We start from the raw sequence: 115,343 nt of genomic DNA, 5'->3' as shown, positions 1-115,343 counted from the left end.
ACAAACTATACCCCTCCGAATTATCGGGCGGGATGAAAAAACGTGTAGGTATTGCCCGGGCCATATCCATGCAACCCAAATACCTTTTTGTGGATGAGCCCAACTCCGGCCTCGACCCATTAACATCTATCCTTATTGATGAACTGATTTCTGAACTTACGCAGGAATACAGCATTACCACTGTAGTGGTAACCCACGATATGAACTCGGTAATGGGCATTGGCGACCACATCATTTTCCTGTACCAGGGCAAAAAATGGTGGGAAGGATCAAACAAAGAGATAGCCAAAACCGATAATAAAGAACTGAACGATTTTGTATTTGCCAGCCCTTTTATGAGAGCGGCGAAGGAGAAATTGTAGTTGGCAGTTGCAGTTTTTAGTGGCAGTTGCAGTATATCTATAAAAAATCGCTTGTATAACACGAGGCTCCTATGGAGCCTTAATACTTTTTAGGCTGCTGCTATAAACACGTTACCCCTCCGGGGTGTTTACTGGTATTTTTTCAACTCCGTTAGGAGTATCATGTTTATAGTAATTTACAAGCTCATTTCCCGGCTCCGGCAAGAGCCCTTTGTCGGCAACCCGCTAAGTATTTCTTCTCACTGAATAAGCGCCTTATCGGTTGTATTTTTATAATAACTATATTTGCAAACTATTTATTTGCCTGGGGCATGCTAACTGCCAACAGCACATTGCAAACTGAACAAGAATGATCCAACTACTTACCCCAACGCATTGGAAAGATTACGAGCTGATTGATTGCGGCGATTTTGAAAAGCTGGAACGCTTTGGGAACACCATATTAATCCGCCCTGAGCCACAGGCCGTTTGGAACAAAACCCTGCCCGCTTCCGAGTGGCAGCGTTTACACCATATTAAATTTAAAGGCCGCTCTGCAACTACCGGCGAGTGGTTAAAAAAAGATCAAAAAACACCTGATCGCTGGCACGTCGAATATAAAAACAATGAAGCTGCCATCAAATTTCGCCTGGGATTAACCTCGTTTAAACACGTTGGTATTTTCCCCGAGCAGGCTGTAAACTGGGATTACATCAGCCAAAATGTAAAACGCTTTAAAACACCCGAGCCTAAAGTGCTTAACCTGTTTGCCTATACCGGTGGGGCATCACTCATTGCCCGCGCGGCCGGTGCAGATACTACCCACGTAGATTCGATAAAGCAGGTAGTTACCTGGGCCAACGAAAACCAGGAAATTTCGGGCTTGAAAGATATCCGCTGGGTGGTTGAAGACGCTTTGAAATTTGTGAAACGCGAGTTGAAACGCGGAAAAAAATATAACGGTATCATCCTCGATCCACCGGCTTACGGCAATGGACCCAACGGCGAAAAATGGAAGCTGGAAGATAATATTACCGAGATGATGCGCGATGTTACCCAACTGCTGGATCCGGAAGAGCACTTTCTTATTTTGAATACTTACTCGCTTGGTTTTTCATCAGTAATAGTTGAAAACCTGATTAAAAGTTCGTTCCCGCAGGTGCAAAACCTCGAGATTGGCGAGCTTTACCTACAGGCCACAGCAGGTCCCAAATTACCCCTCGGAGTTTTCGGAAAGTTTCATAAAATTAAAAGTAATTAATTTCCAATATCTATCTTTGGCGCAAACTAAACCCACATTTGCCGGTTTTTAACCTGCTGAAATAATTGTATTAACGCACCTTATATACACCTGCTTTTACTGAATACACAATAACAATGAAATTAAAAACGCTCGTACTCTCTGCTGCATTCGCCGCATCGCTGGGTTTATTATTAAACAGCTGCACGCAAAATGGCGGCGACAAAAAAACTGATGGTAAAAAAACAGCCGCCGCTGCCAAAAAAGATTCGGCCGGGGTTGAAGCTGAAGATACCCTGAGCGTTAAAAAATCTCAATACCCTCCTATCGACAAAAAACTATACGACTCGTTGATGAAATTCAACGCGCATGGCGATACTACCGGAAGGTGGCCTGTAAAAAACACCCCCTACCCAATTGGCGGTGCCATTTTACCATTTAAGCGTGTGGTTGCTTACTACGGTAACCTGTACTCGAAAAAGATGGGTATTTTGGGCGAGCTGCCTCCAAACGAAATGCTGGCCAAACTTAAAGGCGAAGTAAAACACTGGGAAAAGGCGGATCCTAAAACTCCGGTACAACCGGCATTGCATTACATTGCCGTGGTTGCCCAGGGCGATGGCGGCAAAGACGGTAAATACCGTTACCGGATGCCATTTAAACAGATTGACAGCGTATTATCATTAGCCAAAAAAGCACATGCTATTGTGTTTTTAGATGTGCAGGTGGCCCTAAGCAATATCCGCGCTGAATTGCCATTGCTTGAAAAATACCTCGAACTGCCGCAGGTGCATTTCGGCATGGACCCTGAGTTTTCGATGAAAGACGGAACCAAACCTGGCAAAAAAATCGGCACTTATGATGCGGAGGACATTAACTATGTTTCAGACTATCTTACCAAAGTTGTTAAGAAAAACGGACTTCCGCCAAAAATTCTTGTAGTTCACCGTTTCACCAAAAAAATGGTCACCAACTACAAAAACATCAAACTACATCCCGAAATTCAGTTGGTGATGGATATGGACGGCTGGGGCGAACCTGATTTGAAAACCGGTACCTACCGCTACTTTATTAACCAGGAACCGGTACAGTTTACAGGCTTTAAACTGTTTTATAAAAATGACATTAAAAAAGCCCCTCACCACATGTTAACACCCGAGGAGGTTTTATCGAGATACAAACCATACCCGATTTATATTCAATATCAATAAGTTGGAAGTTTAAAGTTCTTAGTTGAAAGTCCCTGGCAAGTAATAATTATTATTTACCGGGGACTTTTTATTTTTAAAACGATATACTTGAAACCTAAATTCGACTTACAACTTCGAACTAAAGACTTAAGACTTAGAACTATGATAAAATGGGGTATAATAGGCTGCGGGCGCATAGCGCAAAGGTTTATGCAGGGCTTTGCTGCCGTTTCGGGTGTTGAGCTTGTAGCTTCATACTCGCGCCGTCCCGAAACTGTTGACACCTTTGTTGCTCAATATGGCGGCAAGGCCTGCCGCAGCGTTGACGAGCTATTGGCAAGCGATATCGATGCAGTTTATATTGCCACCCTGCCCGATAGCCATGCCGCTTACAGCATTGCCGCCCTTAAAGCAGGTAAACAAGTGCTTTGCGAAAAACCGGTTACCGTAAACCTTACCGAGTTGGACGAAGTGCTTGCTGTTGCCAAACAAACCGGTTTGTTGTTTATGGAAGGCATGAAACCACCGTTTTATCCCCTTTACACAAAACTTAAAGAATATTTAATAACCGACCCCATAGGACCGGTTGGCTACGTGCGTGCCGGATCGGCAGTGGCTGATTGCCCTCCCGATCATCCTAATTATAATTTCGACCTGATTGGCGGCAGCCTGATGGGCATTGCCATTTACGAAGCCTTTTTAGCATTGGATTGGCTCGGCCCCATGCAGGACATCCAAACCATGGGCCGCTTTGGCGAGACAGGGATTGATATGTTCGCCATTTTTCAAACCCTGCATCAAAATGGTTATGCCCAACTATATTGCGGTTTTGATATGCACGGTAAAGGCGATGCACTTATTATTGGCACACTTGGCAACGTAACCATCCATAAAAACTGGTGGAACCCGGCTAAAGCCACCATCAGCTATCTTGACGGACGGACAGTTACAATTGATGAACCTTTTACGGCCGGAGGCCTTAATTATGAGATCATCCATTTTTGTGAACTCATTAAACAGGGAAAAACAGAAAGCCCTGTCCTGCCGCATGAGCTATCGAGGCAGATGATAGGGATGATTGATAAGGCGAGGGCGCAAATTGGGTTGAAGTATCCGTCTGAATCAGAATTTACAGAATTTTAGAATTAGCGGAATATTTGTCTGAACCATGATTTATTAGATTAAAAGATTACCAGGATTTCGGGTAAACTAATCATAATCCTGGCTATCCCATAAATCCACCCAAATCATGGTTCAGACAAAACAATCCGAAATCAACCTACAGCTTATTTGAGTTAAGCACCGGGTTTTGGCTGGCGTTTACCTGGTAGGTATAGATAGCATTCTGCTCATCAACCTCTACAATACGATAACCTTTATAATTGGTACCCCAGTTGCCGCCTATGTGCGAATCGAAAAAATGTGGTAATTTTTCAGTGTAACGTACGCCATCCAGCAGATGATCGTGCCCGTGAAATACTGCTTTAACGTTTGGATAGGCGTGCAGCAGACTAATCGTCTCCGGGCAATCAACAAACACATCGTTTTTTGACCAATTGATTGGCGGGATGTGAAGTATCACAAAAATTATCTTTTTATCGATAAACTTATCAAGCGATGCTTTTATAAAAGCGTTGTTTGGGCAAACGTAGGTGCCTTTGGTATCGGCGGTGTTAGCCAGTATAAAAGCGATGTCGCCAAATTCAACCGTATATTTATCCTCGTATCCAAAAGCTTTTTGCCAGATTTGCGCATCCGCAAAATCATGATTGCCGGGGATGGTATGATAAGGCACGTTTAGTTTATCAAGATATTTTGTTTTGATTTCGGGCAGCAGATCGGGGCGGTTATGCACCAGATCGCCGTTTACGATCACAAAATCGAGGTGATTTTTGGCGTGATCTTCATTAAGCCATTTAACCATATTGCCGGTAAACTGTGCAAAATCAGTATCGGGCTGCCCATAGTGAATATCAGAGGCCAGGGCAAATCTCAGCTTCAGTTTTTTATCAGTGAAACGGCTATAGTGATTATTTTCATTGGCAAAAGTATTTACAGCCGGCAAAAGGCCTAAAGCTGCAACGCCGGTTAAGGCTTTTTCGATAAAATCGCGGCGTGTATTCATCTTATTTTTATCAAAACTACGTCATCAATATTAAGTTGAAGTTAACATCTGCTCAACAAATATCAGCTATTTTAATGTTATGAAAATAAGGTGACTTATTAATGATATTTAACCATTGGTATAAAATGCAATTTATTATATTCTTAATACGATATTAATATCACATGGGTAGTATTGAATCAAATCAATACTATATGAAAAACATTTATTTTAAAAGCGGCATACTTGCCGCAGTGCTTTCTATTGCCCTTACTTCGGGCTGTAAAAAAGATGTCGAACTGCAAAATGCAGGTACTCCGGTAAAAACCGGGCAAACCAAAGATGGCATCACGCCCTACAGCTTTAACTGGGAAACGGTTGACTTCATGCCAACTCCTGCGGGGCAATCACAGATTCCGCCACCATGGATAGGCCAGGGTAGCATTGCCTCTATTTACGATACCGACGTGCTAAACGATCATCGGGCAGCAGATGGCTGGCAACTGGTTTACAATACCTTTACTCCTAATGCTTCCGGACCATTAACAAACCCTTATTTTATGCTTTATAATAAGTATAGGGGATTGTTGCGCATTTACATGTACATCACTACAAACTTCGCTACCACTTCCGATTACCTGACCGACGGTATAAATGTTGTGTCGAATGTAAATTCATCGATGCTTAATTTCAATGGAGCTGATATTGTTGATGTATCTACCAATAAAAAATCATATATCCAGGTAGAACCCGCCCCCTCTGATGGTTCAAAACCGCTGGCCAGCAATAAATGGTACATGATGCAATATGAGTTCGCTTATGATCCGCAAATTGCCGGTTTAAATTACAATGATATGCGTTTAAGCTGGTTTACCAATTACAACAGCATCACTAATATTTCGCTGGGGGGTACACAAACCGGTACTTTAAATGGAACTATCGGTTCAGATGGATCGTCATCTTCGGGTATTTCGAGTGCGCTGGTAAACGGAGGGAAAGTACTTGGCACAGCCGCGCTATCAGCAATAGGAAGCAATTTTCTTGAAAAACAATCAAAACCAGACACCACCGACAATAATAAGCTGGGCTTACCAAGCAAGGTATTCACTTCTATAAAAAAGGGAGTTACCGCGGGTTTACAAGCTGCATCCGGCAATATACCTGGCGCTGTTGTGGGTATTTTAAGCGGCTTATTTGGCGGCAGCGGAGGCAGCACTCAGCAAACTGTTAGTTTAAACTTAAACAGCACCATTACATTGGGTGGTCCGGCTACATCATCCGGCTCATTCCCTTCAAGCCCTACCGCTGTATGGTTGCCGGGAACTCAAATTACCAGCGCCGCTCAAAATTACCTACCGCTTTACAATAATACATTAGGCGTATTTAACCTTAAAGGCGTTCCAACTATTAAATGCAACACCACAAACTTTCAGTCGTCGGTTGTTGTAAATGGCATAACCTACAACAGGTATTCAAACGAGTATACTGTTGATAATACAGTTTTCAATAATTTATTCATCACTAACCCTGCCATTATTAATAATAACAGCGATGGCGCAACCATTAAAAATTTACGTACCGAGGTGGTACTATTAAACCCTCAAACAGGCGACCCTAACCTCTATGGTTTTTATGGCACCAGCGAAACCATAGGCAACTACACCGCCCTTACCGGCCAGGTAGCCACCACACAATATACCGTTGAGCATGGCCAGCCATTTAATAACCTGGCAGCGGTACGTGTAATTTTTGATGTTGTGCCAAACAATGGTACTACGCCGCAAACGCTGGTGGTAAAATCATTCTTTGCTAACATTGTAACCACAACCACCATTGTGCCTCCTGCGGGCGGCGGGCATGGCGGTCATTAATACGCCATAACGCATTTAAATGTATGTTAAGCCATTTGCCTTGTGCAGATGGCTTAATTTGTTAAACAACAATGATCAGGAACTTTATTCTTGCTTTTATATTCATGGGGCTATCGGTTTTAATACCAAAAGTGGTAAAGGCCCAACAATTTAGCATTGGCTTCAGATCGGGCGTTGCTATAAATCATTTTAAGGCAGATCAGCACTTGCCCTTATCTGCCATAAAACCGGCAACCGGGTATTTTTTTTCATTACCTGCCGAATTGAAATTAAACAGATTTTTATTCTTTTCTACCGGTATCAGCCTTTTGCAAAAAAATTACTCAACCATACGCACGGGTTACTTATCCGGACTTTATCAGGATAATCATAATACCTACATGCAGGTGCCACTGATGCTTGGTGTGGAAAATAGGTTTAGTAAATTTAAGATAGCCTTAAGTGCAGGTGTATACAGCGGCTATTGGCTCCGGGCCAATATTAAAGGTCAAACATTAAACGTATTTGATATCGATATCCAACCCGACGAACAGGGGCAGTTGCAATCTTATTTCAGGAAAACTGCTTACAATGAGCATTACAAATTCAATAACACTAAAGATGAGCGTTATGAGTTGGGTTTACAATCGGAAGTTGGCCTCAATTACACTTTAAACAAAATTGATATCACGCTAACAGGAGCATATCAAAATGCCATAACCAATCAGCAAAAAAAATATATGATCAGCCAACCTGCAACACGTAATAACACCTTTATTGTAGCAATTGGCATTAAAACATCTTTTTAACATGAATTTGTTCCGCACATTAATTTTGCTGTTATCGGTGCTGTGTTTATCAACATGTAAAAAAACAAACGAAGTAGAAGTTAACAGTACACCAACCTCATTCAGGCAGGTTTTTGATAGCTACTGGCAGAACATGAACAGCCATTATGTTTATTGGGACAGAGATACAATTAACTGGGATAACGTTTATAAAAAATACGCACCGCTTTTTGATAATCTTTCCATAAACAACGTTGATGATAACCTGAAAGCGGCAGGTTATTTTAAACAAATTGCTGCCAATATTATTGATTGCCACTATTCCATCACGTTTCAAACCAGCCGGCTGCAAGGTACAGTGATCAATCCGGCGTTGGACCGAAAAATGAGATCGCCCGGTTTTCACTACCCATATTCTTTTTTAAAAGCTGATACCGGTTATCTTGATAAAGGTTACCAGGTAGGCTATTACACGGATCCGGAAAACTCCGACGACAATTTTTATATCACCTGGGGAAGTATCAAAAAAGATATTCTTTATTTCAATTGCGATAAGTTTCATTTGTTGAAATGTTATAACGCCACCAGCAATAAAGGCAGCGCCCCTGCTGTTTTAAAAAGCTTTTTAAACGTTTTAAATAATATGCCTGCCAATATAAAAGGAATTATTATTGATATAAGGGAAAATGGAGGAGGAGACATAGCCGATTTAAATTTTTTAGCCGGCCGGCTCACGGATAAACCTGTAATCTTCGGAAAAACACGTTATAAAAGCAACGCTGGCAGGCTCGATTATACGCCCTGGGTAAATGCTGTAGTTAGCCCTCAACCGGTTGGCAATTTTAAACAAAAACCTGTTGTTGTTTTAGCAGATAGTTTTTCGGCCTCATTATCCGAAGCGTTTGCAATGGCTGTACATGCCATGCCCAAAGGCCTTACCGTAGGCGAAACTACTTTTGGCGCAACCGGACCCATAAGCGATGAAGCGGGTTTTAACGGAGGGCCTTTTACTGTTAACGGATTTTTATCGGTAGCTGAAGCATCTGCGCAATTTTTGTATATCGACGGAAAAAATTATGAAAACACCGGTTTCCCTCCCGATGTACAGGTTGATTTTAATGCCGGGCAATTAAATAGCAATATCGATAAACAACTTGAAAAAGCTATCGAAATTTTAAGCCAATAAAAAGGCCGGGAAACAGCATTCCCCGGCCAGTTGTAACATTAAATTATTATTTATTTACCAGTAACTCCTGGTATTGCTTCGCCAACCTCATGCCCTGCAGCGGTTTTAAAATCAAAGCCAAGTAACTGAGCTATAGTTTGTGCCAGTTGCTTGTGATAAGTAGTTACTGTTGATTTCATTTCGCCCGAAGCCGGGGTATCGGGACCGATAACCGCAAACCAGGTTTGTTCTGAATTTGGGGTTCCGCTGCCGTGATCGTGCCAGTTTTTAAGCGGGGTGTCGCCGCGACCATGATCGCAGGTAATGATCAGCGTGGTCTTGTCTTTGTAAGTTGGTTCAGATTGGATATAATCCCAAAGCTGTTTGATAAAGCCGTCTTCCTGCTTAATACGATCAAGATAAAACTTATAGTTACCGGCATGTGCCATATCATCAGGCTCATCAAATGATACATACAATGCGCGGGGTTTGTACTGCACCATGTAGTTTTTGGCAAACTCGAAAGTCAAAAAATCGATTCGGGTTGAATCGCTTACATAACGAGGGGCTTCCAATTGCAGCTCGTTCAAGTGTTTCAAACGATCGTTCATACCGGCAACATCAAGCGGCATAAAACCAGCGTTAACTAAGATACCTGCACGTTTCGGGCTTAATATCTGGGTAAAGCGCTCCCACGATGCAAATGCTGCCACTTTTCCCTCAAAACCCTTTTGCTTGTTTAAAAACTCAAGCACATTCATGTTTGGGTTGTAGATGGCATCGTTTGTATTCATCCTTTTATCCGGGAAACCGGTGAAGATCTCGTTATAGCCGGGATATGAGAAATGGTAAGGATTAGCCACTTCATCTTTACTACCTATATCGCGGTTGCCATACAATTGCCCTTTTTCAACCAAGGTACTCCAAAAAAAAGGCATTAACAGTTTACGTCGATCAGCAGAAGCATCAGTCCAGAAATTCTTACGTACCTCATTTTTATCCTGGGTATCTTTTGAGTTGATGATAGCCGAATCTGCTCCGCGGAAAACTTCCTGCCAGCGCAAGCCATCAATAGTAACGATGACTACATTTTGTGTTTTGTGCTGGGCGTATAAAGCCGGCATGCACAATGCGAACAATGCAAATAAGATTACTTTTTTCATGGTGTTTATTTTTAATAATAAAGGCCCCTAAGCAATGGGGCCTTTATCAGATTAATTAAAACGTATAAGTTGATGTTATTTAAGGATCCACATTAACTGGAAAATATCATCGCTGCCAGCGTACTGGCTTTGCACCGCGGCGTTATAGTTAGCAGTGTTTGCGCTACGCTCGTTGGTTGGGTATTGAAACCTTAGTGGTATACCACCACTATCGGTGTTACCGGCACCTACACTAAAGGTTGGCACCCCGGTACGACGCCATTGATAATATGCCTCCAAACCTGAGTTACGGGCAAATGCAAGATATTTTTGAATTAATATCTGTTTCCAGCCATCAACATTATTGCCGGCATACTTAACTTTTTCCTGCCCATAATAATCGCTATAGCTAAAGTTAACATTGTAAGTTACGTCCTCGCCCAATAAACCACCATCTTTTTGGAAATAAACGGCATTGGCACCATCTTTAACACCATAGAAATCGAAATCAGCAAAAATGCCATTTTTGTACCATGTTTCGGCATCACCGGCAACCCAACCCTGGTTAATAGCTTCTGCAATATTGAAACACATTTCCGGATAGCTGATGATAAAAGTATTCTCGCCGGTAAGGGTTTCATAATAACGGTGGCGGCCGATAAGCGAAATCAGGTGCTTCCCAACCAATCCGGCCATAGCACTTTGATCCTGACTTGAAGCCCCGCCAACAAACGATTCAAAATCGGTATCTTCATGGTTAAGGCCTCTTGCAGGTTCAGCAACTTTCATTACCCTTAAATCCTTTAATGAAGCTAACAAGTTAACGTAAGTAGCTCCCATATTGTAACGGGTAGCGTCATTACCAAAATTGCGTGAACTGTTAGGATAAAAGGTAAACACGCCATCATAAATGTACTGAAGGTTGTCATTCATCGATGTCATGATAGGGTATTTAGCCGGATCGTTTAATATAGATGCAAATTGTCCTTTTACATTTAAATCAGCATCGCCGGTTTTTTTACTCAACGAAATCAGCACCCTTAAACGGTAAGTGTTAATTACTTTTTGCCATTTAGCAAGATCACCTTTGTAAAAGAAATCATATTTGCTATCAACAACATAAGTACCCTGTGTTATTTTATTCACCGCGATCATATCGGCCAGATCTTTATTGGCACTCTCCAGCAAAGCTAATGAGTTTACAAAAATCTGTTTCTGTGTATCATAAACGGGGGTGGTATTTTTTAAACCCTGCAATGCCTGGCTCATTGGCAAATCGCCAACCTTGAGGCTCATGTTCACAAAGTAAAATGCCCTGAAAAACTTACCCAGTGCGAGGTATGGCTTAGCTAATGTAGGCGTTAACACACCCGCCTCGTTTTCCATAGCCACCACGTTATTAAGCGGGGTATAATCTAACGATGCGCTGCCTGTCCAATACTTGTTATTACCGTAGTAAAAATAGTTACAGGCGGTGTATTGGTTTTCACGTTCATCCTGGCCAAATGCAGGCGCAAGCATGCTTGTTTCAATGTTTGGTAACAACAATGCCGGTGATAAACCCGAAATAGGAAGGTTTTTGTTTTGAACGGCACTGTCAAATTGCTTTTGACAACCCGATACCGAAGCGGCCAGGATTGCTAAAGAAGCTATTTTATATTTTAATGATTTCATTGTGCAATGTTTTATAGTTATTACTATTATGATAGCTTAGTAAACCACGTTAATGTTAAAGCCATAGCTTCTTACCGTAGGCGTTTGTAAACCAGATACACCAATAGTGTTGTTAAATTGGTCGCGGCCAGGATACTGGTCAACATCAATGTCTTTGTAGCCTTTCTTAAAGAAATAAAGCAGGTTACGGCCAACAAGCGAGAAATCAACTCTTGATAATGACAACTTCTTGGCTACGGACTGAGGAAGTGAATAACCGATAACAACTTCTCTTAACTTGGCGTAAGTTCTGCTGATAACAGTATGCTCGGCATCTGCATAGTATGTACTTACATAATCCTGAACAAACTCTACAGGAGTTCTGTTAGGGGTGAATTTTAATTGGTTATAATTGGCTATTTTACCAGTAATAGGATCATATTGAAGCTGAGGGCTACCGGCTGCAAACGTAACACCATCATGTCCTAACATTGGTGTACCATCAGGATTAACCGCACCTTTGAAAGTAGGGTCGCCCCAGTGTTGTGATTCGTACAAACGGGCAGCACCTATAATACCTTCGTCGGTAGCAGCGCCACGACCGCCCTGCATTAACTTGGTGTAAACCTGGTCTTGTATTTTACCGCCAACCATACCATCAAACTGGAATGAAAGCGAGAAGTTTTGATACCTGAATTTGTTATTGATACCCCAGCTAAAATCAGGATCTGAATTACCTAAAGGCTGAGTTTTTGGCAGGTATTTAACGTACCCTTTATCATCGTGAATAACTTTACCATCTGTTGTTTTAGCTTCGACATGACCAAAGATCTGGTCAACACGATCACCAACATGAAGGATCTGATCACCCTGAACAAGGCCTGTTTGTCCTGGAGCAAATGATGTATAAACCTCTTTGTAAGTACCAACGTTCAGCAAAACATCCCATTTAAATTTACCCGATACAACAGGTGCACCATTTACTGAAACCTCAAAACCGTTACGACGGGTTGTGATACCATTGGTAAGGAAGCTCTGGGCGCTACCGTTAGTTTCAGATAATGTTTGTGAAAATATACGCGGACCGTCTTTGTAAACAAAGTAAGTACCGCTTAAACCTAAACGATCTTTAAGAAAACGCATCTCCAAACCCCCTTCGTAGTTGGTACGTGTGCTTGGTTTTAATTTAGGATCGATAGCGTAAGTTGGAGCACTGGCGGCTGTTATATTACCATACGATGGAGCCAGAATATACGCTGGCGTGGTAGTAGTATATCCCGGACCTCCATAAGGTGTTTGATATTGTGCACCGTAGCCAAGCGGGTAACCTGCCGGACCAATATAGGCATTAGTACCACCATCTTTTACGTTGGCATAACTTCCTCTAAGTTTCAGGAAAGATATTACTTCAGGAAGTTTTACATAATCAGATACCGCTGAACTTAAGGCTACTGAAGGGTAGAAATAAGATTGGTTCTGTAGCGCCGACGATTTTTCGGTACGTCCTGTTGCTGACAGGGTAAAATAATTTTTGTAACCAATATCTACCGAAGCATAAGCACTTGTAGTGATCAGGTTTGAACCAAAGTTATACGCCTTTATCGGGTTTATCGAGTTTTGGAAAGTATAAACATCATGGATCAACAACTGATCCGTAGTGGTGAAGTTTGAGGTATACTTCAAATTACGTAAGGTACCACCGGCAAGGGCGTTGATCGAGATGCCTGAATGATCAATGTCGTTCAGGTTATATTTGATCAAGAGATCGGTATTGTTATCAAACAGGTCACGGCGATCTTCACGATAGTTACCATGGTTGTGCTCATCCCCATAAGGGTGCGCAGAGAAAGGTTCCTTTTCAGTACGCAACAGATTATAGGTGCTGATGTTTGAACGCAACATGATGTCGAGGTTTTTAGCCGGGGTATAGGTAAACGAGCCCCAGGCATAAACATCATTTTTGTACTGGCCTCTTAACCATTCGTACGATTGGAACCATGGGTTCTGGTAACGTTTGTATTCCACGAATTTTGACTGGATACCTTCTTTACCAGGCTGCCAATAATCACGCATATCGTCGATATTCCAATCAGCACCTGTCCATAGGTCGATACCATAAATAATACTGTTAGGGCCATAGCTTACATCAGGCACGTTGTTTGAGAACTGCCGGTTAAAGTTGATATTACCTTCAACTTTAAACTTTTTGCTAAGGTTGTAGCTGCCTAAGAGGTTAAAGTTGATGGTATTTAAACCAGTATTGGGCGTAATACCACGCTGATAACCATGCGAAACCGACATACGTACGTTTGATTTTTCGGACGATGACGAGATGGCGATATTGTTGCTGGTTAGCAAACCTGTTTGCAAAAAGCCTTCCAGGTTGTTAACACCACGTGCAACCCATGGAGTTGGCTTGATGTGGCCGGTAAAGGTCGAACCATCCTTAAAAGTGGTGGTATATGTTTTGGTAGGATCAAACTCGCCGTCATACTGAGGTAACATTAAACCGGCATTCAAGCGTGGGCCCCAAACGTCATAGTCGCCATCGTTAATACCACCGCCTGCACCATCGCCAAAAGCATACTTATCAAAATCACCGCCACCATAGTTATTTTGCACTTTAGGTATGGCAATAAAACCGCGGTTAAACTGGGTGCTTGAGTTAATTTCGATAGTAAAGCCTTTGGTATCGCTCTTAGCTCTTTTAGTAGTGATCAGAATAGCACCGTTAATACCACGGCTACCGTAAAGGGCGGCAGCTGTGGGGCCTTTTAATATAGTGTAGCTATCAATGTCATCGGCAGTGATATTTTGGGTATCTGTGGTAATTGGGATACCATCCACAACGTAAAAGTTAATAGGGGAACCACGTAATAACACTGTTGGGGCAGCAAGCAGCTCCTGGCTAATACCAACGTTTAAACCTGCTACTTTACCGGCCAGGCCGTTAATAGCATTAGGTTCGCGGGCTTTAACCATATCGGCACCTTTCACTTCCTGTACGGAGTAACCAATGCGTTTGGTTTCTTTCTTAATACCTAATGCGGTTACTACAACCTCATTAAGTACTTTATTTTCGGCTTTAAAATTAACGTTGTAAACGGTGCCGTTACCAACCGTTACGCTTTGCGGGGTATAACCAATGTATTTAAACACCAGTGTTTGCCCGCTTGAGGCATTAATACTATAATTACCGTTAACATCAGTTACTGTACCTAATTTGGTACCGCTAATGGTAACGCTTACACCAGGTAAAGGCAACTGAGCTTCGTCAGTAACCTTACCGGTAATTTTTGTTTGGGCCATTACTAAAGCTGGCACCAAACAAATAAACAATGCTGTAATTAGAATTGTTAATCGTTGGTAAAACTTAGTCATCTGCTAAAATTTAAGGGTGAGAAAAATGAGTTTTTCATACAGCAATACTAAACTTTGTTTATTATTAGTAAACCAATTTAGCGTTAAGGTATACTTAATTCGATGTTCACCCTATGTTAAGCAGGCGCTTTTTGTAACAAACTAATGATAGTTTGATTACAAAATCTTAACAGACAACTTTAGCTGTTTACCGTTTGCAGGTGGCTAAGCGCCATTTGTTTCAATTGAGCTATATTGTTTACCGGCACTTCCATCTCCTTGGCCATATCATCCCAGTAGCGCAGCCTTACAATCAGCTCAGCATCCGGATTCAGCTCAAAATCAGCAGCTTCTGCCTCGGTCATCACACCACCCTGAAACTCGAGTGTGGCCTTGCTGGCATCCGAAAGGCGGTTATAATATTCGGGGTATTTATAGGTGAGATATCTTTTGGCAATAACATGCCCCTGCACCAGGTTGGCAACCCTTTCCGAAAATCCGCGTTCCAACAGATAATCGGCACCAAGGCGTTCATGATCAACGTTGCCCATGCCGTCCATGCTACCCGCTTCCTCGGCATCGGCACACAGGTGACCGATATCATGAAAAAAAGCAGCTAATACAACTTCGTCATCATAACCTTCGGCTTCGGCCAGCGCTGCCGCCTGCGACATGTGCTCCAGCTGCGACACCGGTTCGCCAATATAATCGGCGTCACCAAATCGCTCATATAATGAAAAAACTTCCTCTACTACTGCCTTCGGGTTATATTGTGCTGGTGCCATGATTGTAAAAATTTAGATGCAAATAAAAAGGATACCTGTTATGGAAATATTAAATGTTTATGAAATGTACTGATAAGCAATAGTTTTAACTGTTTTACAAAAGCATCCCGCCAAAAACACCACTGATACAATAAATAATTAAGCGTTACGTCATTATATCATAAAATACCCCTCTTAAAAAATAGCGTAGCTGTGTTTGCGGGCAAAGCCTACAGACCGCCTAACAAAAAAATCATTTTGGATAAATACCCTTATTAACTACTTTGCGCATCAATAACCTGCTATTTTATATATAATGGAAGAAGATATACTGATACAGATCAGTAACCGGATAAAAGAACGCCGCCGCGAAAAAAACATCACCGTACAGGAACTGGCCATACGGGCCAATGTAAGCAAAGGGCTTATCTCGCAAATTGAAAACAGCCGCACCATCCCCTCGCTTATCGTATTGATCGATATTATTAAAGCATTAGAAATAGATCTGAACGAGTTTTTTAAAGATATCCGCTCAAAAACCGACGAGCCGCCAATCCTCATTAAACGGAAACACGAGTATGAGCATTTTGAAAAAGAACATGCCCAGGGTTTTCACTATCAGCGTATTTTTACCCAATCAATAACTCAAAGTACGGTTGATATCGTGATCCTCGAACTGGAGCCCGATGCCACCCGTCCGCTGGTAGAAACTGAAGCTTTCGAGTATAAATACATCCTCAGCGGCCAGATCGCTTACCAGTTTAACGATGATATCATCACCCTGAACCAGGGCGATAGCATGCTGTTTGACGGCCGCATCCCCCACACCCCAAAAAACACCGGCGATACCAAAGCCAGTATGCTGGTGATTTATTTTTTTGAGGAGAAGAAGTAGGGAAGTTAAAAGCTCTAAGTCAAAAGTTGGAAGTCCCTCGAAACTACACTTAGAACTTTTGACTTGCTACTTTGAACTTAAAACTTCTTCTTCACACAACCTTAACACTAATTTAGTTCGATTTTAATAAAAAAAGTTTAGTATTGCTAAACAATTACATTCTTTGTTATGAGCATTAAATTAGTGGTATTTGATATAGCCGGCACTACGGTGAAAGACGATCACGAAGTGAGTAAAGCCTTCCAGGCAGCCATGCAATTATCTGGCTACGAAGTTGAACTGGCTAAAATTGACCCGCTGATGGGTTACGAAAAAACCCTGGCTATCCGCAAAATGCTGGCCGAGCATGAGGCCGATCAATCTATAATTACCGATGAACTGGTAAATACCATTCATAAAGAGTTTGTACAGCAAATGATTAAATTTTACCAGTTTGCGCCGGGCATTGAAGCTCTGCCAAATGTGGAAGAAACATTTGCCAAACTGCATGAGCAAGGTGTGAAAGTTGGTATCAACACCGGCTTTTCGCGCGATATTGCCGATACCATTGTTGCCCGCTTACAATGGCGTGAAAAAGGACTGATCGATTATGTTGTAGGTTCGGACGAGGTTGAGTTAGGTCGCCCACATCCTTTCATGATTCAGAAAATGATGGCAGAAGCCGGCATTACCGATGCATTGGAAGTTGCCAAAGTTGGCGATACCGAAGTTGACGTACGCGAAGGGCAAAACGCAGGCTGCCAATACTCGATAGGCGTAACTACCGGCATTTTTACACGCGATGAGCTGGCCAGCTATGATCCTACCCATATTATTGACGATATTGCACAAGTGATCGACATCATAAACCAATAAAAAATATGAGGCTGATTGACGGTTTACGTGCTAAAGTTGCCACATGGCCCTATGCACTGGTTTCAGTTTTAGCAGCCGTTTCGGCATTTGGCACCTATACCTGCATGTATGCCTTCAGAAAAGCTTTTGCGGCGGGTACATTTACCGGTCACCAGTTTTTTCATGTTGATTATAAGGTTTGGCTGGTGATAGCGCAGGTTGTTGGCTATATGGCCAGCAAGTTTTACGGCATTAAATTTATTGCCGAAGTAAACAGCAAAACCCGCGCCCGTTATATTTTAACCCTGATAGGCATAGCATGGCTGGCACTGCTGGCCTTTGCGTTTGTGCCCGCTCCCTGGGGCATTATTTTTCTTTTCATTAACGGCTTTCCGTTAGGATTAATCTGGGGACTGGTTTTCGGTTACCTCGAAGGCCGCCGCTCAACCGAGTTTATGGCTTCGGTGCTATCTATCAGTCTAATTTTCGCTTCGGGCTTTGTAAAAACCAAGGGCAAAAACCTGATAGATGTATTTCATGTAAATGAATACTTTATGCCTTTTTTAACGGGGGCATTATTTGCCTTGCCTTTAGTATTTTTTGTGGGATGCATGGAACTGATCCCCCCTGCTACCGAAGAAGATAAACGTCTCAGGGCCGAACGTACACCAATGAACGCCACCGAGCGTAAACAATTTGTGCTCCGCTTTTTGCCGGGCATTATCCTTACACTTGTGGTTTATGTACTGCTAACCATTATGCGCGATGTGCGCGACAATTTTGAAGTGGAGATCTGGGCTAGCCTCGGCGTTAAAGACAACAGCGTTTTTACCACTACAGATATTAAAATTTCGCTGATAGTTTTGGTAGCCATGAGCCTGCTGATCCTCGTACGCAAAAACCTTCGCGCTTTCAGCATTATCCATTTAATGATTATCAGCGGCTGTGTGCTGGTAGGCGTATCAACTATCATGTTCGGTATGAAAATGATGGAACCTATCACATGGATGACCTGTGTTGGGCTTGGCCTGTACATGGGTTATGTACCCTACAACGCCATATTTTTTGAGCGTATGATAGCCTCGTTCCATTACAAAAGCAATGTAGGATTCATAATGTATATAGCCGATTCGATGGGTTACCTTGGCAGCGTGAGCGTGCTGTTGGTGAAAGAACTTGGCCGCCCCAATATTAGCTGGGGCGCGTTTTTTCAGGAGGGCGTAATGATAGTAGCATTGGTAGGCAGTATTGGCGGCATCCTTTCGCTCATCTACTTTTTACAAAGCGCGGCCCGTGATAAAAAAAAGTTGAGTGAGGAGGAAGAGAGCGAACCGATAAACTTTCAGGGGTTAAGTCCTCAGTCGTGAGTTCAAAGTCAATAAAAAAGATTTCACTGTTTAAAGAATCATATTATAATGAGTGATAATAATAAAAGCACCCCCTTCAGGGGGCAGGGCGGGCATGCAATCATCATAGGCGCAGGCATAGTAGGTTTAGCTACGGCCCGCGCTTTGGCTGTTCGCGGCTATAAGGTAACCGTGTTTGAGCGTAACGAACGTGCGGTGGGTGCCTCTATCCGCAACTTTGGGATGGTATGGCCCATAGGCCAGGCTACCGGGCCAATGTTTGAACGCGCCATGCTCTCCAAAAGCATCTGGAAAATGGTTTGTACAGAAGCCGGGATCTGGCACGATGAAGTAGGATCATTGCACCTTGCTTATCATGATGATGAGTTGCAGGCAATACAGGAATATGTTGATGTAAACCATCAATACCGCGATTGCGCAGTACTTGATCCGGCGGCAGCCCTGAGTAAATCTCCGGCTGTCAATCCCAATGGCTTAAAAGGCGCGTTGTGGAGCGGCGAGGAGATGATTGTCGAATCGCGGGTAGCTATCGGGCAGGTGGCGGCTTACCTTGCCAAAAAATTTGGCGTTGAGTTTCATTGGAATACTGCAATCAGCCGCATCGAGCATCCTAAGGTAAGTTCGGGCACACAAAGCTGGGAAGCTGATGAAATTTACGTTTGCAGCGGTGCCGATTTTGAAACCCTTTACCCCGAGCTTTTCGCCCAAACACAGATCACCAAATGTAAACTACAAATGATGCGTTTGGTTAGCCAACCGGATGAATGGCGTATCGGTCCGTCGTTATGCGGAGGTTTATCGATGATTCACTATCCCGGCTTCCAGGCAGCAGCTTCATTGCCCGCTTTGCGCAAACGTTATGAAGAGCAATATGCTACGCACCTGAAATGGGGCATCCACGTAATGGTATCACAAAACGGCAGCGGCGAGCTCACCATAGGCGATTCGCACGAGTACGGCCTCGTGCATGATCCTTTCGATAAAGAATTTATTAATAATTTGATAATTGAATACTTACATACCTTCGCCAATTTTAAGGATTGGAAAATGCTGCAATCATGGCACGGCATCTACCCCAAAATGACCAACGGCGCTTACGAATTGGTTACCGATGTGGAACCTGGTGTAACGCTGATTAATGGGATGGGCGGTAACGGTATGACGCTATCATTTGGCCTATGCGAGCAGGTGATTGCCGCGCGGAAGGATAATCAGTAAGTAGTTCATGGTTCATAGATCATGGTTCATGGCAAATAGCCGGTACCTTATATACTATGAACTATGAACTATGAACCATGATCTATGAACCATGAACTAAAAAACAACAAATACCCATGTCTGATTCAAGAAGAGATTTTTTAAAAAAAGCGGCATTACTAACCGGCGCGGCCGGCCTTGCCAGCGTTTTACCCGAATCAATTCAAAAAGCAATGGCCATTAACCCGGCCCCCGGCAGCAGTTACCTGGATGCCGAGCATATTGTGATCCTGATGCAGGAAAACCGCTCGTTCGATCATACTTACGGCATGCTGAAAGGTGTGCGTGGTTATAATGACCCGCGCGTTATCGATCTGCCAAACAAAAACAAAGTATGGCTGCAATCAAACAAAAAGGGTGAAACTTATGCCCCCTTCCATCTCGACATAAAAAACACCAAAGCTACCTGGATGAGTTCGTTACCGCACTCGTGGGGTAACCAGGTAAATGCCCGTAACGATGGTAAATTTGATCAATGGCTTAATGTTAAGAAGAATAGCATTAAGGAATACTCAAACATGCCTTTAACCATGGGTTTTCATAACCGGGAGGATATTCCGTTTTACTATGCTTTAGCTGATGCCTTTACCGTTTGCGATCAAAACTTTTGCTCATCATTAACCGGCACCAACCCAAACAGGCTCTATTTCTGGAGCGGCACCATCCGTGCCGAGCAGCACGAAAATTCATTAGCTCACGTTTGGAATGATGATATGGATTATGGTACGCTGAACTGGGCAACCTTCCCCGAGCGTTTGGAAGATCATAATATTTCATGGAAACACTACCAAAACGAAATTGCTATCGATACCGGTTTGGAAGGTGAGGAAGACCCATGGTTGTCAAACTTCCAGGATAACCCGCTGGAATTTTTCGGCCAGTATAACATCAAACTGTATGATAAGCATATCGCCAACCTGCAGAAAAAATCGACGAAACTTCCTGAAGAGATAACTGCACTTGAAATACAAATAGCCGCCCTTCCGGCAGGAGATGCCCACATCGATCACCTGCAAAAACAGCTGAAACAAAAGCAGCGTGACCTGGAGCAAGCTAAAAAAGATTTGGGTGGCATTGATGTTAACAAATTTGCCGGCCTGTCGCAACGCGAAAAAAACCTGCACCAAAAAGGTTTTGTTACCAATACCAACGATCCGGATTACCGCACCTTAACCCCGTTAAAATATAACGACGATGGCACAGAACGTGAAGTGTTAGTGCCTAAAGGCGACGTGCTGCACCAGTTTCGTGCCGATGTTAAAAGCGGCGAGCTGCCAACGGTAAGCTGGTTATCGGCCCCTGAGCATTTTTCCGATCACCCAAGCTCGGCCTGGTATGGCGCCTGGTATGTATCCGAAGTAATGGATATCCTTACCCAAAACCCCGAGGTTTGGAAAAAAACTATTTTCATTTTAGCTTATGATGAAAACGATGGCTATTTTGATCACGTGCCGCCATTCTCTGCCCCAAACCCGCATAAACCGGGCACAGGCAAAGTATCTGAAGGTATCGACGCAAGCGTTGAGTTTGTTACGTTAGAACAGGAAAAGGCCCGCAACAACTTCCCCGAAGTATTTGACCGCGAAAGCCCGATAGGCTTAGGCTTCCGCGTACCGTTGGTAATTGCTTCACCATGGAGCCGCGGCGGCTGGGTAAACTCCGAAGTGTTTGACCATACATCAACCCTGCAATTCCTCGAGAAATTTTTGAGCCACAAAACCGGCAAAAAAGTAACCGAACCAAACATCAGCGAATGGCGCCGTACCGTTTGCGGCGACTTATCGAGCGTTTTCCGCCCATACAATGGCGAGAAAATTGAAAACCCTGAATTTGTACCGCGCGAGGCATTTTTAGAAAGCATCCACAAGGCACAGTTTAAAAAACTCCCTTCAGATTATAAATTGCTTACCGCCGATGAAATAGCTCAGATCAATAAAGATCCGCATTCATCGCCATACATGCCTCAGCAGGAAAAAGGTATCAAGCAATCGTCGGCCCTGCCTTACGAGCTTTATGCTGATGGTAAACTGAGTGCCGATAAAAAATCATTCGGAGTTAAGTTTACTGCCGGCAACAAAGTATTTGGTAATAAAGCCTTAGGCTCGCCGTTCAACGTTTATGCACCGGGTAAATATGCCACCATGGCCGATCCGCAAAAAATGGAAAACCTACGCACATGGGCTTACACCGCAAAAGCAGGCGATACTTTGGCAGATGTGTGGCCATTAGCCGAGTTTGAAAACGGCGAATACCACCTCCGCACTTATGGCCCTAACGGTTTCTACCGCGAATACAAAGGCAACGTTGCCGACCCGATGTTGGATATTACATGCGAATATGAGCAGGCTGCAGGTAAATTAACCGGTAATGCTTTAGTAAGAATCACCAACCATACCAATAAACCGCATACTGTTACTTTTAAGGATCATGGCTACAAAACCAACGATCGTAAAATAACTGTAAAAGCCAATGGCGCTGCTATACATTCGGTAGATTTAAGCAAAAACCATAACTGGTATGATTTCGGCGTTCAGGTTGAAGGTTTTGATAAATATGAGCGTCGCTTTGCCGGCAGGGTTGAAACGGGAAAGCATGGTTATACTGATCCGTTGATGGGGAAAGCCGTCTGAACCGGGATTGCCTGAACTGGAATTGTCTGAATCAGAATTTACAGAATTTTAGAATTAACAGAATATATGGAGCCGGGTTGGATAGCCCGGCTTTTGTCTGAACCGGGATTTGGGTGGATTTATGGGATGGGCGGGATTTGTCTGAACCTGAATTTGTCGAATTAATGAATTGGCAGAATGCTAAGCAAATTCTGTAAATTTTCTTAATTCCATAAATTCCAGTTCAGACAATTCTGATTCAGACATTAAAAAGTATACTTCAAGCCTAATCCCGGTGCTATATCAAAAAACGGTCCGCGGGCCAGTTCAAGGCGGGGATTTAGATCGAGGCTTATGGCTATGGGAGCGTTAGGGATAACATATTCCAGGCCAACAACGGCGTCGGCACCAATTAAAATGTGTTTGCCATTGTAATACTCATCGTCGCCGCCAAAACGTTTATAGTAGCCGCTGCCTACCGAACCTAAGTGACCACCGAAACCATAATAAAAGCTCAGCTTATCAACATTAAAAGCCTGCTGGCTTTTTTCGTAAAGGCCGGTAAATACCACACCATGATCGCGGATGCCGATAACACCTTCGAGGGCGGTATTTTTATCCATAAAATATTTAATAGATGGGCCAACTTCGTAAGCGCCAAACTTTAAACCAATGGCGGTTTGATAATCCTGTGCGTGCGACTTTTTGCCGATAAATACGAAAGCTACGGAAAGTAATAAGATGTACTTTAATTTGTTCATGCAGATGATTTTAAATAAATAACACTGTAGCGGTAACACCAAAATTGTTTGCTTGTTTACACTAATTTTAAACTTAGGTATACCGCTAACTAAACGGCGAAATTACTTTTTTATGCTGCTTTGTAACAAAAACATAGTAATTGCGCCTGTATTACTTTGATTTTCAGTTGTAAAGAATAGCTTAGGCTTTGTTGGTTTATGAACCTCAAAAACTTATTTTAGAAAAAATTAAGATTAAATAATGACCCGTATTCCGCAAAAAGTATCAGCTTCAAAATACCTTTTATCGTTGCTCATTATATTATTTATTGTACCAACCGGCTGTGTGCAGGGGCAATTGGGGCAAAATAACAGCGGGCAATACCGCAACGGAATGGTGGTATGCGCCTACCCCGATGCCGCACAGGTTGGGCTTGATATTTTAAAAAAGGGAGGCAACGCAGTTGATGCCGCGGTAGCCGTGCAATTTGCCCTGGCCGTTACCCTGCCCGAAGCGGGTAACATTGGCGGAGGAGGCTTTATGGTGTACCGCTCAAAAAACGGTAAAACCAATACGCTTGATTTTAGAGAAAAAGGACCCGGAGCTTCCAACGTAAACATGTACCTCGATTCGGCAGGAAATGTGATACCGGATCTGAGTTTGTATACGCACAAGGCATCGGGCGTACCCGGATCAGTAGCAGGCATGGTTGAGGCTCACAAAAAATATGGCAAGCTGAAATGGGCCGACCTCGTGCAACCCGCCATCAACCTTGCCCGCAACGGTTTTAAAGCAACCAAACACCTGGCCTCGGATTTGAACTGGGCTGCCGAAAAATTCAAAAAATTCAATCCCGGTAAAAACTACCTGGTAAAAGATGCGGGTTGGCATGAGGGCGATATTTTGGTACAGGAAGACCTGGCTAAAACCCTCGAACAGATCAGGGATAAAGGCCGTGATGGCTTTTACGATGGCCCTGTAGCCGATATGATAGTAGCCGAAATGAAGCAGAGCGAAGGGCTGATTACCAAAGATGATTTGAAAGCTTACCGGGCGGTTTGGCGCAAAGCCATCATCGGCCAGTATAAAAACTATAAAGTTATTACCATGCCGCCACCGTCAAGCGGTGGGATAGCGCTGTTGCAACTGTTAAAATCAATCGAACCTTTTCCATTAAAAAGATATGGCCATAACCAGGATTCAACTATCAGGTTAATGGTAGAGGCTGAACGCCGGGTTTATGCCGACCGCTCCAAATACCTTGGCGATCCGGATTTTTATAAAGTACCGGTTGATAGCCTGCTGAGGCCGGAATACATCACAAGCCGAATGAAAAACTTTAGCTGGGATGCTGCAACGCCAAGCACCAGCATTAAACCCGGCAGTTTTGTTGGTTACGAAAGCGATCAAACTACACATTATTCAATTGTTGACACGGAGGGCAACGCTGTCTCTATCACCACCACCCTAAATGATACCTTCGGCTCCAAAATATTTGTACAGGGTGCCGGCTTCCTGCTCAATAACGAGATGGACGATTTTAGCTCGAAACCCGGCGTGCCCAACATGTACGGCCTGATAGGCGGCAAGGCCAATAGTATTCAGCCCGGTAAACGCATGCTCTCGTCAATGACGCCCACCATTGTTGAAAAAGACGGGCAATTATTTATGGTAGTGGGCACGCCCGGCGGTTCAACCATCATCACTTCGGTGTTTCAAACTATTTTAAATGTGATTGAATTTGATCAGAACATGCAACAGGCCGTATCATTAAAACGTTTCCACAGCCAGTGGCTGCCCGATGTGGTAACCGCCGAGAAAGAAGCCATTGACAGCACAACCATTAGCAAACTGGAAAGCAAAGGCTATAAAGTAGTTACAAAAGCCGGCATAGGCCGGGTAGACGCCATCCTGAAAACCCAATGGGGCTATTATGAAGGCGGTGCCGATCCGAGGGGAGATGACACGAAGTTAGGTTTTTGAGTGGCAGTAGCAGTAGCAAAGAATTAGCTTACCTGCCACTGCAACTATCTCCTGCCACTACAAAGAGATGCTACTACAACTAACATTTGCGTATTCCACATCCATTGCTTACGTTTGGTATGCATGCATAATAATGTAAAACACCAGGAAACCATCGACTATTTTTTAAAAATAGTGTGGCAAACTATGGCTAACCGGTACAACCAACTGGTTACCGAGTTTGGCATAACCCAATCTATAGGTTACCTGCTCATTAATATCGACGAAAAAGAGGGTACCACCGTATCGCAGGCAGCTGCCTTGCTGGGGTTAAAATCAACCAGCTTATCGCGCATGCTCAACCAACTCGAAACTACCGGGCTTATTTATCGCGAAAGCAACGAGGGGGATAAGCGCTCGGTTAAAATTTATCTTACACCACTCGGCAAGGAAAAACGCCACCAGGCCCGCGTAATAGTGAGGCAGTTTAACAACTACCTGGATGCCAACATCAGCGAAGCTGATAAAAACCACCTCATCGAGACCCTCAAAAAACTGAATAAACTTACGGTTAACTATAAACCATAGTTGGTCATTGGGTCATTGGCTGCGCGTCATTGAGTCATTAGGTCATTTGCTTTGCGTCATTAGATCATTTTGCCGGGTGTTATCCCATCAACTGTTGTTTTATCCGCAAGCTTTATTGTTTAAAATCAAAAAAATGACTCAATGACCTAATGACTCAATGACGCGCAGAAAATGATGCGCAGCAAAATAACCACTCATAGTACTTTTAGCAAAATTATTGCGTTTTACGATCAGGACGGACGGAAACGAACGTAAGAAAACGGCCCTTGCTTTTTATTAATTGTTAAAAAGTGTTAAGCTGCCGTTTTTCTGTTTTAAAAGAATAAATTTGCCCTTTAAATTGATGAACAGGATACTGTTAGTTTTATTGCTGTTAAGCGCCATTGTTTATGGCTGTGGAAAATCGGGTGTTGATCCTGTTGTGCAGTACCGTGCGCAGGCAGCTATCGACGATAAAATAGTTAGCGATTATATTGCAGCCAACGCCGGTTTAAATGCCAAACGGATTGATACAACCGGTGTGTATTATATTGTTAAGGATGGCGAACAAGGTACCGGAAATGTGCTGTACACCAGTTCGACACAGATAACGGTTGGGTATACGGCCAAAATTTTAACATCGGGTACGGTTGTAGCCCAAACCGACAGATTTCACCCCACATACACATTGGGTGGTGTGATAAAAGGCTGGCAACTGGGCATTCCGCAGATAAAACCGGGAGGCAAAGTGCGCTTGCTGGTACCGTCGCGATATGCTTACGGGCCGTATGCGCAGGATTCGATACATTTGCCTGCTAATTCGGTACTTGACTTTCAGATCCAGCTATATAACGTTACTAACTAAAAAACCTGAAGAGGTTAAAAATAAAATAAAGATCTAAAGAGGGTAAATGTTTATCCGGAGGGTCGTGATTAATAAATTATAAATGAAACAACTTACTTTTACGCTCTTAGTACTTATCTCCATAGGCCTGGTATCATGCCGCAAAGACAGGAACGATCCTGATATCAAGCAATACGACGAATCGCAAATTAAAAATTACATAGCAGCCAACAGCATAACCGGCATGCAACGCGATACTACCGACGGTGATACCAGCGGTATTTATTACAAAATATTATCGCCCGGCACAAGTACTACGCCAATTGAGTATTCGGATGCCATTTCATTTGTATACACAGTGCGTACGCTCGATGGCAAATATGTTTCGACTGATTCGCTTAATTTAAACCATTTTTATGGTTTTGCGGGTCATATATTAGGCGCGCAATCTTCAAGTACCAATCCGTACCTGCCAAAAGGAGTGCAGATAGCCGTACATAACCTTATTAAGTATAAAGGTACATCGGCAAGAGTGCTTGTTCCATCGCGCCTGGGTTTTGGTGTAAACGGTTTTGGATTGGGTAGTTCAAGTAACACCAATTCGCACGTAGGCGGTAACCAGAGTTTGGATTATTATATCAATGTAATATCCAACCAGGAGGTTTATGATGATGCCATTATTCAAAAATATATTAAAGCCAAGGGCCTTACTGGTTTTACTCCAAACGCTAACGGTGTGTATATTAAAATAGCTACGCCCGGCACAGGAAGCGATGTAATGGGTCTTGATTCATATATAACTTTTACCTACACGGGTAAGTTTTTAAATGACAATACATTCGACAGCAGCAGTACTTCTACATCTAATAACCTTGATGGCCTGGTAAAAGGAGTGCAGGATGCCTTAATTGGTCAAACAGCGGGAGTAGCTGTTTCAATGATCATCCCATCCAGATGGGCTTATGGCACTGCGGGTACTCAGGGAACTATCGGTCCCAACACGCCGTTGTATTTCGACTTCTCGGTATCAGCCGTGTCAAACTAAAATATTAACGCAGCGCTTTTTTAAAAGCTGCTAAACACCTGTCGCGCGCGAAGGCGTGATCAATAATGGGTTTGGGATACTTGCCGAAGTCGGCATATTCCGGAACCCATTTTTTTATGTATTTCAGTTCCGGGTCGAACTTTTTGGTTTGGGCATCGGGGTTAAAAATTCGGAAGTATGGTGCAGCATCGGTACCTGATCCGGCAGCCCACTGCCAGCCGCCAACGTTGCTGGCCATTTCATAATCAAGCAATTTACGGGCAAAGTAGCGTTCGCCCCAGCGCCAGTCAATCAGCAGATCTTTAGCTAAAAAGCTGGCCACTATCATGCGTACGCGGTTGTGCATAAAGCCGGTGGTGTTCAGCTCGCGCATACCGGCATCAATAATCGGAAAACCGGTTTCACCTTTACACCAGGCTTCAAACTGCTTTTCGCTGTTGATCCATTCAATCCGGTCGTACTCCGGCCTGAAGGCATGATCCATGGTATGCGGAAAATGGTGCAATATCATCATATAAAATTCGCGCCATATCAATTCATTAAGCCAGGTTTTATCATGGTAACCATGGGCTGTATGTGCCAGCCTGCGGATGCTTACCGTACCGAAGCGCAGGTGCATGCCAATATGCGAGGTACCTTTAATAGCCGGGAAATCGCGATGCTGCTTATAATCATGTATCACATCCTGATATTGCTTATCGGGCAGGGGCATATCGCTTTTTTCAAAACCCAACTGTTTAAGTGTGGGGATGGGCAGCTGTTTGGTTTTAAGCAGGTTTTTTAAGTATTTTTTTGTAGGATAGCTCTTCAAATAAAAAGCACTCAGCTTGCTGTACCATTTACGCTGATAAGGTGTGTAAACGGTGTAAGGCTTGCCGTCGTCTTTTACCACTTCGTCCTTTTCAAATATTACCTGGTCTTTATAGGTTTTAAAGGAGATGTTGTGCTTAGCCAGCTTTTTACGTACTTCATCATCACGCTTTGTGGCATAAGGCTCGTAATCGTGGTTGGTATAAACTTCGGCAATGTTATATTCTTCGATAAGCTGATCCCAGGCATGTGCTGCCTTATCATGCAATACCAGCAAGCCGCCACCATGTTGGTGTAGTTCGGCGCTTAATTCTTCGATGGTTTGGTGGATGAAGGTAACGCGGGCATCATCTTTATCCTCCAGCTTATCTAAAATTTCCTTATCAAAAATAAATACCGGCAAAACGGGATGTTCGCCTTTAAGGGCGTGGTAAAGCCCGGCGTTATCATCCAACCGCAAATCGCGGCGGAACCAGAAGATACTAACAGGGGTTTTATGATCCATAAATTTCAGTCAATGCCGCGTCGATATCAGCATATTTAAATGTAAAACCGGTCTCCTCAATTTTTTGTGCCGATACTTTGGTGCTGCCCAGTACAATGCTGCTCATTTGGCCCAATAAAAGTTTTAAAACAAAACCGGGTACGTTTGGAGCCCATAAAGGTTTATGCAGATGCCTGGCAACGGCCTGTGTTAGCTGCTTATTGGTTACTGGATGTGGTGCCACCATATTATAAACGCCACTCATACCGCCGGTTTCAATACCCATCAGGTACATATCAACCACATCCTGCCAATGAATCCACGGAATCCATTGCCTGCCGCTGCCAATGGGCGAGCCTATATATAATTTTATTGGCTTGGCTAATGTGGGCAAGGCACCACCATCTTTATCCAGCACCACCCCGGTACGGAATTTTAAAACCCGCAAGCCAAGCTTTTCGCCCTCATCAACAGCAGCCTCCCAAAGCACACAACATTGCGAAATAAAATCGGCGGTAGGCGCGCTGGTTTCAAACATCAGTTCATCGCCCCTGTCGCTGTAATAGCCAATGCCCGATGCCGAAACCACCGAAGTAACCTGGTGCTGCTTATGCTTGAGCAGATCATATATCAGCCTGATAGATTTTACCCGGCTATCCACCAGGTTTTGTTTCCGGGTATCTGTCCACCGTTTTTCGGCAATGCCCGAGCCGGCCAGGTGAACGATGGTATCAACACCGTCAATACATTGCTCATCAACCACACCTTTATCAACATCCCAAACAAAGGTTTTTACACCAGGAATATTACCGGCCTTACGGCTTAAATGGCTTACGGTATAACCCTTAGCCAACAATGCTTTGGTAAGGTGCCTGCCTAATGATCCGGATCCGCCGGTTAGTAGTATACTTCGTGTCATTTTACTTTGTGTCATTTGCTGCGCGGTCATTCCGCTGCGCTGTCATTGAGTCATTTGCTTTGCGTCATTATGCTGCGCGTCATTAGGTCATTTGCTTTGCGTCATTAGGTCATTTGCTTTTCTTTTCGCAAATTAAAATGACCTAATGACACGAAGTAAATGACAGCACAGCGAAATGACCTAATGGTAATTAACAATCTCCCTCGCCATCCCGTTAAAAATAAACAGGTGGAAAGGCCACATGGCGTACCAGTACAATCTTCCCCACAATCCGTTGGGCCTAAAGGTAGCTACCTGGCTTAAACTTTTGTTGTTGTTGCGCTCAATTATTTTAAACTCCAGCCAGGCTTCGCCGGGTAGTTTCATCTCGGCGTATAGCAGCAGGCGTTTGTTTTCGCGGTCAACCAGCAGCACGCGCCAAAAATCAATCACATCGCCGGGCGAAATATTTACGTTGCTGGTACGCCCCCGGCGCGAGCCTACCCCACCAAATACTTTATCCAGAAAGCCGCGGATGTTCCAGATCCAGTCCCAGTAATACCAGCCCCGGTTACCGCCTATGGCTAATACGTTGGTAAAAACCTCGTCGGCCTGTCGTTCAAAGGGCATTTTTACCTTGTATTCCTGCGTACCGTTTTGGGGCACTTTAATCTGATCCATAAAACCGGGATTGAGGTATCCCTGGTTAAAGGCGTCCTTCCAGCTGGATACTATCGAGTTTTGCTCAATCTTAACAAAGGCAAGCTCCAGGCATTCTTTATAAGTTAAGCATTGGCGGGGCACCACCTCATCGATACTGTGATCGTGCATGATGGTTTCGTTCTTCATGCTATCAACGAGGCTTTGGGCAAGGCTGTAGCTTGTTGAAGTGACGAAATACAACCAGTAAGATGATATTTTGGGCGATAGAAAAGGTATAGTGATCATATAACGCTTCAGCTTGCGCACTTCAGCATAAATAAGCATCATCTGTTTAAAAGAAAGTATATCCGGGCCGCCGATATCGAATGTGCGGTTAAACGATTGTTCATTAAGCAGTACGCCCTGCAGGTAAGCCAACACATCACGGATGCCGATGGGCTGGCAGCGGGTATTAACCCAGCGAGGTACCGTCATGATGGGCAGTTTTTCGGTAAGGTCGCGAATAATCTCGAACGAGGCACTGCCCGAGCCGATGATAATAGCCGCCCGTAACACGGTGAGGGCGGCCTTGCCTTCCCGCAAAACATCTTCTACATGCCGCCTTGATTCGAGGTGTTTTGAGAGTTTTTCGTCGTTAGTTATGCCGCTTAAAAATATAATCTGCCTGCAATTGGTTTTATCAAGTGCGGTAACAAAGTTGTGTGCCGACAGGGCTTCAAGCGCGGTAAAATCCGGCGATTGCGACATGGAATGAACCAGGTAATAAGCAGCGTCGATGTCTGCAGGGAAAGCTTCTATATTTGATTCTTTAAGCAAATCACCGGTAATGAGGCTTACCCTGTCGCCAAAATCACTTTGCTCATGAAAGCGCCGTTTATCGCGTACCAGGCAAACTACATCATGGCCCGCTTCCAGCAAAACTGGGATCAAACGTGTACCTATATATCCGTTGGCACCGGCAAGTAAAACCTTCATGCATACTCAAACAACAAAAAAGGCGAGGTGTTTTAAACAACTACGCCTCCTTACTAATACGTTTATAAAAATGATATAGCTTATATGTTTACACTGTCAACCACCACCACTTTATTGCAAAGCGGTTTGGCATATTCTTCGGCAAAAATTACATGGGTAGGATCAACCTGATAGGCTTCCTGCGCCTCCGGCGAATCAAATAATATCAGCAGCGATACATCGTATGATCTGTCGATTACATCGCGGTCGGTATCGGCCGGTACACCGATATGAATATCGCGGATGTGCGGGATGGGGATCAGTATATTTAAACCCTCAATCAGTTTATCTTTATCGGCTTTGTTTTTAAGCCAGAAGTGTACGTGGTGTACAAAGGTGTTTTGAAGTATTGGCATGGGGAAATCTTGTTTAGTTTAAAAATTAATGAAGGCAACCTACGTAAATTTTTGATTTGATGGCAAAGGCTGTTTTACTTGGCTGTAAAACGACAAGGGCGCTATCGGCACTGGCCTTGTTTTGATAAATGCCGGATACCAATGCGATCATTTTTTTGCCGGAATTATCTTTATATGAGTCGAGGTATTCAAGGCTCAGCGTTTCTGATGGATTTCGGCGCATAAAATAATCTCCCGCAAATATGTCATCTTCGGGATAGTTATCGGGCAGCTTAATCAGGTCTTTCTTTTTATCATAATACCTGTCCATCGTATCTATCTCAATACCTGTGTTTTTGCTCAGCTCAAGCATTTTATCCTTCAGTTGATAATAGTTGCTGCCGGTATCGGCAATTACGACGTAATAATTAGCAAAGGCATCAAGTTGTTCAGCAATATTGGTGGTATCTGCGGCGGCAGAAACAACTTTACTGCTTGCTTTATAGGATGCAGATAAAACCTTACCTGTTTTAACTTTTGAAGTATCCTGCGCAATTTTAGCAGGTTTCGCTTTGCAGGCAGCCAGCAAAACGGTTAATAAAATCAGGTGATATATCTTCATTTGTGGGTATAGATCTAATCAAATATAACCCATTTGCTCAATTCAAAAAAGCAAGTCATTATTCCACTTATACTGCATACTGCAAACCCAAAACTGCAAACTGATCAATACTCCAACACTACATGCGGCTTGTAAGTATCCGTTTTAACTTCGGCCTTCAACTCATGCAGAATATTGTACAGCCCAAAATTGGTGCGGTTAACATAAATAAAATGCTTTACCCCACGGGCTTGTTTAAACTCAGGCATTTTTGAAATGCGTTCGCCAAAGCCATACAGCTGATCGAAAAAAGCCGTCTGGCTAAAATCGAAAGTATCGGTAATATATGGCAGGGCGAACAGGCTTATCATCTCCTTGTATTGTGTATAATAAAACTCAACCTGTGCCGGGGTATCACCCTGGTGAATCATCTCCAACTGGCGGAAGGCTTTAATGGTTTCTTCCTTGTTATCCAACAGGTTGGTTGAAGTAAGGGAGAAAAAGGGGTAATAAAAATCATCAGGCATTACTTTGATACAGCCAAAATCAATAGCTCCAAGCTTACCATCGGGCGTAATCATAAAATTGCCCGGATGAGGGTCAGCGTGTACGGCACGGAGCTCATGCTGTTGAAAATTATAAAAATCCCAAAGGGCCTGGCCTATCTGGTTGCGCAGCTCCTGTGATGGATTTGTGGCTAAAAACTCTTTGAGGTGTTTACCTTCCAGCCAATCCATGGTAATGATGCGCTTGCTGCTTAACTCCGGATAGTATTGCGGGAATACCACATTATCAAGATTAGCGCAGGCCTCCGAAAATTCAACCGAGCGGCGCACTTCCAGTTCATAATCGGTTTCTTCCAGCAGGCGTTCTTCTACTTCTTTCATGTATACGTCCAGCTCGCGCTCACTCATACCCAGCATCCGGAAAGCGAATGGCTTAACCAGTTTCAAATCTGATGAAATAGAATCGCCCACGCCGGGATATTGAATTTTTACAGCCAACTTTTTGCCATTCAACTCGGCCTGGTGTACCTGCCCTATTGATGCCGCATTCGTTGAGCGGATATTGAACTTATCGTAAATCTGCTCGGGATTTTTGCCGAAGTATTTTTTAAAGGTTTGTACAATAAGCGGTCCGGAAAGTGGCGGCGCATTATATTGCGACTGGGTGAATTTATTTACATAAGCCTGCGGCAACAGGTTTTTATCCATGCTTAGCATCTGGGCAACTTTAAGAGCGCTGCCTTTCAGTTCGCTGAGCGATTGGTAAATATCAGCCGCATTATCCTCGTTCAACTCCGATTTGTCCAAACCGGGATTGAACAGCTTTTTTGAATAATGCTTAATGTAGTTGCCGCCTATTTTGATGCCCGTTTTTACAAATTTGGCCGAGCGTTCAACTTTAGTGGTTGGTATACTGTTTTGTTCGGGAGCCCGGGCTCCTTCATTTTCATTTGTCATAATAATATTAAAATCCCATCCTGTCTTTTATCCCGCCATTCTGCACCAGGAATTTACCGTACTCAAAAAGATTATCAATAGGCGAACGCTGAAACAGATCGAAAGTTACGTTAATACCTTTCTCAATCGCTTCGTCGGTTTTTTCAAAGTTGGCCGAGCTGTCATTGATCCAGAAATTCAATACAAACACAAACTGGATCCAAAGTGCATCTTTATATTTTTTGGAGAAGTATTTACGATCGCTCAATTCAGTGCTTTCGATGCCCTCTTTCATAATATCATCAGCAAAAGCTTCAAAAATATCTTTAAGCGGAGCAAATGCTTTGGGTGTGGTAAAACCCTTAGGTTGTTTTTTAACGCTGTAAACCGCAAAACTGCGATTGCCTTTCAGCAACTCGAAAAAGCCGTAAAAAAACGACAGCGCTTTTTCGCGGGCAGAATAGCCGCCCCAAACTTCCTGCGCACGGATCTCGGCAAGGGTTTTATTGGCCAGTTCGGCCCAAATACCTTGTTCTACCGCCTCAAACGAACCGTAAAACTGGTAAAACTCAGCTTCGGTCATTTCATTTTGCTTTGCAAATATATATACTGATTTGGGTTGCTCGCCTTCGGTCAATACATAATCAATATATGCGTTCTGGATGCTCTGGATAGTTGCCATATCAATTTGGGTTTAGTTTTAATACGTTAAAGTTACGAATGTATTGTTGATTACCGATACTAAATCATCTCATTACGAGGTCATTTTACAGGCTGCCGTACGGCAGGGCACAAAACAAACGGGCTGCCTGTACAATAACAAGCAGCCCGTTTAATGTTTGTGGCTAATGAAAATTATTTCACCGCCAGTAAATCAACTTTTTCAATTACGGGTGCGGTCGCTAACAAATCGGGGGCTTTGGCCATCAGGGCTTTGGCTATTTCGCCACCTAAATGCGCATCACGGCCTGCCTCGGTTTCAAACGTATCAAAAATGCCAAATGTTGAGGGGCCAATCTGCAGCGCATACCAGTTTAAGGTATCGGGCTCTTGCAGGGCAAGCGGCAAGGCGCTTTTTATAAAATCGGCTGTTTCCTGTTCTTTACCTGGTTTGGCTTCAAGCCTTACCAGCAATGCAAATTTTGCCATGGGCGATGTTATTTAATAGTTATATATGCTTTTAGTTTTACTTAAAGTAAGCCGGCAGTTATGCCGCCATCAACCGCAAGGTTTTGGCCGGTTATGTATGATGCTTTGTCCATAGCTAAAAATGCTACAGCGGCAGCCACTTCGCTATCGTTAGCTATGCGTTTTAAAGGGGTGCGGGCTATGATACTATCCAGCTTTTCGGTGTTGGACAACAAGCCCTTGGTTAAGGGCGTATAGGTAAACCAGGGCGATACGGTATTAACCCTGATATCAAATTTAGCCCATTCAGATGCGAGGTTACGCCCCATCTGGATCATGCCTGCTTTAGCCAGGCCATAAGGTGCTCCGGTTTGCACATCGTATGAGCCCGCTACCGATGCGATGCTTACAACCGAGGGTTTATTGCCTTTTTGTAACATCGGCAACAGCAAACGGCAAAGCTCGAAAGGGGCAAGCATATTAATGCCAATTACCTTGTTATATTCCTCTACGATATATTCATGCGATGGCCTGCGGATATTTACGCCTGCGTTATTAACCAAAATATCCAGGCTGCCCCAGTTTTGACTGATCCACTCTGCTATCCTTGCCTGTGCGGCAGCATCAGCCACATCGCCCGATAGAGCAGTAACCCGGGCTCCCTCCTGTTTAAACTCCTGTTCGGTGTTAAACAAATCGGTTTCGTTGCGGCCTGTAAACAGTACTTCGGCACCAAGCGCTATAAATTCGGCTACAATTGCTTTGCCTATTCCTTTTGAGCCGCCGGTAACAAGTGCCCTTTTATTTTTTAAATCCCAGTTTTTCATAATTTTTTGAATGCCGTTGGGTATACAACATACGTTTAAATATTTGGTGCCGGTTGCCTCAAAATAAACAATGAGTGCAACCGGTTAACCAAACACAACAATCACACTTTAACTCGGATCTTTATGCTGAAACTCTGGTTTCAGCTGGTTATACATCGCTTTACGCAACTTTAATACTTTGGGTACCGATACCTGTTGGATATACAGACTACCCGGGTGCGAGCGGTAATAGCCCTGGTGATAGCTTTCGGCAGGATATAAAACCTTGTAAGGCACAACCTGGGTAACTATGGGGTTGCTGTAATGATGAGTGGCGTTAACTTTTGCTATTACGCTTTCCAAAGTTTTCTTTTCTTCGGGTGTGCGGTAAAATGCTGCCGAACGGTAATCATCACCAACATCAGGCCCTTGCCTGTCTACAGTAGTTGGGTCGTGCGCATAAAAGAAAGCTTCGGCCAGGGTAGCATAGCTAATTACCGACGGATCATAGTATACCTGTACCGATTCGGCATGGCCGGTTTCTTTGCCGCAAACGTCTTCGTAAGTAGGATTTTTTGTAGTACCGCCTGCATAACCCGATACTACCCTGGTTACGCCTTTCAACTCAGACAGGCCCTCGGACAAAGCCCAGAAACATCCGCCGGCAAAAGTGGCTACCTTTTCATTTGCAGCAGGTTTAGGCAACGGTGCAAAACCCGCACCGCCGCCGCCCTGTGTTTGCGCATCGGCGCAGCCGAACAATACCAGCAACCCCAGCAGGCATACGTTCAATTTTTTTGTTAACAACATAATTATAAAAATTTAAGGTTACTTATCAGCAGGTACAAATTTAAACGCGTACGAATCCATACAGTACCGCTTGCCGGTTGGCGCGGGTCCGTCGTCAAACACATGCCCCAGGTGTAAACCGGTGCTGGCTTCAACCACCTCGTCGCGCACCATACCGTACGATGTATCGCGCACTATTTTGATTGCTTTCGGGTCAATCGGTTTAAAAAAACTTGGCCAGCCTGTACCCGAATCAAATTTGGTATCCGAACTGAACAGCGGTTTACCGGTAGCTGCACTTACGTAAATCCCTTTGGCATGGTTGTTCCAGTATGGATTATGGTAAGGTTGCTCAGTGCCCTTATTTACCAAAATTTCGTAAGCCTCGGGCGTAAGCACCTGTTTCCAGTAACTCGCCGGTTTAGCCTGCGGATAGGTTTTGGTATCCACACGCTCGTTTTTATCAGTATGGGCAGCATTCTGGCTGCAGGCGTTAAACGCCAATAATATAAATGGTATTAATAACAAATTTAGCTTTTTCATACCCGGTTTGTCGTAGTAAGAATTAAAACCTTACAAGAAAAATTAGAATTTGTCTGAATCAGAATTTACAGAACTTTAGAATTTGCAGAATGAAAGTTAAAAAGACTCTGTTAACCAATAGTTGAGCTTTACTGATGATACTTATCATTCTGTTAATCCTAAAATTCTGCAAATTCTAAAATTCTGTAAATTCTGATTCAGATATTTTTTTGTAAGGTTTCTCCTCTCCGCCCGACTAAAGCGAAAATTATTTAAAAGTATATGACAGTTAATCAACTTAACGCCTTAACAGCACTTTGATTTATGCAGAGCCCGGAAAATTACAATACTGCTACCAATTCCCTTACCGATCCGCGTAAATGGGTGGATTTGCATTCCGATTACCTTTACAAGTATGCCCTCACGCGCATAAATGATACCGAAACCGCCCGCGAACTTGTGCAGGATACCCTGTTGGCCGGGCTTGAACGCCTTGATAAGTTTGAAGGTAAAAGCACCGAGCGTACCTGGCTCACGGCTATACTTAAAAATAAGGTGGTTGATGTTTACCGTAAGCGATCATCAGCATTTATAAAACAACCCGGCCTTGAAACAGCCGAACACGAAATGGATGATTTTTTTGAGCCCGATGCCTGCAACTGGAAACCAGATCACCGCCCGCAGGAATTTGGAATTGAGCAACCCGATTGCCTGGAGCGCAAAGAGTTTAAGCAAATTTTGCAAAAGTGCATGCAGAAACTGCCCGGCCTTTGGTTATCTGTTTTTACGATGAAACACATGGACGAAGAAGCTACAGATACCATTTGCGCCGATTTGAATATAACGCCCTCAAACTTTTGGGTAATTATTCACCGGGCTAAACTAAACCTGAGGGAATGCCTTCAGAAACATTGGATTTAATTTTATAGGATATGGATGAGTTAACTAAAATAGCCTACAACTGCAAAAAGGCAACTTTTTTAATTGAGAAGCAGGAAATAGGCGCAATTACCATGCGCGAAAAACTGGAACTGAAAATTCATTTGGCGGGTTGCAGGGTTTGCCGCATTTTTCAGCAGCAGAGCGTGGCCATTAATAAAATGGTTAAAAGCCTGCTTTATCATCATGATGTTACTAACGTAAAGCTTGATGACGACTTTAAAAACAAACTACAGCACCGGATAGAAAATCAGCTTAATAAATAGTTATAGATAAAAACTATACTTAATACCCCATAGTATAAATTTTACAAAAGGTAATATTATTGTTACCCTAACTGTAAGGTTTACCCGCAGGTACCGACTAAGGCAGCAAAACCTTTAATCAGTACATTTTATGAAAATGAGAAAATTAACCGGGCTTTGCCTGGCAATTTTATTGATAGCCGGCGCTGCTACCGGCTGTAAAAAAGAAAGTACGCCCACGGCGGCTTTAAACGAAAAAATTGATCCCGTGGTATCGGCCCCTCAAAGCAACAGCGGTGGTTTTAGCAACGGGCCTTATGGCGTGGTTACCGGCAGTGCCCGCGTATACCTTACCGATGGTAAGTATCAGCTGGCGCTTCAGGATTTTACTACCAGCAACGGGCCCGATTTAAAAGTATATATCAGCATGGAGCAAAACCCGGTGCATTTTGTAAACCTCGGCTCGTTAAAATCAACCGGCGGCAACCAGGTTTATGATATTCCTGCGGGCGTTAATGCAAAGGATTATGGCTATGCGCTTATTTTTTGCCAGCAATACAGCCATTTATTCGGGTATACAAAATTAACCTTTTAAGCAACAGGTATGAAGTATGTATATGTATGCCTGCTGGCTTTAACTATCAGTCTGAATGGTTTAGCACAGGGTTGCAGCGATGCCGGTTTCTGCAGTCTTGGGTCGTTAAAAAATCACCTCGAAGATGATTCGCTCACTGCCAAAGTGAAACGCCAGAGTATTGCCCTTGGTGTTAATTATGGCCTGGGCGAACAAAAAACAAGTACCGTTAATGCTTATGCCGAGTACCAGGTAAAGTTTAACAACCGGCTGGGGTTTCAATCAAAAATAACCGGCACCTATGCAACCGGCTTTTTAGGCAGCACATTTAATATTGGCGATGTTTATGCCACGCTCAACTATGCACCCAAAATAAGCGGACCAAACAACCTTAATTTTGTTGGAGGGATAAAAGTGCCGGTAACCTATGGCAATGCCAAAAACAGCGATGGCAAACCCCTGCCGCTTGATTACCAGGCCAGCATTGGCACCTATGATGCCATTGGCGGTATAAATTATATCGTAAACCGTAAATGGGAGTTTGATGCGGCCCTGCAGGTGCCCGTGATCCAGGTAAATAAAAGCACCTGGTTTCCGGATGAATACACCGACAGCAGGGCGCTTGAATTTCCGCCAACCAATAATTTCAGGCGTAAAAGTGATGTGCTTGGCCGGGTTGGGTATTATATCTACCTGCCCAAATCTTCCATCACATTAAAGCCAAGTTTATCGGGCATTTATCATGTTGGTAATGATACTTTTGAAAACAGGTTTGGTCAAAAAACATTTATTGATGGTTCGCGCGGGCTTACCTTAAATGGCAGTATTGTGGCTACCAAACAGTTTAAAAACGGAAACCGGTTTGAAGTGGTTGCAGGCACGCCTTTTATAGTGCGTAAGGAGCGGCCGGACGGTCTAACCCGAAGTGCCGTGGTTAATTTTCAATATACCATCGCTTTTTAATACCCGCTAATTCGTCGCCTGTATAAAAGCAGGCGGCGTTTAGGTCTCTGGCAATACCAGCCGCTTTTTAATTACCCGTTGTAAATGCCCGCTGTTATCATCACCCCATTGGCCAAGTTGGTTTACAATGGGCATTATTGATTGGCCGATATCGGTAAGGTAGTACTCTACTTTAGGTGGTTGCTGATTATATACGGTTTTTGCCACCAGCTCATCATCTTCCAGTTGTTTTAGCTGGATATTGAGCACCCGCCGTGTAGCTTCGGGGATATTTTTTTGAAGCTGCCCCGGCCTGCTGATGCCCTGCGAGATATAATACAACAGGTGGATTTTCCATTTGCCGAATATTACTTCGCGGATCAGGTCGAGGCCGCATTCCTGTTGTATGGGTAGTTTTCTTTCGTACATAAAATCAATTTATTACCAGGTGTTTATTAATCGATACGGATAAATTTCTCCCTATTGAATCATTTTTCCGTACTTGACCTGCCTGCCACACTTGCCGAACTTTGTATCATTCAACAAACAAAAATCGACATAAAATGATTTCAAAGGCAAATTTTAATATAGACCCGAACGAATTTAAAGGAAAAAGAATTTTGGTTACCGCCGGTACTAAAGGCGCGGGCAAGGCAATTTTTGAGCGCTTACTAAAAGGCGGTGCCAGCATTATAACTACCGCCCGCACACAACCCGATGGCATTGATCAGCAACATTTTATCCAGGCCGATCTCAGCAAAAAAGAAGGTACCGGTAAGGTGATTGAAGAAACGCTTAAACGTTTAGGCGGTATCGATATCCTCATTAACAATCTCGGAGGCTCAACCGCCCCGGCCGGTGGCGTAATGGTATTGAGCGACGAGGATTGGGAGAACGCTCTGCAAACCAACCTGCTTGCAGCCGTAAGATTGGACAGGGGATTGCTGCCCGCCATGCTTGCGCAAAAAAGCGGCGCTATATTACATATCTCATCCATACAACGCAAAATGCCGCTTTTTGAAGCTACGTTGCCCTACGCCGCGGCAAAGGCAGCGCTGAGTAATTACAGCAAAGGCCTCTCGAAAGAGCTTGCGCCAAAAGGCATACGCGTAAACTCGCTTGCTCCCGGTTTTATTAATACCGATGGTGCCAAGGGGATGATTAACAACATTGCATCGCAAAACAACGGCGATAAAGAACTGGCGCTTAAAATAATTATGGATTCGCTGGGAGGAATACCGATGGGCCGCCCGGCGGAGCCGGAAGAAGTGGCCGAGTTAGCCGCTTTCCTGGTATCAGACAGGGCGGCATACTTAAATGGTGGTGAATTTACTATTGATGGCGGGTCGGTGCCGGTTGTGTGATAAGCAGCCAGTAATTAAGCCCCGTATTTACTCACCCCGACATTGCTTCGCTTGTCGCCCCTCTCTACACTGTGTTGTAAAGAGGGGCTTTTTTTATTTATCGTTGAGACAAAGTGAACACCTGGAAAGTGAAGATCAGATGAACAAATCATACAACTTGCCCAAACTTAGATACTAAAACAAAAGCCAGAACGTAATTATCGTATTAAACAAGGGCTTAATTTTTTTTAACCCTGAGTAGCGTAATGCCTGCTGGTTACGTAAAGTTAAAATATCAGTTTACAACCCATATTTTATATTTTATGAAAACAGTTCAGCAAAAATTAACACGGCGGGCAGGCATTATCGGGATGATGTGTTTGCTGGCCGCAACACTAAGTTCATGCTTAAAAAATGATCATCACGATTATGTTGAGCAGCCCGTAGCGCTTGTTTCGGTTATCAACGCCTCGCCCGATGCCGGCGGTATTGATTTTGTTTTACAGCCCAACAGGGCCAATAATTTCCCTATCCGCTACGGCGATGTGCTGGATTATATCCGCGCCAACCCCGGCAAACGCACCGCATCTTTTTATGATGCAGCTTCGGGCCAGAAAATTGCCGAAGATACAGTTACACTTACCACTAAAAAATTTTACTCGTTATATATTGCCAATGTTGCCAACGCAGCAGGTAAACGCGATGTGATTTTTGTAGCCGACTCGTTAAAGCAACCGGCCGCGGGTATGGCCAGCATTCGCCTGGCTAACCTGAGCCCCGACGCAGGCTCCATCGATCTGGTAACTTCAAAAGATTCGGTACTGGCTACCAACAAAGCATACAAAGGCGTTTCGGATTTCGTTACCATTAAAGCCGCCTCAAATTATACCCTTAATATCCGTGAAAAAGGCACCACAACCATCCTTGCTACGCTTACCAATGTTAACCTGCATGCAAACGCGGTTTACACCGTTTGGTTACAGGGTTTGGCTGCTGCAACAGATTACAAAAAACTAACTGCCGATATTCAAAACAACGTTTATTATTATTAAACTACCTCTACCTATGTTGTAAAGCCCGGCCATTTTGTGCCGGGTTTTATTTTTTAAGGGCGATGGGGCTTAACAATTTCATAATGCAAACTTCGCCATATTTAAATGTTGCCGTAATAGATTTAGCACAATTATAATTTAAAATAAACCTCAAATTTTCCGGAGATATGGTTGAGAGCGTAGTGATTGTTGTACCTGCCCGCATGGCTTCGAGCCGCTTATATGGTAAGGTAATGTTGCCGGTATTGGGCAAAAGTTTATTAGCCAGGATGATTGAAAGACTGGGCATGATTCAGCACCAGGCCGAAATTGTAATTGCCACCACCGAAAGCCCTGATGATGATGTTATAGTAAAAGAGGCCGAAAGCCTCAATATACCATATTACCGTGGCAGCATTGTTAACCTGATGGACAGGCAATACCAGGCCGCCAAACTTTTTAATGCCGAAGTGGTGGTAAAAATTCCGGCCGATTGCCCATTAATTGATCCGCGTATCATCGATAAAGCATTGGAGCATTTTTTTAGCGATAAGTTTGATTATGTTAGCAATCTGCAGCCGGCTACCTATCCCGATGGAAACGATGTAGAGGTAATGACTATGGCTTGTTTGAAAAAAGCCTGGCAAAATGCTGGTCGCCCGTACGATCTTGAGCATACATCGCCTTTTATTTACGAAAACCCGCTCATCTTCAATATAGGCAACGTAACATGGGAAACCGGGTTAGATTACAGCATGTCGCACCGTTTCGGGATAGATCATCCTGAAGATTATTACTTTATCGAACGCGTATTTAAAGAGCTTTACCCGGTTTGCCACCGTTTTTCATGCCAGGATATTATCAACCTGCTTAAACTGAAACCACACATTTACGATATTAACGCACAGTATAACCATGTAAACTGGTATAACAAGCATTTAAGCGAGTTGAAACCGGTGCTGGCTGTCTGAATCAGAATTTACAGAATTATAGAATTTGCAGAATGCTTTGTCATCGAGGCGCCCAATTCTGTTAATCCTATAATTCTGTAAATTCTGATTCAGACAATATTTCTCCCCCTCTGTCCTATTCTCCCAATCTCATTTGATATGGAGGTATAAATCATATATTTATTAACCTTTAAAATCAAAAAAGATGGACGAATTCGTTTTAATTTTCAGGCATGAGGACGGTACAAAGATTGCATCGCCCGAACAGATCCAGGTGTGGATGAAACAAACCATGGACTGGATTGGCGGCATTGCAGCCCAAAACAAATTTGTAAGCGGCACCGGACTGCCCTTTGCCGATGCTAAAATTGTAGGCCACGGTGGTGTGGTTACCAACGGCCCGTTTGGCGAGATTAAGGAAACCATAGGCGGCTTTGTAATTGTAAAAGCCGAAAGCGTTGACGAAGCGGTTGAGTTTGCCAAAGGTTGCCCGGTTTTGCAGGGTGATGGCAATACTGTAGAAGTAAGGAAGGTTGCAAAAAATGACGGAACGCATTAATTTCTTAAAATAAGGTATTCATTAATACTATCCGCACGTCATTGCGAGGAACGAAGAAATTCCCGATTAGCAGAGCCGCCCTGCGTAGTTCGCGATTGCTTCGTTCCTCGCAATGACGTGGTGGGAACTCATCTTCCAAATGCATCAACCTCAACTCATCCCTCATTTATTTCGTACCGAGTACCGTAAAATAGTATCGGTGCTTTGCCGCCGCTTTGGGTTTGAACAAATGGAAGTTGCAGAAGATATTGCCAGCGATACTTTTTTAACGGCCGCCCAAACATGGGCTTACAAAGGTATCCCGCCAAACCCAACGGCATGGCTTTATAATGTGGCCAAAAACAAGGCAAAGAATCACCTGCAGCGTAATACTGTTTTTGAAAACAAGGTATCACCCGAAATAAAAAAAGACGAGGCCGAAGATGATACATGGGATCTCGACTTGTCGCCCCAAAACATCAACGACAGCCAGCTGCAAATGATGTTCGCTATTTGTCATCCTGCCATCTCTCCTGAATCGCAGATAGGTTTATCCTTACGCATCCTGTGCGGTTTTGGTATTGATGAGGTGGCCGAAGCTTTTTTAACCAGTAAAGACACCATTAACAAACGCCTGTACAGGGCCAAGGAAAAAATCCGCAACGAAAAAATAAAGATAGAAATGCCGGAGCCGGCCGAAATAAATGCCCGGCTGGATAATGTACTTACCACTATTTACCTGTTGTTTAGCGAGGGCTACTATTCGGTTAGTCAAAACCAGGTTTTGCGTAAAAAACTTTGTTTTGAAGCTATGCGCCTTTGCCATATCCTTATTGAAAACCAAAATACCAACAAGCCGCCGGTAAATGCGCTGCTGGCGCTGATGTATTTTCACGCATCACGCTTTGAAGCCCGCACCGGTAAAAACGGCGAGTTGATATTATATGATGATCAGGATATTAATTTATGGGATCTGGAGATGGTGGCCAAAGGAGCCTGGTATTTAAACGAGGCAGCCGGTGGCAGCCAGCTATCCCGGTATCATTTAGAAGCAGGCATTGCCTACTGGAATACTCAAAAAGAAGATACCCGCGAAAAATGGGAAAATATATTGCAATTGTATAACAGGTTGCTGCAAATTGCATATTCGCCTGTGGCAGCGTTAAACCGCACCTTTGCACTGGCCAAAGCAAACGGACCGGAAGCGGCCATTATTGAGGCAGAAAAGCTTAACCTTACAGGTAACCAGTTTTACTTTACCTTATTGGGCGAATTGTATACCGGGATTGACAATGAAAAAGCGCTGCTCAATTTTAAAAAAGCTTTAGCGCTAATAAAAACAGAAGCAGATGCGCAATTGGTGCAGCGAAAGATTAGCAAATTGATGAAATAAAAAAGGCGAAAGTAAAAAAATGAACCTTCGCCTTTTTGTGTAATATAACTCGTACTAAACCTTTTTAAACCCTTTAATCACAAAATTACTCACCATAGCCTTAGCTCCATTTTGGTACTGCATAGGGCCGCTGATATAGAGGTTTTTTGCTGTGGTTGGTAAAAAAGCCATGGTATCGGCCAGTTTGGTTTGATCGAGATAAACCACCAGCCTGTCGCCGTCAACCACCATGGATACGTGCATTTTACGGTTGGTGAACGTTGTAAGATCGAAATTGCTGTTAAGGTATTTGCTTACAAATTCGCTGTTGATTGATACATCGTCGTTATTATAATACTTAAGCTGTACATAAGCACCGCCGCTGCTGATGTAATCGCGAACGCTGTTATCGGTTACAAAGCCGAAGTTAACCGGGTAAATATCACTGATCTTATCGGCCGCAGTAAGGATATCAAATTCTACGGTAAAATGTTTTGGATAAAAAATCTGCTTGCTGAACTTATAAGTAGCATGATCGGCCAGGGAGAGCCATTTACCGCTTTCGGTATTTACCGATACAATAGTGGCCGAACCATTTGTTTTAAGCGCTTTGGTTGAAGCGCCCACCGGTAGGCTCGCAAAATCTTCGGAAAATAATACGGTATCGCCGGGCACAAAATCAAAGCCCGAGTTAATAATGATTTTTGAGCTTTTTGGTGCACCCGACGATGTAGAAGAAGATGATGAGCTTGTTGATGCAGTTTTTTTATCAATAGCTTCGCTGGCTTTTTGAGCCGCTTTATCTTTTGCTTTTTGAAATAAACTCCCAAACTGTGCCTCGGCTTCAAATCCAACCGTTAAACCCAATAGTGTTAATAAGCTGAATAGTAATGTTTTGCTTTTCATAAAAATGTTATAGTGTTTAAGTTTCAACTTCTATAAACAGAAAAAAGCATAAACTGTTTGTTAATTTTATTAACAAATATTACATCGCAATTAAATTATCAATACTAATGAGCAATATTCATAAAATATAGCTTGTTATCAGTCACTTATCCCAAATCTAATTCCATCTGGATATTGCTTCGTTCATAAGGCGATGGCCGACCGGCAACCTTGGTAAAACCCAGTTTATGATACAGGCTGATAGCCGGTTTTAAAATGGTGTTGCTTTCGAGGTAAAGTTTATTTGCACCCAGCTCTTTAGCTTTTTCAACTATAGCCTTGCCCAATAAATAGCCTATATTTTTACCCTGTGCCTTTGGCGATACAGCCATTTTTGCCAGTTCGAAATCATAATCAGGGTCGTTCATTTTAAGCAGGGCGCATACGCCAACGGCTTCACCATGGTATAAGGCAACTAAAATAGCGCCGCCTTTATTAATAATATAACCATCCGGGTTATCAAGCGCGCGGTAATCGGCTTCTTCCATTTTAAAATAGTTAGAGATCCATTCCTCGTTCAAATTCCTGAAATCCCTGGCATAACGAGGCTCATAAGATACTATCTGCACCTCGCCGCTTTCCCTGATCTTTTGTTGCTCCTGCACCCGGCGAAGTAATGATTTCTGCTCCAGCAGGTATTCCCATTCATCAATAGCCTGCCATAAATCGTGCGAGGCCTGGGCCGAAAGTTCTTCCACCGCGTTGCTTACATCAGCATATTGCGCCTGTATTTTTACCGATGCTTCCCTGCCTTTGGCTGATAAGCTTACCATGTTTCGCCGGCCATCGGCTTTGTCCTTTTTTTCGGTTACAAAACCACGCTTTACCATCTCGGCTATTATTTTACTTACCGATGGGTGCGAATGGCCTATTTGTTTAGCTATTGCAGTGATGGTTAGTTCATCGCCACTTTGCAAAGTGTAAAAAACAGGAAACCATTTGGGCTGGAAATCAATATTATCATATAATTTATAAATGCGGGCCGCATCTTCGGTAATGGTTTCTGTAAGCATCCGTAAACGGCTGCCGATGGCCATTTTTCCTACCTTATTAAAGAATTCCATATATTATGTAGTTAATTATGTAATCAGTTACACAATTTTATGAAAACAATTTTAATACTGCAAGCTGTGTGCTATTAATCAATGCGATACACTGTCATAATATTGTATATTTATACTTTAAACCTGTATCTCAATGCAACCCGAAACCGTTTTGAAACAGCGCATCCAATCGATAGATGTTTTGCGTGGATTGGTAATGCTGATTATGGCGCTTGACCATACCCGCGAGTTTTTTCACATACAGGGCATGACCGGCGACCCTACCGACCTTGCCACCACCACTCCTTTTTTATTTTTTACCCGTTGGATAACCCACTACTGTGCCCCTACTTTTGTTTTCCTGAGCGGTGTATCAGTTTATCTTGCAGGCCTGAAACGTACGCCTAAAGAGATGGCCGCTTTCCTGATTAAACGCGGTTTATGGCTGATATTGGTCGAACTGGTTTTACTATCACTCGCCTTTACCCTCAACCCACTTTTTAATGTATTAGTAATGCAGGTAATATGGGCCACCGGCGTAAGCATGATCATCCTGGGGTTAATGATCCGCTTACCCATGATGGTGATCACCGTGACGGGTTGTATTTTGTTTCTGGGTCATAACCTGCTCGATTATGTTGCCCTGCCCGAAAAAGGTGCCTGGGCACTATTGCTAAAAATGTTGTTCACGGCCCGTGGCACAGTGATCCAGTTAAATGCCACGCACTTTATATTTTGCCTGTATGCTGTTTTACCCTGGACAGGTGTAATGTTTACAGGTTATACATTTGGCCAGCTTTATAAGCCGGGCTTTGAAGCCAAAAAACGACAAAACTATCTGCGCCTCGCCGGCCTTATCATGATTGTATTGTTTGTTATTCTTCGTTTTACAAATCTATACGGCGATCCTTCGCCCTGGAAGTTACAGCGCACCTGGGTTTTCAGCCTGATCTCGTTTTTAAACACCAGCAAATATCCCTGTTCGCTGTTATACCTGTTTATGACTATAGGCCCTGCGTTAATTCTGTTAGCCTATCTCGAAAACATACAGAACAAATTTACAGCCGTTTTAAACACTTATGGCAGCGTGCCCTTTTTTTATTACGTACCGCATTTTTATATCATCCGCACCTTAAGCGTTATCCTGTTTTTTGCATCGGGTTACACCAGCAAGGATATTGTCACGCCTAATATGCCGTTCCTTTTTCGCCCTTTAAATTTTGGTTACAACCTGCCTGTTGTTTATTTGATATGGTTGTTTATTATCGCCTCGCTGTATTTTCCTTGCCGTTGGTTTTCGGCATACAAAAAAACGCATAAGCAATGGTGGCTGAGTTATTTGTAAGAATTATGATGATTTATATCCGGTAAATATATCCTGATCACCCGTTTTTGGGCGGAGTGTTAAAAATACGGCCAAAAGATTCATTTCAGAATCATATAAATTACCGGTTACAAGCAACTTTTCATCAAAATACCAACTACTTTGTATTGTGTACCCCGTGGTAGCGCCGTAAAATTGTACTGTAAAATCAACCAAAACCACAATGAAAAAGCTTCACCTTACTGCCGCGGGTTCAAAGTCTTTTATCAGGATATCTGTCTTGAACCTTATCACAATTACAAATAATATGAGCAGGCTGTATACCTGTTTGCTTTATCAAAATACAAAACCGGCCTTTGCCTTTTTACGGGTAAATTGTATAAATTAGATTATTGCGCCACTATATCATCATAAACCACACAAACGCCTGCCAAACCTATTGCTAAGTCATGATCTGTAAAATCAACATACGTTTATCCATTTGCTGTATTATCATCGGCATTTGCTTAAGTACAAGGGCTTTTTGCCAAACACCTTTCGAAAAGGAGCTTAACCAACGAATGGATCAGTTTCTGGCACCGGTGCCTGATGCTTCGATACAGGCACAACAGGCGCCAACCGAGCTTTATCCAAGCGATGCGCCGGGAGGCATCCTGATACCATCGGGTTTTGGCGGATGGGGCAGCTATGTGTTTGGCGGTGTTGGTGCTACTTACCCCGAGGCCTACAGAAATAACAAGGCCGATTTGATAAGCTCGTTAGGGTTTTGTGTAGGCAACCCGGCAAAGGCGATAAACTTTGCGGCCAGCGTTAATATGACTGATGTGCATAACTTCAGGAATTTCTCGGGCAATTTTATAGTAAGCCGCAAACTGTTTGCGGGTACAAGCATCTCGGCGGGGGCGCTGCAAATGTTTGCCGATGTGAAATATTCTGATGCGTCAAGTTCAACATATTATGTGGCCGTGAGCCATGCTATCCAAACCATCCCATCGTTAACGCCGGGATGCTCCAGGCTCACCTACACCATCGGTATCGGCAGCGGCAGGTTTTATGAAAAAAGCCCCAATGATATTAAGGCCGGGCGAGGGAAGCATGGTACGGCAGTATTCGGCAGTATTTCGTACGAGTTGATTCAGCACGTAAATGTGAATGCCGAATGGTCGGGCATGAACCTTGGGTTTTCGGCGGGCATCAGGCCGTTTAAAGTCCCTTTAAGTTTAGCGGTGGGGGTAGCTAACCTCACGCGTTACACCAATGATAAGGCCAATATGGTTTTCTCTGTCGGGGTGCCGCTTTCGCTAAACCGCAGATAAACAAGCAGCTTAATATTTATTTAAAAGCACAAAAATCTATGAAGCAATTTTTCATAGCGGGGGACTTCTACGCTCTGATCTCCGGGAAAAATTCCAAAGCATTTTTAATTTAAACATTTAATAACCAGTGTATTCAAGGTGGGTTGTGCCGGCGAAAACACCAACGTTCTTTAAAAAATAACAAACCCAAAGTAGTACTTAAAATAGTGATAAAAAGTATTACAGCGGGTAGCAGCTCCATTTGCATTAGTTTACGCCGTCGCGAAGCGTACCGCTTTTATTGGGGTTGTTATAAGATACATTAGTCCCGATTGTAGGGGTACCTCGGGGCTTTTGATGATGGGGGCTTTATGCCGGAAGGTCCGGCATAAGCCCTTCTTTTACCTGTAACTGCTTATGCATTAACGCGCAGTTTCTCCAACCATAAATCACAATTAAACCATTTAAATATAAAGCACTATGAAAAAGATGATCATAGCGGTATTTGTTGCAGCGGCAGCGCTTGCAATAAATGCCAAAACAGCGCATGCCCAGGGGCGCAACAACCTGTCAGACTGGAATGTACCGCCGTCTATACCGCCATACATTCCACCACCACCACCTCCGCCGCCAATGCCGCCGTTACCTATACCGCCAACATTGCCCCCGCCATTACCGCCGCCACCGTTTAAGCCGTATATACCACCACTTATACCGCCAAAGCTGCCGCCTTTGCCGCCTACACCGCCGCCACCGGGACCAGGAGGACACATGCCGCCGCCTACGCATATGCCACCACCAACACACATGCCGCCGCCTACACATATGCCACCGCCAACGCACATGCCGCCGCCTACCCATATGCCGCCGCCAACGCATATGCCAGGCCGTTAATTTGTTTGGTTTTATTGAGTTTATAAATCAAAATTCACCAAAAAATGAAAACGATACGGTTTAATATAATAATGGCTTTTGTACTGGCATTGCTGTGTACAGCAACTATTGGCAAAGCGCAAAGCACTTTTAAACAGGGAGATGTGTACAGTAAAACCACACGGATCCATGCATCGGGTGTTTTGCAGCGCGGTAACCAGCAGTTTAACATCAACACGGCATCGTCCATATCAAAAACCTATAAAGTTACGGGCCTTACCGGTAACGGGGTTATTTTAACAGTAACCACAACACATATTGCCGATACTGTTGATGCTTTTAATAAACGCCAGGTTTATGATTCTGCTAAGCCGGCCGATACCAGCTCATTTATCCAAATGGCCCTTCAAAGCCTTGTAGGTAAAGTGGTAACATTAAGCATTGACAGAAGCGGGATAATAACCGACGTGAATGACCCCGACGAGCAGTATGCAACGGATACGCTGATGACATTTGCGGGTTTTAATCGCGACCAGTTTATAACAGGCAGCCGCCTTGATCTGTTTGCCGATTACCAGCCTGCTAAAAAAAGCGGCGAAACATGGGTAAGCCACACCGCGCTTGATGATGAAAAGATCAGTACCACTTATACCGTGGGCGAATCGGCTGAGGAGGGCAGGCATGTAAGCCTTTCAGTAAACAGTACATCAACCGGCACCGATCAAAACAGTTATACCAATGGTGTGCTGGTGGTTGACCAGGGTTCGGGCGTGATATTGCTGGGTGCCATGAAAACAGCTACGGTAAGCTATAAGCTGGTTAATAACACAGCTTCATCCTTTAGCCGCCGTACCGAGGTGCTTGAAAAATGCACCAAAATGAATTAAAGATGCGGGCATCCGCAACGAAAATCAGTTCCTGAAGTAGGGGTACCTCAGGACGTTTGATGATGGGAGAGCAGGCCTTACCGGTTATTGGTACAGGCCGCTCTTTTTTTAATTGCGCTTTAATGTAGTTTCATCTTTTTTACCGGGGCCGGGTGCAGATAGTTGTTATCTTCCAGCCAGTCGGCCATACGCTGGGGCCATGAGCTTATGGTTTTTAGTTTGGATCGATAGCCCATGTTAAAACCATGATCGCCCTGGGTGTACAAATGCAATTCGACAGGTATTTTTGCTTCGCGATAGCGCTGTAATAGTTTTACTACCGATGGCGAACAGCAGGCATCATCATTAGCCGCCAGCAAAAATGCAGGAGGCGCATCATCAGGCAATTTATCGGGGATATACAGCGGACCGGGATAAATCTGGATTAAGAAAGCCGGGCGGGCATTCAGCCTGTCAACCGGGTCGGCAGCTTTTTCATCACCTTTTCCCTCGCCATACGCTACCATATCCACCACCTCGCCACCTGCCGAAAAACCCATCATGCCTATCCTGTTGGTATCAAGGCCATAACGGGTGGCCATACTCCTTACCAAACGCATGGCCCGGTAACCATCCTGTTTGGCATGCACATCTATTTTATAGGGCGATGCCGAATCGCGGCCTAAGCGGTATTTCAACACAAAAACGGTAACACCTAAATTATTGAGGTATTTGGCGGGGTCAACACCTTCGGCAGTATATACCAGTAAACGATGACCGCCTCCGGGAGATACTACCACAGCTGCGCCGTTTACTTTATCTTTTGGTGGAGAAAATACCGTTAACGATGGATTATGGATGTTTTTAACCCAGTAATCTTTAGCCTGCTCGGGCTCGTTGCGCCGGTTTTCAAAACCGGGTGCGCCATTTGGCCAAAGCGGGATTACGGTATCCTGCGAAAAGCCTGCCATGGGTAAAAACAGGATAATCAGGCACAGGTAAACACATTGTTTGAACTGCATAACTGGTTTTATGATTTAATAAAGGTGATTGATAGCCGGAATGTCATTTTAAGGCATCCGGCAATTGTGATTAAACTTTTACCTAATTTAATGGTTAATTTTGATAGTAGACAGAGATACATCGGTGCTATATCAAAAAATCGGTGCAATCAAATAAATCAGAGAAATCAATAAAAATATCATGGCAAATTTTCAGGAAATAATAGCTTCAGAGATCCCGGTGCTGGTTGATTTTTCGGCCGAGTGGTGCGGGCCTTGTAAAATGATGCCGCCCATACTGCACGACGTAAAAAACGCCCTGGGCGATAAGGTGAAGATCATTAAAATAGATATCGATAAAAATCCGGCAGCGGCAAGTGCTTACCGCATACAAAGCGTACCCACATTGATGATATTTCAGAAAGGGCAAAGCAAGTGGAGGCAGAGCGGTGTGGTGCAGGCCAGGCAATTGCAGCAGGTGGTTGAGCAGTTTATATAAAAACGCCTCAATCTAAAATAGTGTTAATGAGCCCCGGAGTAATGATCCGGGGCTTTTTTGTTAATAGTAGCCTGTAAACAAACGTTAGCTAAAATAAACGCGCGTTTTACTCCCTCCCCAAAAAACAATTTTCAAATTACCTGTAAGGTTTGATTAACTGCCCCGACAAAGGGGTAAAATCAAACATATAGTTAATCATGAAAAAAGTATTCAGTTTTATTTTGGTAAGTGCGCTGGCTATTACAGCTGCATCGGCACAAGGCCAATCTGATCTCCGCAAAAAACAATTCAACTTAGATAAATCGGGCCTGGCTATTGAAGGTTATGATCCTGTAGCTTATTTCACCCAGCAAAAAGCTGTTGAAGGTAAAAAAGACATCACTTTAACCAACGAGGGTGTAACTTACCATTTTGCCACCACACAGGATAGGGATTTGTTTAAAGCCAACCCATCCAAATACGAACCGCAATACGGTGGTTGGTGCGCATATGCCATGGGGGCTACCGGCGAAAAGGTTGAGATTGATCCGGCCACCTTCAAACTCCTTGATGGGAAACTTTACCTCTTCTACAACAAGTATTTCAATAATACAAAGAAAAAGTGGGACAAAGACGAGGCTAACCTGAAAACCAAGGCAGATGCCAACTGGGTAAAATTTGTTCGCTAACCGGCATTCAATCATCAATTATAAAATCAATCTAAAAACCACAAAACATGAAACGTTTATTAATTATCGCGGCGCTTGCATTTGTAACCGTGATCCAGGCTAAAGCTCAATCATCAGAAATTTTTGCACCCGGTGGCAAAGCTATCAAAGGATATGACCCGGTTGCTTTTTTCAAAGAGTCGAAACCGGTAAAAGGCTCCGAAAAGTTTGAGTACAAATGGAAGGATGCTACCTGGTATTTCTCCACAGCCGAAAATTTGGAGGCCTTTAAAGCCGATCCTGAAAAATATGCCCCTCAATATGGTGGTTATTGTGCTTACGGCACTTCGCAGGGTCACAAAGCACCTACCCAAACCGATACCTGGACAGTGCTTAACGATAAGCTTTATTTCAACTACAACGACAAAGTTAAAGAACTGTGGACCAAGGATCAGGCTAACCTGATTAAGGTGGCCGATGAAAAATGGCCCGAGGTGAAGGCGCAGAAGTAAAATTGTTCAAATCTCCTCTCGAAAGCATAGCAGTCAATTGAAGGAGCCAGGCTTTTAAGTTCCCCTCTTGAGAGGGGGCGCGATAGGAATGAGCGGTAGCAGGGGTGTGTTATACAAGCGATAAACCTCGCGCAGAGGAACACACCCCTCCACCCCTCTCAAGAGGGGAATCGCACAGCCCCATGCTTTTGAAGACAAAAAAACCACCACATAATGAACACAACAATCAATCAACCCACTGTACTCATTACCGCCGGCCCTACCCGCGAGGCTATCGATCCGGTGCGTTTTATCAGTAATCATTCATCGGGAAAAATGGGATATGCCATTGCTTCGGCCTTTTTAAGCAAGAGTTTTAGGGTGATATTGGTTTCGGGGCCCGTAAACATCAGTTTAACTCACCCAAACCTTACGGTAATCCCGGTTAACTCGGCCGATGAAATGTATGCTGCCTGCCAAAAATATTTTCCATCATTACAAATAGCTGTTTTTGCAGCTGCCGTAGCAGATTATAAACCGGCACAGATCCTCAGCCAAAAAATGAAAAAATCGGCACATGAGTTTAGCCTGCAAATGGTTAAAAACGTGGACATAGCCGCCGAATTTGGTAAGGTAAAAATGCCTGGCCAGGTTTCGATAGGTTTTGCCCTCGAAACCAACGACGAAGAACAAAACGCCCTCAAAAAACTCTACACCAAAAACCTCGACCTGGTAGTGCTGAACTCGGTACAGGACGAAGGCGCAACTTTTGGCCACGATACCAACAAGATCACCATCATTAACCGCGATTTCCTGTTCCAGGCCTTCCCGCTAAAAAGCAAGGTAGAAGTTGCAGAAGATATTGCTGCAGCGGCAATTAAAGTGAGCCGGAAACAGGTAGAAACTATGCTGCTATAAATCACACATCAACAACAATCACCCTCACAACACTCATCATGACTTACACTCAATTTAATATACTGGTTTGGGCTTTACGCCTTGTGGCAGCCATCATTATGCTGCAAACCTTGTTTTTCAAATTTACCGCCGCGCCCGAGTCGGTTTACATATTTACCAAACTGGGCATGGAGCCCTGGGGCCGGATAGGCATCGGCAGCATGGAATTGATTGCCGCTATACTCATTATTATTCCGCGTACCACCGGTATCGGCGCTTTAATAGCCGTTGGTTTAATGGCCGGTGCCATGTTTTTCCATCTTACCAAACTGGGTATTGTAGTGCAGAACGATGGCGGCCAGCTTTTTATACTGGCGGCTGTTGTGTTTACCAGTTCGGCCATACTGCTTTATATTTTCAGGAAAGAGGTATTAAATCTTGTACCTTTTCTTCCCCCAACAAAATAAAAACCACCACAAACAACATATCATCATGCAATTAAAAGAACCAATCTCCAACCTGTTGGAGCAATTACAATATGTTATCGACGAATTAAATCCAGCCCAATATACTGAGCCTGTTAAAGTTTTATCGCAATCAAGCATCGGCCAGCATACCCGCCACATTTTGGAGTTTTTTGTTGAGCTGAACAAAGGCTACGAAAGCGGAATGGTTGATTATGATAAACGCATCCGCAACAAGGCCATAGAGGCCGATAAGGATTTTGCCATCAGCACTATCAACCAGATAAAAAACGCGATTGAAAAACCCGATAAAGAACTGCTGCTGCAAGCCGAATATGGCGAAGGAGCCGATCACCAGGCGCAGGTATTTTCAAATTATTACCGCGAACTGGTTTATAACCTGGAACACACCGTACACCACATGGCCCTGATCAGGATAGGGGTAAATGCAATCTCGCAGGTTGCTATTCCCCAAGAGTTTGGTGTTGCCGCATCAACACTTAAGTACCGTAACTCATGTGCACAGTAACTTATCTCCCCACAAAAAACGGGTTCCAGCTCACCTCCAACCGCGATGAAAATGTTAATCGCGGCCAGGCTATAGTGCCACGCTTATACAAGGGCGAAAGGCATACGCTATTGTATCCCAAAGATGCCGACAGGAACGGAAGCTGGATAGCTGCCAAAAACAACGGCGATGTGGTGGTATTGCTGAACGGTGCCTTTGTAAAGCACACCGCCATGCCGCCTTATAAAACAAGCCGGGGATTGGTATTGATGGAGCTTATCAATGCCGAAGATCCTTACTCCGCCTATAAGGATAATGATCTGGAGGGTGTTGAGCCGTTCACCTTAGTGCTTTACGCGGGTAGTATGTTATATGAATGCCGTTGGGATGGGGAGCGTAAATATATTAAACCGTTGGATACAAGGGAAGCCTACATCTGGTCGTCGGCCACATTATATAATGAAAACGCGGCTGCTAAAAGGCTTAAATGGTTTAACGATTGGAAAGCTGCCGAACCGGAAAACGGAATTGGCGATATTATGCACTTTCATCACCATGCCGGCCAGGGCGATGCCGACGATGCCCTGGTAATTAATCGCGGCGGTAAAATGAAAACCGTAAGCATTACTAATATTAACGTTGGTCCGCAAAACCTCACCATGACGTATCATGACTTACGCGATGGGAACGAGCATATAAATGTCCTGCCTATTGTACATGATAGCGTTGATGACGACCCGGTGGCTTTACCCCGCTTCTGGAAACTGAGAACTTTCCTGATCAGGCTTTTCAACTGGGAATACTGGTCGATGAATGCCGTGTATACCCCAGTGATGTTTTATTGGTTTTGGCTGAGTTTTAAAGCACGTTCGTTTTTCTTTTTCAACGCTGCTAATCCACTTATCGAAAATGGCGGTTTCACGCTGGAAAGCAAGGCACGGATCTATGATCTCATCCCTCAAAAATATTATCCTAAAACCAGGTACTTTAAAGCCGGAACAGATTTTCAGCAGATCGTACAGAGTATAACAGCAGGTGATTTCAGTTACCCCCTCATTGCCAAGCCAGATATTGGCGGCAAGGGCGTACAGGTGAAACTGGTGCATGATCAGGCTGGATTATGGGAATATACGCACCAGATCAGGGTTGATTTCCTGGTGCAGCAATATGTTGACTACAGGAACGAGGTGGGTATCTTTTATTACCGCCTGCCCGGCGAGGCTAAAGGCCGTGTAACCGGTATTGTAGGCAAAGAGTTTTTAGCAATAACCGGAGACGGAAAAAGCACCATGCTGCAATTAATTGACAGGGAGCCCCGCTACCTGCTGCAATTGCCCGCATTAATCGGCGCTTATGGCGATAAATTGACACAGGTTTTGCCTGCCGGCGAAGTAAAAACATTGGTGCCTTATGGAAACCACGCCCGTGGCGCAAAATTTATCGACCTGAGTTATCTGATAACGCCGCAGCTTACCCAGGCTATAGATGAAATTTGCCGCCAGGTGCCCGAATTTTATTTTGGCCGTTTAGATGTAATGTACAATACCTGGGATGAGCTGAGCCGCGGTGAAAATATTTCCATCATCGAGCTTAACGGCGCGGGCAGCGAACCAACACATATTTATGATCCCAATCACTCCCTGCTTTTTGCCTGGGGTGAGATTATGAGGCATTGGCGGCTGCTTTATCGCGTAAGCAAACTAAATAAACAACAAAAAGGCATCAGCTACATGACTTATAAAGAAGGCATGACCATGCTGAAAAATCACGCCGAATACACAAAACTGGTATCATGAGCATGTCGAAACAATTGAAACTATTTTGGGTGGCCTTCAGCATCAGTTTTGTTGGAGCGCTGCCCATTGGCACGCTTAATACCAGCGTAGCCAATTTTGCGCTTAACAATGATTTTGCCGGCGCTGCCTGGTTTGGCCTTGCCGCCATTTTGGTTGAGGTGGTTATTGTACGCATTGCCCTGGTGGTGCTTGATCAACTGGTACGTTTAAAAAAGCTATTCAAATTACTGAGCATCGTTTTTTGTGTTGCGATACTGGTACTGGCTTATAAAACGCTCGAGGCAGCTTTCCACATGCGCAATTTTCAGGATGTGTTGCCTTTTGTTGGCATGAACCCTTTTTATTCGGGTTTACTGTTAAGCATCCTCAACCCGCTGCACCTGCCTTTTTGGATGGGTTGGACAGCGGTATTAAAAAGCCGTGGTGTTTTAAGCAGCGAAACACGGGCTTATAACATTTTTATTATAGCCATTGGTACCGGTACTCTACTGTCGTTTATTATTTACGGCGTTGCGGGTAATTATTTGATGGATTTGCTTAAAGCGCAACACAACCTCATTAATTGGATTTTGGGTTTAACCCTGTTACTAACCGGCCTTGTGCAGGCCTATAAGCTTATTGCGGCACAACTACTTATCAATAAAAATCAAATGAAAAAATCAGCTCAAATATTATTGGTGTTTGTAATTACAGCAGGCATAGCACTTGCTTCATGCACACAAAAGTTTAAACCGAAATTAAACTCGCAACAGGGTATCAATTTTAAAACCGTTTCGCTTGCCGATGCACAGGCTTTGGCCAAAGCCGAAAAGAAACCGCTATTTGTTTTTGCTCATGCATCGTGGTGCCCAACCTGTAAGCAAATGGAGCAGGAGGTATTGATTAAAAAAGAATTGGGTGATGTTTATAATGCTAAGGTGGTAAATGTGGCTATAGATATTGATAGCCCTGATGGTAAAAAACTGCAGGCTGTTTACCCTATCAGAGCAACGCCTACTTTGTTCTTTTTTAATGCCGATGGATCGCCGGCAAGGAAGCTGGAGGGGTTTACTAAGGCTGAGGTTTTGCTGGCAGAAGAAGGGGAATTGAAATAAGCCCCCTCTAAATCTCCCCCGGAGGGGGAGACTCGAAGAAAGTTTTTAAGCCCTCCCTACCGGGGAGGGTTTGCGAGGGCTTACTTAGGCAATCCGCCCAAAAAGTTCAGAATATCCTGGCCAATCTCTTTAGCATGCGTTTCTAAAGCAAAGTGGCCGGTGTTGTAAAACTTAACGGTGGCATTCGGGTTATCGCGTTTGTAAGCTTCGGCGCCTGCGGGTAAAAAGAAAGGATCTTTGTTGCCCCAAACGGCCAGGAATTTTGGTTTGTGCTCTCTGAAATAAGCCTGGAATTTAGGGTACAGGGCAACATTGGTACGGTAATCATACATCAAATCCAGCTGGATGTCAACATTGCCGGGGCGATCAAGGGTTTGCTGATCAAGCTGATAGGCTTCCGGAGCAATCAATGACGGATCGGATACACCTTCAAAATACTGGAACTTAGTCATTTTTTCTTTTACAAAATCCCTTAGCGCGTCACGGTTTTCCTGGGTTGGATTTTCCCAATATTTTTGGATTGGGTTCCAGCCGCTGCTTAATCCTTCTTCGTAAGCATTACCGTTTTGCGAAATGATGCCGGTAATTTTTTCGGGATTAGCCAAAGCTAAACGCAAACCGGTTGGCGCGCCGTAATCAAAAATATAAATGGCAAAGCGTTTTAAACCAAGCTCATCAATAAACGATTGCATGGTTGCGGCCAGGTTATCAAAAGTGTATTTAAACTGGGTATGATCGGGCGATTCGGTGTTGCCGAAGCCGGGCAGGTCGGGAGCCAGAACATGGTATTTTTCGCTTAGTACCGGGATTAGGTTCCTGAACATGTGCGATGATGTTGGGTAACCATGCAGTAACAATATAGTCGGTGCATCTTTACTACCGGCTTCACGATAAAAAACGTTTAAGCCGTTGGCTTTAACGGTGCGAAAGTGAACTTGAATAGTTTCCATGGTTTGTGTTTTTAAATTTGAGTTTTTGTTTGATTGAGCATTTGCCCTGCCGCTTATAGCAGCCAATACGAGCATACTTATAATCAGGTTTTTAGTTTTCATTTTTTGTTGTTTGATGCATCAAAATTAATATCGATATTTGATTATTTAAAACGATTAATAATGATTTATAAAATCATAAAAAATGATTTATGAATACCAACGACCTGAAGATATTTGAGGCAGTAGCTGCCAACGGCAGTTTCACTAAGGCGGCCGAAGCCATGTTCACCGTGCAATCAAACGTTACGGCGCGGATTAAAAACCTGGAGGAAGAGTTTGGCGCCGACCTGTTTAGCCGCACCTCACGAAAAGTTACCCTAACCAGCGCCGGCGAAACGCTGATGCAATACAGTAAACAGATTGATCATTTAATGCAGGAGGCCAAAAAAGACATTAAAAAGTTTGGCCAGGTAAGCGGCAGCCTTAAAATTGGCTGTATTGAAACAACAATGGCTTTTAAAGTACCTGATATCCTCGGCCGTTTTACGGATGCCTATCCGGATGTTGACCTCGAGTTTAAATCACAAATGCGGAGTGAACTCATCAGCGATGTGATTAATTATAAGCTCGATGCAGCCTTTGTATCCGCCCCCATCAATTCGCCCGAACTGGAGCAGCTGCATATCAAGGAAGAACAACTGGTAATCCTGGCCCCCGCGCAAGGCCCGGAGCTTAAGGAGTTGCTAACAGCTCAGCCGCTAAAGATTATTGTGTTTGACCAGGGCTGTGTATTTCGTGCCCGGCTGGAAGCCTGGCTTAACGCCAAAGGTATCATTCAATATAAAAGCATTGTGCTGAACTCGTTAGAAGGGATCATTAATTTTGTAGAGGCCGGGCTGGGCATCAGCATCCTCCCCGCCGAACTGATAACGCAATACTACGCCGGCCGGAAGCTGAAAACCCATGCGCTAAATAAAGAATTGGGTACCATGTCAACAGTTCTTATCTACCGTAAAAACATCCCTCAAACCAGGGCATTAAAGGCTTTTGTAGAGATGTATTAAGAGGCTGTTTAAATTTTATTGTTTTTAATTGTAGAGACACCCCCCCGTCGCCCGCATGCAATTTACGTTAGCTGAGATGCGCGAAAGGCAATAAGGTAAAAGTCAAATAAGAAAGCGGAAACTGATGCCCCGCTTTCTTATTTTATTTTATATGCGAATGCTTAGGCGCTTAATTCTTCATAAGCGGCCGTTAACCCGCGCTCAATGCCATCGCCCTGCCATTCGGTTACACCGGGTATGGCTTTGGTTGCCAGGATCTCTTGTTTTGATTTACCGGCTTTGATGCTGCTATCTACATAATTTACCAGGCTTTCCATAAAGTGCTGCATGGCTTTTACATCATCCATATTGCCGGTTACTTTTTGCGGATCGAAGGCATGGCCAAATACAAACAGCGTATCCTTGTCAAATTGTTTCTGCGCCTTTTCGAGCACGGTGATCCAGCTTTTGCATGATGCGCCGGCGCTACGATCAACAAAAGGGTAGCGGCGGTTAAACACCAGGTCGCCGGTGTGTACCACATTGGCGTGTTCAAAGTGTATAAAACTGTCGCCGTTGGTATGGCCTGCGCCAAAATAATGGGCGGTGATACGCTCGTCGCCTACTTTAACCTTCCATTTATCGGTGTATGTGGTATCCGGATATAATTGTTTATCCTCGGTTTTTTGTTTGACTGCCGATGCCTTTTGATTGGTAAGCGAATTGGCGTGTGCTGCAACATGCTGCGCTATACCTTTAAAGGAGATATTGCCGCCGGTATGATCGCCGTGGTGATGGGTATTAATGAGCCACTCGAAAGGCTTGTCTGATTGTTTTTTTAATTCGGCAATGAGATGTGTAGCCGGATCAGGAAATTCGGCATCTACCACAACAATACCATCTTTATTTACCAGCCAGGCTATGGTGCCACCCTGCTCGGCAAACATACCTACGTTGCCGCGCAAAGGTTTAAACTGATAAGCCGGATCGGCCAGCAGTGATGCAAAACTCTTTTTACCTAAAAGTGCCACCGAGCCGGCAGTAAGCACTGTACTCATCAAAAATTTACGACGGTCCATTGGTTTATCAGCCTTAAGTTTTGAATAAAAGGCTTAAGGCCATCGTAAATTTAAGCGTTTTGCAAGCTAACAGGCAATTTATATTCTGTGAAAACTTTGTGACATATCGGGTATTACCTGCTATTCGCTTAAGGTAGGATTGTTCACTATCCCCACAAATAATATCAACCCGGTTTTCATCTCCCTGATGGCAAAAATAAAAGGCTTGTTAAAAAAGTTTGTCGGCCCTGCCGATGTTACCCCTACACCAACGGATGTTACTGCCGCCGCTTCGGTACCCTCTTCATTTACATCTATGTAAGTCTTATGTTTTACCTCGGTAATGCTCAGGCCACCTGCAGCGTTTATGCGCGTAAAATCGGCCAGGTCGCTGAACGCTATGCCCATGCCCATTGATTTTAAAATATCGTTCAGCGTAATTTCATAGCTGAATTTGAATTTAGGGATGGTTACATCCGCTTTATTAGCAGCAAGCTTACCCATCAGCAAATCCCATTTGGTTTGATTGAGCGTGGCGGCATAGCTTTTTACATCTTCGTCGGGCATAATGAGTACCATGCTGTATTTGCTGTTGCTGTAGGGCAACTCCATTACATTGGTGCCATTGTCATAAGCGTTATTGAAATCCAGCTTAGTGGTCATGAAATCGGCCTGTACGGTGCTGTTATCGGCCAGTTTAAAAGGTGCTTTGTACGTTTTGGCGGCATCAAAGCGTGTTTTCCAGGCACTTTTAAAATAAATGGCGTTAATGAGGTACATCTTCACGTTATCCGGGATTTCATTAATGATCTTCGGAATTTTATTATTGGTTTGCTGGCTTACCCACTTGTTGATGGTATTTGCAGATGCGGTTTTATTTTTAAAATCGAGGGCTTTTACCTCGGCATTATAAAAATCGGTATTGGTTTTCAGGAATGCCGGCAGCGGCGTAAAATCATTGGCATACCATATAGAGTTGGCAATTTTAAGTGAGGTATTGGGATCAAGCTGCGGCAGGTTGGTAATGAGGTTATGGTGATAACTGTTTACCTCATCCTGGGTAAAACCATCAAACCCAAGGGTACTATTGATATCGGTAAGCGTTTGGCCGGCTGCGCCATTGCTGGTCATGCCCAGGGCAAAACTTACACTTAAAGGCGAAAGCATCAGGTTTTTATCGTTGTCCGTTTCACTTGCATTAGCCTTAAACAACTTTAGGGTAAAAGCATTACCCGGCCCAACCTGCTGCTGCTCGGTTGCCGAAAGCACGAGGTCTTTCCCCTTGCCTTTGTTTATTGGTTCGTTGCCTTTTTTACAGGCTGATATGGCTAAAATACAAAGGCTTAATAAAGTAAGTTTGCGCATCATGATTGATAGGTTTATAATTAACATTACGTTTGTTAAACAGGCTACGCTACAGTAACTTAAAAAAAATAATAACAATTTATTAACGCCTGCTCTTTTTTAAGCGTGTAGTTTAGCAGGCTGAACATCCTATTTTTATATCGATGCAAAAACTATTTAAAACTGCAGCTTTTTCGCTGCTGATACTGGCAGGTTTAGGTGCGAAAGCCCAAACCCGCAAAGCCGTTTTCATTATTGCCGATGGCATCCCCGCCGATGTGATTGAAAAGCTGAATACGCCTAATTTGAAAGCGATAGCCAAACAAGGCACCTATTTACGCGCCAATGTAGGCGGCGAAAAGGGCGGCTATTCGCAAACGCCAACCATATCGGCCAATGGCTACAACAGCCTGCTTACCGCTACCTGGGTTAATAAGCACAATGTATGGGGTAATGATATTAAAGCGCCTGATTATAACTACTGGAATGTATTCAGGATGTTTAAAAATGCCTATCCTAATAAAAAGACCGCTGTATTCAGCAGCTGGACGGACAACCGTACCAAGTTGATAGGCGATAAACTCCCTGAGGCTGGAAACATCCATCCCGATTATGCTTATGATGGTTACGAACTGGATACCGTAAAATTTCCGCATGATAAAGCCGGTAACTATATGCAACTGATTGATGAGCAGGTTGCCAATTCGGCGGCCGAATGTATTCAGACCAAAGCGCCCGACCTGTCATGGGTGTACCTGGAATATACCGACGATATGGGCCACAAATATGGCGATAGTCCGCAATATTATGATGCCATCGAAAAAATGGATGCACAGGTTGGCCGCATTTGGGCCGCAATGCAATACCGCAAAGAGCATTTTAAAGAAGACTGGCTGATTTTTATCACCACAGATCATGGCCGCAGCGAAGCAAACGGTAAAGATCACGGAGGCCAAAGCACCCGCCAGCGCTCAACCTGGATGGTAACCAGCTACCGCCCGCTTAATAATTACGCCAAATACTATACCCCGGGCATTGTGGATATCACCCCGTCAATCAATAGCTTTTTAAATGTAAAAGTACCCGAAGCACAGCAACGCGAAATGGATGGAATTTCATTAATCGGCCAGCTATCAGTTGCAGAGCCCGCTGCAAACTATGTGCAGGGTTCATTAGATATTAGCTGGAAAGCTATGGATGATAAAGGCAATGTTAAGATTTGGGTTGCCGCGGATAATACTTATAAAGAAGGCAAACCGGATGACTATAAATTACTGGCCACTGTGCCTGTAACTAACGGGCACGCGTTGGTTGATGTAAAAAACATGCCATCAAAGTTTTATAAGGTGGTTATTGAAGGTGCCAATAATTCGGTAAACAGGTGGATTGTGCTGGAAAAATAGTCTGAATTTACAGAATTAGCAGAATAATTGTCTGAACCGGAATTTGGGGGAATTATTAGAATTTATAGAATTTGCTTTTCATTCTGTTAATTCCTTAATTCTAAAAATTCGGGTTCAGATAAATAAATAAGCGAAATCAACACAATCAAAACCATCAACAGTCAGGATCGGTGTAATCAAAAATCAATCGGTGTAATCCCAATAAAAAAAATCCGAAATCGAACGTCCGAATTCCCAAATCAAACACTACTTCACCACAATAAACTTGCGGCCGTAAACCTTTTTGCCTAAAAGCACTTTCATTATATACACGCCCGGCATATACTTTGATACGTTTACCTGGGTGCTGTATTTGCCTTTTGCAACATTATCGTTGTTTTGATATAAGGCCTGGCCCGATTGATCGATTATTGATAAACTCAATGCACCTGCCTCGGGCGCTGTAAAGGTTACATTCAGTATATCTTTAGCAGGCACGGGGAAAGTGTTCAGTTCAATTTCGCTGTTATCACCGGCACCACCATCGCGGGCATAAAAAATCTTGTCCGATTCGGCCGTGCAGCCGTTGGCCAGCGTTACCTGCACCGAGTAATTACCGCTTTGTACGGGTTGGTAAGTGGCTTTGGTAGCGCCCTCTATAGCTACACCGTTCAGCAGCCATTGGTTACCATCGGCAAAGCTTGATGTTAAGGTGTTGCCGTTTTGCGTTATTGTTGGCTTGCTTAGCGTTACGGCTTTACGGGTAACCGAAGGGCAACCCAGGCTTTGTACCTTCATATCGTAAAAATAGTAGTAGTAGCCTTTATAAGCAGTGGTATCGCCATTATTGCCGGTAGCCCCATTGCCCGTTATACTGAAGATATTACCTATTTTAAAAGGATAACCGTTTACACCACCATTGTTACGATAAATGGTAGCATTATCAGCAAAATCAACCGAGATCTGGTAATCGCCGGCGGCCGGTAAAGATAGGTTAAGATCATATACCCTGCCCTGATCGTTAGGATCATCAGGCTGTGCGCCGGCCAGTGGCGTGGTACGCGTAGCCACAGCATCAATACTGGCTGAGGATACGATTTGCCCGTTATTGTTAGCCACATTAAAAGTTATCTTACCCGAATTACCGATATATAACCTTGCGCTTTGTATCAGCACCGGCGCTGCGGTATGTACGCTTACATAAGGCGTGAACTGATTATAGCCTCCTGCCGTAAACACGTTTTTTGTAGCCGGGCCGATACTGCCTTTAAAATCGTTTACACCGGCATAAAAAGTATTGTTAACGGGCGCCTGGTTGGTAACAGCCTCCGAACCGGCAGCTATCGGCAGCACATCATTGGCATTTTTATACCAGAAAACAGTGCCATCGCCATTTCCAAATAATTCGTACTGTCCGGCTGTAGAGCAATAGTAAGCGCTCAGATCGCCAATGGTGGCGGGCGGGTTAACAGTGATATTGGCCGTTACCGTGTTATTGCTGATAACGGGGTCGCCGTTAAGTTTGCTGGTGGCGGTAACGGTATACGATGCACCCGCCACAGCATTAAACTGACCGCTTAGCGTAAAATTATCCTCGGCCGATGGCTGAAGGATGCTTTTATAGATATCGTTGTACGTAGTGGTAATATTGTTGGCATCGGTAATGGTTACCGTAACCGGGATATTGCTGATGGCCGCGTTACCAAAATTTTTAAGCCTTACGGTAACAGGAGTGCTTGCCGAGCAGGTACCACCGGCACCCGGACTAACAATGGATATAACCCCGGCATCAATCCCGGTTTGTAAAAACTGTACACGGTAATCCTGGGTTTCGCCTTTGGCATAGCCGCCGCAGGCTTTCACGGTGTTGGCATCATCAGTTTCGGTAAGCACCACGCGCATGAGGCTGTAGGCACCGGCGGTAACTGTGCCAGGCACGGTGATATTGGTATTGTAGGTTCCGGTGGCATTGATAACTCCGGTTGTTGCCACCAGTTCATTATCTTCGAAAGTACCGTTGGCATTCCAGTCGATAAAAACTTTGGCTGCTTTATTAAAATTATTACCGCAGGTACCTAAGGTAATACTGAGCGGGTAGGTTTTGGCCTGCTCAAGCTGGGCGGTTAAACTGGTATAATCCGAATAACTTTTGCAGCCGGCAGCGGGCGTATTATCAATATTGGCCAATTTAAAATTGTTCACCCGCGAATCGGCATTGGAAAGCGGAGCCGATGCACAGTAAGCTGCGCCACCTACGCCTGTAACAATAAGCGAATAAGCCTGCGAGCCGGATTTTAAAGTACTCTTATGAGTTACCGTAATGGTATATGCCCTGCCTGGCACGGAATTGGGGATATAAACCTGCTCAATATTATCGCGGATATTATCACCTTTAGTAGCGGCGAATCCCGGCTTTTCAGGATCAAGCACCCAGGGACTGAAAGTTGTGGTTCCGTCGCTTACCCGGATGTCGAGGTCGTTTACAAGTTTGGGTGTGCGGCTGTTAATTACCCCTTCGGCTGTGGCTGTGCCTTCAGGGTCTGTCCATGATATGGTGGCTGCAAGCAGGGTACTGCCTGATGCTATTACGTTATAGGTTTGCGTTTGGCCCTGCGCAAGCGTTTTCTCGCTCACCGTACTTTTACCACCATTATCAGTTATGGCCTGTGCGGCGGCCGTCATGTTAAGCAATCCCCAGCCGTAAATATAATCCGGACCAACATTGCCTGCATCAAAAGCGGTATGGCAAACAAGTCCTTTTAAAGTAGCCGAGCGCATAAAGGCGCCATTATTTTTTTTAGCATAATACTCCTGCAGCAAATACAATGATCCGGTAACGTTGGGCGATGCCATCGATGTGCCGGATAAAGTAAGATATGATGTGGTGTTATCGATGCCTACCGAAAGTACGTTAACACCATCGGCAACCAAATCGGGTTTAATACGGCCATCATCTGTAGGGCCCCAACTGCTAAAGGGCGCAATTGTTACATCAGTACGGTTTTTGGGGCCATATAATAGCGGGTAAACCGCCCCTACGGTAATGCCGTTTTTTGAGTTACCGGTTGTGCTGATAATATCGTAACCATCATTATTGCTGATGCCTGCCGGGCGGGCACCCTTGCTAACCATAGTTTGGTCGGTTCGGCTTTTATAACCGTAATAGGTTTGCCCTACAGGGGGGCCGTTTTCCTCGCGCGAATTACCGGCCGAAGCCACAATGAGGTAATACGGCGCATTGTACGCTATTTTATCCCAGTTGGCAGTTTTGGCATCATAAAAACCAAAGTTATAATCAACCGAATCGCCGGGTAAGCCGTTCCATTCCCAGCGGCCGTCGGTATCATTATAATCCCATCCGGCAACAATACCATAAGAATGGTTGGAAAGCAGCAGATTGGCGGCTGCAGCACTCATTTCGGTTTCATCGTCATTAAAATCGTACGATTGCAGTGTTGCCGCCCCGAACGACATGCCTTTGGCCGGCGCATACACGCCCCTGGCTATCATGGTACCGGCCACATGCGAGGAGTGATCGCTAATAGCGGCGTTATTTTTTAGGGTGATAGTTTTACCGGCAAATTCCTGGTGAGCCCTGTATACCGAACCGCCATCCCAGATAGCCAGCTTCCCGGCCAAAAAATCCGACGAGCCTGATAAATTTAAACCCAGCGAACCTCCCGGCTGTAAGTTGTTTGTACCCACGGTGGCCGCGGCCGTAGTATTGTTATGCGTAGTTAAATACACCGGGAAGCCCAGTTTATTAACACCCTGCAGGATAATCAGGTTACCCTTACGGTTATGGCGCACTAATGTCCAGCCGTGCGTTTGCGCAAGTGATACAGCTTTATTATATGATGCTTTATAAGCTGTGCTTGTTTGGCTTGATAGTTTATTGAGTTCGGCCTCGCCCGTGGCGCTAACTAAAGGTTGCTGTGCAAAGATGCCGCCTGTAAAGCCTAACATTAAAAAGCAAAGGGAAACAGCTGTGTAAAGTTTATTCATTGGTTTGAAAGATAGGCAATTTTAAGAAAAATAACCTATAGTTCATGTTGTTGCTTTTAGCTATTTATAAACGCCGTACCAGGCTAAAATTGAGCAAGGTATTACTTAACAACACTAATTTATTATCGTTTTTTTAGCAGATCAAGATTTCCTTCTTCGGTAACAACGTATTCTGAATATTCTTTCAAGGGCATTTTCATATCACTTTGCTGCCTTTTTTTGCGCGGCCCACGCAAAGGCAATATAATCACACATAAAAACAGCAATATTTTTAACGCCACAAGCATATCATTTGTTTTTTCTATATAAATCCGCTTTAATTTTTACACCAGAGAAAAAAAATCAATATAAAAAAGCCAAACAATAAATTATTTTGAATAAAAATTTAAAATCAGCTAATTTTCTTTGATAAAATTACACTTACAAGCCATTAAGTTTAGCTATTTAATAAATTCTAAGGTTTTTTTAAGGTTTTAGACGATCATAAACGCGTATTTTTAAAAAAAAACAACAAACAAGATTAAAAAATAGGGATTTTGAGCGATTTTTTTTAATTGAAAAACAAGAAAACCTTAATAATATATTAAAAACTAAAACCCTTTTACAATGAAGATTAAAATTCTACACAAAAAAATCCCTGCTTACCTGCTGCTTAGTATGATACTGATGCTCGCTTTCGTATTGATTGAGCCGTTACGCACTTTTGCGCAGGACGCCACCGGAGCCAAAACAGGTACAATTAATGATGTTACGGCTGCAAAAGCCGGCGCACCTACAGCCGCCGAAGTAGGTGATGCCGTGGGCCACAACAAAATTGCCATTAACATGATGTGGACGCTGATCTGCGGCTTCCTGGTAATGTTTATGCAGGCCGGTTTTGCCATGGTTGAAACAGGCTTTACCCAAAAGAAAAACGTTGCCCATACTATGGGTATGAACTTTTTGGTTTATGCAATAGGCATGTTTGGTTTTTGGGTGTGCGGATTTGCCTTCATGTTTGGCGGTGCATTAAACGCTGCTACCCTGGGCGGTGCGCCGGGCGTTATTCCTCACGAATATACGGTAACCTTATTTGGTCATAGCTTTGGCGTTATAGGCTCGGTAGGCTTTTTCCTCAATAGTAAGGTTTATGATGTGGGCGTATTTACGCTATTCCTGTTCCAGATGGTGTTTATGGATACTACCGCCACCATCCCGACAGGCTCAATGGCCGAGCGCTGGTCATTTAAATCGTTCCTTATTTTTGGCTTGTTCATCTCTATGTTTGTATACCCAATTTATGGCAACTGGGTTTGGGGTGGCGGCTGGTTATCGCAACTGGGCGTAAACTTTGGCCTTGGCCATGGCATGGTTGATTTTGCAGGCTCATCTGTTGTACACCTTGTTGGTGGCGTAGCAGCGCTTGCCGGCGCAATTATTATCGGCCCTCGTATCGGCAAATTCAATGCCGATGGCACGGCTAATACTATACCGGGGCATAATATTCCGATGGCGCTGGCTGGTACATTTATTCTTGCCTTAGGCTGGTTTGGCTTCAACCCGGGTTCAACTTTGGCCGGTGGCGATTTCAGGATCAGCATTGTAGCTGTAAACACGATGATGGCCGGTACCGCCGGTACGCTTGCCGCCTTAGCTGTGCTTTATATCCAGAAAAAGAAACCCGATCCGGGCATGCTGGCCAATGGTATGCTGGCCGGTTTAGTAGCCATTACCGCTCCCTGCGCATTTGTAAATTCAATATCATCGGTAATTATCGGCGCTATTGCTGGCTGTTTGGTGGTTTTAACTATCCACCTGATGGACAATGTATTTAAAATTGACGACCCGGTTGGTGCATTTGCGGTACACGGTGCTAATGGGGCATGGGGCGTTTTATCATTAGGCTTATTTGCCGACGGCTCATACGGTGATGGCTGGAATGGTGTGGCCGGCCCGGTTAAAGGCTTGTTTTATGGCGATGCCAGCCAATTTGGCGCTCAGTGTATAGGTACACTTACCTGTATGGTTTACACATTTGTTGTGATGTACATCTTCTTTAAGATATCAAATAAAATAACCCCGATAAGGGTTAAAGCGGACGACGAAGTTGCCGGATTGGACGTGCCAGAAATGGGCGTTTTGGGCTACGTCGATTAATTAGTTTGAAAGTTGAATTACCTGCCCGCGACGGGCAGGTAATTTTTGTTAAAAAAAAGAGAAAGGGAAAGGATATGAAAAGGATAATATCAAAAGCGATTAACCCGCTTAGGATGCTGATAAACGACAGCCGTTTTACCGGCATCATGTTAATTGCCTGCACGCTGCTATCAATGTGCCTGGCAAATTCATCATTTGGTACCGGCTATAAACAGTTCTGGAACGGCGAATTTACATCGCATATTGCTATACCTCTACCCGAAAACTTTTTAAGCTGGATCAATAATTTCCTGATGGCATTTTTCTTTTTAATGGCAGGCATGGAAATTAAGCGTGAACTTATCAGCGGCGAGCTATCGTCATTTAAAAAAGCCGTGCTGCCATTTGGCGCGGCGCTTGGTGGTATGATAGTTCCGGCATTAATATTTGTTGCTTTTAACCTGCATACCAGCTACCTGCATGGCTGGGGCATACCAACCGCTACGGATATTGCTTTTTCGGTTGGTATTGCTTCCCTGTTGGGCAAACGGATCCCGGTAGGTTTAAAAATATTACTGATGGCACTGGCCATTATTGACGATCTGGGTGCCATTGTAGTTATTGCCCTGTTTTACGGCGGGCATCTCAACTGGATATTCCTTGGCATAGGGATTTTGCTTTATGCCTCGCTGTTTGCCTGCAATTACTTTAAAATAAAATTTGGCCCGGTGCAAATCCTCCTCTCGGCAGGTTTATGGTATGCGTTTTTTAACTCCGGCATCGAATCAAGTATCGTAGGTGTATTAATCGCCTTCGCAACGCCTGTTCATGAACTCCCCAAAATCGAAAAATATATACACCGTTGGGTTAACTTCCTTATCATACCGCTATTTGCATTAGCCAATACAGCTATTATATTACCCGGCAACATTATTGGCGCTTTGGGCACCAGCGTTGGGCTGGGCATTATATTTGGTTTAGTTTTAGGCAAGCCTATAGGCATCTTCGTTTTCAGCAGGGTACTGGTAGCCCTTAAAGTAGCCAGTTTACCGCGAAACGTGCAATGGAAGCAGGTATTTGGCATGGGTACCCTGGCAGGCATTGGCTTTACCATGTCAATATTCACCACTATGCTGGCATTTAAAGTTGAGGCTTTTCAGGATATAGCCAAGGTAGCCATTTTGGTAAGTGTACTGTTATCGTTGGTGTTAAGCATGGCTTATTTCCTGATTATTAGCGTAAACATGACGTTTGAACATACTGAAGATACAGAAACCCTGTCGCCGGCGGCAGCAGGCCAGATGGAACTGGAATTAGGATAAGTTATATTTTGATATATCTTGTTTTGGGTCTGTTATTTCTAAGGGAGAAATAAAAGCAACTCATAAAGCTCCGGCCTAATCAACCGGGGCTTTGTCTGTATAAAGTGTTTACCTTTTTTATTAACTTATTGGCATAAACACGACTATTATATCATGTATAAAATTCTATTACTGGAAGACGATTTTAAAATGGCTAACGAAATCAAAATCTTCCTGGGTAATAAAGCCCTGCATTGCGATATAGTGTACGATGGAGCTTTGTTTTTTAAAAACCTGCAGATAGAAACCTATGATCTTTACATACTCGATGTAAACGTACCTACCCTGAATGGCATAGAAGTTTGCAAGAGGATCAGGAAAACTGATAAAACCAAACCTATATTAATGCTCACCGCTTATAGCGATGTAGAAAATAAAATAGTTGCATTTGATTCGGGCGCTGATGACTATCTTGTAAAACCGTTTCACCTGCAGGAACTATCGGCCAGGGTAAATGCCTTGTTAAGACGCAGCTATGGTGCTATTGAAGACAGTAAGCCTGTTTTCACCATTGACGACCTGATTATCGACGCAGTTGAAAAAAAAGTAAGCCGGGCGGGCAGAGAAATACCATTATCGCCCAAAGAATATAAATTAATTGAGTTACTGGCCGCAGAAGATGGTAAGCCGGTATCCAAACAAACTATTGCCGCAAAGGTATGGGATATCAATTTTGAAACCGGAACTAATACCATCGAAGTATATATCAACTATTTACGCAACAAAATAGACAAAGGCTTTAACCGACCGCTGCTACATACCCGGCCCGGATTTGGATACTACCTGAAATGAACCTGAAACAACGATTTTCATTTATCTTCAGCTCGCTGTTTTCGGTGTTGCTGGCATCGGTAATGGTTACGGTTTATTTTCTTTTTACACACTTCAGGCAGGATGAGTTTGCCACCCTGCTTACCGAAAAAGCACAAACAACAGCCAAACTGCTTATTGAGGTTAAAGAAATTGACTACAAAATGCAAAAGCTTATTGACAGCAACAGCGTTAATAAGCTTTATAACGAAAACACACAAATTTATGATTCGTTCAAAAAGCTCATCTACAACAGCAATTCAAAACTAACTATTGATTATACCGACGATGAGTTGGACCAGATTAAGGAGAAAGGGAGATTTTTAGCCGCATCAGAAAATACGACGTACTGGGCCTGTATTATATTTTTGATAATAAAGGCTATTATGTGCTGGTATCGGCCGAAGACACCTATAATAACAGTAAGCTTAACTATCTCAAATACCTGCTTTTTGGCGCTTTTGTGATAGGTACGCTTGTAGTATGGATCCTATCATTCAGCCTGAGCCGTAGTGCGTTGAAACCCCTGTACAACTTCAGAAAGAAAATCCAGGAAATAACCGACAGCAATTTAAAGATCCGCTTGTCTGGGGAAAAGCGGGAAGATGAGATCAATACCCTCGCCAACTCATTTAACCAGATGATGGACCGTATTGACAATGCTTACGAAAGGCAGAAAGAATTTACGGGCAATGCCTCGCACGAGTTACGCACCCCGATAGCCCGCATTGTAGCCCAACTCGAAAATCAACTTAACCGCGATAGTCTCGACCCCGCTACACGTACCAACCTCGAGAGCATATCTGAAGATACTTTTCAATTATCCGAAATGGTGAGTTCGTTAGTTGCATTGGCAGATATTAACAGCAGAGAAAATTCGCGTTCGCTGATGCGCCTGCGATTGGATGAACTTGTATTTAGTTCGGTGGCCGATCTGTCAAAAACCTGCCCGGATTTTAAATTAAAATTCGAGATAGAGCAGCAACCCGGAAACGAACATGCTCCCGAAATTGCCGGCGATGAAACACTGATGAAGATTGCTTTACGCAACCTAATGAAAAACGCGTACAATTATTCGGATAACCATACGGTAGATTGCCTGATCAGGCGCGAAAACGGGCAACTACAGCTACTAATTTGCAATAAGGGCGAGATACCGGACGTAGAGAACACCACTACCCTATTCACCACCTTTTACCGGGGCAGTAATACAGCCGGGGTTTCGGGAAGCGGTATTGGGTTAAGCATAGTGAAAAGGGTAATGGATTTTCATAATGCAACTGTTTTTTTTAAGGTGATACCGCCCGATACAAACCAAGTGCTGATCGTTTTTGATATCGCCTAAACGCCGCATGCCTTGAACCCCCTCAATCCTGCCAACCGTTAATGAACGCTTGTGGCGCCAACCCGGCAGATACCCCGCTGTGCGGAGCAAACCCGCATTGATCGAATAGTTATGACAGATATTTACCAACTATCGGCATTCTTCTGCCCATTCCAAATGCTTTTGGCGATACCCTTAAAATAGGCGGCGTTTGGTAACGTTTATGCTCGGCTGAGTTGGTTAGTTTAATCACACGTTTCACTGTAGCTTCATCATATCCCATCCTGATAATCTCGGCCGATGAGCAGCGGTTTTCAATGTATTCGGCCAGGATCTTGTCCAGCACATCATACTCGGGCAACGAATCAGTATCTTTTTGATCAGGCCTTAATTCGGCCGATGGCGGTTTGATGATGGAGTTGATGGGGATAATCTCCTTATCGCGATTGATATATCTCGCAAGCTCAAAAACCTGTGTTTTGTAAACATCACCAATAACTGAGATACCACCACACATATCGCCATACAAAGTACCGTAACCTACAGCAGCTTCACTTTTGTTGCTCGTATTTAGTAAGATGTAACCAAACTTATTACACATCGCCATCAGCAACACAGCACGGCTGCGTGATTGGATATTTTCTTCGGCAATATTAAATGGCAAACCGTCAAACTGCGGATGCAGGGCGGTTTCAAATGCTTCGGTTATGCTTTTTATTGCAACTACTTCGTGCTTGCAGCCCAGGTTTTCCACCAGGTCGAGCGCGTCTTTCAGTGAATGATCTGTTGAGAAGCGGGATGGCAGCAATACCGCCATTACATTTTGCGGCCCCAAAGCCTCGGCAGCCAAAGCGCAAACAACGGCCGAATCGATACCGCCCGATAAGCCTAAAATGGCCTGCTTAAAGCCCGATTTATAAAAATAATCACGAATGCCTAACAAAATAGCCTGGTGAATTTGTTCAATATCGCTTGCACGTTCGGCTTTGATAGTTGTTGGATGATCGAAACTTAATGTATTATCGGCATTCAGCGTATAATAGGCCAGCGTTTCTTCAAAATAGGGTAGTTCATCAATTACCTTACCTGCGTTATCAAACACCAGCGATCCGCCGTCGAAGATCAGTTCCGTTTGGGCACCTACATGGTTTACATATAATAATGGCAGTTTATAGCGGCTGGCGTTATCGCTCAATATCTCTATACGCTCCTCATCATGATTATAGGCAAACGGAGAGGCTGCTATGTTAATCATTACATCCGGTTGCTGATGGATCAGCGTATCCATCGGCCGGGTAACGTATAGCGGGTTTTCGATGGTGTTCCAAAGGTCTTCGCAGATGGTTAAGGCAATGCGTTTGCCTTTAAAATCGATGCAGCTAAATTCGGTAGAAGGTTCAAAGTAGCGGTACTCGTCAAATACATCGTAATTTGGTAGCAGGGCCTTGTTCACTACGGCTTTTACTTTGCCGTCCTCAATAAAATAAGCTGAGTTACTCAGATCCTTTCCCTCGGTTTTATGATTAGGTGTTGGCAGGCCTATAATGCAGGCCACATCAACACATACTTCGGCTATTTTTTTGGCTGCTTCATCGCAAAGGCCTATAAACTCGTCAAATTCCAAAAAATCGCGAGATGGATAGCCGCAAACGCATAGCTCGGCAAACACCACGAGGTCGGCCCCCTGGTTTTTTGCCTTGATGATATGATCGATTATTTTTTTGGTGTTCGATTCAAAGTTACCTACGTGATAGTTAAGCTGTGCTAACGCGATTTTCATAAGTATATATTCTTTAAGTATTAGTCTAAAGTTTTTAGTCTGAAGTCGAAAGCAAAACTGAAGACTTGCGACTTAAGACTTAGAACTTTGAACTGTTAACTTAGCAACATTATGTAAATAAAATTACTTTTGCTTCAATAAGGATAAAAATGAGTTCTACCCGGTTTATAGCAAAGCAAATTTACTTAATTTTTTTTATCGGCCTGATATTAAGCAGCTGCCGCGATCACAAAAAAGTTGACCTGAGCAATATTAACGTTGATGTCAAAATAGAACGCTTCGATCATGATTTTGATGCCATGCACAGCAAACCTATGGGCACGCAGGCCGCATACCTGCAAAACAACTATGGCACTTTTTATCCCGATTTTATTCAACGCATTTTACAGGCCGGCAGTACAAAAGATACCGCTTATTTTGAAACGCTAAGGAAAGTGTTTGCAGGCAAGGCTTATATCGACCTGAAACATGATGTTGATGCCGCCTACCCTAACATGGATAAGCCGGAAGCCAGCCTTACCGAAGCTTTTAAATACATCAAATATTATTATCCGCAAAAACGCCTGCCACGTGTTTATGCCTACATTTCGGGCTTTCAGGCTCAAACCAGCATTGGCGATGGTTATTTTGCCATTGGGATCGATTTGTTTTTGGGAGCCGATTCGAGGTTTTACCCCTCGTTAACCGATGCGTATCCGCATTACCTGTCGCGATGGTTTACGCCCGATAATATTACCCCACGGGTTGTTGAAGGTATGGCCAGGGAAGATATGTTTCCCGAAAACGACGCGGATAAATCTTTGCTGAATAAAATGATCTACAACGGCAAGATCATGTATTTTATGGACAGGATTTTGCCCGATGTGGCCGATAGCACCAAGATCCGTTATACCACGCAGCAATTGCAATGGTGCCATGATTTTGAAGGCAAGATCTGGGGATATTTTTTGGAGGAGAATCTGCTTTACGAAACCGATTATCCAAAAATTCAACGGTATTTAACCGAAGCTCCTTTTACTCCCGGCCTGGGCGAAAAAAATGATTCGGCACCTAAGCTGGCTGTATGGACGGGCTGGCAGATAGTGCGCCGGTATATGGAAAAACATCCGGAGGTTACCCTACAGCAGCTAATGGCCGATAAGGATGCCCAGAAGATCCTGAACGAATCGGCCTATCATCCCAAATAAAAAGTATAAAAAAGCGCCTCCGGAAACCGAAGGCGCTTTTTTTATATCTTCTGCCTGTTAATGGCTTTTACTTCATGATTGCGAAAACGCATTTCAAAGCGATCAGGATACCAATGATCAGGATAACGTTTGAAATAGAAGTAAACATAAAGCCTGTGTTGGCATCGCCGGCAAAACGCAAAAACACGCCTACTATACCGATAATGATAGCAACAGTTAATAATTTGTAGTGACCTTCTGCGTTAGCATTTTCCATTGATTCCATGGTACCTATTTTTAATGTTTCCGCAAAAATAGAAATGTTTACCGAAAATGCTACAAAGTTTTTAGGATTTTACACCACTTGCAAACCATACCGGGTGTTTGCGCCTGTAATAGCGATATAAGCCCCACAAACCTATCGCCAAAACAATATTTGCCAGTGCCAGCAGCAATTCGACAAACACAAACCAACCATTGTTTATGGCTATAGCCAAACGCTTAAAAAACGGCAGTTGATAAGCCGAAGGATCATCATTGGCCACCATTTCCTGGTGGATAATATTGCTCTGGTAAAAGCTGAGGCTAACCACACTGTATTTCACCGCGGCATCGGTACGCATGTTGCCAATTTGCTGATCTACCATATCATCTTTTAGCAGCATCACATTCACCGGATCTTTAATTACTACTTTGCCTTTCTTTTGCTGATCTACCAGGTCCTGCCGGTTGCGGAGTTTCAGCTTTTCGGAGAGGTAATCGAGGGTGCGATCTTCAATATCCATTTTGCGGAGGGTAACATACATACCCATGTGGCTAACTTCGGTCATAAAGTTTTCCAGTTTTTCGGAAGGGACTTTCACCGTCATATCGGCATTGGTGCTAAGGGCTGATACACGCTTCACCGAATCGTCGCTTACGCGAATGTCTTCGCTCCGTTCAACATTGGTTTGCATCTGGTGGTGCATTACCATGCCGCCGTCACGAGTGGTAAGTGCCGCGATGGCATCGCCGGTTTGCTGTACGTTTTTTACTTTGAAGCGCATGTCGGCAGTTTTTACCAGTTTGGTTGATACAGTGTCGGCGGCCGTGTTGGTGCTTACGGCAACAGTATCCGCACTGGACGATGAGGCTTTATCATCGCGGATGGCTTCATAGTTTGATCCTTTACAAGCGCCCAGCAGCAATACGCCCGCCAGCAACGCCAGGAATAATTTTGTTTTCATAACTGTTTAATTTTCTTTGGTATACATTGATACCGCAGGATGGCGAAAGGTAACCCTAACCGTTGATTGGGGAGGTGATTGCGTGATTTCGCTGATTGTCTGAACCGGGATTTTTTCTTTGGGGGGGATTGTGGGATAAGCGGGCCTTGGCTTAGTGTATCGTTCTAAAAACGTTTACGCTTTTAATCAATAGTCCCAAAAATGTGTTGCATTTTGGGATTAAAGACAGCCTACTTACTTAGGTAATCGGGAGCTGAAAACTCACACCACTCCCCTTTTATATAGTAATACTTGTAATCGCCTAATTTAACTACAGGAAATACCCCCTTAATATACTGCTTACTTTCGGCATTCGTTTTAGAGTTAAAAACTGCAAAAGTTCGCGATAAACTTTCCCGGTATTTGTAAAAAATGTTTTGTTTCGTATCAAAATGTAAATTGGCTATGCCGTTGCGAACATAATTACCGGCGGATTCTTTTACCGATTTACGTTCGGCGTGTATTTTAGCCTGTAATTTGTAATTGGCGGCACTGCTTCCGTTTAAAGCAAACCTAACTTTATACCGTGTTTTCACGCTAACCTTTGCCGGCGACTTTTTTGTTTCGCTAAAATCAATAAAGTCCTCTTTAAATAAGGATGAAACGTGTAATGATTCACAAAGGCGATTATCCCTGGCACAGATTACTAATGTTTTTTCTAAATGCATCCCTGAACCGGCACGCACGCTGCAGGTAACCATTAAAAAATTCTTATTCAAAAGCCTAACTTTTTCAACGGTGTAAACATCTTGAAGCTTAATGGTATCTTTTGAAGATATAATCAACAATATTCCTTTTCCATCTATCGGGACTACTTTAATAGCCTTCTTCTCTCCGTTGAATGCGTCGACACTAAACGTTTGGGCCTTCGCTAAACTGGCAATACAACCAATTAATAAAAGGGCAATAATCAGACCACGGTTGAATTGATGGTACATAGGATTTAGGTTATTGGGTGACTATACTTTCATGGGTAAATTTAGCAAATTACAGGTAAATCAAAATCTAACACATGTAGACGTTTCGCGATAGTACAACTTCAACCAGTATCTTTTAAAAACAAAAAAGGCTCTCCTCCCGGAAAGCCCTCTTCTATATAAAAGTACTCTTAAACTTAGTTGCCGCCTGAAAGGGCTGCCGCACCACTCACAATCTCGGTAAGCTCGGTAGTGATGGCTGCCTGACGGGCCTGGTTGTATGAAAGTTTTAACGATTTCAAAAGCTCACCGGCGTTTTCGGTTGCTTTATCCATCGCTGTCATACGGGCACCGTGCTCAGAAGCGTTCGAATCCAAAACAGCACGGTAAAGTTGGATTTTGATATTTTTAGGGATCAATTGCTCAACAATTTCCTGTTGTGATGGCTCAAGGATGTAATCAACGTTAGCTTCTTTGGCCTCTTCCTTTTTCTCAGGTTTTGGCACTGGTAACAGCTGCTCGGTGATCAGGTATTGTACAGCCGCGTTACGGAAGTGGTTATACACCAATTCAACACGGTCGTAATCACCATTCACAAAACCCTGCATAATGGCTTCGGTAATTTTTGAAGCATTTTCAAAGTTCAGATCCGAGTACAGCTCGTTGTTGTTACCAATAACGTTGTATTTACGCCTTTGATAAAACTCCTGGGCTTTTTTACCGATGGCAACGATAGATACGTTACCGGCAGCTAATTGCTTAGGATATTTCTCGGCGATTAAGTTATTGGCAGTTTTAATAACGTTGGTATTGAATGCACCGGCCAAACCACGGTTTGATGATACCACAACTACCAATACACGTACCGGCTCGCGCTCTTGCAGATACGGCGAAGTGTTATCCTCCAAACTTGCCGACAGGTTAGCCAACAGGTCTTTCAGCTTACTTGCGTAAGGGCGCAGTTGGATAATAGCGTTGGTAGCACGTTTCAACTTAGCAGCCGAGACCATTTTCATGGCCTTGGTGATCTGCTGGGTTGATGATACAGATTTGATCCTGTTTCTTACTTCTTTTAAATTAGCCATTCTTTACGATGTGCAAATTTTTTTAATGTGCAAATATGCGGATGTGCAGATGTGCAGTTTTATTTAAGTGCGGATATACATTGCGTGCATCTTTAATCTGCACATCTGCATATCCGCACATCTAAAATTAATACCTTGCCGATAGTTCTTTAGCTACTGTTTCCAGTACGCCGGTAAGCTGGTCGTCAAATTTACCTGCTTTAAGGGCAGCTAAAACTTCCGGGTGACGGGCTTCTAACTGATCGGTAAATTCGGTTTCAAATTCCCTTACTTTATTTACCGGTACGTTACGCATTAAGTTTTTAGTACCTAAGTAAATGATAGCAACTTGTTTTTCTACAGTTACCGGTGAGTATTGACCTTGTTTCAGGATCTCTACGTTACGGATACCTTTGTCCAACACGTTTTTGGTTGAAGCGTCAAGGTCTGAACCGAATTTAGAGAAAGCCTCTAACTCGCGGAACTGAGCCTGGTCAAGTTTCAGGGTACCTGCTACTTTTTTCATTGATTTGATCTGCGCGTTACCACCTACACGTGATACCGAGATACCTACGTTGATAGCCGGACGAACACCAGCGTTGAACAAGTTCGACTCTAAGAAGATCTGACCATCGGTAATCGAAATTACGTTGGTTGGGATGTATGCAGATACGTCACCAGCCTGTGTTTCGATGATAGGAAGCGCTGTTAATGAACCGCCACCTTTAACGATATGTTTGATCGACTCAGGAAGATCGTTCATTTGTTGAGCGATCGAATCGTTTGAGTTGATTTTAGCGGCACGCTCTAATAAACGGCTGTGCAGGTAAAATACGTCACCCGGGTAAGCCTCACGGCCCGGTGGACGACGTAATAATAACGAAACCTCACGGTAAGCAACAGCTTGTTTAGATAAGTCATCATAGATGATCAAACCAGGGCGACCAGTATCGCGGAAATACTCGCCGATAGCGGCACCGGCAAACGGAGCAAAGAACTGCATGGTTGCAGAATCCGAAGCGTTAGCGGCAACTACGATTGAGTAAGGCATAGCGCCGTTCTCTTCCAGCGTACGAACGATGTTGGCAACAGTTGATGCTTTTTGTCCGCAAGCTACATATATACAGATAACAGGTTGGCCTGCATCATAAAATTCTTTTTGATTGATGATGGTATCGATACAAACCGCAGTTTTACCTGTTTGACGGTCACCGATAACCAACTCACGCTGGCCACGGCCGATAGGGATCATCGCGTCGATAGCTTTGATACCGGTTTGTAATGGCTCGGTTACCGGCTGACGGTAGATTACACCTGGCGCTTTACGCTCAAGTGGCATCTCGTAAGTTTCGCCGGCAATAGGGCCTTTACCATCGATAGGGTTACCGAGGGTATCCACAACGCGGCCTAACATGCCTTCACCTACTTTAATAGATGCGATCCTGTTGGTACGTTTAACGGTATCACCTTCTTTAATATCGTCAGATTTACCTAACAATACCACACCCACGTTATCTTCTTCAAGGTTAAGTACGATGCCTTGCAATCCTGTGCCAAATTCAACCAACTCGCCCGACTGTACTTTAGTTAATCCATAAACGCGTGCGATACCGTCACCCACCTGGAGTACAGTACCCACTTCTTCTAATTCAGATTCTGACTTGAAGCCGGCCAACTGCTGACGCAAAATTGCTGATACTTCATCTGGTCTTACCTCTACCATTGTTTAAAATTTATTTAGAGTTTTACTTTTAATACTTATTAATTATGCCTGAACAGCAAATTCTTTTTTCAACTTCTTAAGGCTTGCAGCAATGCTGGTATCAACCTGCCTGTCGCCTATGGTTAGCACAAAACCACCTATCAGCGCTGGATCTATCTTGGTTTCCAGTACCACGGTACCGCCAACAGCCTGTTGCAGCTCGGCAATTAATGTAGCCTTGTTAGCTTCAGAAAGCGCGGTTGCAGATGTTACTTTAGCCTTAGTAATGTGATTTTTAACATTATACTGGTTAATATATTCGCCTGCTGTAAAGTATAAAACCTCACCGCGGCCTTTGTTAACCATCAGCTTAAAAAAAGCGATAGTAGCTTTGTTCACCTTGCCCAAAAAAATCTCATCAAGTATTTTTATTTTTTTTGAATGAGATATGATCGGGTTGGCCAATACGGCTACCAGCTCGGGGCTGCCCTTCAGGGTTTTAAGAAAAAGGTCCATATCGGCTTTGATCTCCGCAACAATACCTTGTTCCTGGGCAAGATCAATGATCGATTTGGCGTACCTGGTTGCTACCGTTATTTCTGACATATTTTTGTTGAGATGTGAGATATAAGATATGAGATTTGAGACTTAAGAACTTTGCATTTGTTCTCATATCTCCCGTCTAATATCTAAAATCTCATGTCTATATTACAATTTAACTTCTTTTAATAACTGGCCTACCAGTTCGTCTTGTTTTGCCTGATCTTCAAATTGCTTGCGAAGGATTTTCTCAGCAATTTCTAAAGACAAGGTAGCAACCTGATTTTTAACATCAGCCAAAGCAATAGCTTTCTGGTTGTTAATTTCAACACGGGCAAGCTCAATCATACGTGCACCTTCTTTGTGCGCGGTTTCTTTAGCTTCGCTAATGATGCTTTCTTTTACCTTGCGGGCTTCAGAAAGGATCAAATCGCGCTCGGCACGGGCTTGTTTAATTAACGATTCGTTTTCGTTAGTTAAACGGCTCATTTCTTCTTTAGCAGCCTCAGCTTTTAATAAAGCATCTTCGATAGAACGCTCACGCTCGGTGATAGCGCCCATAATTGGTTTCCAGGCAAATTTAGCTAAAATAAAGAACAGAAATGCGAAAGCTACTGTAGTCCAAACAACTAAACCTAATTCCGGGGTAACTAATGGATTCATTTTATATTGACCTCTTATTTTTCTCTTTCAATTAAACATTTTAATAAGAACCGCCCCGGGGCCAACCGCTCCGGCTGCGGTTCTTAATTTTTTGAGCTGATTAACGTAAGCCCAGGAATGATACTACCACACCGAACAAAGCAGCACCTTCAATAAGAGCTGCAGCGATGATCATGGCAGTTTGGATTTTTGAAGCAGCTTCCGGCTGACGTGATATACCTTCCATGGCTTTACCACCAACCTGACCGATACCGATACCAGCACCGATTACTGCTAAACCTGCACCTAATGCAGCAATACTTCCAATCATGATTTTAAATTTAAAATGTTAATATATATTATAGTTGTTTACTAATTAATGATGGTGCTCCTCAATGGCGCTACCAATAAACAATGCGGTAAGCAAAGTAAAGATAAAGGCTTGCAAACCCGCTACCAGCAACTCAAGCACGTCCATAAACACTACGAAAGGCACTGAAACCAGCGAAACGTAAGCGCTTTTAAAAACGAAGATGAGCGATATCAGGGCAAGCACAATAATGTGACCTGCGGTAATGTTTGCGAACAAACGGATCATTAACGCAAAAGGCTTTGAAAAGATACCCAACAACTCAACAACCCACCATAACGGCCATAACCAAACAGGTACTGTGCTCGGCACAAAAATGTGCGCCCAATAGTGTTTGTTACCATTAAGGTTAACTACCAATAAGGTAATTACGGATAACACCATGGTTACCGCGATATTACCGGTAAGGTTTGAGCCACCCGGAAAGAACGGAACCAAACCGATCAGGTTATTGATCAGGATAAAGAAAAAAACAGTTAATAACAACGGCATAAAACGCGCGTATTTGTAACCGATGTTTGGCAACGCGATATCATCACGCACAAACAAAATTATTGGTTCAAGGAACGATTGTAAACCTTTTGGCGCCTTGCCTGTACGTTTTTTGTAAGTTGACGCTACACTCAGGAACACCAACAGTAAAATCACCATTGAAAGCAGCATAGAAGCTACGTTTTTAGTGATCGACAGATCGAAAACTTTAGCAGTGGTATCTTCGGTTTTATCCTCGCCGGTTACTGCCTTTATTTTATCATGAATAAGGGCGTATTTATGGTATTTACCTTCGTAAATTTTCTCGCCTTCTTCAAACACTGATGACATGAAAACTTCAAGCCCTTTATCAGTGTAAAGAATTACCGGAAGCGGCATTGCAAGTTTTCCACCGATGTGGAAATAATGTGAATCCGAGATGTGCTCCATGATGGTTTCAGTCGGATCAAATTTGCCCTCTTCTTTAGTTTCGGTGGCTGGCTCAGCGGCTTTTTTTTCTTGCAAAGCGGACGCTTTTACAGATACAAACAGCGAAAAAACGCTTAAAACGATACCTAAGGTGATTTTTTTTGAGTTCAAAACAGGCCTAAAATCCATTAGCAGAGAGTTTTTTACTTTATTTTTTGGTTGCGCAAGGTACACAATAAGCCGTAAATTTCAAAGGCTATGCTTAAGAAATAAACGTAAAAAAAATTGACCAGGAAGATCCCGTTGTTTGGTTTCACTTTCAACACAAAAAACAGGGCGAAAAACATAGCCGCCAAAATCTTAACCGTAGTAGCCGCAAGGAAGGTTTGGGTGTACAGCGAATAGTTGATTTTACCCACCAGGTTCACCAAAAAAACGGTGATAAAAGTGAGCATTGCGATGAAGAAAAAGATGAGCCAAAACTTAGGCACAAGCCAGTTTGTATGGCCGGTATAAGTAAGCAAAATAGGCGGTATTGCCGTGATAATTACAAACAGGATGAAGGACAGGATAACGCGCAGCAATTTTTTCAGTTTTTTACAGATCGGATAACAAGAAATAATGCAATAAACACCCCGGCAAGCGATAGTGCAGCCGTCACCCATTTTACGGTATGCCCGGCGCTTTCGTCAATTTTGTAACCGGCAAAGGCACAGATACCGATAATGGCAATCATCTGGAAGGCGATGCCGGTAAACTTAGCATAATTGCTTACCTGTTTAGCAGCATCATCCGTATTATCCTGTTCATTTTTTGACATGCGCAAATTTATTAAACCTATTGTATAATCTTTAGTATTTTAGCAATGCTTTTTAAACCACCGTATTACATTGAGGCGAGTATCATCAACCATTAAACAAAAAACCGGCATTTTTTTATTGTCTGCTATAATAGTTATAGCAGCCGGCTGCTCGCTCGAAAAACAAAGCGGCTTTAACCGCACTATGCAAAATTTAACGGCACATTACAACATATTGTTTAATGCCAACGAGATTTTACGCCTGAAGCAGGAAAGCTATGCTGCTGCCTTTCCCGATGCTTATAATGAGATCCTGAGCGTTTACCCCGATACCACCGCCCAAACAGGTACACCCGATAAAGACCTGGAAGAAGCCGTAAAAAAAGCCAATAAGATCATCAGCATTAAAGAGCAAAGCCATTACCTGGGAGATGCCTACCTGGTGCTGGGGAAAGCCCGCTACCTGGAAGCGAGTTATTTTGATGCCGTTGAATATTTTAACTATGTGATCCTCTCGTTCGGCAAACAGGCCAAACTGAAACAGGAAGCCAGGGTGTGGAAAGCACGCGGGTTGATGTACCTGAACCAGCTTCCGCTTGCAAAAGCCACTATCGATTCGGCTATCCAGGATATCAATCCTAAAAAAAGCATTCCGGCCGATGTTTACGCTGCCAAACTGCAATACGATATCATTACCCAGGATTATACCGAAGCCGAAGAAATGGCCAAACAGGCCATCAAATACAGCCATACAAAAAGCCTCACCCTGCGGTGGACATTTATTTTAGCTCAACTGCAGGAACTTAATTTAAAAGCCGGCGATGCCTACCAAAATTATACCCGCATTGTTAAAAGCAATGCCAGTTTCGAGATGGCTTTTAACGCCAATCTTAACCGCATCCGCATCCAGGATAATCAAAACGGCATTAAAACCAGCAAGATCGATCTGTTACGCTCATTGCTGAAAAACGAAGATAATGCCGATTTTAACGACCAGATCTGGTACCAGATAGGCGAGCAGCAATTCCGTGCCGGCGAAATTGACAACGCACTTAAAAGCTATAAAAAATCGGTACGGGTAAGCACAAAAAATCAAAACCAAAAAGGCCTCTCCTATTTACGCATTGCCGAAGTTGATTTTAAAAACAAAGCCGATTACGCTAACGCCAAATTGTATTATGATAGTACGCTAACTAACCTGTCGCCTAACTACCCCGGCTACCAGCTTATCCGTAAAAAGGCCGATAACCTGCAAATCCTTACCAAACTCCTCGAAACCATATCGCGCGAAGATACCCTGCAAATGCTGGCCGCCCTTGATGAAAAAACACGCGATGCCCGTATTGATGCCATGGTGGCCCGCAAAACCCGCATCCAGCAGCAGGCCGTAAACGCCGAAGCCGCAAATGCCAATAATGGTACCGTGCAAAACGCGTTCGATCGTAATAACAATTCGCAATCAGCCAATTCATCAAACAACAGGAGCACTGGCAGTAATTTTTACTTCTATAATAACAGCGCCATAAGCCAGGGCTACAATGATTTTAAAAGACTATGGGGTAACCGCAAACTGGAAGATAACTGGCGCCGCAGCCGCCGCTCAAATGCAGGCATCCCTACGGCATCGTCCGGTATAGCACAAACAGCCGATCCCGACGCACCTGTGGGTAGTGCAGCTTACAACGCAAATAATACTTCGGCGGGTGCCTACCGGCAGGAACTCACCAAAAACCTGCCGCTTACCCCTGCCTTGTTACAGCAATCAAACATGCGTATTTATGATGCCTATTTTGAAATGGCTAATTTTTATCGTGATGTGCTGGAGGATAAAAAGGAAGCTATTGCCACTTATGAGGCTTTGCTGGCCCGCTTTCCGCAAAGCAATGATAAGCCGTCGATATATTATAACCTGTACAGGCTGTATGCTGATATCGATATCAATAAATCCAACAATTATAAAAACCGGGTACTGAAAGAATTTCCTGAAAGCATATTTGCCAAAGTTATTCTCGATCCGGATTATGCCCGTAAGCTGGACGATGTAAATGCCGAGTTTAACGGTTACTATAACCAGGTTTATCAATTGTACGCCCAAAAGCAATACGCCAAAGTAGTTGGCAGCGCCGATGATCTGCTAAAAAAATACCCGGATAACCGCTACGCGCCGCAATTGTATTATTTAAAGGCGATAGCCGCCGGTCACCAGGAAAAACTGGCGCCTTTTCAAACCGATTTGCAGATGATAGCCGCCAAATATCCGCAGGATAAACTGGTGACGCCCTTGGTTAACCAACACCTGGCTTATATCGACTCGAACCGGACCGAAATTGCCGCCCGCCCGGTAGTGTTATATGATGACGATCCAAACGAGATTCCATTCACCCCGCCGGTAGCTTATCAAAAGCAAACCGAATACCGTAAGCCCTATGTTGCCGAAGCCGTAGTACCGCAGCAGCGTATTGAAAGGGATAAGCAAATTGAAAATACCAAAGCCCCTGCTGCCAAAATTCAACCACAGACACCGCAGCAACAGGCAGCAAAAATTGGCGACATCCAGATCCCCTTACCTAAGCACGAGATCCCGCCCATGTCTAACGCTCCTGATATAGCAGTGCAGCCTGCGCCTAAACAACAGGATAGCGTGGTGACCAAACCTCCCGTGGCTATTAGCAATGTGCCTGTTGTGAATTATATATTCAGCAAGCGCGACAGCAGCTTTTACTTTTTTGTTGTAAATGTGGCTACAGGTACAACTAATCTGGCCTCATCCCGTTTTGGTATAGGGCAATTTAACCGTACACATTATGCCAACGTACCTATATTTCACCTCATAAAAGGTGTTGGGGCCGATAATCAGCTGATATATGTTGGCCGTTTTTACAGTTTGGACGATGTTAAAGCCTATGCCAGGGCTATTATCCCGCTAATGCCTGATATTATGAAGGTACCCAAGGATAAATACAGCTTTTTTATCATTACGAAGGAAAATCTGGATAAATTAGCAACCCAAAAAATATTGGAGAGTTATATCGACTACTACCAGAAATTTTATTAAAAAATGAGAACCACCAATCCAAGGTTTAATTCAAAAAACACACTGCAACCCGCAGATATAAGAAGATACAACTGGTACATATGGCGCACTGTTATAGCACTGTTCGCTTTTGTGGTAATTATGATTACCCTTACCATTTTTGATGTATTTGGCCAGCTGCCATCCTTCCGCGATCTGGAAAACCCTAAAAGCAACCAGGCAACTGAGATCATCTCATCGGATAAACAGGTTTTGGGTACCTATTATGTTCAAAACCGGTCGAACGTTACTTATCGGGAGTTATCGCCCAACGTAGTTAATGCCCTGGTAGCTACCGAGGATAAACGCTTTTATGATCACTCGGGCATTGATTTCGGTCGTAGTTTTACCATTTTCGCGCATTTGCTTATCGGTCAAAAACAGGGCGGCAGTACCATTACCCAGCAATTGGCGCTAAATCTTTTTTCCGAACGATCAGCCAATCCATTTAAACGCATCATCCAGAAACTGCAGGAATGGGTTACCGCCGTTAAATTGGAACGCCATTACACCAAGGAGGAAATCCTTACCATGTACCTTAACACGGTTGATTTTGGCGCGTACAATACTTACGGCATCAAATCGGCAGCACGCACCTATTTTAATACCACACCCGATAAGCTTACACCCGACCAGGCTGCTTTGCTGATAGGTATGGTTAACGGCCCCGGCATTTACTCGCCCATCCGCCACCCTGATAATGCCATAAAACGCCGTAACCTGGTTCTTAACCGTATGGCCGAGCAAAAATACCTGAGCGAAGGCCAGGCCGAAGAGTTTAAAAGAAAACCCCTCGGTTTGGATTTTCACCAGAACAATCACTTTGACGGCTTAGCTCCATACTTCCGCTCGGTGTTGAAAAAAGAAGTTCAGAAAATTTTTAAAGAACAAAACATTAACCGTCCGGATGGTACGCCATATGACCTTGACCGTGACGGTCTAAAAATATACACCACCATTGATGCCACCATGCAGCAATATGCCGAGGAAGCACAAAAAGAGTATATGAAGGATCTGCAGGCGCAGTTTAATGATCACTGGCGGGGCCGCAACCTGTACAAAAGCATTCATAACTTTAAGTTTCTGCTTGACCAGGGGATGCAAAAATCTGACAGGTATAAACAATTGAAACAACAGGAAAAAACAGACGAGGAGATCCAGGAAAACTTTAATACCAAAACTACCCTCAACCTGTTTACCTGGCATGGCAATATCGATACCCTGATGAGGCCTATCGACTCGATCATCTACAGCAAAATGCTGCTGCGTAACGCCCTCATGAGCATGGACCCAACAACCGGCTATGTTAAAGCCTGGGTAGGCGGCACCAACTTTGAGCATTTTAAGTATGATCAGGTGAAGAACGGTACCCGCCAGGTAGGTTCAACAGCCAAGCCGTTTACTTATGCCGTGGCTATTGATAATGGTTACTCGCCATGTTTAAAGATCAATAACGTGCCTGATACCATCCGCGGTTATGGTGCACCATGGTGCCCACGCTCGTCGCCATCCGAAACCTTGCCGGGCTTTATTACCTTAAGGCAGGCATTGGCACACTCGCAAAACTGGGTTACCGCCCACGTAATGGGCGAAGTTAAACCCGAGCCTGTGGTTGACCTGATTAAAAAAATGGGCATTACCAGCGCGGTTCCGCCATATCCATCCATCTGCTTAGGTACATTTGATGCCTCTGTTTTTGAAATGACCGCCGCCTACTCAACATTTGCCAACCATGGCTTGTGGACAGAGCCAACTTATATTTTACGCATTGAAGATAAAAACGGCAACGTACTGTACACCCACACCCCGCGCGTTGTGCAGGCCATGAACCCGCAAACCGCCTACGTAATGACCTATATGCTTAAAGGCGTTATTGAAAACGGAACAGGTTCAAGGCTGGCTTATAAATACGGCCTGCGCAACCCGATAGGCGGCAAAACAGGCACCACCCAAAACAACTCCGACGGCTGGTTTATTGGCATCACCCCGCAACTGGTTACCGGCTTGTGGACGGGCTGTGAAGACCGTGATATTGCCTTCCAGAGCACCCGCCTTGGCGAAGGTGCCAACAGCGCCCTGCCTATCTTTGCCTTTTATATGAAGAAGGTTTACGCTAACCCTTCCCTTGGCATCAAAAAAACTGTTGATTTTGATGCCCCTGCCAATGGGGTGAGTATTGAGATGAATTGCGATGTGTATAATCAGCAACAGCAAGGCAATAATAGCGAGGTTGACAACAAACTTGGATTTTAAGTTGGTTCATTTGTTCACTGGTTCATTTGTTCATTGGTGGATAGTTCAATAACTTACTTAAACAATTCAATAGTATGAGTCATCACTCATTAGAAGATTTAGAAGTATATCGATTGGCTGATAGTTTTAGCGACGAGATTTGGTTTATTGTAAGCGGATGGGATTATTTTACGAAGGATACTGTTGGAAAACAAATAGTTCGTTCTGCCGATTCTATAAGTTCAAACATGGCAGAAGGCTATGGAAGATATCATTATAAAGAAAATCGCAATTTCTGCTATTTCAGCCGGGGCTCTATTTTAGAAACGAAAGGCTGGCTACAAAAGTCGAAAAAAAGAAACTTAATAACGGAAGAACAATTTAATGATCTGTTTGAAAAGCTTCAAACAATACATATTAAATTGAACGCGTATTTAAAATTTATTGGTCGATCGGGAGGTAGTAGCAAACCCGACCAATAAAAGGGTTTATTGGATAAGTTATACATTTACTGCCATAACAGCACCAATGAACTAATGAACCAGTGAACTAATGAACGATTTTGACTATAGAGCTGCCTTGAAGAACATTCCTCATCGTCCCGGCGTATACCAATACTGGGATAGTGAGAATGAATTGATATATATTGGCAAAGCCAAAGACCTGCGCAACCGCGTAGGTTCATACTTTAACCAGGATATCCACATTAATGCCAAAACGCGGGTGCTGGTATCCAAAATCCGTGCTATTACTTTTACCATTGTTGATACCGAGGTTGACGCCTGGCTGCTGGAAAACAGCATGATTAAAAAGCACCAGCCGCGTTACAATGTTTTGTTAAAAGATGATAAAACCTACCCCTGGATCATCATCAAAAACGAAAATTACCCGCGTATTTTCTGGACACGCCGGATTATTAAGGATGGTTCAAAATACCTTGGCCCCTATGCATCAATCAGCATGATGCATAATATTTTAGGGCTGATTAAGGAAACTTATCCCCTGCGTACCTGCAACCTGGCGCTCACCCGCGAAAATATTGACAAGGGGAAATTTAAAGTTTGCCTGGAATACCAACTGGGTAACTGCAAAGGCCCCTGCCAAAACTTCCAGACAGAAGATGATTACGATAACAGCATCGAAGAGATTAAGGATATCCTGAACGGAAAGATTGGCGCCGTATTGCGCAGGTTGAAAAACGAGATGGATGCCGCCGCCATGGAAATGAATTTTGAGCTGGCGCACCGGCTTAAACGCAAATTCGAGCTGCTGGAGAATTACCAGAGCAAATCAACCGTTGTTAATTCGTCTATCACGGATGTGGATGTGTTCAGTATCGCATCCGAAGAGAAGCTGGCTTTTGTAAACTTCCTGAAGGTGATGAATGGCACCATCATCCAAACCCAAACCATCGAGCTTAAAAAGAAGCTTGACGAAACCGACGAGGAATTGCTTACACTGGCCATATCCGAGTTCAGGAGCCGTTACAGCAGCGACAGCAAGGAAATCATCGTTCCGTTTGATATCGACCTGGAAGACCATCCTAACATCAAATTCACGGTACCTAAGCTGGGCGAGAAACGTAAATTGTTAGATCTGTCGCAAAAAAACGTACAGTTCTTTAAAAAGGAAAAGATAGATCAATACGAAAAACTAAACCCCGAAGTACGCACCGAACGCCTGCTTACGCAGATGATGAAGGATTTGCGCATGAACCAGCTGCCTCGGCATATTGAGTGTTTTGATAACTCCAACTTCCAGGGCAAATACCCGGTTTCGGCCATTGTGGTTTTTAAAGATGGCAAGCCATCGAAAAAGGACTACCGCCATTTTAACGTTAAAACCGTTGAAGGCCCTAACGATTTTGCCACCATGGAGGAAGCCGTACACCGCCGCTACCGCCGCATGCTGGATGAGGGTACCGAACTGCCGCAACTGATAGTGATTGACGGCGGCAAAGGCCAGTTATCATCGGCTATGCACAGCCTTAAATTGTTGGGTATCGATAAAAAAGTAACCGTTATAGGCATTGCCAAGCGCCTGGAAGAACTTTACTATCCCAACGATCAGTACCCGATGTATCTCGACAAAAAATCAGAAACATTAAAGGTGATCCAGCACCTGCGTGATGAGGCTCACCGTTTCGGTATCACTTTCCACCGCAAAAAACGCGATAAGGGCACCCTGGTTACCGAGCTGGAACTGATAGAAGGCATTGGCAAAACAACAGCCGAGAAGCTTTTAAAATACTTTAAATCGGTAAAAAAAGTGCGTGAGGCTAATGAGGAATTGCTTTTGGAAGTGGTGAACCTGAAACAGGCTAAAGCGATATTGGCATATTTTGGCGGAGAGCAGGTAGCAGAGTAGTAATTAGCCAACATTAAAACAATAAAGCCCCGGTTTCATGGCCGGGGCTTTTATACTTATATGATGGAGCTGATTATTTTTGAACGATATAAAAAGCTTTGTTATCGCCGTCCTGGTAAATATGAACGGTTTCTTTAGTTACTTTACCATCGGTGCTTATTTCAAGTGTATAGTCGCCCAAATCCAATTCTGAAAAAACGTAGCCTTTGCTTACTGCGGCTTTGGTATCAACCACATCTTTCATCAAAAGCTCATCGTGATTGTTATAAAAACGTACATAAGTACGGCCGCTTTCTGATTTGGTTAAGGTAAGTTTTAAACCACGGTCGTTATCGAGGGCGTCGTAGCTTACGGTTTGTTTTACTTTAGGGGTATTATCTTTAGCGCTGGCTGCATTGGTAGCAAAAACGCCTGCGGTTAATAATAAAAATAATGCTGATAATTTGATTGAGGTTTTCATGGCTATAGTGTTTTAAGAGTGATTAATATTTGTTGTTGTTTGTTTCAATGATCAAATGAACAACATATATTCCGACTGCTAAAAAGTGTTATACCAGCTGCTGATATAAATAGACCAACGCCTGAAAAGCCTCAAAAAATGGATAAAATGCGGTTTCGTCGATAATTTTAGGGTTTGTCGGTTATTTTGAGGCGTTCGTCGGGATAGGGCTACAGCTTGTCATGATCAAAGTGAAAATCGCATACAAAAAAGATTTAAAATGCATCAAACCGTAAGTGTTTGAACCAACACCAAATCGAAAGATGATATAACAAAAAAGCGCAGTGAAATTCACCGCGCTTTTATATCGTAAAAATAAACCTTAGCTTATTAGTATTGCCACAGGTTAAGTTCCCAATCCATCAGCTCTTTCTTGATCCTTTCAGATTCGTAAAGCTTGTCGATACCCTGGGCGTAATCTTTTATACGTTCGTCTTTATCGTTGCTTTCTTTAACAATGTAGCTGGTAAAGATGCGCTTCATAAATACGTCGTCGAAGCTTAAGCCGGTAGCATCGCTGTTGCGGCTAATCACCTCTTTGGTTGCCAATATCGGGCGGGCATCAGGGAAGTAAACCCAAAATGCAGGCTGAAAATCGATATCCAGCGAACCGGCACCTTTAGGTTTAATTAACGGCGCAATACCGATAATACGAGGTTCGAAAATAGAACGCTGTTTATCAAAAACCCAATCTTCTTTAATACGGAACTTCAATACGCTATCCGGGTTAAACTCGCCGGCTACCATGCTTGATGAAATCACGTTGTTATCCTTATCACGTTTTTCAACCACACTGCTGTCTGATGCTAAACGACCGCGGGCTTGTGATCCGGTTAGTGGCGTAGAAAACTCATCACCGCCAACATCGTCTTTTTTACCTGGTGTAGGATCGTAAGCCGTCAATTCTCCGGCTACAATAGCGTCAAGCAACACGTCAATCAAACGGCGTTTTGGTGAAGCCAGGTATTGGTTCATTTTTTCGCGTACGTCAATCTCACGCCAAACCCTTTTTGCAAAGGCTACATCAACTTCGCGCAGGTTTGGATAAGGCGTAACCCTGGCGCTTAAAATGTTGGTTTTTTTATAATAACCGTCAAGTGGCCTTTCAAAAGGTTTTCCTCCAACTTTTCTTACGGTATCTGTAGCTGCAAGCGGCTGCTGGCTGGTAACATTATCAGGCTGTACCTGTGCCGGCGGGCGGCGGGTAGCGGCCTGGCGTGTTGTTGTAGCCGGCTTTTTAGCCGGAGGTCGTTTTGTGCGCTTTTTCTGGGCATAAGCACCCAGGCAAGCTAAACAAAGGATAACAACTAAAATTCTCTTCTTCATACGCGTTTTAGTTTGCGGATATTACAATCGGATCAAGAGATCGTGGTGAATGATCAGGGCCAACCGCAACAATATCCTTGAAAACAATGGTAGTTCCTGGTGTAACTGTATTTAAAGCACTATGCATTGCACTGGTTAACTCGCCGCTGCTGCCAGATAAAATTATGGCATCCTGGCGTGGCTTAACAACCAGTAATGTAAAGTGCGTTACGTTAAATTTTGCATCAAAATCAAAGTTATCCAGTTGGGCAAAAAGCCTGTCCTGCGCTTTGATATTGGCCGAACTGGTATTACCGCCGCTTTTGCCTGCAAACTGAGGCTTAGGATCGGGGATCCGTTTGATACGGAATTCTGTCGAACCTAAAACCATACCTTTTTCGCCGGTAACAGTAATGGTTGTTTTACCAATACTGCTCACCGTAGCAGTAAAATGACCACCCGATCCGCTTAATGAACCGCTACCGATGCGGGCATTGATACTTGATGTAGGTACACCCGGTGCCGATACCGAAATAGGATTTGGCACACCGATGTAAAGTACATTCATTTTATCAGGCGACACTACAGCCGATGGCCTTGCAACCATATATTGTCCGCTAATTGAATATGGCTTTGGAGGTCCATCAACTTGCTTTACCGATAACACGCCACTCCATGTATGCATGCCTTCGCCGCTTGCAGTAGTGGTATAAACACCTACACCATTGCTCGTTGGCACTTGCGACCCACCTACAGTAATGGTTGGATCCGAATTTTTGTCGTAAGCGGATAAATAAATTTCCGCTTTATAAGGCTGGCCGGCTATTACATAAGTGCTTGACGGAACTACTACAGCTTTAAATGCATTTAAAGTGACCTGCGCCTGATCGATTTTGCCTAATATCTTTTTAACAACCTCGTTTTCGGCGTTTTTATTATCTGCCTGAATTTTTGCTAAAGTTGTTATTGATGCACCCAGTGGTATACCATCGCCGAAATAAGCTTGCTGCCACGTTTTTGATGGGATGCCGGGACGTTTTGGCGGATCATTAGCATTTAGTGAAAAGTTAACACCCACACTATCTTTACCTAATATCTGCAATAATTTAGCCCTTGTAGCTTCAATTTTTTCCTTCAAAACATCGGCTTTTTTACCGTTGATCATCACTTCAGGCGAGATATCCAGGTTATCCCTTGCTTCAATATCATCTATTTCCGGGTTTATGCCCCCACCTTTTTTAATCAATTCGTTTTTTAGTTCCTCTACATAACCGTTCAACTCATCGGCAGTTTTACTTGCCTCGTGAGCCCTGTCCAATAGCAATCTCGCTTTTTCAGGCTGCTCTTTCATTTTAGTAGCTTCAAACGCGCTGTATGTAGTTTGCAAGCTGGTAGTAACGTTGGTTCTTGAAGCATCAAGGCTTCGTGTTATATTTTTGAATGCATCGAGTAAGCTATCCGGTACGTTCAGGGCTATAAGGCCCAATAGTACCAGGTATAGTATACCTATCATTCGCTGTCTTGGGGTTTCCTTACCTCCGGCCATCTATTCTAATCTTTTTCTTGTAATCAATCAATTAATTATAATTAAACACGTGGCTGGTTCATGGCAGTAAGCATATTGCCATAAATTGAGTTTAATGATGCCAGGTTTTTAGCCAAACGTCCTACCTCTTCTTTAAACTGCCTTGAATCGTCCATCGATTCGTTAAAGTTGTTCATGGTAAGAGCAAGGTTCTGGTAAAATTTATTCATTGATTTTAAGTGCGCGCTTGAATCCTGAAGCTCCAGTTCGTATACGGCATTCAGGGCAGATAGGTTTTTAGCCAATTGGTTAACCTGATCATGATAAGCTTTCGAATCAACATTTGAGTTTGCCATTTCGGTTAAGTTAGCTGATGCTTTTTCAAAAGCATTGCTCAATCTGTCGTAGCTATCTGTTGCTGATTTAACTTTGCTGGTAAAAGCGATAGTGGCTTCGCCTGCATCAGTAACGCGTGAAATAGCAGCTACCTTATCGCCAAATGAACGTAAACCATCGCCAAGGCTGCGTACCAACTCCGGACCGATTTTGGCTTCTTCCATCATTTTATCTAAAGCAACTGTAGTAGATGGACCTACGTTAGCACCACCACCGCGGATAGTAGCCTTTGGAAGTTCTCCCTGAAAATCTTCATTCAGTTCGGGATATACACGAACCCAATCAATTTCTTTGTCTTCACGTTGTAAGCCTAATAAAAAGAACAACACAGCTTCTGTACCCAAACCCGCTGTAATGAATTCCGATGCAAATTTCCAGTGCTGTATTTTAAACAACAACCCGATAATTACTACGGTTGCACCCAATGATATTACGTTCCCAATTCCGAATGGTTTTTTCTTTCCAGCCATAATAATTCAGAGATAACTTTTTTATTTTATTGTTTTTTGATTTGCTTAATTATAAACAACGTATGTTATTAGCGTTTGTCTTTAATATCGCGGCCCAGGTAGTGGGTTACGCAGCGAAATCCGATATATGATTTCGCGGTGTCCTGGTACTCGTAAGTACGGGTTGAGTTTTGAAGAAAATAGCCTATATCCTTCCATGATCCGCCGCGTACCACTTTACGTTTCAGTACTTCGGGGTCGGTTGCTTTAGCTTCGTAGTTAAAAGTTGGGGCCAGGTCATGCACAAAAGTAGATGCCGATTCATCGAATGCAGATAGTGTCCATTCGGCAACGTTACCTGCCATGTTATACAAGCCGTAATCGTTAGGGAAATAAGATCGAACGTTTACGGTGTAAGGGCCGCCGTCATCAGTATAGTTACCGCGGCCTGGTTTAAAGTTGGCCATTAAGCAACCTTTGGCATTTTTGATGTACGGACCACCCCATGGGTAATCGGTACCTATCCTGCCGCCACGTGCAGCGTACTCAAACTCGGCCTCAGTAGGCAGATTATAAGGTGCGCGGTGTGGTAAATGGCGTTTATCTTTATAAGCATCGTTATAGCGGGTGCGCCATACGGTGTAAGCGCGGGCCTGCCTCCAGGTTACACCTACCACAGGGTAGTTGCGGAAAGCCGGGTGTGAAAAATAACTTTCAACCATCGGCTCGTTGGCAGCATACGAAAAATCGCTCAGCCATACCAGGGTATCAGGATAAACAGGAACGGTATCGCGGAAAATGAAATCAGAACGATGTTTGGTTTTATCGTTGTGATAGCTTGCGGCATCGCGCAGTGTATATAAGGCGTAATTGTATTTTAAAACGCGAACATCAACTTCGTCGCGGTCAAATACGCGGTCGTCGCCCTGATAGTACATGCCCTGCAACTTTTGCGAGTTGCTGGCCTGGCCTTTTTTGGCGCTCCAGATTGGGTTTTTCTTTACAAAATCCCAGTTGATATATTTTTTATTGTTACCGGAATTGCCGGCACCGCCTTTAGGCTGAATAAAGTATTTATTATCGTTGATATACTTTGAAATGGCAATCGAATCGCGAACCCAGTTCACAAACATTTTGTATTGGCTGTTGGTGGTTTCGGTCTGATCCATGAAGAATGGCTGGATAGTAACCTGTTTGGTTTGTGCTATCTGAGCGAAGGTTACATCCTGATCGGTTTGCCCCATCAGGAAACTGCCACCCGGAATATAAACCATGCCATAAGGAACTTCGGCCCTGAATGAACGTGCCGGAACGCCTACAACCTCGCCCCTGTCACCACCGCCGCGACCGCAGCCACTTAAAACACCACCGGCTAAAACAACTATTAGAAAGTAAATCTGCTTCATTTTTTAATTCAAAAAATCAATTATATCACTATAACACAATGCGACGCCCGAATATATCACATTTTGCGCAATGTAAGCGATAAAAAACGATAATCTGGTGATATCAGTAGATAAATATACCGTATAACCATAACATACGGCAAAAAATGCCGCACATTTAACATTATGCTAACTAATTGCTAATATGCCAATTAGTTAGCTGTTATACGGTATAATACGTTAAAAAGTTGCAGTTGTTTGAATAAAATTATAATTATTTATTCACCAGCTTTACGTACTGCTCAATTGCCATTGTCATGGATGGCGCAACGGGAGTTGGAGCGGGGATATCTAAAATTAAACCGGCTTCAAGCACAGCCTTATGAGTAGTGGCACCAAAGGCGGCAATACGGGTATTATTCTGCTTAAAATCGGGAAAGTTTTTGTACAGCGACTGGATGCTTGATGGGCTGAAAAACGCAATCACATCATAAAATACATCAGCCAGATCAGAAAGATCACTGCAAACGGTGCGGAAAAGCACAGCCGGCGTAAAGTTATAACCGTTCTCCAGCAAAAAGCGCTGAGTTTCTTCGGCCGCAACGTCTGAACATGGGTAAAGAAATTTCTCCGAAGAATGCTTTTTCAATACCTCAGCCAGATCGGCAGCGGTTTGCTTGCCGAAAAATATCTTACGCTTGCGGTACTGAATATATTTTTGAAGATACAGGGCAATAGTTTCTGACAGGCAAAAATATTTCATCTCAACCGGAACCTCAAAGCGCATTTCTTCGCAGATGCGGAAAAAATGATCGGCCGAGTTGCGGCTGGTAAAAATAACGGCGCTAAAATCGGCCAGGTTTATTTTTTCCTTCCTGAAATCCTTTGCAGGTACACCCTCAACATGAATAAATGATCTGAAATCAATTTTCAGGTTAAGCTTTTTTGCCAGCTCGGCATAAGGATTTTTGTCGTTTTCGGGTTTAGGCAAAGTAACCAGTATGCTTTTAACCTTTTTCTTTCTATCTTCCAATTCAGTGCTTTTAATAACCTAAATTTTAATATTCAATGCCTTTATTAAAATCAAAACAGGGCAAATTTCGAGGGCACAAAGATACGTAAATAAATAAAATTTATGAAATCGAAACGTAGAAATTATATTTACGCTGCTCCTGATATACTGCCAGATAAAGATTATGATGATGAGAACAAGGGTAATTGTAAGTAAAAACGGAATATACTGCGCCCCAAGCAAGCTAAAGCAAATTACTACAGGCAAAAAAACAAATGCAATATTAAAATAGGTAAGGTGCAAAATATTCAGGTACTCGCTTACCAGTTTGTCGATATCGAAAATAAATCCCAAAAATTTCAGTATTAAAAATTTAAGGAAAAACAATGCGCCAACTATTATGGTAAGCCATATAAAAAGCCTGCTGCCGGCCACCCTGTAATAAACACCTTTGTATGCTGCAAGCTGGTATAAAAACATGCTGAAGGTGGCGCAGAAAAGCAAAAACAAGCCCAGAAATGCCCAGGTACTCACCGGCCCCTCCTCTTTACCTGCAATTGAAAGCACCCGCTTGCTGTAAAAAGAAGTATACACAGTGCTGATATCCTTACTTAAAACCAGATTCAGAACAGCGGTGTACAACAGGATGCCTATAATGGTAACAATTGCCCAGGGATCGCGCGCGCCGCGTGCATGACCTTCCATTACCCGGTTTTTTGATTGCGAGTGCAGATCGAGGAAGCCGTAGCCGTGGTAAAGTTCGTTTTTAAATACGCTGTCGGCATATTGGGCCCGCATAGCTGCATCGGGCGGCCTTAAATAGCGCATGGTAAACGAATCGGTTACAAACTTTTCGCGGTTTTGCATAGCGTTTGCCACCGAATCTAAAACCGAATTGCCGGGCCTGAAAGCACGAGCCCTTGCCGTAACCTGCGTATCACGCGCTGCCGAATCCTGTTGCGCGTACGCTACAGAATAACTCATTACAAAAAGCAGGCAACACCAAACTATTAAACGCATTATGAAAGCTTAAACCGGGGGCTTAGTAAATTTGCTGCAAAAATAGGGTAATTATCTGAACCCGAATTTTATGAAGTAAATAATTTTTATCGATTAAAATTCTCTCCGGGCTTCCTTATCTGATAACTCCGGTTGCCGCCCAAAACACAAGGTATCCGTCATGCTCTTTGCTTACAACTATATTTTTCAGAATTCGTTTTTCATCGGGGTGGATATTCATCGCATCAATATTGTGATGATCGGCTTCGGCCATTTTATTTTGGGGGTTCCATTTGGCCAGGTTGTGGACAACGTAGCTCAAATCAGGATCGTTTTCAGGGATATCATTATAATAATCCGGCAGGCGAAAATCCTTGGTTTCACTGCCATTAGTATAGTTTAGGGTGATATGCAAACGTGAAGGCCCTTCCGAACTGGTAAGGCTCAGATAGAAATCCGAATATTTTTCACGAGGGACGTTAAACTTAAAACTATCAACACCGGCTATATTGTGGGCCTGGTTTCCGGCGTCGCCATTTTTGTAATGCAACAGTATTTCAGGATGATGCGAATTGGAGGGAATCAGGGGATTATCAGGCAAGGCGTTGGTATTTTTATCGCCGTTGAGCGATGCGGCAGTTGCCGTAAGATAGCCATCTCCCTTTCCTGCTCCGTCAATACCTATAGTCCAGTTTTGCAGTTTGCCATCGGTAGCGGTTGTTACAGGGCGGGCGTTTAACAGTTTATTGATGTTAACCTGGATGTTTTTTTTATTTTGCTGAGCGGAAGCGCCTAACACAAAGAAGGCATAAGTTATTAACGTAACAGCACATCGGTTCATAGTTGGTTTAATTGATTAAGCCAATATAGGCAGAATGATAGTTTGTTAACAACTGCTTACGTCCGGCGATAATCAGAACTTCAATACTTCCTGCACAAAACCTATAATTGCATTACATTTGCCGCATGGCAGGCATTTACATCCATATCCCTTTTTGCAGGCAGGCTTGCCATTATTGCGATTTCCATTTCAGCACATCGTTAAAATATAAAGACGAAATGCTGCAGGCCTTGCTGCGCGAAATCAAACTGCAAAAAAGCTACCTCAACGGCGAAACCATCGAAACCATTTACTTTGGCGGCGGCACACCATCAGTTTTAGAGGGAGATGAGATCAGCCGGATTATCAATACCATTACAGAATTGCACACGGTATCCTCCGGAGCCGAAATAACGTTGGAAGCCAATCCTGATGATTTGAAAGCTGATAAACTCAAGGCCTTGCGCGGTACACCGGTTAACCGCTTCAGCATCGGCATCCAATCGTTTTTTGATGAGGATTTATTCTGGATGAACCGCGTACATCGCAATCACGAAGCCGAAGCATCGGTTAAACGGGCGCAGGATGCCGGTTTTGAAAACATCACTGTCGATTTGATTTATGGTTACCCGATGCTAAGCGATACCAAATGGAAGCAAAACCTCGACAAAGTTTTTGAGCTGGATGTACCCCATATCTCCACATATTCCATGACGGTTGAGCCGCAAACCGCGCTGGCCTCATTCATCAGCAAAAAAAAGCAGCCCCCCATGAATGATCAGCAAAGTGCTGAACAGTTTATGGTATTAATGGACGCCATGCAGGCGCATGGATTTGAGCATTACGAGATCTCCAACTTTTGCAAACCGGGCCATTACTCGCGCCATAATTCCAATTACTGGAAAGGTGTTAAATATCTCGGCATCGGTCCGTCGGCACACTCGTACAATGGTAATACCCGCACCTGGAACATAGCCAATAATGCAAAATATATACAGGGGCTCGAAAAAAAAACCATCCCGGCCGAAACTGAAGAGCTAACCGAAGAAAACCGCCTGAACGAATACGTCATGACTTCGCTTCGCACTATCTGGGGCCTTGATCTTGACAAACTAAACCAAATAGCCAAAGGTGCAGCAGATCAGTTATCAAAAGAAGCCGCCGAATTTTTTGAGCGTGAATGGATCACCCAAAAAGAAAATATTATTTACCTTACCTCTACCGGTAAACTTTATGCCGACCATATAGCGGCCGAACTGTTTTTTTAAACCTTTGCTGTTTTTGGCGGTCAGTACTTTGTTACAAAGCAAAATGGTTTTGAAAACTGTTTACCTTTATCAATCGTATTGTTAAATATAACCTGCAATTATGAAAAAACTGCTCATCATCGCTTTATCATTTACAGCAATTATAACTGCCCCTAAAGTTTATGCTCAAAAAACCGTAGGCGGTGCAGCCATGCTGCCCACTAAAAATATTGTGCAAAATGCTTCGGCATCAAAAGATCATACCACACTGGTTAACGCCATTAAGGCGGCGGGGTTAGCGCCCACGCTATCGGCAGCAGGCCCTTATACGGTTTTTGCCCCCACCAATGAGGCTTTTGCCCTGCTCCCGGCGGGCACTGTTGATAATTTAATGAAACCGGCCAGCAAAGCCGGCCTCATTAAATTACTCACCTACCATGTAGTGCCCGGCAAATTTACCTCGGCCGATTTACTGGCAAAAGTAAAGGAAGGCAAAGGCAAACTGGAACTGAACACCCTGAGCGGCGGCACCATAACCGTGATGTCGCAGGGAGCAAAACTTTATCTTGTTGATGAAAAAGGGGGTAAAGCATTTATTACCATAGCCGATGTGCCCCAAAGCAACGGCGTTATACAGGTTGTTAGCTCTGTGCTGAAAACGAATTAAATCAGTTTGCAGTTTGCGGTGGGCAGTTTGCAGCAGAGAATTACTACTAACCGCCTGCTGCAAACTGATAACTGCAAACTGAACCAAAAACTGTCAGCTAAATTTCAAAATCCCGCAAAATCGTTTACATTTTTTTTACAAAGAATTAATTTTGACTGTTAATTAATTTGTGAAAATGAGTATAACGCTTACACCGATTGATAGTGTAGACCATATAAGCAGGGAGGATTTTGTTAACAATTACTTAAATCCGCGCAAACCGCTTATAATCCGCAAAGCGACTGAGAGCTGGCCTGCGCTGCAAAAATGGACTTTTGAATATCTTAAAGAAACCGTAGGCGACCAAACCGTACCGCTATATAACAGTGCAAAAGCCGATCCATCCAAAGCCATCAACGCATCGGCCAGCGAAATGAGATTTGGCGATTATATAGATCTTATTCAAAAACAACCTACCGATTTAAGGATTTTCCTGTTCGACCCGATAAAACACGCCCCCAAACTATTGGAAGATTACCGTTCACCATCCGACCTGATGGGCGGTTTCCTGGATAAATACCCCAATATGTTTTTTGGAGGAGCAGGATCAGTAACCTTTTTACATTACGATATCGACCTGGCACATATTTTCCATACCCATTTTAATGGCCGAAAACATGTAATGCTGTTTGACCAGAAATGGACCGAACGCCTGTACTGCATACCTTTTGCTACGTACGCACTGGAAGATTATGATATTGAAAATCCCGATTTCGGCAAATTTCCGGCGCTTAACGGTATTGAAGGCCAGGAAGCTATTTTAGAGCACGGCGATACCCTGTTTATGCCAACCGGGTACTGGCACTGGATGAAATATCTCACCGGGTCGTTCTCTATCTCGCTGCGGGCCTGGGATAAATCATGGGCTATAAAAGCTAAAAGCCTTTATAACTTAACCATACAGCGCAAGTTTGATAATTTGATGAAAGCCCGCTTTAAAAAGGATTATATGGACTGGAAGGAAAATCTGGCCATTAAACGGGCCAACAATGCGCTTGCTGCAGGCAAACCATAATATTGAGATATATTTATACTACTTTGGGGTTTATTTCGTTATTTTGAATGCTTTTAAATAAGTAAGAAACAATATTGTAACTTTATTTTAAAATTGGCATAACCCCCTAAAGTAATAAAACTATACTATGTGCTTCATTCTTAACCCGATCGATACGGTTGAAAATATTTCTCCCGAAGACTTTAAGAAGAATTATTTAGACCCTCGTCGCCCACTGGTTATCAAAGGGCTTACCAAAAGCTGGCCCGCCCGCGAAAAATGGACGCCCGAGTACTTGAAACAGGTGGTGGGCAATAAAGTAGTGCCGCTGTACGATAACTCTAAAGCCGATCCCTCAAAACCAATCAATTCACGGGCATCCGAAATGCCTTTTGATGAGTATATCGATCTGATCCGTACCCAACCTACCGAGCTGAGAATCTTCTTTTTTAACATATTTAAACAGGCCCCGCAACTTTTAGATGATATTGTGTTACCTAAAGATTTGATGGGCGGCTTTTTAGAAAGCATGCCGGCCATGTTTTTCGGCGGATCGAACTCGGTTACCTTTTTACATTACGATATTGATCTTCCGCATATTTTCCATACCCATTTTGGTGGCCGCAAACATGTTATCCTGTTTGAAAACAAATGGAAACGCCGGTTATACTGTATCCCCAACGCCACCTATGCTTTGGAGGATTATGATGTACTAAACCCGGATGTTAAAAAATTCCCGGCGCTTGATGGTGTTGAAGGCATAGAGGTTTTCCTGGAACATGGCGATACCCTGTTTATGCCAACCGGCTACTGGCATTGGATGAAATATGTTGATGGCTCATACTCATTAAGCCTGCGCGCCTGGGATGCCAGTATAAGCCGAAAAGCTGCCAGCGTGTACAACCTTGCTGTTAAAGGCGGAGTTGACAGTGCCCTGAAAATGGTATTCAAAAGTAAATACGCTAAATTCCGTGAAAACCTGGCCATTAAATGGGCAAACCGCGAACTGGCTGCCGGGAAGCCTTTCTAAATAGAAAATCTTAATAAAATAAAAACAGCGATTGGATTACCCAATCGCTGTTTTTGTTTATCCCACCCCAAGGTCGTGTCTCCACGATCTACTTTCACGGCCGACCTTTCGTTCAATAACGATTATTGGACCTGATGCGCGTGGAGACACGCACATCGGTGAGTATAGAATTTATTATGCCTGCACTTTATAATACTCTTTCACGGCCTGCGGCAAAAGGTGCGCATATAAAGCCGGTTCTTCCCTGATCCGCTCGGCTGCTACGGGTACTACTTTACAGGGTTCTTCATAAATAACGCTTTCGCAATCTAAAAAGCGGCCCATGTATGCCCCATACGATTCGGATGCAAATATTACATCAATATGTGGCAATTGCTTTTTAAGGTAGCTGGCCCACAACCTCGACATGTTTTCTATCGATACCGCGGCGTCTGATGCCATAGCCTCATCATAACTTAATAACACCGGTTTAACACGACTGTCATCCGCATAAGTTTGCTTAAGCCATTCAAGCCGTACTTCGCCGGGTATGGGCTCATCATCACTCGCGCCTACAACTATTATCAACTCATCACAATGCTCAAGGGCATAACCAATCAAGGCCTGATGCCCTATGTGCAGCGGCAAAAACTTCCCGATTACCAAACCTCGTTTCATGCCGCAAAATTAAACAAATTTGGAATTTCCCTGCTAATCTCTTGCCTCCAATCACTAATCCTTTCAGGAAGTATGATCACAAACTATCTTCCACTCACCTTTAATCTTTCTGAACCATAAAGTAAAATAACCTCCGGGTGTATCTTTTTCGCGGGTAAGCCTCCATCCACCTAAAACAAAGGCATTGGTGCTATCAAGCACCTTTACCTGTATAATATTAAACGCCAGCTGCCCCATGGCTGCCTTATCGGGGTATGATTTTTTGTAATGATCAAGCGTGGTTTGCCAGCCGTAGGTTGGCGCTTCTTTACCCAAAAACAACAGCGAATCTGATTTCCAGTATCCCTGCATAAAGCTGTCAATATCGCCACGGTTCCAGGCCAGTTGCTGGGTGTGGAGTACTTTGAGTATGGCAACCCTGTCCTGCCCAAAGCAGCATACGGATATTATTAACAGGGAAAAGCTTAAGAATATTTTTTTCATGTGCATCTAATTTGTCTGAATATGAATTGTCTGAACCCGAATTTTAAGGAATTATCCGAATTAACAGAATAAAAATAAAAAAATCCAGAACGAGCAGACAAAATCCTGGTCATCCTTAAATCCCCCCAAATCCCGGTTCAGACAAAAATCAGCGAAATCAACGTAATCATCCTAATCCACGGTCAAAATCGGTGAAATCAAAAAAATCAATAAAATCAATAAAAATGACCCAAAAAAGAAAAAATCAGCGAAATCAACGTAATCATTCCCAATCAACGGTTATATTTGAATTCATCGTCATAAAAAACAAACATCAGTTATATATGAAAAATACAGTATTAAGCTTTGGCGAAGTTTTGTGGGATGCCTTTGGCGATGGTAAAAAGGCCGGTGGCGCCCCCATGAACGTGGCAAGGCACCTGGTACAACAAGGTGTGGATGTAAGCTTCGCCAGCTCGGTAGGGATGGATAGTTCGGGTGACGGGCTTATCGCTTTTTTAAAAACCAGCGGCCTGTTTTCCGATCTGATTCAGCAGGATGATGAATTTCCAACCTGCGAGGTTACCGTTCAGCTTGACGAAAATAATACTGCCACTTATATCATCCCCCAGCCGGTATCGTGGGATAATATCGAGCCTACTGCTGCGCTCACCAAGGCAGCACAAGCGGCTACAGCCATTGTGTTTGGCAGCCTTGCCTGTCGTGATGTTACCACGCGCGAAACATTGTTAAACCTTCTCGATGAAACGTCGGCATTAAAAGTATTTGATGTAAACCTTCGCCCGCCTCACTACACGCTATCAACCATCGAAACACTGGTGGCCCGCGCCGATGTGGTGAAAATGAACGAAGAAGAAGCCGACCTGCTGATAGGCGGAGGCAGTGCGCCGCTTCGCGATAAGATCAACGAGTTTCGCTCCAAATATCACGTAAAAACAATCTGTGTAACCCGCGGCGAACATGGCGCACTGGTATGGCACGATCATGAATTTTTTGACAGTCCCGGCTGCCCTGTAAAAGTGGCCGATACCGTTGGCGCAGGTGATGCATTCCTGGCCACCTTTGTTTCGGGCCTGCTTTCGGGCCGCCCTATGCAACAGGTGGTTGATAAGGCCTGCTCGGTGGGCTCGTACGTAGCCAGCCAACGCGGGGCCAACCCTGTTTACCCACCGGAGTTGCTGAATAGTTTGGCATATATTTAATTTCGGATTTGGGAATTGGGATTTCGGATTTTAGATTAGGAAATGTTTGATTTCAGATTTGTCTATAAACAAAACAAATCCGAAATCCCAATTCCAAAATCCGAAATTCAATTGTCATGCTTACCTAACAATTTACTTTATCACCTGCACAGCGAAACTTTTCCTGAAAATTATCCGTTCCTTTATGTACAGAAAGGACAAAATATGCGCGGTTTTGGATTTTCCAAATTTAAGCCCAACCAAATCCCTAAAGGCGGATTTGACGAATTATTGAAATTATTCCTCGAGTTGCTCAACTATACTTCGGGCGATGCAGGCGAAGCTTTAGCCTGGCTTAACGAACTTGATAAGCAATACAACCTCACCAATGATGACTATGGCATGGGCGATTTTATCGACGAGCTGAAACAAAAAGGTTATCTGAATGAGGACAATCAGAGCGGCGAGTTTAAAATAACAGCTAAAACTGAGCAAAGCATCAGGCAATCGGCACTCGAAGAGATTTTTGGCAAACTGAAAAAATCGGGCAAAGGCAATCACCGTTCCCCGCAATCGGGCCAGGGCGATGAAAAAAATGCCGAACGCCGCGAGTTTGAATTTGGCGACAGCCTGGATCAGATCGACATGACCCAATCTATCCACAATGCCCAGGTTAACCATGGCATAGGCGATTTTATGATGACCGAGCGCGACCTGGAAGTGGAGGAAATGGACTACAAAACCCTCACCTCTACCGTGTTGATGATCGATATCTCGCACTCCATGATTCTTTATGGTGAAGACCGCATAACCCCGGCTAAAAAAGTGGCTATGGCTTTGGCCGAACTGATCCGCACCAAATATCCTAAGGATACCTTGGATATTGTTGTTTTTGGTAACGATGCGTGGCCCATTAGCTTACAGGACCTGCCTTATTTACAGGTTGGTCCATACCATACCAATACCTACGCGGGGTTAGAACTTGCTACCGATCTGCTCCGCAGAAGAAAAACTCATAACAAGCAAATTTTTATGATAACCGATGGTAAGCCCACCTGTTTAAAAGAAGGCACCCGGTACTATAAAAACAGCATCGGCCTCGACAGGAAAGTAGTGAATAAAACCCTGAACATGGCGGCCCAGTGTAAACGGTTAAAAATACCTATCACCACATTTATGATAGCTAAAGACCCGTACTTGCAACAGTTTGTGCGTAAATTTACCGAAACCAACGGCGGCAAAGCGTTTTATAGCTCGCTAACCGGTTTAGGCGAATACATTTTTGAAGATTACATCAAAAACAGGAGAAAGACTGTGAGGTAGAGGTTAGTGGTTGGAGATTAGAGGTTAGGATTGCTAATCAGTGAAACCATAGTAATCATCAAAATCACAAACAAAAATCGGTGTAATCATAAAGTAATCGGTGTAATCCCAAAAAATAAAAATCGGTGAAACGAATCCTCACCGCTGAAATCATAACATATAGAATGAGCAAACTATTAGATATAAAAACTCTCGGCCAGTTGAAGCAAACAAGCTACAAAAGCCGCTCGGTTAAAGATGAATTACGTGCTAACCTGATTGAGCAGCTGAAGAAACGCGAAGGCGGCTTTGAAGGCATTATCGGTTTTGAAGATACCGTTATCCCCGATTTGCAGACTGCTATTTTGTCACGCCACAATATATTACTGTTAGGCTTGCGCGGCCAGGCAAAAACCCGCATTGCCCGCTTGCTGGTAAACCTGCTTGATGAGTATATCCCTTATATTGAAGGATCGGAACTGTTTGATGATCCTTATAACCCTATATCGTGGTACGGGCATAGCATTATCACCGAAAAAGGTGATGATACCCCTATCGGCTGGATTCACCGTTCGGAACGCTACACTGAGAAACTGGCTACGCCGGATGTTACCGTTGCCGATTTAATTGGCGATGTTGACCCAATTAAAGCAGCTACTTTAAAGCTCACTTACTCGGATGAGCGGGTGATTCACTTCGGCCTGATCCCGCGCGCGCACCGCGGCATTTTTGTAATTAACGAACTTCCGGATTTACAGGCCCGCATCCAGGTATCCCTGTTTAACATCCTGCAGGAAAAAGATATCCAGATCCGCGGTTTTAAACTGCGCCTGCCTTTGGATATCCAGTTTGTGTTTACTGCCAACCCTGAAGATTATACCAACCGTGGTTCGATTGTTACGCCGCTTAAAGACCGTATCGAAAGCCAGATCTTAACGCATTATCCACGTTCGGTAGAGATTTCGCGTAAGATCACCCAGCAGGAAGCTTCTTTAACCGACGAGCAACGCATAGCCATCGAAGCCGATGGCCTGGTGAAAAACCTGGTTGAGCAAATCGCTTTCGAGGCCCGCAATTCAGAATATATTGATAAAAAATCGGGCGTATCTGCGCGTTTAACTATTTCGGCTTATGAAAACCTCATCAGCAATGCCGAGCGCCGGATGATCATCAACCACGAAAAAACAACGTTCGTACGTATTACCGACTTTTTGGGCGTAATACCTGCAATAACCGGTAAAATTGAGCTGGTATACGAAGGCGAGCTGGAAGGCCCCGGCAAAGTGGCTAATATCCTGATAGGTAAAGCCATCAAAAGCCTGTTGCTTTCATTCTTCCCCGATCCCGAAAAGGCAAAAAAATCAAAAGCACCTAACCCGTACGCCACTATCATAAACTGGTTTGGCGATGGCAACAATTTAGCTTTGGTGGATGACATGCCGATGCTGGAATACAAAAAGGCATTGGAAGAAGTTGCAGGTTTGAAAGACCTGGTTAAAAAAGTGCACCCGCGCTTAAGCGAAAGCCAGCAATTGCTGCTGATGGAGTTTGTGCTGCACGGCCTTTCAGAATTTTCGCAGCTTAACAAAGGATTTTTGGATAATGGCTTCGCGTTTTCGGATATGTTTAACAGTTTGTTTAACTTGCAGCCCGATGACGACGACCTTGATATCGACGACGACAGATACTAAATGCCCGCGCTGATATGATACTGAAAGCGCTGAGTCTTTTATTATGGATTATAATTGAGTTGCTGGTTGACCGCTATGTACTGCAGGGCATTCACGGCGCTTTCCCAAAATGGCGATTGTTTAAATTAAAAGCATTCGCCATTTTTTATTGGGGATGCTCGGCAGCGGTTGTTGCCGCTTTGCTAACCGGCGCTTATGCCAGCTTTGCAGGTACAGGGGTGCGGGCCGGCTGTTTACTGGCCACTTTTTTATTATTGATTTGCAAAGCTGTATTTATAGTATTTGTTTTTGCCGATGATATCAGGCGGAAAATAGTATCCAACAAGAAAAAAAACAGCCAGATAACTACAGCTACATCTCTCCAAAACACTGCAACTACTACAGAAACAACTGCTATTGCCACCGAAACAACTGCCACTGAAAAAATCCCCCGCTCAGAATTTCTGTTAAAAGCAGGCTTACTTGCCGCTGCCGTTCCGCTGGCTGCTATAAAAAAGGCCATGCCTAAAGGCTCGTATGATTATCACGTACTTTATCAAACCATGTACCTGCCCAACCTGCCCAAGGCATTTGATGGCTTGCGGGTAGGCCAAATCTCAGATATTCATTCGGGTAGTTTTTACAACAAAACGGCTGTACTTGGCGGTGTTGAAATGCTGCTGAAAGAAAAAACCGACGTAATATTTTTTACAGGCGACCTGGTGAATGGTGAAGCCACCGAAATGACCGATTACCAGGATATTTTCAGTAAAGTAAAAGCCCCCCTTGGTGTATTTTCTACCTTGGGCAATCATGATTATGGTGACTATGGCGACTGGAGCAATATTGTAGATAAAAAGAGAAACCACCGGGATCTGATAGCCACCCACAAAAACATGGGCTGGGATTTGCTGTTGAATGAAAACCGCCGCCTCAAAGTTGATGGTGAAGAAATAGGCATTTTAGGCATCGAAAACTGGAGCGAATACAGCCGCTTCCCTAAATATGGCCGCATGGACCTGGCCACCAAAAACACCGACGATTTGCCTGTAAAACTCCTGCTTTCGCACGACCCTTCGCACTGGCGGGCCGAGGTATTGCCTAAATATCCGCAAATTGATGCTATGTTTGCAGGGCACACCCACGGTATGCAATTTGGCGTACGTACCGAACATTTTCAGTTAAGCCCTATTACCTATGTTTACAACGAATGGGCAGGTCACTACCAGGAAAACATGCAACAATTATATGTAAATGTAGGCTTTGGCTTTGTGGGCCTTACCGGCAGGGTTGGAATATTGCCGGAGATTACGATATTTACATTAAAAGCCGGTCCTGATCCGTCGCTACCTGTTTCTTAACCATCAGGGCCATAGGCTGTACGCATTACCGATGAAGAAATTATTACAACCAGTATTAGATTTCCTGCTCTTCAGTAATATTTTCATGGCTCTTTGTGCCGTTGCACAGGCTTTGCTTACCTTTCATTTAATAGGATCGAAACCGGTATTCCCGGTTTTGGGTTTGCTGTTTACCTCAACGCTGGGCATTTACAATTTTTGTATCCTGATAACGCGGCCCGCAAAACCCGAAACATCACCCTATAAACGCGTACGCTGGTTTTTTGCGCACTCGCGGCTTATGGTAACTTTTACCATCGTGTCGATGTTGTCGCTTATCCCGCTGTTTTTCATCATCACTACCGAGTCAAAAATCCTGCTGATATTTTTGGGCGTGCTTTCGTTTGGGTACGGCTGGCCTTTGTTTACAGTTGGCGAACAAAAGTTTGGTTTGCGCAATATCCCCGGGTTAAAGCCATTTTTAATCACCCTGGTGTGGACAATGAGCTGCGTGCTGTTCCCCGTGCTCGAATCTATGCATAAGCATCTTACTGATGTTACCATGCGCGATACCACCATCCTCATCGCCAAACGGTTTTTATTCATCGGCGCGCTCACGGTTCCATTTGATATCCGCGATCTTTTTGACGACCGTAAGGTTGGCCTGAAAACAATCCCAGTGGTTTGGGGCGAGAAAAAAGCCTACCTTTTTTGCCAGGTGCTACTGGCCGGTTATGTGATTTTGCTGTTCCTGTTCAGGAAAAACGGTTTCAGTCTGGATTTTTTTGCGCTTACCCTCACCATGGTCCTTACCGGTTGGCTCATCTTTAAATCGGCCTGGAAAAAGGATGAGTATTATTATTTCTTTTACCTTGATGGGGTGTTGATTTTACAGTATGTAATTATAGTGGCCTTCAATGCTGTAAAATATTTTATCCACTAAACCCTCATGGCCGCCAACTATGATAACTCGGCATGGTTTTACGATAGGCTTTCGCGGTTAATATATGGCCGGGCGTTAGTAAATGCCCAGGTATACCTGCTTAATTTTGTTCCCCCTCAAAGTAAAATACTCATAGCTGGTGGCGGTACCGGCTGGATACTGGAAGAGCTTACCAAAATACATCCATCTGGCTTACATATCACTTATGTCGAGATTTCGGCCAATATGCTCAGCCTCTCTCAAAAAAGAAAAACAGGTAGCAACGAAGTTATTTTCATTAATGATGCCATTGAAAATGTAAAGTTATCCGCCGGTTTTGATGTGGTGATCACCCCTTTTTTGTTTGATAACTTTTTGGATGAAACGGTGGATAAGGTTTTTAATCACCTGCATGGTTTACTTAAACCCGACGGCTTATGGCTCAATGCCGATTTTCAGTTAACCGGCCGCTGGTGGCAAAATGTAATGCTTAAAAGTATGTTTGTTTTTTTCAGGTTGCTTTGCAGAATAGAAGCCAGCAGGTTACCGACTATTGAAGGGCGTTTTGATAGCGCCGGGTATGAGCTGTTTGAAGAGAAAGTTTTTTTCGGGGAGTTTATTGTGGCGCGGGTGTACAGAAAAATAATTCTATAAAAGCTGTCATTGCTGTAAAGGCACGAAGCAATCGCGAACTATGCAGGGCGGATTTGCATGTCGGGGATTCCTCCGTGCGTCGGCGTGACGGTAATAGCATATTTCAAGTTACTGCTAACTGCGCACTCAAAACTGCCAACTGAAACTACTGGTTATAAACAAACTTATACCCAATCCCCCTAACAGTTTGCAAATACTGCGGTGAATCGGCATTGGTTTCAATTTTTTTGCGCAGGCGTACTATGTGCATATCCAGCGTGCGGGTGTTTACATCAGCATTGTAGCCCCATACTTCCATCATAAGCTCTTCGCGGTTTATTACCTTGTTTTTGTTTTTGAGGAAGTACAGCAGGATCCTGTTTTCGAGGATGGTAAGTTCAATTTTGCGGCCATCACGGATAAGCAGGTGCGTATTGGGCAGGTGCTCCATATTGGCAAATTTGTATGACTCGGGCTTTTCGCTGTTTAACGAAAATTTGATCTTGTTTTCAATCAGGGCCACCAATACATCCATATTGTAGGGTTTGGTGATATAATCAGACACGCCGAAGTTGTAGGCCTCTATCTTGTCAACATCCTGTGCTTTGGCAGTCATCATAATGATGAGCTTATCAAAACCCTTTTCGCGGATATTGCCGCACACTTCCGAGCCTGGTTTGCCGGGCAGCATCCAATCTAACAATACAATATCAGGCTGTTCGTCCAAAATTATAGTTTCGGCGTCGTTGCCGTTATCGGCTTCCAGTACCTTGTAACCTTCCGATTGTAAGCGTTCGGCAACCAGGAAACGCAGGTTTTCATCATCTTCAACCAGCGCAATTTTAATTTCTTTGTTCATATCTTAATTTTCGTATGGAAGCGTAACTATAAATTCCGAGCCTTCATTAACCCTACTGTAAACGGTAATTTCTCCGTTCATAAAATTAACCAGTTCTTTACAAAATGCCAAACCCAGGCCAACGCTCCCGTTTTGGTTATATTGGTTCTCTATCCTGTAAAACTTTTTAAAAACATTCCCCAGCTCATTTTTGGGGATCCCTATCCCCTTATCGGCAAATGAAAATACAATATTGCGTTTTTCATGTGAAATATTGATGAACAGTTCCTTTTGCCTCGGATGCGAATATTTGTACGCATTTTCTATCAGGTTTTGAAACACGCTCCCTAATAATACCGGATCGGTGTAAAAAGTTTGCACGCCTGTTATTTTATAAACCAGTTTAAAATCAGGGTATTTAATTTTAAAGGTATCAATATATCTGCCTACAAAACTTTCAAGCTCAATAGCTTCCTTTTTTAAGGTGATAGATTTGTTTTCGAGCTGGGTGAACGAGAGCAGCTTGTTCATCAGTTCGTTCAGTTTATCAGCCTCTTCATCTAAAATTTTGCCATAGTGGCGGCGCTGGCGCTCGGTAAGCTCACCATCACCTTTTAGGTTGGAGCCTGCAATTTTTATTACGCTTACCGGGGTTTTAAACTCATGAGTGAAATTGTTTATAAAATCGTATTGAAGCTTAAACAGTTTAATGTTCACATTCAGGTTACGGTAAATAAGCCAGCCTATCAGCATCAAAATACCCGTCATGAGCAAAACTACGGCACCAATGGGCATAAAGCGGCGGTTAATTTCGGTAGTTAAATACCCTTGCGCCGAACTGAAGAATAATTTATAATCAGAAAAGGCACCGG

General features: G+C 43.7%; 108 protein-coding genes (2 of these 108 only partly in view). 58 read left to right on the top strand and 50 right to left on the bottom strand.

Going from position 1 to position 115,343, the window contains the following annotated elements:
* From HYN43_RS27980 to HYN43_RS27965, 4 genes are all read left to right on the top strand, one after another.
* A protein-coding gene (locus HYN43_RS27980) for an ABC transporter ATP-binding protein (RefSeq protein WP_119407142.1) crosses the window boundary here: on the top strand, positions 1 to 362 show its end. 391 nt of this gene lie to the left of the window's left edge; the window shows 362 of its 753 coding nt (coding positions 392-753); the start codon falls outside the window, past its left edge; it ends in the stop codon at positions 360 to 362.
* Positions 363 to 711: 349 nt separating this feature from the next.
* Positions 712 to 1,602: a class I SAM-dependent methyltransferase gene (locus HYN43_RS27975; protein ID WP_119407141.1), complete on the top strand. Its 891-nt coding sequence runs from the start codon at positions 712 to 714 to the stop codon at positions 1,600 to 1,602.
* Between the two features lie 116 nt (positions 1,603 to 1,718).
* Positions 1,719 to 2,792 (top strand): hypothetical protein, encoded by a 1,074-nt coding sequence (locus tag HYN43_RS27970; protein ID WP_119407140.1) that lies wholly within the window; start codon positions 1,719 to 1,721, stop codon positions 2,790 to 2,792.
* Between the two features lie 141 nt (positions 2,793 to 2,933).
* Complete coding sequence (locus tag HYN43_RS27965; RefSeq protein ID WP_119407139.1) at positions 2,934 to 3,914, top strand: Gfo/Idh/MocA family protein; 981 nt, start codon at positions 2,934 to 2,936, stop codon at positions 3,912 to 3,914.
* Positions 3,915 to 4,050: 136 nt separating this feature from the next.
* Here HYN43_RS27965 and HYN43_RS27960 read toward each other — a convergent pair whose 3' ends face one another.
* Positions 4,051 to 4,896 carry a metallophosphoesterase family protein gene (locus HYN43_RS27960; RefSeq protein ID WP_119407138.1) on the bottom strand — a complete coding sequence of 282 codons (846 nt, stop codon included), beginning with the start codon at positions 4,894 to 4,896 and terminating at the stop codon, positions 4,051 to 4,053.
* Positions 4,897 to 5,090: 194 nt separating this feature from the next.
* Here HYN43_RS27960 and HYN43_RS27955 point away from each other — a divergent pair, with 194 nt between their 5' ends.
* The 3 genes from HYN43_RS27955 (at position 5,091) to HYN43_RS27945 (ending at position 8,699) form a co-directional block, all read left to right on the top strand.
* On the top strand, positions 5,091 to 6,746 hold the full coding sequence (locus HYN43_RS27955; RefSeq protein ID WP_119409162.1) for a hypothetical protein: 1,656 nt from the start codon (positions 5,091 to 5,093) through the stop codon (positions 6,744 to 6,746).
* Positions 6,747 to 6,817: 71 nt separating this feature from the next.
* On the top strand, positions 6,818 to 7,534 hold the full coding sequence (locus HYN43_RS27950; protein WP_119407137.1) for an outer membrane beta-barrel protein: 717 nt from the start codon (positions 6,818 to 6,820) through the stop codon (positions 7,532 to 7,534).
* Position 7,535: 1 nt separating this feature from the next.
* The gene (locus HYN43_RS27945) at positions 7,536 to 8,699 is read left to right on the top strand and encodes a S41 family peptidase (RefSeq protein ID WP_119407136.1); all 1,164 of its coding nucleotides are present in this window, start codon (positions 7,536 to 7,538) and stop codon (positions 8,697 to 8,699) included.
* Between the two features lie 50 nt (positions 8,700 to 8,749).
* Here the strand turns inward: HYN43_RS27945 and HYN43_RS27940 are convergent, their stop codons facing one another.
* From HYN43_RS27940 to HYN43_RS27925, 4 genes are all read right to left on the bottom strand, one after another.
* Complete coding sequence (locus HYN43_RS27940) at positions 8,750 to 9,841, bottom strand: alkaline phosphatase family protein (protein WP_119407135.1); 1,092 nt, start codon at positions 9,839 to 9,841, stop codon at positions 8,750 to 8,752.
* 75 nt (positions 9,842 to 9,916) lie between these two features.
* Complete coding sequence (locus HYN43_RS27935) at positions 9,917 to 11,494, bottom strand: SusD/RagB family nutrient-binding outer membrane lipoprotein (protein WP_119407134.1); 1,578 nt, start codon at positions 11,492 to 11,494, stop codon at positions 9,917 to 9,919.
* A 36-nt stretch (positions 11,495 to 11,530) separates the two neighbouring features.
* Positions 11,531 to 14,782, bottom strand: coding sequence for a SusC/RagA family TonB-linked outer membrane protein (locus HYN43_RS27930; protein WP_205589839.1), 3,252 nt, complete (start codon positions 14,780 to 14,782; stop codon positions 11,531 to 11,533).
* A 251-nt stretch (positions 14,783 to 15,033) separates the two neighbouring features.
* Complete coding sequence (locus HYN43_RS27925) at positions 15,034 to 15,618, bottom strand: phosphonate degradation HD-domain oxygenase (protein ID WP_119407132.1); 585 nt, start codon at positions 15,616 to 15,618, stop codon at positions 15,034 to 15,036.
* Positions 15,619 to 15,913: 295 nt separating this feature from the next.
* On the opposite strand from HYN43_RS27925, the gene HYN43_RS27920 reads away from it, so the two are divergent.
* The 5 genes from HYN43_RS27920 to HYN43_RS27900 all read left to right on the top strand — a co-directional run bounded on the left by HYN43_RS27920 (position 15,914) and on the right by HYN43_RS27900 (position 22,580).
* The gene (locus HYN43_RS27920) at positions 15,914 to 16,492 is read left to right on the top strand and encodes a helix-turn-helix domain-containing protein (RefSeq protein WP_119407131.1); all 579 of its coding nucleotides are present in this window, start codon (positions 15,914 to 15,916) and stop codon (positions 16,490 to 16,492) included.
* Positions 16,493 to 16,660: 168 nt separating this feature from the next.
* Positions 16,661 to 17,347, top strand: coding sequence for an HAD-IA family hydrolase (locus HYN43_RS27915; RefSeq protein WP_119407130.1), 687 nt, complete (start codon positions 16,661 to 16,663; stop codon positions 17,345 to 17,347).
* A 5-nt stretch (positions 17,348 to 17,352) separates the two neighbouring features.
* Complete coding sequence (locus HYN43_RS27910; protein WP_119407129.1) at positions 17,353 to 18,693, top strand: DUF5690 family protein; 1,341 nt, start codon at positions 17,353 to 17,355, stop codon at positions 18,691 to 18,693.
* A 48-nt stretch (positions 18,694 to 18,741) separates the two neighbouring features.
* Positions 18,742 to 19,911 (top strand): TIGR03364 family FAD-dependent oxidoreductase, encoded by a 1,170-nt coding sequence (locus HYN43_RS27905; protein ID WP_119407128.1) that lies wholly within the window; start codon positions 18,742 to 18,744, stop codon positions 19,909 to 19,911.
* Between the two features lie 116 nt (positions 19,912 to 20,027).
* Positions 20,028 to 22,580: a phosphocholine-specific phospholipase C gene (locus tag HYN43_RS27900; RefSeq protein WP_119407127.1), complete on the top strand. Its 2,553-nt coding sequence runs from the start codon at positions 20,028 to 20,030 to the stop codon at positions 22,578 to 22,580.
* 245 nt (positions 22,581 to 22,825) lie between these two features.
* Here the strand turns inward: HYN43_RS27900 and HYN43_RS27895 are convergent, their stop codons facing one another.
* Positions 22,826 to 23,320 carry a hypothetical protein gene (locus HYN43_RS27895; RefSeq protein ID WP_119407126.1) on the bottom strand — a complete coding sequence of 165 codons (495 nt, stop codon included), beginning with the start codon at positions 23,318 to 23,320 and terminating at the stop codon, positions 22,826 to 22,828.
* Between the two features lie 241 nt (positions 23,321 to 23,561).
* Between HYN43_RS27895 and ggt the strand changes: the two genes are divergently transcribed.
* From ggt to HYN43_RS27875, 4 genes are all read left to right on the top strand, one after another.
* Complete coding sequence (gene ggt / locus HYN43_RS27890; protein ID WP_119407125.1) at positions 23,562 to 25,283, top strand: gamma-glutamyltransferase; 1,722 nt, start codon at positions 23,562 to 23,564, stop codon at positions 25,281 to 25,283.
* A gap of 123 nt (positions 25,284 to 25,406) precedes the next feature.
* Positions 25,407 to 25,850, top strand: a complete 444-nt coding sequence (locus tag HYN43_RS27885) for a MarR family winged helix-turn-helix transcriptional regulator (protein ID WP_119407124.1) — start codon at positions 25,407 to 25,409, stop codon at positions 25,848 to 25,850.
* Between the two features lie 343 nt (positions 25,851 to 26,193).
* Complete coding sequence (locus HYN43_RS27880; RefSeq protein ID WP_162996661.1) at positions 26,194 to 26,694, top strand: FKBP-type peptidyl-prolyl cis-trans isomerase; 501 nt, start codon at positions 26,194 to 26,196, stop codon at positions 26,692 to 26,694.
* Positions 26,695 to 26,776: 82 nt separating this feature from the next.
* Entirely contained in the window at positions 26,777 to 27,718 is a 942-nt protein-coding gene (locus HYN43_RS27875) for an FKBP-type peptidyl-prolyl cis-trans isomerase (RefSeq protein WP_119407122.1), read from the top strand.
* 4 nt (positions 27,719 to 27,722) lie between these two features.
* Here HYN43_RS27875 and HYN43_RS27870 read toward each other — a convergent pair whose 3' ends face one another.
* The 11 genes from HYN43_RS27870 to msrB all read right to left on the bottom strand — a co-directional run bounded on the left by HYN43_RS27870 (position 27,723) and on the right by msrB (position 37,231).
* Positions 27,723 to 29,033, bottom strand: coding sequence for a cryptochrome/photolyase family protein (locus HYN43_RS27870; protein WP_119407121.1), 1,311 nt, complete (start codon positions 29,031 to 29,033; stop codon positions 27,723 to 27,725).
* On the bottom strand, positions 29,023 to 29,931 hold the full coding sequence (locus HYN43_RS27865; protein ID WP_119409161.1) for a TIGR01777 family oxidoreductase: 909 nt from the start codon (positions 29,929 to 29,931) through the stop codon (positions 29,023 to 29,025). Before HYN43_RS27865 ends, HYN43_RS27870 begins: the two co-directional genes overlap by 11 nt.
* A 180-nt stretch (positions 29,932 to 30,111) precedes the next feature.
* Positions 30,112 to 31,548 (bottom strand): SDR family oxidoreductase, encoded by a 1,437-nt coding sequence (locus HYN43_RS27860; protein ID WP_119407120.1) that lies wholly within the window; start codon positions 31,546 to 31,548, stop codon positions 30,112 to 30,114.
* An 80-nt stretch (positions 31,549 to 31,628) separates the two neighbouring features.
* Complete coding sequence (locus HYN43_RS27855) at positions 31,629 to 31,943, bottom strand: Dabb family protein (protein WP_119407119.1); 315 nt, start codon at positions 31,941 to 31,943, stop codon at positions 31,629 to 31,631.
* A 25-nt stretch (positions 31,944 to 31,968) separates the two neighbouring features.
* The gene (locus HYN43_RS27850) at positions 31,969 to 32,544 is read right to left on the bottom strand and encodes a hypothetical protein (protein ID WP_119407118.1); all 576 of its coding nucleotides are present in this window, start codon (positions 32,542 to 32,544) and stop codon (positions 31,969 to 31,971) included.
* Between the two features lie 104 nt (positions 32,545 to 32,648).
* Positions 32,649 to 33,986: an ABC1 kinase family protein gene (locus tag HYN43_RS27845; protein ID WP_119407117.1), complete on the bottom strand. Its 1,338-nt coding sequence runs from the start codon at positions 33,984 to 33,986 to the stop codon at positions 32,649 to 32,651.
* A gap of 7 nt (positions 33,987 to 33,993) precedes the next feature.
* Entirely contained in the window at positions 33,994 to 34,647 is a 654-nt protein-coding gene (locus HYN43_RS27840; protein ID WP_119407116.1) for a TetR family transcriptional regulator C-terminal domain-containing protein, read from the bottom strand.
* A gap of 173 nt (positions 34,648 to 34,820) precedes the next feature.
* The gene (locus HYN43_RS27835; RefSeq protein ID WP_119407115.1) at positions 34,821 to 35,114 is read right to left on the bottom strand and encodes a putative quinol monooxygenase; all 294 of its coding nucleotides are present in this window, start codon (positions 35,112 to 35,114) and stop codon (positions 34,821 to 34,823) included.
* A gap of 41 nt (positions 35,115 to 35,155) precedes the next feature.
* Positions 35,156 to 35,920: an SDR family oxidoreductase gene (locus HYN43_RS27830; RefSeq protein ID WP_119407114.1), complete on the bottom strand. Its 765-nt coding sequence runs from the start codon at positions 35,918 to 35,920 to the stop codon at positions 35,156 to 35,158.
* Positions 35,921 to 36,028: 108 nt separating this feature from the next.
* Positions 36,029 to 36,709 carry a peptide-methionine (S)-S-oxide reductase MsrA gene (msrA, locus tag HYN43_RS27825; protein WP_119407113.1) on the bottom strand — a complete coding sequence of 227 codons (681 nt, stop codon included), beginning with the start codon at positions 36,707 to 36,709 and terminating at the stop codon, positions 36,029 to 36,031.
* 18 nt (positions 36,710 to 36,727) lie between these two features.
* Complete coding sequence (msrB, locus tag HYN43_RS27820) at positions 36,728 to 37,231, bottom strand: peptide-methionine (R)-S-oxide reductase MsrB (protein WP_119407112.1); 504 nt, start codon at positions 37,229 to 37,231, stop codon at positions 36,728 to 36,730.
* Between the two features lie 303 nt (positions 37,232 to 37,534).
* Between msrB and HYN43_RS27815 the strand changes: the two genes are divergently transcribed.
* The 4 genes from HYN43_RS27815 to HYN43_RS27800 all read left to right on the top strand — a co-directional run bounded on the left by HYN43_RS27815 (position 37,535) and on the right by HYN43_RS27800 (position 39,931).
* Positions 37,535 to 38,131, top strand: a complete 597-nt coding sequence (locus tag HYN43_RS27815) for a sigma-70 family RNA polymerase sigma factor (RefSeq protein ID WP_119407111.1) — start codon at positions 37,535 to 37,537, stop codon at positions 38,129 to 38,131.
* A gap of 11 nt (positions 38,132 to 38,142) precedes the next feature.
* A complete protein-coding gene (locus HYN43_RS27810) occupies positions 38,143 to 38,415 on the top strand; it encodes a hypothetical protein (protein WP_119407110.1) in 273 nt (90 codons plus the stop codon).
* Between the two features lie 130 nt (positions 38,416 to 38,545).
* Positions 38,546 to 38,989 carry a DM13 domain-containing protein gene (locus HYN43_RS27805; protein ID WP_119407109.1) on the top strand — a complete coding sequence of 148 codons (444 nt, stop codon included), beginning with the start codon at positions 38,546 to 38,548 and terminating at the stop codon, positions 38,987 to 38,989.
* A 9-nt stretch (positions 38,990 to 38,998) separates the two neighbouring features.
* A complete protein-coding gene (locus HYN43_RS27800) occupies positions 38,999 to 39,931 on the top strand; it encodes a hypothetical protein (RefSeq protein ID WP_119407108.1) in 933 nt (310 codons plus the stop codon).
* A 39-nt stretch (positions 39,932 to 39,970) separates the two neighbouring features.
* Here the strand turns inward: HYN43_RS27800 and HYN43_RS27795 are convergent, their stop codons facing one another.
* Positions 39,971 to 40,339 (bottom strand): winged helix-turn-helix transcriptional regulator, encoded by a 369-nt coding sequence (locus HYN43_RS27795; protein ID WP_119407107.1) that lies wholly within the window; start codon positions 40,337 to 40,339, stop codon positions 39,971 to 39,973.
* Positions 40,340 to 40,473: 134 nt separating this feature from the next.
* Between HYN43_RS27795 and HYN43_RS27790 the strand changes: the two genes are divergently transcribed.
* The 5 genes from HYN43_RS27790 to HYN43_RS27770 all read left to right on the top strand — a co-directional run bounded on the left by HYN43_RS27790 (position 40,474) and on the right by HYN43_RS27770 (position 45,165).
* Complete coding sequence (locus HYN43_RS27790) at positions 40,474 to 41,274, top strand: SDR family oxidoreductase (protein WP_205589838.1); 801 nt, start codon at positions 40,474 to 40,476, stop codon at positions 41,272 to 41,274.
* Positions 41,275 to 41,576: 302 nt separating this feature from the next.
* The gene (locus HYN43_RS27785; RefSeq protein WP_162996660.1) at positions 41,577 to 42,305 is read left to right on the top strand and encodes a DUF4397 domain-containing protein; all 729 of its coding nucleotides are present in this window, start codon (positions 41,577 to 41,579) and stop codon (positions 42,303 to 42,305) included.
* Between the two features lie 167 nt (positions 42,306 to 42,472).
* Positions 42,473 to 43,255, top strand: coding sequence for a cytidylyltransferase domain-containing protein (locus HYN43_RS27780; protein WP_119407105.1), 783 nt, complete (start codon positions 42,473 to 42,475; stop codon positions 43,253 to 43,255).
* 184 nt (positions 43,256 to 43,439) lie between these two features.
* Positions 43,440 to 43,793, top strand: a complete 354-nt coding sequence (locus HYN43_RS27775; RefSeq protein WP_119407104.1) for a YciI family protein — start codon at positions 43,440 to 43,442, stop codon at positions 43,791 to 43,793.
* Between the two features lie 139 nt (positions 43,794 to 43,932).
* On the top strand, positions 43,933 to 45,165 hold the full coding sequence (locus HYN43_RS27770) for an RNA polymerase sigma factor (protein ID WP_119409159.1): 1,233 nt from the start codon (positions 43,933 to 43,935) through the stop codon (positions 45,163 to 45,165).
* 54 nt (positions 45,166 to 45,219) lie between these two features.
* Here the strand turns inward: HYN43_RS27770 and HYN43_RS27765 are convergent, their stop codons facing one another.
* Both HYN43_RS27765 and HYN43_RS27760 read right to left on the bottom strand, forming a co-directional pair.
* Positions 45,220 to 46,050, bottom strand: coding sequence for a hypothetical protein (locus tag HYN43_RS27765; RefSeq protein ID WP_119407103.1), 831 nt, complete (start codon positions 46,048 to 46,050; stop codon positions 45,220 to 45,222).
* 146 nt (positions 46,051 to 46,196) lie between these two features.
* Positions 46,197 to 47,153 (bottom strand): bifunctional helix-turn-helix transcriptional regulator/GNAT family N-acetyltransferase, encoded by a 957-nt coding sequence (locus HYN43_RS27760; protein ID WP_119407102.1) that lies wholly within the window; start codon positions 47,151 to 47,153, stop codon positions 46,197 to 46,199.
* 133 nt (positions 47,154 to 47,286) lie between these two features.
* Here HYN43_RS27760 and HYN43_RS27755 point away from each other — a divergent pair, with 133 nt between their 5' ends.
* Positions 47,287 to 48,477, top strand: coding sequence for an acetyltransferase domain-containing protein (locus tag HYN43_RS27755; RefSeq protein WP_119407101.1), 1,191 nt, complete (start codon positions 47,287 to 47,289; stop codon positions 48,475 to 48,477).
* A gap of 428 nt (positions 48,478 to 48,905) precedes the next feature.
* Positions 48,906 to 49,772, top strand: coding sequence for a hypothetical protein (locus tag HYN43_RS27745; RefSeq protein ID WP_162996659.1), 867 nt, complete (start codon positions 48,906 to 48,908; stop codon positions 49,770 to 49,772).
* Positions 49,773 to 50,215: 443 nt separating this feature from the next.
* On the opposite strand, the gene HYN43_RS27740 is transcribed toward HYN43_RS27745, so the two are convergent.
* Complete coding sequence (locus tag HYN43_RS27740) at positions 50,216 to 50,596, bottom strand: hypothetical protein (RefSeq protein WP_119407098.1); 381 nt, start codon at positions 50,594 to 50,596, stop codon at positions 50,216 to 50,218.
* Positions 50,597 to 50,689: 93 nt separating this feature from the next.
* On the opposite strand from HYN43_RS27740, the gene HYN43_RS27735 reads away from it, so the two are divergent.
* Entirely contained in the window at positions 50,690 to 51,511 is an 822-nt protein-coding gene (locus tag HYN43_RS27735) for a DUF6263 family protein (protein WP_119407097.1), read from the top strand.
* A gap of 119 nt (positions 51,512 to 51,630) precedes the next feature.
* Here HYN43_RS27735 and HYN43_RS27730 read toward each other — a convergent pair whose 3' ends face one another.
* Entirely contained in the window at positions 51,631 to 52,512 is an 882-nt protein-coding gene (locus HYN43_RS27730; protein ID WP_119407096.1) for an alpha/beta hydrolase, read from the bottom strand.
* Positions 52,513 to 52,693: 181 nt separating this feature from the next.
* Here HYN43_RS27730 and trxA point away from each other — a divergent pair, with 181 nt between their 5' ends.
* The 8 genes from trxA (at position 52,694) to HYN43_RS27690 (ending at position 58,887) form a co-directional block, all read left to right on the top strand.
* Positions 52,694 to 52,990 (top strand): thioredoxin, encoded by a 297-nt coding sequence (gene trxA, locus HYN43_RS27725; protein WP_119407095.1) that lies wholly within the window; start codon positions 52,694 to 52,696, stop codon positions 52,988 to 52,990.
* Positions 52,991 to 53,187: 197 nt separating this feature from the next.
* Positions 53,188 to 53,658 (top strand): YHS domain-containing (seleno)protein, encoded by a 471-nt coding sequence (locus HYN43_RS27720; RefSeq protein ID WP_119407094.1) that lies wholly within the window; start codon positions 53,188 to 53,190, stop codon positions 53,656 to 53,658.
* A 47-nt stretch (positions 53,659 to 53,705) separates the two neighbouring features.
* Positions 53,706 to 54,149 (top strand): YHS domain-containing (seleno)protein, encoded by a 444-nt coding sequence (locus HYN43_RS27715; RefSeq protein WP_119407093.1) that lies wholly within the window; start codon positions 53,706 to 53,708, stop codon positions 54,147 to 54,149.
* Between the two features lie 213 nt (positions 54,150 to 54,362).
* Positions 54,363 to 55,046 (top strand): phosphopantothenoylcysteine decarboxylase domain-containing protein, encoded by a 684-nt coding sequence (locus tag HYN43_RS27710; protein ID WP_119407092.1) that lies wholly within the window; start codon positions 54,363 to 54,365, stop codon positions 55,044 to 55,046.
* A gap of 38 nt (positions 55,047 to 55,084) precedes the next feature.
* Positions 55,085 to 55,492 carry a DoxX family protein gene (locus HYN43_RS27705; RefSeq protein WP_119407091.1) on the top strand — a complete coding sequence of 136 codons (408 nt, stop codon included), beginning with the start codon at positions 55,085 to 55,087 and terminating at the stop codon, positions 55,490 to 55,492.
* Positions 55,493 to 55,517: 25 nt separating this feature from the next.
* Complete coding sequence (locus HYN43_RS27700; RefSeq protein WP_162996658.1) at positions 55,518 to 56,018, top strand: DinB family protein; 501 nt, start codon at positions 55,518 to 55,520, stop codon at positions 56,016 to 56,018.
* On the top strand, positions 56,006 to 57,793 hold the full coding sequence (locus tag HYN43_RS27695; RefSeq protein ID WP_119407089.1) for an NRDE family protein: 1,788 nt from the start codon (positions 56,006 to 56,008) through the stop codon (positions 57,791 to 57,793). The genes HYN43_RS27700 and HYN43_RS27695 overlap by 13 nt, the downstream gene beginning before the upstream one ends.
* Entirely contained in the window at positions 57,790 to 58,887 is a 1,098-nt protein-coding gene (locus tag HYN43_RS27690) for a LysE family transporter (RefSeq protein ID WP_119407088.1), read from the top strand. Before HYN43_RS27695 ends, HYN43_RS27690 begins: the two co-directional genes overlap by 4 nt.
* Positions 58,888 to 58,967: 80 nt before the next feature.
* Here HYN43_RS27690 and HYN43_RS27685 read toward each other — a convergent pair whose 3' ends face one another.
* Positions 58,968 to 59,939 carry an alpha/beta fold hydrolase gene (locus HYN43_RS27685; RefSeq protein ID WP_119407087.1) on the bottom strand — a complete coding sequence of 324 codons (972 nt, stop codon included), beginning with the start codon at positions 59,937 to 59,939 and terminating at the stop codon, positions 58,968 to 58,970.
* A gap of 89 nt (positions 59,940 to 60,028) precedes the next feature.
* Here HYN43_RS27685 and HYN43_RS27680 point away from each other — a divergent pair, with 89 nt between their 5' ends.
* The gene (locus tag HYN43_RS27680) at positions 60,029 to 60,883 is read left to right on the top strand and encodes a LysR family transcriptional regulator (RefSeq protein ID WP_119407086.1); all 855 of its coding nucleotides are present in this window, start codon (positions 60,029 to 60,031) and stop codon (positions 60,881 to 60,883) included.
* A gap of 161 nt (positions 60,884 to 61,044) precedes the next feature.
* On the opposite strand, the gene HYN43_RS27675 is transcribed toward HYN43_RS27680, so the two are convergent.
* Complete coding sequence (locus HYN43_RS27675) at positions 61,045 to 61,941, bottom strand: MBL fold metallo-hydrolase (protein WP_119407085.1); 897 nt, start codon at positions 61,939 to 61,941, stop codon at positions 61,045 to 61,047.
* Positions 61,942 to 62,061: 120 nt separating this feature from the next.
* Complete coding sequence (locus HYN43_RS27670) at positions 62,062 to 63,288, bottom strand: serpin family protein (RefSeq protein WP_119409158.1); 1,227 nt, start codon at positions 63,286 to 63,288, stop codon at positions 62,062 to 62,064.
* A gap of 140 nt (positions 63,289 to 63,428) precedes the next feature.
* Here HYN43_RS27670 and HYN43_RS27665 point away from each other — a divergent pair, with 140 nt between their 5' ends.
* Positions 63,429 to 64,667: an alkaline phosphatase family protein gene (locus HYN43_RS27665; RefSeq protein ID WP_119407084.1), complete on the top strand. Its 1,239-nt coding sequence runs from the start codon at positions 63,429 to 63,431 to the stop codon at positions 64,665 to 64,667.
* 246 nt (positions 64,668 to 64,913) lie between these two features.
* Here HYN43_RS27665 and HYN43_RS27660 read toward each other — a convergent pair whose 3' ends face one another.
* The gene (locus tag HYN43_RS27660) at positions 64,914 to 68,651 is read right to left on the bottom strand and encodes a S8 family serine peptidase (RefSeq protein WP_119407083.1); all 3,738 of its coding nucleotides are present in this window, start codon (positions 68,649 to 68,651) and stop codon (positions 64,914 to 64,916) included.
* Between the two features lie 606 nt (positions 68,652 to 69,257).
* Here HYN43_RS27660 and HYN43_RS27655 point away from each other — a divergent pair.
* The 5 genes from HYN43_RS27655 (at position 69,258) to HYN43_RS27635 (ending at position 74,282) form a co-directional block, all read left to right on the top strand.
* Positions 69,258 to 70,787: an ammonium transporter gene (locus tag HYN43_RS27655; RefSeq protein ID WP_119407082.1), complete on the top strand. Its 1,530-nt coding sequence runs from the start codon at positions 69,258 to 69,260 to the stop codon at positions 70,785 to 70,787.
* A 74-nt stretch (positions 70,788 to 70,861) separates the two neighbouring features.
* Positions 70,862 to 72,088 (top strand): Na+/H+ antiporter NhaA, encoded by a 1,227-nt coding sequence (gene nhaA, locus HYN43_RS27650; protein ID WP_205589837.1) that lies wholly within the window; start codon positions 70,862 to 70,864, stop codon positions 72,086 to 72,088.
* Between the two features lie 153 nt (positions 72,089 to 72,241).
* The gene (locus HYN43_RS27645; protein WP_119407081.1) at positions 72,242 to 72,919 is read left to right on the top strand and encodes a response regulator transcription factor; all 678 of its coding nucleotides are present in this window, start codon (positions 72,242 to 72,244) and stop codon (positions 72,917 to 72,919) included.
* Positions 72,916 to 73,404, top strand: a complete 489-nt coding sequence (locus HYN43_RS27640; protein ID WP_119407080.1) for a hypothetical protein — start codon at positions 72,916 to 72,918, stop codon at positions 73,402 to 73,404. The genes HYN43_RS27645 and HYN43_RS27640 overlap by 4 nt, the downstream gene beginning before the upstream one ends.
* Positions 73,326 to 74,282, top strand: coding sequence for a HAMP domain-containing sensor histidine kinase (locus tag HYN43_RS27635; protein WP_119407079.1), 957 nt, complete (start codon positions 73,326 to 73,328; stop codon positions 74,280 to 74,282). The genes HYN43_RS27640 and HYN43_RS27635 overlap by 79 nt, the downstream gene beginning before the upstream one ends.
* 109 nt (positions 74,283 to 74,391) lie before the next feature.
* Here HYN43_RS27635 and HYN43_RS27630 read toward each other — a convergent pair whose 3' ends face one another.
* Positions 74,392 to 76,041 (bottom strand): NAD+ synthase, encoded by a 1,650-nt coding sequence (locus HYN43_RS27630; RefSeq protein WP_119407078.1) that lies wholly within the window; start codon positions 76,039 to 76,041, stop codon positions 74,392 to 74,394.
* A gap of 149 nt (positions 76,042 to 76,190) precedes the next feature.
* On the opposite strand from HYN43_RS27630, the gene gldB reads away from it, so the two are divergent.
* The gene (gldB, locus tag HYN43_RS27625; protein WP_119407077.1) at positions 76,191 to 77,228 is read left to right on the top strand and encodes a gliding motility lipoprotein GldB; all 1,038 of its coding nucleotides are present in this window, start codon (positions 76,191 to 76,193) and stop codon (positions 77,226 to 77,228) included.
* Between the two features lie 67 nt (positions 77,229 to 77,295).
* Here gldB and HYN43_RS27620 read toward each other — a convergent pair whose 3' ends face one another.
* The 11 genes from HYN43_RS27620 to HYN43_RS27570 all read right to left on the bottom strand — a co-directional run bounded on the left by HYN43_RS27620 (position 77,296) and on the right by HYN43_RS27570 (position 85,427).
* Positions 77,296 to 77,493 carry a hypothetical protein gene (locus tag HYN43_RS27620; RefSeq protein ID WP_119407076.1) on the bottom strand — a complete coding sequence of 66 codons (198 nt, stop codon included), beginning with the start codon at positions 77,491 to 77,493 and terminating at the stop codon, positions 77,296 to 77,298.
* A gap of 61 nt (positions 77,494 to 77,554) precedes the next feature.
* Complete coding sequence (locus HYN43_RS27615) at positions 77,555 to 78,433, bottom strand: DUF4349 domain-containing protein (RefSeq protein WP_119407075.1); 879 nt, start codon at positions 78,431 to 78,433, stop codon at positions 77,555 to 77,557.
* A gap of 230 nt (positions 78,434 to 78,663) precedes the next feature.
* Positions 78,664 to 79,410, bottom strand: a complete 747-nt coding sequence (locus tag HYN43_RS27610) for a hypothetical protein (protein ID WP_162996657.1) — start codon at positions 79,408 to 79,410, stop codon at positions 78,664 to 78,666.
* A 176-nt stretch (positions 79,411 to 79,586) separates the two neighbouring features.
* Positions 79,587 to 80,474 (bottom strand): ATP synthase F1 subunit gamma, encoded by an 888-nt coding sequence (gene atpG, locus HYN43_RS27605; RefSeq protein WP_119407073.1) that lies wholly within the window; start codon positions 80,472 to 80,474, stop codon positions 79,587 to 79,589.
* A gap of 127 nt (positions 80,475 to 80,601) precedes the next feature.
* A complete protein-coding gene (gene atpA, locus HYN43_RS27600) occupies positions 80,602 to 82,176 on the bottom strand; it encodes a F0F1 ATP synthase subunit alpha (protein WP_119407072.1) in 1,575 nt (524 codons plus the stop codon).
* Positions 82,177 to 82,218: 42 nt separating this feature from the next.
* Positions 82,219 to 82,761, bottom strand: a complete 543-nt coding sequence (atpH, locus tag HYN43_RS27595) for an ATP synthase F1 subunit delta (RefSeq protein ID WP_119407071.1) — start codon at positions 82,759 to 82,761, stop codon at positions 82,219 to 82,221.
* A 102-nt stretch (positions 82,762 to 82,863) separates the two neighbouring features.
* Positions 82,864 to 83,358 (bottom strand): F0F1 ATP synthase subunit B, encoded by a 495-nt coding sequence (atpF, locus tag HYN43_RS27590; protein ID WP_119407070.1) that lies wholly within the window; start codon positions 83,356 to 83,358, stop codon positions 82,864 to 82,866.
* A gap of 100 nt (positions 83,359 to 83,458) precedes the next feature.
* The gene (atpE, locus tag HYN43_RS27585) at positions 83,459 to 83,668 is read right to left on the bottom strand and encodes an ATP synthase F0 subunit C (RefSeq protein WP_091171878.1); all 210 of its coding nucleotides are present in this window, start codon (positions 83,666 to 83,668) and stop codon (positions 83,459 to 83,461) included.
* Between the two features lie 45 nt (positions 83,669 to 83,713).
* Positions 83,714 to 84,796: a F0F1 ATP synthase subunit A gene (gene atpB, locus HYN43_RS27580; RefSeq protein WP_119409156.1), complete on the bottom strand. Its 1,083-nt coding sequence runs from the start codon at positions 84,794 to 84,796 to the stop codon at positions 83,714 to 83,716.
* Between the two features lie 14 nt (positions 84,797 to 84,810).
* Positions 84,811 to 85,191 (bottom strand): hypothetical protein, encoded by a 381-nt coding sequence (locus tag HYN43_RS27575; RefSeq protein ID WP_119407069.1) that lies wholly within the window; start codon positions 85,189 to 85,191, stop codon positions 84,811 to 84,813.
* Between the two features lie 5 nt (positions 85,192 to 85,196).
* Positions 85,197 to 85,427 carry an AtpZ/AtpI family protein gene (locus tag HYN43_RS27570; RefSeq protein ID WP_119407068.1) on the bottom strand — a complete coding sequence of 77 codons (231 nt, stop codon included), beginning with the start codon at positions 85,425 to 85,427 and terminating at the stop codon, positions 85,197 to 85,199.
* Positions 85,428 to 85,497: 70 nt separating this feature from the next.
* Between HYN43_RS27570 and porW the strand changes: the two genes are divergently transcribed.
* The 4 genes from porW (at position 85,498) to uvrC (ending at position 93,078) form a co-directional block, all read left to right on the top strand.
* Positions 85,498 to 88,461 (top strand): type IX secretion system periplasmic lipoprotein PorW/SprE, encoded by a 2,964-nt coding sequence (gene porW, locus HYN43_RS27565; RefSeq protein WP_119407067.1) that lies wholly within the window; start codon positions 85,498 to 85,500, stop codon positions 88,459 to 88,461.
* Between the two features lie 3 nt (positions 88,462 to 88,464).
* Positions 88,465 to 90,732: a transglycosylase domain-containing protein gene (locus HYN43_RS27560; protein WP_119407066.1), complete on the top strand. Its 2,268-nt coding sequence runs from the start codon at positions 88,465 to 88,467 to the stop codon at positions 90,730 to 90,732.
* A 74-nt stretch (positions 90,733 to 90,806) separates the two neighbouring features.
* Positions 90,807 to 91,193: a four helix bundle protein gene (locus HYN43_RS27555; protein ID WP_119407065.1), complete on the top strand. Its 387-nt coding sequence runs from the start codon at positions 90,807 to 90,809 to the stop codon at positions 91,191 to 91,193.
* 70 nt (positions 91,194 to 91,263) lie between these two features.
* Positions 91,264 to 93,078, top strand: coding sequence for an excinuclease ABC subunit UvrC (gene uvrC / locus HYN43_RS27550; protein WP_119407064.1), 1,815 nt, complete (start codon positions 91,264 to 91,266; stop codon positions 93,076 to 93,078).
* A 73-nt stretch (positions 93,079 to 93,151) separates the two neighbouring features.
* Here the strand turns inward: uvrC and HYN43_RS27545 are convergent, their stop codons facing one another.
* The 8 genes from HYN43_RS27545 to HYN43_RS27510 form a co-directional block, all read right to left on the bottom strand.
* Complete coding sequence (locus HYN43_RS27545) at positions 93,152 to 93,538, bottom strand: hypothetical protein (protein WP_119407063.1); 387 nt, start codon at positions 93,536 to 93,538, stop codon at positions 93,152 to 93,154.
* A 369-nt stretch (positions 93,539 to 93,907) separates the two neighbouring features.
* The gene (porN, locus tag HYN43_RS27540; protein ID WP_119407062.1) at positions 93,908 to 94,903 is read right to left on the bottom strand and encodes a type IX secretion system ring subunit PorN/GldN; all 996 of its coding nucleotides are present in this window, start codon (positions 94,901 to 94,903) and stop codon (positions 93,908 to 93,910) included.
* Between the two features lie 7 nt (positions 94,904 to 94,910).
* On the bottom strand, positions 94,911 to 96,428 hold the full coding sequence (porM, locus tag HYN43_RS27535) for a type IX secretion system motor protein PorM/GldM (protein WP_119407061.1): 1,518 nt from the start codon (positions 96,426 to 96,428) through the stop codon (positions 94,911 to 94,913).
* Between the two features lie 41 nt (positions 96,429 to 96,469).
* Complete coding sequence (gene porL, locus HYN43_RS27530; protein WP_119407060.1) at positions 96,470 to 97,273, bottom strand: type IX secretion system motor protein PorL/GldL; 804 nt, start codon at positions 97,271 to 97,273, stop codon at positions 96,470 to 96,472.
* Between the two features lie 68 nt (positions 97,274 to 97,341).
* The gene (porK, locus tag HYN43_RS27525; RefSeq protein WP_119407059.1) at positions 97,342 to 98,658 is read right to left on the bottom strand and encodes a T9SS ring complex lipoprotein PorK/GldK; all 1,317 of its coding nucleotides are present in this window, start codon (positions 98,656 to 98,658) and stop codon (positions 97,342 to 97,344) included.
* 253 nt (positions 98,659 to 98,911) lie between these two features.
* A complete protein-coding gene (locus HYN43_RS27520) occupies positions 98,912 to 99,670 on the bottom strand; it encodes a uroporphyrinogen-III synthase (RefSeq protein ID WP_119407058.1) in 759 nt (252 codons plus the stop codon).
* A gap of 18 nt (positions 99,671 to 99,688) precedes the next feature.
* A complete protein-coding gene (locus HYN43_RS27515; RefSeq protein ID WP_119407057.1) occupies positions 99,689 to 100,669 on the bottom strand; it encodes a DUF4271 domain-containing protein in 981 nt (326 codons plus the stop codon).
* Positions 100,670 to 100,784: 115 nt separating this feature from the next.
* Positions 100,785 to 101,489, bottom strand: coding sequence for an L-type lectin family protein (locus HYN43_RS27510; protein WP_119407056.1), 705 nt, complete (start codon positions 101,487 to 101,489; stop codon positions 100,785 to 100,787).
* Positions 101,490 to 101,614: 125 nt separating this feature from the next.
* Here HYN43_RS27510 and hemW point away from each other — a divergent pair, with 125 nt between their 5' ends.
* The 4 genes from hemW (at position 101,615) to HYN43_RS27490 (ending at position 105,445) form a co-directional block, all read left to right on the top strand.
* On the top strand, positions 101,615 to 102,736 hold the full coding sequence (gene hemW / locus HYN43_RS27505) for a radical SAM family heme chaperone HemW (RefSeq protein WP_119407055.1): 1,122 nt from the start codon (positions 101,615 to 101,617) through the stop codon (positions 102,734 to 102,736).
* 100 nt (positions 102,737 to 102,836) lie between these two features.
* Positions 102,837 to 103,382, top strand: coding sequence for a fasciclin domain-containing protein (locus HYN43_RS27500; RefSeq protein ID WP_119407054.1), 546 nt, complete (start codon positions 102,837 to 102,839; stop codon positions 103,380 to 103,382).
* 175 nt (positions 103,383 to 103,557) lie between these two features.
* Positions 103,558 to 104,436, top strand: coding sequence for a cupin-like domain-containing protein (locus HYN43_RS27495; RefSeq protein ID WP_119407053.1), 879 nt, complete (start codon positions 103,558 to 103,560; stop codon positions 104,434 to 104,436).
* Between the two features lie 127 nt (positions 104,437 to 104,563).
* Positions 104,564 to 105,445 (top strand): cupin-like domain-containing protein, encoded by an 882-nt coding sequence (locus HYN43_RS27490; RefSeq protein WP_119407052.1) that lies wholly within the window; start codon positions 104,564 to 104,566, stop codon positions 105,443 to 105,445.
* Positions 105,446 to 105,619: 174 nt separating this feature from the next.
* On the opposite strand, the gene HYN43_RS27485 is transcribed toward HYN43_RS27490, so the two are convergent.
* Complete coding sequence (locus tag HYN43_RS27485; RefSeq protein ID WP_119407051.1) at positions 105,620 to 106,102, bottom strand: adenylyltransferase/cytidyltransferase family protein; 483 nt, start codon at positions 106,100 to 106,102, stop codon at positions 105,620 to 105,622.
* 63 nt (positions 106,103 to 106,165) lie between these two features.
* Entirely contained in the window at positions 106,166 to 106,585 is a 420-nt protein-coding gene (locus tag HYN43_RS27480; protein ID WP_119407050.1) for a YybH family protein, read from the bottom strand.
* A 323-nt stretch (positions 106,586 to 106,908) separates the two neighbouring features.
* Here HYN43_RS27480 and HYN43_RS27475 point away from each other — a divergent pair, with 323 nt between their 5' ends.
* From HYN43_RS27475 to HYN43_RS27450, 6 genes are all read left to right on the top strand, one after another.
* Positions 106,909 to 107,787: a carbohydrate kinase family protein gene (locus HYN43_RS27475; protein WP_162996656.1), complete on the top strand. Its 879-nt coding sequence runs from the start codon at positions 106,909 to 106,911 to the stop codon at positions 107,785 to 107,787.
* Between the two features lie 204 nt (positions 107,788 to 107,991).
* Positions 107,992 to 109,089, top strand: coding sequence for a vWA domain-containing protein (locus HYN43_RS27470; RefSeq protein ID WP_119409155.1), 1,098 nt, complete (start codon positions 107,992 to 107,994; stop codon positions 109,087 to 109,089).
* 164 nt (positions 109,090 to 109,253) lie between these two features.
* Entirely contained in the window at positions 109,254 to 110,759 is a 1,506-nt protein-coding gene (locus HYN43_RS27465; protein ID WP_119407048.1) for a sigma 54-interacting transcriptional regulator, read from the top strand.
* A gap of 14 nt (positions 110,760 to 110,773) precedes the next feature.
* Positions 110,774 to 112,099 (top strand): metallophosphoesterase, encoded by a 1,326-nt coding sequence (locus tag HYN43_RS27460; protein WP_119407047.1) that lies wholly within the window; start codon positions 110,774 to 110,776, stop codon positions 112,097 to 112,099.
* A gap of 31 nt (positions 112,100 to 112,130) precedes the next feature.
* Positions 112,131 to 113,021: a UbiA family prenyltransferase gene (locus HYN43_RS27455; protein ID WP_245447045.1), complete on the top strand. Its 891-nt coding sequence runs from the start codon at positions 112,131 to 112,133 to the stop codon at positions 113,019 to 113,021.
* A 6-nt stretch (positions 113,022 to 113,027) separates the two neighbouring features.
* On the top strand, positions 113,028 to 113,654 hold the full coding sequence (locus HYN43_RS27450; protein ID WP_119407046.1) for a class I SAM-dependent methyltransferase: 627 nt from the start codon (positions 113,028 to 113,030) through the stop codon (positions 113,652 to 113,654).
* Between the two features lie 145 nt (positions 113,655 to 113,799).
* On the opposite strand, the gene HYN43_RS27445 is transcribed toward HYN43_RS27450, so the two are convergent.
* Complete coding sequence (locus tag HYN43_RS27445; protein WP_119407045.1) at positions 113,800 to 114,492, bottom strand: response regulator transcription factor; 693 nt, start codon at positions 114,490 to 114,492, stop codon at positions 113,800 to 113,802.
* A 3-nt stretch (positions 114,493 to 114,495) separates the two neighbouring features.
* Positions 114,496 to 115,343 carry the 3' portion of a sensor histidine kinase gene (locus HYN43_RS27440; protein ID WP_119407044.1) on the bottom strand. 799 nt of this gene lie beyond the right edge of the window, so only the last 848 of its 1,647 coding nucleotides appear in the window; the start codon falls outside the window, past its right edge; its stop codon occupies positions 114,496 to 114,498.

Source organism: Mucilaginibacter celer (assembly GCF_003576455.2).
In the GTDB taxonomy this organism is placed as follows: Bacteria; Bacteroidota; Bacteroidia; order Sphingobacteriales; family Sphingobacteriaceae; genus Mucilaginibacter; species Mucilaginibacter celer.
Note: the sequence above shows the minus strand (reverse complement) of the source record. Positions and strands in the feature narration are given on the sequence as shown.

Excerpts from the sequence above, each read along its gene's own strand:
- HYN43_RS27965 (WP_119407139.1), top strand. The coding sequence starts at position 2,934 with ATGATAAAATGGGGTATAATAGGCTGCGGGCGCATAGCGCAAAGGTTT.
- HYN43_RS27490 (WP_119407052.1), top strand. The coding sequence starts at position 104,564 with ATGTGCTTCATTCTTAACCCGATCGATACGGTTGAAAATATTTCTCCC.
- HYN43_RS27935 (WP_119407134.1), bottom strand. The coding sequence starts at position 11,494 with ATGAAATCATTAAAATATAAAATAGCTTCTTTAGCAATCCTGGCCGCT.
- HYN43_RS27555 (WP_119407065.1), top strand. The coding sequence starts at position 90,807 with ATGAGTCATCACTCATTAGAAGATTTAGAAGTATATCGATTGGCTGAT.
- atpH (WP_119407071.1), bottom strand. The coding sequence starts at position 82,761 with ATGTCAGAAATAACGGTAGCAACCAGGTACGCCAAATCGATCATTGAT.
- porM (WP_119407061.1), bottom strand. The coding sequence starts at position 96,428 with ATGGCCGGAGGTAAGGAAACCCCAAGACAGCGAATGATAGGTATACTA.
- msrA (WP_119407113.1), bottom strand. The coding sequence starts at position 36,709 with ATGTTGTTAACAAAAAAATTGAACGTATGCCTGCTGGGGTTGCTGGTA.
- HYN43_RS27940 (WP_119407135.1), bottom strand. The coding sequence starts at position 9,841 with ATGAAAAAAGTAATCTTATTTGCATTGTTCGCATTGTGCATGCCGGCT.
- HYN43_RS27870 (WP_119407121.1), bottom strand. The coding sequence starts at position 29,033 with ATGGATCATAAAACCCCTGTTAGTATCTTCTGGTTCCGCCGCGATTTG.
- atpF (WP_119407070.1), bottom strand. The coding sequence starts at position 83,358 with ATGAATCCATTAGTTACCCCGGAATTAGGTTTAGTTGTTTGGACTACA.
- HYN43_RS27480 (WP_119407050.1), bottom strand. The coding sequence starts at position 106,585 with ATGAAAAAAATATTCTTAAGCTTTTCCCTGTTAATAATATCCGTATGC.
- HYN43_RS27815 (WP_119407111.1), top strand. The coding sequence starts at position 37,535 with ATGCAGAGCCCGGAAAATTACAATACTGCTACCAATTCCCTTACCGAT.
- msrB (WP_119407112.1), bottom strand. The coding sequence starts at position 37,231 with ATGAAAAAGCTAAATTTGTTATTAATACCATTTATATTATTGGCGTTT.
- HYN43_RS27730 (WP_119407096.1), bottom strand. The coding sequence starts at position 52,512 with ATGCAGTTCAAACAATGTGTTTACCTGTGCCTGATTATCCTGTTTTTA.
- HYN43_RS27790 (WP_205589838.1), top strand. The coding sequence starts at position 40,474 with ATGATTTCAAAGGCAAATTTTAATATAGACCCGAACGAATTTAAAGGA.
- HYN43_RS27610 (WP_162996657.1), bottom strand. The coding sequence starts at position 79,410 with ATGTACCATCAATTCAACCGTGGTCTGATTATTGCCCTTTTATTAATT.
- HYN43_RS27950 (WP_119407137.1), top strand. The coding sequence starts at position 6,818 with ATGATCAGGAACTTTATTCTTGCTTTTATATTCATGGGGCTATCGGTT.
- HYN43_RS27710 (WP_119407092.1), top strand. The coding sequence starts at position 54,363 with ATGAACACAACAATCAATCAACCCACTGTACTCATTACCGCCGGCCCT.
- nhaA (WP_205589837.1), top strand. The coding sequence starts at position 70,862 with ATGAAAAGGATAATATCAAAAGCGATTAACCCGCTTAGGATGCTGATA.
- gldB (WP_119407077.1), top strand. The coding sequence starts at position 76,191 with ATGAGTTCTACCCGGTTTATAGCAAAGCAAATTTACTTAATTTTTTTT.
- HYN43_RS27860 (WP_119407120.1), bottom strand. The coding sequence starts at position 31,548 with ATGAAGGTTTTACTTGCCGGTGCCAACGGATATATAGGTACACGTTTG.
- HYN43_RS27570 (WP_119407068.1), bottom strand. The coding sequence starts at position 85,427 with ATGTCAAAAAATGAACAGGATAATACGGATGATGCTGCTAAACAGGTA.
- HYN43_RS27450 (WP_119407046.1), top strand. The coding sequence starts at position 113,028 with ATGGCCGCCAACTATGATAACTCGGCATGGTTTTACGATAGGCTTTCG.
- HYN43_RS27855 (WP_119407119.1), bottom strand. The coding sequence starts at position 31,943 with ATGCCAATACTTCAAAACACCTTTGTACACCACGTACACTTCTGGCTT.
- HYN43_RS27800 (WP_119407108.1), top strand. The coding sequence starts at position 38,999 with ATGAAGTATGTATATGTATGCCTGCTGGCTTTAACTATCAGTCTGAAT.
- HYN43_RS27495 (WP_119407053.1), top strand. The coding sequence starts at position 103,558 with ATGAGTATAACGCTTACACCGATTGATAGTGTAGACCATATAAGCAGG.
- HYN43_RS27810 (WP_119407110.1), top strand. The coding sequence starts at position 38,143 with ATGGATGAGTTAACTAAAATAGCCTACAACTGCAAAAAGGCAACTTTT.
- HYN43_RS27740 (WP_119407098.1), bottom strand. The coding sequence starts at position 50,596 with ATGTGCGTTGGCGGTGGCATATGTGTAGGCGGCGGCATGTGTGTTGGT.
- HYN43_RS27630 (WP_119407078.1), bottom strand. The coding sequence starts at position 76,041 with ATGAAAATCGCGTTAGCACAGCTTAACTATCACGTAGGTAACTTTGAA.
- HYN43_RS27700 (WP_162996658.1), top strand. The coding sequence starts at position 55,518 with ATGCAATTAAAAGAACCAATCTCCAACCTGTTGGAGCAATTACAATAT.
- HYN43_RS27775 (WP_119407104.1), top strand. The coding sequence starts at position 43,440 with ATGGACGAATTCGTTTTAATTTTCAGGCATGAGGACGGTACAAAGATT.
- HYN43_RS27685 (WP_119407087.1), bottom strand. The coding sequence starts at position 59,939 with ATGAAAACTAAAAACCTGATTATAAGTATGCTCGTATTGGCTGCTATA.
- HYN43_RS27915 (WP_119407130.1), top strand. The coding sequence starts at position 16,661 with ATGAGCATTAAATTAGTGGTATTTGATATAGCCGGCACTACGGTGAAA.
- HYN43_RS27835 (WP_119407115.1), bottom strand. The coding sequence starts at position 35,114 with ATGGCAAAATTTGCATTGCTGGTAAGGCTTGAAGCCAAACCAGGTAAA.
- HYN43_RS27560 (WP_119407066.1), top strand. The coding sequence starts at position 88,465 with ATGAGAACCACCAATCCAAGGTTTAATTCAAAAAACACACTGCAACCC.
- HYN43_RS27720 (WP_119407094.1), top strand. The coding sequence starts at position 53,188 with ATGAAAAAAGTATTCAGTTTTATTTTGGTAAGTGCGCTGGCTATTACA.
- hemW (WP_119407055.1), top strand. The coding sequence starts at position 101,615 with ATGGCAGGCATTTACATCCATATCCCTTTTTGCAGGCAGGCTTGCCAT.
- HYN43_RS27655 (WP_119407082.1), top strand. The coding sequence starts at position 69,258 with ATGAAGATTAAAATTCTACACAAAAAAATCCCTGCTTACCTGCTGCTT.
- HYN43_RS27680 (WP_119407086.1), top strand. The coding sequence starts at position 60,029 with ATGAATACCAACGACCTGAAGATATTTGAGGCAGTAGCTGCCAACGGC.
- uvrC (WP_119407064.1), top strand. The coding sequence starts at position 91,264 with ATGAACGATTTTGACTATAGAGCTGCCTTGAAGAACATTCCTCATCGT.
- HYN43_RS27780 (WP_119407105.1), top strand. The coding sequence starts at position 42,473 with ATGGTTGAGAGCGTAGTGATTGTTGTACCTGCCCGCATGGCTTCGAGC.
- HYN43_RS27690 (WP_119407088.1), top strand. The coding sequence starts at position 57,790 with ATGAGCATGTCGAAACAATTGAAACTATTTTGGGTGGCCTTCAGCATC.
- HYN43_RS27745 (WP_162996659.1), top strand. The coding sequence starts at position 48,906 with ATGATCTGTAAAATCAACATACGTTTATCCATTTGCTGTATTATCATC.
- HYN43_RS27930 (WP_205589839.1), bottom strand. The coding sequence starts at position 14,782 with ATGGCCCAAACAAAAATTACCGGTAAGGTTACTGACGAAGCTCAGTTG.
- porK (WP_119407059.1), bottom strand. The coding sequence starts at position 98,658 with ATGAAGCAGATTTACTTTCTAATAGTTGTTTTAGCCGGTGGTGTTTTA.
- ggt (WP_119407125.1), top strand. The coding sequence starts at position 23,562 with ATGACCCGTATTCCGCAAAAAGTATCAGCTTCAAAATACCTTTTATCG.
- HYN43_RS27945 (WP_119407136.1), top strand. The coding sequence starts at position 7,536 with ATGAATTTGTTCCGCACATTAATTTTGCTGTTATCGGTGCTGTGTTTA.
- HYN43_RS27865 (WP_119409161.1), bottom strand. The coding sequence starts at position 29,931 with ATGACACGAAGTATACTACTAACCGGCGGATCCGGATCATTAGGCAGG.
- HYN43_RS27755 (WP_119407101.1), top strand. The coding sequence starts at position 47,287 with ATGCAACCCGAAACCGTTTTGAAACAGCGCATCCAATCGATAGATGTT.
- HYN43_RS27645 (WP_119407081.1), top strand. The coding sequence starts at position 72,242 with ATGTATAAAATTCTATTACTGGAAGACGATTTTAAAATGGCTAACGAA.
- HYN43_RS27665 (WP_119407084.1), top strand. The coding sequence starts at position 63,429 with ATGCAAAAACTATTTAAAACTGCAGCTTTTTCGCTGCTGATACTGGCA.
- HYN43_RS27785 (WP_162996660.1), top strand. The coding sequence starts at position 41,577 with ATGAAAACAGTTCAGCAAAAATTAACACGGCGGGCAGGCATTATCGGG.
- HYN43_RS27765 (WP_119407103.1), bottom strand. The coding sequence starts at position 46,050 with ATGAAAAGCAAAACATTACTATTCAGCTTATTAACACTATTGGGTTTA.
- HYN43_RS27925 (WP_119407132.1), bottom strand. The coding sequence starts at position 15,618 with ATGGCACCAGCACAATATAACCCGAAGGCAGTAGTAGAGGAAGTTTTT.
- HYN43_RS27500 (WP_119407054.1), top strand. The coding sequence starts at position 102,837 with ATGAAAAAACTGCTCATCATCGCTTTATCATTTACAGCAATTATAACT.
- HYN43_RS27970 (WP_119407140.1), top strand. The coding sequence starts at position 1,719 with ATGAAATTAAAAACGCTCGTACTCTCTGCTGCATTCGCCGCATCGCTG.
- atpE (WP_091171878.1), bottom strand. The coding sequence starts at position 83,668 with ATGATTGGAAGTATTGCTGCATTAGGTGCAGGTTTAGCAGTAATCGGT.
- HYN43_RS27920 (WP_119407131.1), top strand. The coding sequence starts at position 15,914 with ATGGAAGAAGATATACTGATACAGATCAGTAACCGGATAAAAGAACGC.
- HYN43_RS27640 (WP_119407080.1), top strand. The coding sequence starts at position 72,916 with ATGAACCTGAAACAACGATTTTCATTTATCTTCAGCTCGCTGTTTTCG.
- HYN43_RS27465 (WP_119407048.1), top strand. The coding sequence starts at position 109,254 with ATGAGCAAACTATTAGATATAAAAACTCTCGGCCAGTTGAAGCAAACA.
- porN (WP_119407062.1), bottom strand. The coding sequence starts at position 94,903 with ATGAAGAAGAGAATTTTAGTTGTTATCCTTTGTTTAGCTTGCCTGGGT.
- porL (WP_119407060.1), bottom strand. The coding sequence starts at position 97,273 with ATGGCTGGAAAGAAAAAACCATTCGGAATTGGGAACGTAATATCATTG.
- HYN43_RS27515 (WP_119407057.1), bottom strand. The coding sequence starts at position 100,669 with ATGCGTTTAATAGTTTGGTGTTGCCTGCTTTTTGTAATGAGTTATTCT.
- HYN43_RS27670 (WP_119409158.1), bottom strand. The coding sequence starts at position 63,288 with ATGATGCGCAAACTTACTTTATTAAGCCTTTGTATTTTAGCCATATCA.
- HYN43_RS27905 (WP_119407128.1), top strand. The coding sequence starts at position 18,742 with ATGAGTGATAATAATAAAAGCACCCCCTTCAGGGGGCAGGGCGGGCAT.
- HYN43_RS27705 (WP_119407091.1), top strand. The coding sequence starts at position 55,085 with ATGACTTACACTCAATTTAATATACTGGTTTGGGCTTTACGCCTTGTG.
- HYN43_RS27805 (WP_119407109.1), top strand. The coding sequence starts at position 38,546 with ATGAAAATGAGAAAATTAACCGGGCTTTGCCTGGCAATTTTATTGATA.
- HYN43_RS27880 (WP_162996661.1), top strand. The coding sequence starts at position 26,194 with ATGAACAGGATACTGTTAGTTTTATTGCTGTTAAGCGCCATTGTTTAT.
- HYN43_RS27875 (WP_119407122.1), top strand. The coding sequence starts at position 26,777 with ATGAAACAACTTACTTTTACGCTCTTAGTACTTATCTCCATAGGCCTG.
- HYN43_RS27910 (WP_119407129.1), top strand. The coding sequence starts at position 17,353 with ATGAGGCTGATTGACGGTTTACGTGCTAAAGTTGCCACATGGCCCTAT.
- HYN43_RS27795 (WP_119407107.1), bottom strand. The coding sequence starts at position 40,339 with ATGTACGAAAGAAAACTACCCATACAACAGGAATGCGGCCTCGACCTG.
- HYN43_RS27900 (WP_119407127.1), top strand. The coding sequence starts at position 20,028 with ATGTCTGATTCAAGAAGAGATTTTTTAAAAAAAGCGGCATTACTAACC.
- HYN43_RS27850 (WP_119407118.1), bottom strand. The coding sequence starts at position 32,544 with ATGAAGATATATCACCTGATTTTATTAACCGTTTTGCTGGCTGCCTGC.
- HYN43_RS27895 (WP_119407126.1), bottom strand. The coding sequence starts at position 23,320 with ATGAACAAATTAAAGTACATCTTATTACTTTCCGTAGCTTTCGTATTT.
- HYN43_RS27475 (WP_162996656.1), top strand. The coding sequence starts at position 106,909 with ATGAAAAATACAGTATTAAGCTTTGGCGAAGTTTTGTGGGATGCCTTT.
- HYN43_RS27485 (WP_119407051.1), bottom strand. The coding sequence starts at position 106,102 with ATGAAACGAGGTTTGGTAATCGGGAAGTTTTTGCCGCTGCACATAGGG.
- HYN43_RS27830 (WP_119407114.1), bottom strand. The coding sequence starts at position 35,920 with ATGAAAAACTGGGATTTAAAAAATAAAAGGGCACTTGTTACCGGCGGC.
- HYN43_RS27445 (WP_119407045.1), bottom strand. The coding sequence starts at position 114,492 with ATGAACAAAGAAATTAAAATTGCGCTGGTTGAAGATGATGAAAACCTG.
- HYN43_RS27460 (WP_119407047.1), top strand. The coding sequence starts at position 110,774 with ATGATACTGAAAGCGCTGAGTCTTTTATTATGGATTATAATTGAGTTG.
- trxA (WP_119407095.1), top strand. The coding sequence starts at position 52,694 with ATGGCAAATTTTCAGGAAATAATAGCTTCAGAGATCCCGGTGCTGGTT.
- HYN43_RS27845 (WP_119407117.1), bottom strand. The coding sequence starts at position 33,986 with ATGACAAATGAAAATGAAGGAGCCCGGGCTCCCGAACAAAACAGTATA.
- HYN43_RS27470 (WP_119409155.1), top strand. The coding sequence starts at position 107,992 with ATGCGCGGTTTTGGATTTTCCAAATTTAAGCCCAACCAAATCCCTAAA.
- HYN43_RS27455 (WP_245447045.1), top strand. The coding sequence starts at position 112,131 with ATGAAGAAATTATTACAACCAGTATTAGATTTCCTGCTCTTCAGTAAT.
- HYN43_RS27760 (WP_119407102.1), bottom strand. The coding sequence starts at position 47,153 with ATGGAATTCTTTAATAAGGTAGGAAAAATGGCCATCGGCAGCCGTTTA.
- HYN43_RS27840 (WP_119407116.1), bottom strand. The coding sequence starts at position 34,647 with ATGGCAACTATCCAGAGCATCCAGAACGCATATATTGATTATGTATTG.
- HYN43_RS27735 (WP_119407097.1), top strand. The coding sequence starts at position 50,690 with ATGAAAACGATACGGTTTAATATAATAATGGCTTTTGTACTGGCATTG.
- atpA (WP_119407072.1), bottom strand. The coding sequence starts at position 82,176 with ATGGTAGAGGTAAGACCAGATGAAGTATCAGCAATTTTGCGTCAGCAG.
- HYN43_RS27660 (WP_119407083.1), bottom strand. The coding sequence starts at position 68,651 with ATGAATAAACTTTACACAGCTGTTTCCCTTTGCTTTTTAATGTTAGGC.
- HYN43_RS27960 (WP_119407138.1), bottom strand. The coding sequence starts at position 4,896 with ATGAATACACGCCGCGATTTTATCGAAAAAGCCTTAACCGGCGTTGCA.
- atpB (WP_119409156.1), bottom strand. The coding sequence starts at position 84,796 with ATGGATTTTAGGCCTGTTTTGAACTCAAAAAAAATCACCTTAGGTATC.
- HYN43_RS27885 (WP_119407124.1), top strand. The coding sequence starts at position 25,407 with ATGCATAATAATGTAAAACACCAGGAAACCATCGACTATTTTTTAAAA.
- HYN43_RS27545 (WP_119407063.1), bottom strand. The coding sequence starts at position 93,538 with ATGAAAACCTCAATCAAATTATCAGCATTATTTTTATTATTAACCGCA.
- HYN43_RS27695 (WP_119407089.1), top strand. The coding sequence starts at position 56,006 with ATGTGCACAGTAACTTATCTCCCCACAAAAAACGGGTTCCAGCTCACC.
- HYN43_RS27955 (WP_119409162.1), top strand. The coding sequence starts at position 5,091 with ATGAAAAACATTTATTTTAAAAGCGGCATACTTGCCGCAGTGCTTTCT.
- HYN43_RS27675 (WP_119407085.1), bottom strand. The coding sequence starts at position 61,941 with ATGGACCGTCGTAAATTTTTGATGAGTACAGTGCTTACTGCCGGCTCG.
- HYN43_RS27510 (WP_119407056.1), bottom strand. The coding sequence starts at position 101,489 with ATGAACCGATGTGCTGTTACGTTAATAACTTATGCCTTCTTTGTGTTA.
- HYN43_RS27770 (WP_119409159.1), top strand. The coding sequence starts at position 43,933 with ATGCATCAACCTCAACTCATCCCTCATTTATTTCGTACCGAGTACCGT.
- atpG (WP_119407073.1), bottom strand. The coding sequence starts at position 80,474 with ATGGCTAATTTAAAAGAAGTAAGAAACAGGATCAAATCTGTATCATCA.
- HYN43_RS27615 (WP_119407075.1), bottom strand. The coding sequence starts at position 78,433 with ATGAAAACAAAATTATTCCTGGCGTTGCTGGCGGGCGTATTGCTGCTG.
- HYN43_RS27620 (WP_119407076.1), bottom strand. The coding sequence starts at position 77,493 with ATGGAATCAATGGAAAATGCTAACGCAGAAGGTCACTACAAATTATTA.
- HYN43_RS27715 (WP_119407093.1), top strand. The coding sequence starts at position 53,706 with ATGAAACGTTTATTAATTATCGCGGCGCTTGCATTTGTAACCGTGATC.
- HYN43_RS27975 (WP_119407141.1), top strand. The coding sequence starts at position 712 with ATGATCCAACTACTTACCCCAACGCATTGGAAAGATTACGAGCTGATT.